General features: G+C 63.5%; 95 protein-coding genes, 2 tRNA genes, 2 rRNA genes, 1 other RNA gene and 1 riboswitch. Of the genes, 59 read left to right on the top strand and 41 right to left on the bottom strand.

What is annotated here, in order from left to right; translation table 11 throughout:
• The 3 genes from dnaX to ubiD form a co-directional block, all read right to left on the bottom strand.
• Window positions 1-1315 (bottom strand): DNA polymerase III subunit gamma/tau (dnaX, locus tag JAB6_RS00490; RefSeq protein ID WP_070300919.1); only part of this gene is annotated, 1315 nt, incomplete at its 3' end.
• A gap of 239 nt (window positions 1316-1554) precedes the next feature.
• Window positions 1555-1653, bottom strand: an RNA gene (gene ffs / locus JAB6_RS00485) — signal recognition particle sRNA small type.
• A gap of 200 nt (window positions 1654-1853) precedes the next feature.
• Window positions 1854-3338 (bottom strand): 4-hydroxy-3-polyprenylbenzoate decarboxylase, encoded by a 1485-nt coding sequence (ubiD, locus tag JAB6_RS00480; RefSeq protein ID WP_083292446.1) that lies wholly within the window; start codon window positions 3336-3338, stop codon window positions 1854-1856.
• A gap of 478 nt (window positions 3339-3816) precedes the next feature.
• On the opposite strand from ubiD, the gene JAB6_RS00475 reads away from it, so the two are divergent.
• Window positions 3817-4740, top strand: coding sequence for a lytic transglycosylase domain-containing protein (locus JAB6_RS00475; RefSeq protein WP_070300916.1), 924 nt, complete (start codon window positions 3817-3819; stop codon window positions 4738-4740).
• A 120-nt stretch (window positions 4741-4860) separates the two neighbouring features.
• Here JAB6_RS00475 and nusB read toward each other — a convergent pair whose 3' ends face one another.
• The 3 genes from nusB to ribBA form a co-directional block, all read right to left on the bottom strand.
• The gene (gene nusB / locus JAB6_RS00470; protein ID WP_034759129.1) at window positions 4861-5331 is read right to left on the bottom strand and encodes a transcription antitermination factor NusB; all 471 of its coding nucleotides are present in this window, start codon (window positions 5329-5331) and stop codon (window positions 4861-4863) included.
• Window positions 5332-5422: 91 nt separating this feature from the next.
• Window positions 5423-5905, bottom strand: a complete 483-nt coding sequence (ribH, locus tag JAB6_RS00465) for a 6,7-dimethyl-8-ribityllumazine synthase (RefSeq protein ID WP_034759563.1) — start codon at window positions 5903-5905, stop codon at window positions 5423-5425.
• A 173-nt stretch (window positions 5906-6078) separates the two neighbouring features.
• Entirely contained in the window at window positions 6079-7200 is a 1122-nt protein-coding gene (gene ribBA, locus JAB6_RS00460) for a bifunctional 3,4-dihydroxy-2-butanone-4-phosphate synthase/GTP cyclohydrolase II (RefSeq protein ID WP_034759133.1), read from the bottom strand.
• Window positions 7201-7644: 444 nt separating this feature from the next.
• On the opposite strand from ribBA, the gene JAB6_RS00455 reads away from it, so the two are divergent.
• A complete protein-coding gene (locus tag JAB6_RS00455) occupies window positions 7645-8070 on the top strand; it encodes an OsmC family protein (RefSeq protein WP_034759136.1) in 426 nt (141 codons plus the stop codon).
• Here JAB6_RS00455 and JAB6_RS00450 read toward each other — a convergent pair.
• From JAB6_RS00450 to glyA, 11 genes are all read right to left on the bottom strand, one after another.
• Window positions 8067-9470, bottom strand: coding sequence for a hypothetical protein (locus JAB6_RS00450; protein WP_070300914.1), 1404 nt, complete (start codon window positions 9468-9470; stop codon window positions 8067-8069). The genes JAB6_RS00455 and JAB6_RS00450 overlap by 4 nt on opposite strands.
• Before the next feature lie 99 nt (window positions 9471-9569).
• Window positions 9570-10205: a riboflavin synthase gene (locus tag JAB6_RS00445; protein ID WP_034759141.1), complete on the bottom strand. Its 636-nt coding sequence runs from the start codon at window positions 10203-10205 to the stop codon at window positions 9570-9572.
• 27 nt (window positions 10206-10232) lie between these two features.
• Complete coding sequence (ribD, locus tag JAB6_RS00440; RefSeq protein ID WP_070300912.1) at window positions 10233-11333, bottom strand: bifunctional diaminohydroxyphosphoribosylaminopyrimidine deaminase/5-amino-6-(5-phosphoribosylamino)uracil reductase RibD; 1101 nt, start codon at window positions 11331-11333, stop codon at window positions 10233-10235.
• A 39-nt stretch (window positions 11334-11372) separates the two neighbouring features.
• The gene (locus JAB6_RS00435) at window positions 11373-11903 is read right to left on the bottom strand and encodes a GspH/FimT family protein (protein WP_070300910.1); all 531 of its coding nucleotides are present in this window, start codon (window positions 11901-11903) and stop codon (window positions 11373-11375) included.
• 54 nt (window positions 11904-11957) lie between these two features.
• Window positions 11958-12458, bottom strand: a complete 501-nt coding sequence (locus JAB6_RS00430) for a type IV pilin protein (protein ID WP_070300937.1) — start codon at window positions 12456-12458, stop codon at window positions 11958-11960.
• A gap of 59 nt (window positions 12459-12517) precedes the next feature.
• Entirely contained in the window at window positions 12518-16375 is a 3858-nt protein-coding gene (locus JAB6_RS00425; protein ID WP_083292444.1) for a pilus assembly protein, read from the bottom strand.
• Window positions 16372-16956: a PilX N-terminal domain-containing pilus assembly protein gene (locus JAB6_RS00420; RefSeq protein WP_070300906.1), complete on the bottom strand. Its 585-nt coding sequence runs from the start codon at window positions 16954-16956 to the stop codon at window positions 16372-16374. Before JAB6_RS00420 ends, JAB6_RS00425 begins: the two co-directional genes overlap by 4 nt.
• An 84-nt stretch (window positions 16957-17040) precedes the next feature.
• Window positions 17041-18009, bottom strand: coding sequence for a PilW family protein (locus JAB6_RS00415; RefSeq protein WP_070300904.1), 969 nt, complete (start codon window positions 18007-18009; stop codon window positions 17041-17043).
• Window positions 18006-18596 (bottom strand): type IV pilus modification protein PilV, encoded by a 591-nt coding sequence (gene pilV, locus JAB6_RS00410; RefSeq protein WP_070300901.1) that lies wholly within the window; start codon window positions 18594-18596, stop codon window positions 18006-18008. Before pilV ends, JAB6_RS00415 begins: the two co-directional genes overlap by 4 nt.
• Window positions 18597-18816: 220 nt before the next feature.
• Complete coding sequence (nrdR, locus tag JAB6_RS00405; protein ID WP_034759169.1) at window positions 18817-19278, bottom strand: transcriptional regulator NrdR; 462 nt, start codon at window positions 19276-19278, stop codon at window positions 18817-18819.
• A gap of 143 nt (window positions 19279-19421) precedes the next feature.
• Window positions 19422-20669, bottom strand: coding sequence for a serine hydroxymethyltransferase (glyA, locus tag JAB6_RS00400; protein WP_034759173.1), 1248 nt, complete (start codon window positions 20667-20669; stop codon window positions 19422-19424).
• Between the two features lie 111 nt (window positions 20670-20780).
• Window positions 20781-20905, bottom strand: a riboswitch (ZMP/ZTP riboswitch).
• 283 nt (window positions 20906-21188) lie between these two features.
• Between glyA and ybgC the strand changes: the two genes are divergently transcribed.
• The 9 genes from ybgC (at window position 21189) to JAB6_RS00355 (ending at window position 27073) form a co-directional block, all read left to right on the top strand.
• Window positions 21189-21590 (top strand): tol-pal system-associated acyl-CoA thioesterase, encoded by a 402-nt coding sequence (gene ybgC / locus JAB6_RS00395; RefSeq protein WP_070300900.1) that lies wholly within the window; start codon window positions 21189-21191, stop codon window positions 21588-21590.
• 47 nt (window positions 21591-21637) lie between these two features.
• Window positions 21638-22327 (top strand): protein TolQ, encoded by a 690-nt coding sequence (gene tolQ / locus JAB6_RS00390; RefSeq protein WP_034759183.1) that lies wholly within the window; start codon window positions 21638-21640, stop codon window positions 22325-22327.
• A gap of 15 nt (window positions 22328-22342) precedes the next feature.
• On the top strand, window positions 22343-22783 hold the full coding sequence (locus JAB6_RS00385) for an ExbD/TolR family protein (RefSeq protein ID WP_223278896.1): 441 nt from the start codon (window positions 22343-22345) through the stop codon (window positions 22781-22783).
• 48 nt (window positions 22784-22831) lie between these two features.
• Window positions 22832-23851: a cell envelope integrity protein TolA gene (tolA, locus tag JAB6_RS00380; protein ID WP_083292442.1), complete on the top strand. Its 1020-nt coding sequence runs from the start codon at window positions 22832-22834 to the stop codon at window positions 23849-23851.
• Complete coding sequence (gene tolB / locus JAB6_RS00375) at window positions 23848-25125, top strand: Tol-Pal system beta propeller repeat protein TolB (protein WP_083292441.1); 1278 nt, start codon at window positions 23848-23850, stop codon at window positions 25123-25125. Before tolA ends, tolB begins: the two co-directional genes overlap by 4 nt.
• A 43-nt stretch (window positions 25126-25168) precedes the next feature.
• Complete coding sequence (gene pal / locus JAB6_RS00370) at window positions 25169-25690, top strand: peptidoglycan-associated lipoprotein Pal (protein WP_034759187.1); 522 nt, start codon at window positions 25169-25171, stop codon at window positions 25688-25690.
• 134 nt (window positions 25691-25824) lie between these two features.
• The gene (ybgF, locus tag JAB6_RS00365) at window positions 25825-26583 is read left to right on the top strand and encodes a tol-pal system protein YbgF (protein WP_034759191.1); all 759 of its coding nucleotides are present in this window, start codon (window positions 25825-25827) and stop codon (window positions 26581-26583) included.
• A gap of 67 nt (window positions 26584-26650) precedes the next feature.
• Window positions 26651-26726: transfer RNA gene (locus JAB6_RS00360), tRNA-Lys, on the top strand.
• 143 nt (window positions 26727-26869) lie between these two features.
• The gene (locus JAB6_RS00355) at window positions 26870-27073 is read left to right on the top strand and encodes a hypothetical protein (protein ID WP_070300899.1); all 204 of its coding nucleotides are present in this window, start codon (window positions 26870-26872) and stop codon (window positions 27071-27073) included.
• A 25-nt stretch (window positions 27074-27098) separates the two neighbouring features.
• On the opposite strand, the gene JAB6_RS00350 is transcribed toward JAB6_RS00355, so the two are convergent.
• The 3 genes from JAB6_RS00350 to JAB6_RS00340 all read right to left on the bottom strand — a co-directional run bounded on the left by JAB6_RS00350 (window position 27099) and on the right by JAB6_RS00340 (window position 30136).
• On the bottom strand, window positions 27099-28226 hold the full coding sequence (locus JAB6_RS00350) for an acyltransferase (RefSeq protein ID WP_070300898.1): 1128 nt from the start codon (window positions 28224-28226) through the stop codon (window positions 27099-27101).
• Between the two features lie 129 nt (window positions 28227-28355).
• The gene (locus tag JAB6_RS00345; protein ID WP_139143229.1) at window positions 28356-29744 is read right to left on the bottom strand and encodes a hypothetical protein; all 1389 of its coding nucleotides are present in this window, start codon (window positions 29742-29744) and stop codon (window positions 28356-28358) included.
• A gap of 77 nt (window positions 29745-29821) precedes the next feature.
• Complete coding sequence (locus JAB6_RS00340; protein WP_034759577.1) at window positions 29822-30136, bottom strand: helix-turn-helix transcriptional regulator; 315 nt, start codon at window positions 30134-30136, stop codon at window positions 29822-29824.
• 106 nt (window positions 30137-30242) lie between these two features.
• On the opposite strand from JAB6_RS00340, the gene JAB6_RS00335 reads away from it, so the two are divergent.
• The gene (locus JAB6_RS00335; protein WP_070300894.1) at window positions 30243-31331 is read left to right on the top strand and encodes an NADH:flavin oxidoreductase/NADH oxidase; all 1089 of its coding nucleotides are present in this window, start codon (window positions 30243-30245) and stop codon (window positions 31329-31331) included.
• Here the strand turns inward: JAB6_RS00335 and JAB6_RS00330 are convergent.
• Both JAB6_RS00330 and JAB6_RS00325 read right to left on the bottom strand, forming a co-directional pair.
• Window positions 31325-32812: an MDR family MFS transporter gene (locus tag JAB6_RS00330; protein ID WP_070300892.1), complete on the bottom strand. Its 1488-nt coding sequence runs from the start codon at window positions 32810-32812 to the stop codon at window positions 31325-31327. The two genes, JAB6_RS00335 and JAB6_RS00330, sit on opposite strands and share 7 nt — an antisense overlap.
• Window positions 32809-33267 (bottom strand): MarR family winged helix-turn-helix transcriptional regulator, encoded by a 459-nt coding sequence (locus JAB6_RS00325; protein ID WP_070300890.1) that lies wholly within the window; start codon window positions 33265-33267, stop codon window positions 32809-32811. Before JAB6_RS00325 ends, JAB6_RS00330 begins: the two co-directional genes overlap by 4 nt.
• A gap of 120 nt (window positions 33268-33387) precedes the next feature.
• On the opposite strand from JAB6_RS00325, the gene JAB6_RS00320 reads away from it, so the two are divergent.
• From JAB6_RS00320 to JAB6_RS00310, 3 genes are all read left to right on the top strand, one after another.
• Window positions 33388-33463: transfer RNA gene (locus JAB6_RS00320), tRNA-Lys, on the top strand.
• Window positions 33464-33719: 256 nt separating this feature from the next.
• Complete coding sequence (locus JAB6_RS00315; RefSeq protein ID WP_070300888.1) at window positions 33720-34625, top strand: LysR family transcriptional regulator; 906 nt, start codon at window positions 33720-33722, stop codon at window positions 34623-34625.
• A gap of 148 nt (window positions 34626-34773) precedes the next feature.
• Window positions 34774-35547 carry an SDR family oxidoreductase gene (locus tag JAB6_RS00310; RefSeq protein WP_058050889.1) on the top strand — a complete coding sequence of 258 codons (774 nt, stop codon included), beginning with the start codon at window positions 34774-34776 and terminating at the stop codon, window positions 35545-35547.
• Here JAB6_RS00310 and JAB6_RS00305 read toward each other — a convergent pair.
• Window positions 35532-36326 carry a helix-turn-helix domain-containing protein gene (locus JAB6_RS00305; protein WP_083292447.1) on the bottom strand — a complete coding sequence of 265 codons (795 nt, stop codon included), beginning with the start codon at window positions 36324-36326 and terminating at the stop codon, window positions 35532-35534. The two genes, JAB6_RS00310 and JAB6_RS00305, sit on opposite strands and share 16 nt — an antisense overlap.
• A gap of 66 nt (window positions 36327-36392) precedes the next feature.
• On the opposite strand from JAB6_RS00305, the gene JAB6_RS00300 reads away from it, so the two are divergent.
• Both JAB6_RS00300 and JAB6_RS00295 read left to right on the top strand, forming a co-directional pair.
• The gene (locus JAB6_RS00300) at window positions 36393-36653 is read left to right on the top strand and encodes a hypothetical protein (RefSeq protein ID WP_070300886.1); all 261 of its coding nucleotides are present in this window, start codon (window positions 36393-36395) and stop codon (window positions 36651-36653) included.
• Between the two features lie 66 nt (window positions 36654-36719).
• Window positions 36720-37325, top strand: coding sequence for a YigZ family protein (locus JAB6_RS00295; protein ID WP_070300884.1), 606 nt, complete (start codon window positions 36720-36722; stop codon window positions 37323-37325).
• A gap of 3 nt (window positions 37326-37328) precedes the next feature.
• On the opposite strand, the gene JAB6_RS00290 is transcribed toward JAB6_RS00295, so the two are convergent.
• Together JAB6_RS00290 and JAB6_RS00285 are read right to left on the bottom strand one after the other, a co-directional pair.
• The gene (locus tag JAB6_RS00290; protein ID WP_070300882.1) at window positions 37329-37718 is read right to left on the bottom strand and encodes a hypothetical protein; all 390 of its coding nucleotides are present in this window, start codon (window positions 37716-37718) and stop codon (window positions 37329-37331) included.
• 9 nt (window positions 37719-37727) lie between these two features.
• On the bottom strand, window positions 37728-38105 hold the full coding sequence (locus JAB6_RS00285) for a nuclear transport factor 2 family protein (RefSeq protein WP_070300880.1): 378 nt from the start codon (window positions 38103-38105) through the stop codon (window positions 37728-37730).
• A 263-nt stretch (window positions 38106-38368) separates the two neighbouring features.
• Between JAB6_RS00285 and JAB6_RS00280 the strand changes: the two genes are divergently transcribed.
• From JAB6_RS00280 to JAB6_RS00260, 5 genes are all read left to right on the top strand, one after another.
• Window positions 38369-39769, top strand: a complete 1401-nt coding sequence (locus JAB6_RS00280; protein ID WP_070300878.1) for an L-cystine transporter — start codon at window positions 38369-38371, stop codon at window positions 39767-39769.
• 80 nt (window positions 39770-39849) lie between these two features.
• Entirely contained in the window at window positions 39850-40614 is a 765-nt protein-coding gene (locus tag JAB6_RS00275; protein ID WP_070300876.1) for a histidine phosphatase family protein, read from the top strand.
• A gap of 18 nt (window positions 40615-40632) precedes the next feature.
• Window positions 40633-41511, top strand: a complete 879-nt coding sequence (locus JAB6_RS00270) for an NAD(P)H-hydrate dehydratase (RefSeq protein ID WP_070300875.1) — start codon at window positions 40633-40635, stop codon at window positions 41509-41511.
• Between the two features lie 112 nt (window positions 41512-41623).
• On the top strand, window positions 41624-44137 hold the full coding sequence (locus tag JAB6_RS00265; protein WP_254671393.1) for a TonB-dependent siderophore receptor: 2514 nt from the start codon (window positions 41624-41626) through the stop codon (window positions 44135-44137).
• Between the two features lie 17 nt (window positions 44138-44154).
• Window positions 44155-45078, top strand: a complete 924-nt coding sequence (locus JAB6_RS00260) for an S-adenosyl-l-methionine hydroxide adenosyltransferase family protein (RefSeq protein ID WP_080698823.1) — start codon at window positions 44155-44157, stop codon at window positions 45076-45078.
• Between the two features lie 104 nt (window positions 45079-45182).
• Here the strand turns inward: JAB6_RS00260 and JAB6_RS29200 are convergent, their stop codons facing one another.
• Window positions 45183-45545 (bottom strand): hypothetical protein, encoded by a 363-nt coding sequence (locus JAB6_RS29200; protein WP_175444465.1) that lies wholly within the window; start codon window positions 45543-45545, stop codon window positions 45183-45185.
• Here JAB6_RS29200 and JAB6_RS29195 point away from each other — a divergent pair.
• Window positions 45544-45714 (top strand): hypothetical protein, encoded by a 171-nt coding sequence (locus JAB6_RS29195; protein ID WP_161781529.1) that lies wholly within the window; start codon window positions 45544-45546, stop codon window positions 45712-45714. The genes JAB6_RS29200 and JAB6_RS29195 overlap by 2 nt on opposite strands.
• 77 nt (window positions 45715-45791) lie before the next feature.
• Here the strand turns inward: JAB6_RS29195 and JAB6_RS00255 are convergent, their stop codons facing one another.
• From JAB6_RS00255 to JAB6_RS00245, 3 genes are all read right to left on the bottom strand, one after another.
• The gene (locus JAB6_RS00255) at window positions 45792-49013 is read right to left on the bottom strand and encodes an efflux RND transporter permease subunit (protein WP_070300873.1); all 3222 of its coding nucleotides are present in this window, start codon (window positions 49011-49013) and stop codon (window positions 45792-45794) included.
• A gap of 3 nt (window positions 49014-49016) precedes the next feature.
• Window positions 49017-50192 carry an efflux RND transporter periplasmic adaptor subunit gene (locus JAB6_RS00250; RefSeq protein ID WP_034759252.1) on the bottom strand — a complete coding sequence of 392 codons (1176 nt, stop codon included), beginning with the start codon at window positions 50190-50192 and terminating at the stop codon, window positions 49017-49019.
• Window positions 50193-50431: 239 nt separating this feature from the next.
• Window positions 50432-50857 (bottom strand): divergent PAP2 family protein, encoded by a 426-nt coding sequence (locus JAB6_RS00245; RefSeq protein ID WP_070300871.1) that lies wholly within the window; start codon window positions 50855-50857, stop codon window positions 50432-50434.
• A 247-nt stretch (window positions 50858-51104) separates the two neighbouring features.
• Between JAB6_RS00245 and JAB6_RS00240 the strand changes: the two genes are divergently transcribed.
• The 11 genes from JAB6_RS00240 (at window position 51105) to JAB6_RS00190 (ending at window position 61684) form a co-directional block, all read left to right on the top strand.
• Window positions 51105-52187 (top strand): DUF475 domain-containing protein, encoded by a 1083-nt coding sequence (locus JAB6_RS00240; RefSeq protein WP_070300869.1) that lies wholly within the window; start codon window positions 51105-51107, stop codon window positions 52185-52187.
• A gap of 101 nt (window positions 52188-52288) precedes the next feature.
• The gene (locus JAB6_RS00235; RefSeq protein ID WP_034759261.1) at window positions 52289-52864 is read left to right on the top strand and encodes a TerD family protein; all 576 of its coding nucleotides are present in this window, start codon (window positions 52289-52291) and stop codon (window positions 52862-52864) included.
• 187 nt (window positions 52865-53051) lie between these two features.
• Window positions 53052-53768, top strand: coding sequence for a TIGR00266 family protein (locus tag JAB6_RS00230; RefSeq protein ID WP_034759265.1), 717 nt, complete (start codon window positions 53052-53054; stop codon window positions 53766-53768).
• A gap of 94 nt (window positions 53769-53862) precedes the next feature.
• On the top strand, window positions 53863-54900 hold the full coding sequence (locus tag JAB6_RS00225) for an ATP-grasp domain-containing protein (RefSeq protein WP_070300867.1): 1038 nt from the start codon (window positions 53863-53865) through the stop codon (window positions 54898-54900).
• Window positions 54897-56054, top strand: a complete 1158-nt coding sequence (locus JAB6_RS00220; RefSeq protein ID WP_070300865.1) for a phosphoribosyltransferase domain-containing protein — start codon at window positions 54897-54899, stop codon at window positions 56052-56054. The genes JAB6_RS00225 and JAB6_RS00220 overlap by 4 nt, the downstream gene beginning before the upstream one ends.
• Window positions 56032-56784: an HAD family hydrolase gene (locus tag JAB6_RS00215; RefSeq protein WP_070300863.1), complete on the top strand. Its 753-nt coding sequence runs from the start codon at window positions 56032-56034 to the stop codon at window positions 56782-56784. The genes JAB6_RS00220 and JAB6_RS00215 overlap by 23 nt, the downstream gene beginning before the upstream one ends.
• Entirely contained in the window at window positions 56781-57887 is a 1107-nt protein-coding gene (locus JAB6_RS00210; protein WP_070300861.1) for a cysteine protease StiP family protein, read from the top strand. The genes JAB6_RS00215 and JAB6_RS00210 overlap by 4 nt, the downstream gene beginning before the upstream one ends.
• Complete coding sequence (locus tag JAB6_RS00205) at window positions 57880-58866, top strand: HpcH/HpaI aldolase/citrate lyase family protein (RefSeq protein WP_034759282.1); 987 nt, start codon at window positions 57880-57882, stop codon at window positions 58864-58866. Before JAB6_RS00210 ends, JAB6_RS00205 begins: the two co-directional genes overlap by 8 nt.
• Window positions 58863-60107 (top strand): TerD family protein, encoded by a 1245-nt coding sequence (locus JAB6_RS00200; protein ID WP_070300859.1) that lies wholly within the window; start codon window positions 58863-58865, stop codon window positions 60105-60107. The genes JAB6_RS00205 and JAB6_RS00200 overlap by 4 nt, the downstream gene beginning before the upstream one ends.
• Before the next feature lie 24 nt (window positions 60108-60131).
• Window positions 60132-60506 carry a hypothetical protein gene (locus JAB6_RS00195; RefSeq protein ID WP_034759290.1) on the top strand — a complete coding sequence of 125 codons (375 nt, stop codon included), beginning with the start codon at window positions 60132-60134 and terminating at the stop codon, window positions 60504-60506.
• 224 nt (window positions 60507-60730) lie between these two features.
• Window positions 60731-61684, top strand: a complete 954-nt coding sequence (locus JAB6_RS00190) for a hypothetical protein (RefSeq protein ID WP_070300857.1) — start codon at window positions 60731-60733, stop codon at window positions 61682-61684.
• A gap of 10 nt (window positions 61685-61694) precedes the next feature.
• On the opposite strand, the gene JAB6_RS00185 is transcribed toward JAB6_RS00190, so the two are convergent.
• A complete protein-coding gene (locus JAB6_RS00185; RefSeq protein ID WP_070300852.1) occupies window positions 61695-64130 on the bottom strand; it encodes a hypothetical protein in 2436 nt (811 codons plus the stop codon).
• Between the two features lie 125 nt (window positions 64131-64255).
• Entirely contained in the window at window positions 64256-65269 is a 1014-nt protein-coding gene (locus tag JAB6_RS00180; protein WP_139143227.1) for a serine/threonine protein kinase, read from the bottom strand.
• A 103-nt stretch (window positions 65270-65372) separates the two neighbouring features.
• Here JAB6_RS00180 and JAB6_RS00175 point away from each other — a divergent pair, with 103 nt between their 5' ends.
• The 6 genes from JAB6_RS00175 to JAB6_RS00150 all read left to right on the top strand — a co-directional run bounded on the left by JAB6_RS00175 (window position 65373) and on the right by JAB6_RS00150 (window position 71759).
• The gene (locus JAB6_RS00175) at window positions 65373-66071 is read left to right on the top strand and encodes a UPF0149 family protein (RefSeq protein WP_034759318.1); all 699 of its coding nucleotides are present in this window, start codon (window positions 65373-65375) and stop codon (window positions 66069-66071) included.
• A gap of 77 nt (window positions 66072-66148) precedes the next feature.
• Window positions 66149-67084, top strand: coding sequence for a LysR family transcriptional regulator (locus JAB6_RS00170; RefSeq protein ID WP_070300850.1), 936 nt, complete (start codon window positions 66149-66151; stop codon window positions 67082-67084).
• Window positions 67085-67269: 185 nt separating this feature from the next.
• Window positions 67270-68793: an MFS transporter gene (locus JAB6_RS00165; protein WP_070300847.1), complete on the top strand. Its 1524-nt coding sequence runs from the start codon at window positions 67270-67272 to the stop codon at window positions 68791-68793.
• A gap of 28 nt (window positions 68794-68821) precedes the next feature.
• Window positions 68822-69892 (top strand): HlyD family secretion protein, encoded by a 1071-nt coding sequence (locus tag JAB6_RS00160; RefSeq protein ID WP_070300846.1) that lies wholly within the window; start codon window positions 68822-68824, stop codon window positions 69890-69892.
• The gene (locus JAB6_RS00155; protein WP_070300844.1) at window positions 69889-71328 is read left to right on the top strand and encodes an efflux transporter outer membrane subunit; all 1440 of its coding nucleotides are present in this window, start codon (window positions 69889-69891) and stop codon (window positions 71326-71328) included. The genes JAB6_RS00160 and JAB6_RS00155 overlap by 4 nt, the downstream gene beginning before the upstream one ends.
• A complete protein-coding gene (locus tag JAB6_RS00150; protein WP_070300842.1) occupies window positions 71325-71759 on the top strand; it encodes a hypothetical protein in 435 nt (144 codons plus the stop codon). The genes JAB6_RS00155 and JAB6_RS00150 overlap by 4 nt, the downstream gene beginning before the upstream one ends.
• Before the next feature lie 9 nt (window positions 71760-71768).
• Here the strand turns inward: JAB6_RS00150 and JAB6_RS00145 are convergent, their stop codons facing one another.
• The 5 genes from JAB6_RS00145 to JAB6_RS00125 form a co-directional block, all read right to left on the bottom strand.
• Window positions 71769-72557 (bottom strand): ATP-binding cassette domain-containing protein, encoded by a 789-nt coding sequence (locus JAB6_RS00145; RefSeq protein WP_070300925.1) that lies wholly within the window; start codon window positions 72555-72557, stop codon window positions 71769-71771.
• A gap of 8 nt (window positions 72558-72565) precedes the next feature.
• Entirely contained in the window at window positions 72566-73618 is a 1053-nt protein-coding gene (locus JAB6_RS00140; RefSeq protein WP_070300838.1) for an iron ABC transporter permease, read from the bottom strand.
• A complete protein-coding gene (locus JAB6_RS00135; protein ID WP_083292438.1) occupies window positions 73615-74553 on the bottom strand; it encodes a hemin ABC transporter substrate-binding protein in 939 nt (312 codons plus the stop codon). The genes JAB6_RS00140 and JAB6_RS00135 overlap by 4 nt, the downstream gene beginning before the upstream one ends.
• Window positions 74541-75626 (bottom strand): hemin-degrading factor, encoded by a 1086-nt coding sequence (locus JAB6_RS00130; protein ID WP_070300836.1) that lies wholly within the window; start codon window positions 75624-75626, stop codon window positions 74541-74543. Before JAB6_RS00130 ends, JAB6_RS00135 begins: the two co-directional genes overlap by 13 nt.
• A 175-nt stretch (window positions 75627-75801) precedes the next feature.
• Complete coding sequence (locus JAB6_RS00125; protein WP_058051029.1) at window positions 75802-76701, bottom strand: DMT family transporter; 900 nt, start codon at window positions 76699-76701, stop codon at window positions 75802-75804.
• 237 nt (window positions 76702-76938) lie between these two features.
• Between JAB6_RS00125 and gcvA the strand changes: the two genes are divergently transcribed.
• Window positions 76939-77883 (top strand): transcriptional regulator GcvA, encoded by a 945-nt coding sequence (gcvA, locus tag JAB6_RS00120; protein ID WP_034759349.1) that lies wholly within the window; start codon window positions 76939-76941, stop codon window positions 77881-77883.
• On the top strand, window positions 77880-78245 hold the full coding sequence (locus JAB6_RS00115) for a hypothetical protein (RefSeq protein WP_070300835.1): 366 nt from the start codon (window positions 77880-77882) through the stop codon (window positions 78243-78245). The genes gcvA and JAB6_RS00115 overlap by 4 nt, the downstream gene beginning before the upstream one ends.
• A 132-nt stretch (window positions 78246-78377) precedes the next feature.
• Here the strand turns inward: JAB6_RS00115 and orn are convergent, their stop codons facing one another.
• The gene (orn, locus tag JAB6_RS00110) at window positions 78378-78986 is read right to left on the bottom strand and encodes an oligoribonuclease (protein WP_175444464.1); all 609 of its coding nucleotides are present in this window, start codon (window positions 78984-78986) and stop codon (window positions 78378-78380) included.
• Between the two features lie 56 nt (window positions 78987-79042).
• On the opposite strand from orn, the gene JAB6_RS00105 reads away from it, so the two are divergent.
• From JAB6_RS00105 to JAB6_RS00035, 15 genes are all read left to right on the top strand, one after another.
• Window positions 79043-80323: a M48 family metallopeptidase gene (locus tag JAB6_RS00105; RefSeq protein ID WP_070300833.1), complete on the top strand. Its 1281-nt coding sequence runs from the start codon at window positions 79043-79045 to the stop codon at window positions 80321-80323.
• Window positions 80320-80685 carry a 4a-hydroxytetrahydrobiopterin dehydratase gene (locus JAB6_RS00100; protein WP_070300831.1) on the top strand — a complete coding sequence of 122 codons (366 nt, stop codon included), beginning with the start codon at window positions 80320-80322 and terminating at the stop codon, window positions 80683-80685. The genes JAB6_RS00105 and JAB6_RS00100 overlap by 4 nt, the downstream gene beginning before the upstream one ends.
• The gene (gene rsgA / locus JAB6_RS00095; RefSeq protein ID WP_070300829.1) at window positions 80682-81587 is read left to right on the top strand and encodes a ribosome small subunit-dependent GTPase A; all 906 of its coding nucleotides are present in this window, start codon (window positions 80682-80684) and stop codon (window positions 81585-81587) included. The genes JAB6_RS00100 and rsgA overlap by 4 nt, the downstream gene beginning before the upstream one ends.
• Before the next feature lie 268 nt (window positions 81588-81855).
• A complete protein-coding gene (locus tag JAB6_RS00090) occupies window positions 81856-82308 on the top strand; it encodes a hypothetical protein (protein ID WP_070300827.1) in 453 nt (150 codons plus the stop codon).
• 174 nt (window positions 82309-82482) lie between these two features.
• Window positions 82483-85338 carry an ATP-binding protein gene (locus tag JAB6_RS00085; RefSeq protein WP_070300826.1) on the top strand — a complete coding sequence of 952 codons (2856 nt, stop codon included), beginning with the start codon at window positions 82483-82485 and terminating at the stop codon, window positions 85336-85338.
• A 284-nt stretch (window positions 85339-85622) separates the two neighbouring features.
• Window positions 85623-86543: an ornithine carbamoyltransferase gene (argF, locus tag JAB6_RS00080; RefSeq protein ID WP_034759379.1), complete on the top strand. Its 921-nt coding sequence runs from the start codon at window positions 85623-85625 to the stop codon at window positions 86541-86543.
• 69 nt (window positions 86544-86612) lie between these two features.
• Window positions 86613-87848: an argininosuccinate synthase gene (locus JAB6_RS00075; protein ID WP_035825961.1), complete on the top strand. Its 1236-nt coding sequence runs from the start codon at window positions 86613-86615 to the stop codon at window positions 87846-87848.
• A 186-nt stretch (window positions 87849-88034) separates the two neighbouring features.
• Entirely contained in the window at window positions 88035-89846 is a 1812-nt protein-coding gene (locus JAB6_RS00070; RefSeq protein WP_034759388.1) for a methyl-accepting chemotaxis protein, read from the top strand.
• A gap of 4 nt (window positions 89847-89850) precedes the next feature.
• The gene (locus JAB6_RS00065) at window positions 89851-90309 is read left to right on the top strand and encodes a chemotaxis protein CheW (RefSeq protein ID WP_070300825.1); all 459 of its coding nucleotides are present in this window, start codon (window positions 89851-89853) and stop codon (window positions 90307-90309) included.
• Window positions 90306-91547 carry a protein-glutamate O-methyltransferase CheR gene (locus JAB6_RS00060; protein WP_070300823.1) on the top strand — a complete coding sequence of 414 codons (1242 nt, stop codon included), beginning with the start codon at window positions 90306-90308 and terminating at the stop codon, window positions 91545-91547. The genes JAB6_RS00065 and JAB6_RS00060 overlap by 4 nt, the downstream gene beginning before the upstream one ends.
• Before the next feature lie 9 nt (window positions 91548-91556).
• On the top strand, window positions 91557-92243 hold the full coding sequence (locus JAB6_RS00055) for a chemotaxis protein CheW (RefSeq protein ID WP_070300821.1): 687 nt from the start codon (window positions 91557-91559) through the stop codon (window positions 92241-92243).
• Window positions 92240-94546, top strand: coding sequence for a hybrid sensor histidine kinase/response regulator (locus JAB6_RS00050; RefSeq protein WP_070300819.1), 2307 nt, complete (start codon window positions 92240-92242; stop codon window positions 94544-94546). The genes JAB6_RS00055 and JAB6_RS00050 overlap by 4 nt, the downstream gene beginning before the upstream one ends.
• Before the next feature lie 10 nt (window positions 94547-94556).
• Window positions 94557-95609, top strand: a complete 1053-nt coding sequence (gene cheB / locus JAB6_RS00045; protein ID WP_034759403.1) for a chemotaxis-specific protein-glutamate methyltransferase CheB — start codon at window positions 94557-94559, stop codon at window positions 95607-95609.
• 10 nt (window positions 95610-95619) lie between these two features.
• Window positions 95620-96645: a diguanylate cyclase gene (locus JAB6_RS00040; protein WP_070300817.1), complete on the top strand. Its 1026-nt coding sequence runs from the start codon at window positions 95620-95622 to the stop codon at window positions 96643-96645.
• 25 nt (window positions 96646-96670) lie between these two features.
• Complete coding sequence (locus tag JAB6_RS00035; RefSeq protein ID WP_070300815.1) at window positions 96671-96985, top strand: pyrimidine/purine nucleoside phosphorylase; 315 nt, start codon at window positions 96671-96673, stop codon at window positions 96983-96985.
• On the opposite strand, the gene murB is transcribed toward JAB6_RS00035, so the two are convergent.
• Window positions 96986-98014 (bottom strand): UDP-N-acetylmuramate dehydrogenase, encoded by a 1029-nt coding sequence (murB, locus tag JAB6_RS00030; RefSeq protein ID WP_034759411.1) that lies wholly within the window; start codon window positions 98012-98014, stop codon window positions 96986-96988.
• A 186-nt stretch (window positions 98015-98200) separates the two neighbouring features.
• On the opposite strand from murB, the gene JAB6_RS00025 reads away from it, so the two are divergent.
• Together JAB6_RS00025 and JAB6_RS00020 are read left to right on the top strand one after the other, a co-directional pair.
• Entirely contained in the window at window positions 98201-98686 is a 486-nt protein-coding gene (locus JAB6_RS00025; RefSeq protein WP_034759416.1) for a YajQ family cyclic di-GMP-binding protein, read from the top strand.
• A gap of 183 nt (window positions 98687-98869) precedes the next feature.
• Window positions 98870-100135: a nitronate monooxygenase gene (locus JAB6_RS00020; protein ID WP_034759421.1), complete on the top strand. Its 1266-nt coding sequence runs from the start codon at window positions 98870-98872 to the stop codon at window positions 100133-100135.
• 53 nt (window positions 100136-100188) lie between these two features.
• Here JAB6_RS00020 and JAB6_RS00015 read toward each other — a convergent pair whose 3' ends face one another.
• The 3 genes from JAB6_RS00015 to JAB6_RS00005 form a co-directional block, all read right to left on the bottom strand.
• Window positions 100189-101487: a leucine-rich repeat-containing protein kinase family protein gene (locus tag JAB6_RS00015; protein ID WP_083292437.1), complete on the bottom strand. Its 1299-nt coding sequence runs from the start codon at window positions 101485-101487 to the stop codon at window positions 100189-100191.
• Between the two features lie 259 nt (window positions 101488-101746).
• A 5S ribosomal RNA gene (rrf, locus tag JAB6_RS00010) occupies window positions 101747-101859 on the bottom strand.
• A gap of 138 nt (window positions 101860-101997) precedes the next feature.
• A 23S ribosomal RNA gene (locus JAB6_RS00005) occupies window positions 101998-102560 on the bottom strand; the annotation flags it as partial.

The following is a 102560-nucleotide window of genomic DNA, read 5'->3' as shown; positions in this document are numbered from 1 at the left end:
CTGGAGCCGCGCGCGCCGCGGCGGGCGCATCCGCACCGGCAGCGGCTGCCACCACGGCAGGTGGCGTCACGGCTGCATGGCTGGCGACGCTGTTCGTGGCGGCGCGGGCGGCCGGTGCGGATGCGCCAGCCGCGGCGCGCGCGGCGGCCACGGCAGCGGGACGGTTGCCCGATACAGAAGCTGGCGCGGCAGCAGGCACACCTTCGGCGCCGCCTATGCCGGGCCGAAAGGCCAGCATGCGCAGCAAGGTCATGGTAAAGCCCGCGTATTCGTCGGGCGCCAGGCCCAGTTCATTGCGGCCATGCACGGCAATCTGGTAAAACAGCTGGACTTCTTCCGCGTCAAACGCGGTAGCCAGACGGACGATGTCCGCGTACTCAGGCAGATCCTGCGGCAAGGCGGCAGGCACGGTTTGCGCCAGCGCAATGCGGTGCAGCAAGGTACCCAGGTCTTGCAAGGCGCCGTTGTACGACAGGCTGCGCGACGCCATCTCATCGGCCACGGCCAGTAGGTCGGCGCCATCCTGCTGCGCCAGCGCGTCGAGCAGGCGCACCAGGTACGATTGGTCGAGCGCACCCAGCATACCTTGCACGGCGTCCAGGGTCACTGCGCCGGCCGCATAGGCAATGGCCTGGTCCGTCAGGGACAGCGCATCGCGCATGGAACCGTGGGCGCCCTGGGCCAGCAGGCGCAAGGCCGGCTGTTCGAAGCTGATGCCCTCTTGCCCCAGGATATTGTCCAGGTGGCTGATGATGTGGCCGGGCGGCATCTGCTTGAGGTTGAACTGCAGGCAGCGCGACAGCACGGTCACTGGAATCTTTTGCGGGTCCGTCGTGGCCAGGATGAACTTGACATGCTCGGGCGGTTCTTCCAGGGTTTTGAGCATGGAGTTGAACGCGTGGTTCGTCAGCATGTGCACCTCATCGATCATATAGACCTTGAAGCGCGCATTGCTTGGCGCATACACGGCTTGCTCGAGCAGCTGCGCCATTTCATCGACGCCGCGGTTCGACGCCGCATCCATCTCTATATAGTCGACAAAGCGCCCCGCGTCGATCGCCGTGCACGCTTCGCACTGGCCGCAAGGCTGGGCCGTGATGCCGCCCGTGCCATCGGGGCCGATGCAATTGAGCGACTTGGCCAGGATGCGCGACAGGGTCGTCTTGCCGACGCCGCGCGTGCCCGTGAACAGATAGGCGTGATGCAATCGGCCGCTGTGCAAGGCATGCGTGAGCGCGCGCACGACGTGCTCCTGGCCGACGAGCGTCTCGAAATTCTTGGGGCGGTATTTACGGGCGAGGACTTGATAGGACATGCTGAGATTTTACCATGCGATTTTGCGGGTGATCCTGCGCGGCGGGCGCAAGCCTCATGGCCGGGCCAGGACAAATCTGGCAAACGCGGCAAAGCAGCAATTGTATAACATGGCCAGCTAGAAACAGTGAAAACACGGCAAGCCCGGCAATGCTGCGGATCGACAAGAAAACGGGGCCGTAAAAGCAAAAAAGCTGCCCATGGCAGCTTGATTGTTGATCCTGATAAAACATTCCCGAAGGAGGCGAGCCTGATCTGCGGCACTCATGGTTAATAGCCGTGGCTGCTTCGTTCCCGACCTGACCAGGTTAGCCATGCCACGATGCGCAGGGGCCCGCCAGGGACAATTATAACCGACCTGCGCAAGATTGGGAAATTGCCGTGTCAATGCTGCGTAGGTGGGCGTAGGTCGGCTTAGGCCGCAGGCCGTAAGCCGACACTGCCAAGTATGCAGGCCCTGGATATCCAAGCGCTGCCGAACATGCAAGCACCGCAACGTCGGCTTACGCGCTGCGCGCTAAGCCGACCTACGTCACTATCTATAAACCCAGCTCCTGCCAAATCCCATCCACCTTGGCCTTCACTTCCGGCGTCATGGCAATCGTCGTGCCCCACTCGCGCGTCGTTTCGCCCGGCCATTTATTGGTCGCATCGATACCCATCTTGCTGCCCAGACCGCTGACCGGCGAGGCGAAGTCCAGGTAGTCGATGGGCGTGTTGTCGACCAGGGTCGTGTCGCGGATCGGATCGACACGCGTGGTGATGGCCCAGATGACTTCTTTCCAGTCGCGGATATTCACGTCTTCGTCGACGACGACAATGAACTTGGTATACATGAACTGGCGCAAGAAGCTCCACACGCCGAACATCACGCGCTTGGCGTGGCCCGCGTACTGTTTCTTGATCTGCACCACGGCCATGCGGTAGCTGCAGCCTTCGGGCGGCAGATAGAAATCGGTGATTTCACTGAACTGCTTTTGCAGCAGCGGCACGAACACTTCATTCAGCGCCAGCCCCAGCACGGCCGGCTCGTCCGGCGGTTTGCCCGTGTACGTGGAGTGGTAGATCGGATCGCGGCGCATGGTGATGCGGTCGATGGTAAACACGGGGAAACTGTCCTGCTCATTATAGTAGCCCGTGTGGTCGCCATACGGCCCTTCCAGCGCATGCTCGTAGCCGCTCGGATGGTTTTCGTCCGGATAGATATGGCCTTCGAGCACGATTTCGGCCGATGCCGGCACGCGCAGCTCGCTGCCGATGGCTTTCACCAGCTCCGTGCGGCTGCCACGCAGCAAGCCGGCGAACTGGTATTCGGACAGGCTGTCCGGCACCGGCGTGACGGCCCCTAATATAGTAGCGGGATCGGCACCGAGCGCGACGGCGATCGGATACGGCTTGCCCTTGCTTTGAATCGCGTGCTCGCGGAAGTCCAGCGCCCCGCCCCGGTGCGCCAGCCAGCGCATGATGACCTTATTGCGTCCCAGCACTTGCTGGCGGTAGATGCCGAGGTTTTGCCGCTTCTTGTTCGGCCCTTTGGTGATCACCAGGCCCCAAGTGATCAGGGGGGCGACGTCGCCGGGCCAGCAATGCTGGATCGGCAGGCGCGCGAGGTCGACGTCGTTGCCTTCCCAAACGATTTCCTGGCACTTCGCGCCGCGCAACTCCTTCGGCGACATGTCCCACACGGATTTCACCAGCGAGCCCAGGCCCAGCAGATCCTTGAAATCCTTCGGCGGTTCCGGTTCCTTCAAGCGCGCCAGCACATGGCCGATCTTGCGCAACTCGCTGACGTCTTCCGCGCCCATGCCCAAGGCCACGCGGCGCGTGGTGCCGAACAGGTTGCCCAGCACCGGCATGGTGTGTCCCGTCGGATTATTGAACAGCAAGGCCGGTCCGCCCGCGCGCAAGGTGCGGTCGCACACTTCCGTCATCTCCAAAATCGGTGAAATGGGGGTCGAAATGGGCTTAAGTTCACCCATTTGTTGCAGTTGAGAAATAAAATCTCGTAAATCTGAATATTTCATGTGTTTTTAATTTTTTTTGACGTCGGACGCCGTTGCTGAAGGATCTATGCCAAGTAATTGATTTTATTGGCTTTTGGCACAATGCAAGTCAAAAAGTAAGACATAAAAGTAATAAAGAAACGATTCGTTAGTATTGACTTGATATAAAACGGCTTCTACAATTCGCCCAACTTGAAAGAGCACGCCGGCCCAGAGCTTGATTTTAGCGTTTCTCTTTCATTCACGGAGTCGGGGCTCCACATGACATTTTAAGGAGTGTTTTCAAAAGGCGTCTGCCTTACCCCCGGTAAAAGTTGTATTGCGACTGATCCAATACCAGCATGGGACCGATCAGCTCAAGCAAGCAATGACGGCGTTTCTCGCACGCATCCATACGCGGCGGAAACGATGATATTTCTGATGCACGGCATTGGCAGTACCCACAACACCGCGACACCGCGGAGGGACTGCCTGTTGACGCGACATTTCGGGGAACTCTATGACTCATCGTAGCACTGAAGCAGCATTACCTGCTTCAACCGTGGCTGGCCAGCCAGCGTTGGCGCGTTTGCGCGCCCGCGCACAAGCCATTTCGGCCCGTGGCGTTTTAACCACTGCGCAACACACACTGACAGTCTTCGGCATTTCCGCCCTGGCACTGATCGCCCTGCTGATGTTCCGCCCTGACCTGGGCAAGCAACTGACGCACAGCCTGTTCCCGCTGCCGATGGCAGAAGCGCAAGCCGTTGAAGCGCCGGCCCTGTCGGCACTGATGGAAGCGCCCGCTTCCGTGCAAACGGCCGCCTCCAGCGACGCGCCGCTGAGCAAGGAAGAAAAAGCCTTGCTGGGCACGCAAAAGCAGCAGCAATGGGTTACCAACTGGCTCTCCAAGCGCTACCGCGTGGCCAACGACGCGACCAATATGCTCGTCTCGACGGCGTACCTGACGGCCCGTGAAATCAAGCTGGACCCGCTGCTGATCCTGGCCGTGATGGCCATCGAATCGGGCTTGAACCCGTTCGCGGAAAGCCCCGTCGGCGCACAAGGCTTGATGCAAGTCATGTCGAAAGTGCACCATGAGCGCTTCCAGGAAATGGGCGGCGTGCAAGCAGCCCTGAACCCCGTCGCCAACATCCGCGTCGGCTCCCTGATCCTGAAAGACTACGTCACGCGTGGCGGTTCCGTCGAAGCGGGCTTGAAAACCTACGTGGGCGCCGCCAACTTCGCCACCGACTCGGGCTACGGCTCGCGCGTGCTGGCCGAATACCGCCGCCTGAAACAAGTGTCCGCCGGCCAGCGCGTGCCGACCACGACACCGGTGATGGCATCGAACACGCCAGCGCCAGCCAAGGCACCGGCAGCGGTAGCGGAAAGCGGCATCACCATCAAAGTATTACCCCACAACGAGATCGCCGGCCTGTGACCCTTTAAAAGCCCTCACAGGGGCATCCAAAAAGCAGCACCCAGTAAAAAAGCCACCGCACGCAAGTGCCGGTGGCTTTTTTACTGCCTGCGGCCGTGGCCGCAGGAACTACTCTGTATATTACTTGCGCTTGTTGGCGTTGACTTCTTCCTCGCGGAATTTCACTGCCAGCTTGTCGAGCACGCCGTTCACATACTTGTGTCCGTCGATACCGCCAAACGACTTGGCCAGCTCGACCGCTTCGTTGATGACGACGCGGTACGGGATTTCCATGTTGTTCTTCAGCTCGAAAGCGCCGATCAGCAGGATGCCGTGTTCGATCGGCGACAGTTCCGCGATATTGCGGTCGATCAATGGTGCCATGCTTTCGCGCAGCGCCAGCGAATCCTTGATGGCGCCGTACAGCAGCACCGTGAAATGATCGCCATCGGCCTTGTCGAAACCGTGGGCCGCGCGAATATTGTTCACGACGGTGGTCGCGTCTTCATTGTTCAGCAGCCACTGGTACAAGCCCTGCAGCGCAAACTCGCGCGCGCGATGACGCGGCGTGCGGTTTTTGCTGGGATTGGCGAGCAAATTTTTCTCAGTCATGATTGTTACCTGTTCTTAAATACGTATGTACTGCAGATAGTGACGAATACCGCGGTGCGCTGCCAGGCAGCACACTGCGGCGCAAGCACGATTAATCCTCGTCTGTGTCTTGCAACTCTTCCAGCGCTTGCGCCAGATTGGCCATTTCCACTGCCACGCGTGCCGCTTCGGCTCCCTTGACCAGCATGCGCACTTCCGCCTGCTCGTCGTTTTCGGTCGTCAACACTGCGTTGGCGATCGGGATGCCGTAATCGAGACCGACGCGCGTGATGCCCGCGCCCGATTCGTTCGATACCAGCTCGAAGTGGTAGGTTTCACCGCGAATCACGGCGCCCAGTGCGATCAGGGCGTCGAATTGCTCGGTTTCCGCCATTTTTTGCAGAATCAGTGGGATTTCCAGGGCGCCCGGCACGGTCACGTGCAGGATATCTTCATCGGCCACGCCCAGCTTGCTCAACTCTTCCAGGCATGCCGACAGCAAGCCACCGCCGACGATTTCATTGAATCGTGCCTGGACGATACCGACGCGCAAACCTTCGCCGGCAAAATTGGTTTCATATGCTCCTACTGTCATCATAAGCCTCTTTAATCTGGTGGTTCAGGGCGACACACACATGCCGCCATCGTTTACTCTCACATTGACGCCTGACAAAATCGTAGCGAGCGGCAGCGAGTTGTGGTCGAGAAGCGCAACTGTACGAAGGTACAGTGAGCATCGCAGGCCGCAAATCGCGACGCGCAGTAGATTTAGTTAGGCGTCTGGCCAGGATGGCACTGAAAACCGGTCACTTCCAGGTCGAAACCGACCATCGACGGCATCTTGCGGGGGCTGGCCAGCAATTGCATCTTGCTCACGCCCAGGTCGCGCAGGATTTGCGCGCCGATGCCATAGCTGCGCAAGTCCATGCTGGCCGCGCGGCCTTTCGGCTTGGCTTGCGGCGTATCCAGGGCGGCGAACTGGGCAAACAGCTCGCTCGACGTCTCGCCGCAGTTCAGCAAGACCATCACGCCACGCTCGGCCTGCTTGATGGCGGCCATCGAGGCGGCCACCGTCCACGAGTGGGTGGTCGCTTCGCTTTCCAGCACGTCCAGCAGGGAAACGGGCTGGTGCACGCGCACCAGCGCTTCCAGGCCGGGGGCCAGGTCGCCATGCACGAGGGCCAGATGGGCCGACGCGCTGGGCTTGTCGCGGAAGGCGATCAAACGGAATTCGCCGTGCGCCGTATGCAGGGTGCGCTCGGCAACGCGTTCGACCAGGGACTCGGTCTGGCTGCGGTAATGGATCAGGTCGGCAATCGTGCCGATTTTCAGGCCATGTTGCTCGGCAAACACCAGCAAGTCCGGCAGGCGCGCCATGGTGCCGTCGTCCTTCATGATTTCGCAAATCACGGACGCAGGCGTCAAGCCGGCCATGGCTGTCAGGTCGCAACCGGCTTCCGTATGGCCTGCGCGCATCAGCACGCCGCCCTTTTGCGCTTTCAGCGGGAAGATATGGCCGGGCTGGACGATATCGCTGGGCTGCGTGCCCTTGGCCACGGCCACCTGGATGGTCTTGGCGCGGTCGGCGGCGGAAATGCCCGTCGTCACGCCTTCCGCCGCTTCGATGGAAACAGTAAAGTTGGTACCGTAGGCGGTGCCGTTGCGCGACGTCATCATCGACAGGTTCAGCTCGTCGCAACGCTCTTCCGTCAGGGTCAGGCAGACCAGGCCACGCGCATGCGTGATCATGAAATTGATGGCTTCAGGCGTCACGAAATCGGCGGCAAGCACCAGATCGCCTTCATTTTCCCGGTCTTCTTCATCGACCAGTATCACCATGCGGCCGGCGCGCAATTCAGCGACGATCTCTTCGGTGCTGGATATAGACATTGTTCATCCTCTTATGACGCCTGCCAAAACCTGCTGCGCGTCGGTATAGGCGGCCTGCGATGCTCACCGTACCTTCGTACGGTTGCGCTTCTCGGCCACCTCTCCCTTCCGCTCGCGACGGTTTTGCCAGGCGTTGTTAATGTAACTAAAAACTGAACCTAAACCTGAAACATCAAGCGAGAATATTCCGCGAATTTCCGGGAATTTTCTTATAACCTGCTATTTTAAAGGATTTAGCGCTTGCAGACCTGAAATAAGACAGTCCAGCAACACCAATAGGCAGGCCGCCTCCCTGCCTGCCCCACAAAGCGCCGCTTTCCCGATCCAGCGCACACGGCGGCGGCAAAGCGCGCGCCGCCGGCCTTGCAAAGAGCATAAGATCAGCCTGTCACCGCCACGGCGCTGATACCCCTCGCAGCGATACCCCCACACAGGAGCGGCAATATGAAAACCAACGGATCGGCCATCTGGTCAGGCGGCATCAAGGATGGCAAGGGCGCCATCAGCACGCGCAGCGGCGCCTTGCAGGAATATCCTTACGGCTTTGCCAGCCGCTTCGAAGGCAAGCCGGGCACAAATCCCGAGGAATTGATCGGCGCCGCCCACGCGGGCTGCTTCACCATGGCCCTGTCGCTGATCCTCGGCGAAGCGGGCCTGACGGCGGAAAAGATGGAGACGACGGCCGAAGTGACCCTCGACAAGGTCGACGACGGCTTCGCCATCACGGCCGTCCACCTGATCCTCAAAGCGAAGATACCGGGCGCCGACCAGGCCAAATTCGAGGAATTGACGGGCAAGGCTAAGGCCGGCTGCCCCGTATCGAAGCTGCTGAAAGCCAACATCACCCTAGACGCGACCCTGCTGCCCTAGATTTTAGGCACGGGCTTGACAGGTTCCACGGCAGCGACGGGCGCCACCAGCGGCAGGCGCGAGTCGCTGGCCGGCAATGGCCGATTCATCAAGCCGGGATTCAGGGCTGCATTGTTCAGGTTATAGGCGGCAATGGCCGCCGCCACGGATGGGTCTTGCGATGAGGGCAAGGGCACGGCCTGGCCCGCTGCTTGCGTGGCTTGCTGCTGCGCCTGGGCATTTTGCTGGGCCAGCTGGGCCTGGGCCGTCGCCTGCAGTCCTGCTTGCGCCTGTAACTGGGTATCGCGCGCCTGGGTCTGCGCGCGCGCGGCCTCTGCCTGCGCACGCAGCTGGGCATCGCTGTCGGCCAGCTGTGCCGAGGTCAGCCGTGCGCGCTCCGTCGCATCGGCTGCCGCCTGCGCCTGCTCTTCGCGCTGCGTCTGTTGCAATTGATCCTGGCGCAATGCGTCCAGGCGCGCGTCTTCCTGCCGCAGGGCCTGGCGTTCGGCGTCCAGGCGCTGCGTGTCGATATCTTTGGCATCAAAACGCCGCTGGCCAGCCCTCTGCGCCTGCTGCAAGTCCTGCCCGGTTGTCGCCGGTGGCGGCCGCAACTCCTGCAAGTCCAGATTCAGCTCTTCCGCTTCCAGTTGCTGCTGCAGTTCCAGCTGCCGCTTTGCGATGGCAGCCGTTTGCGGCGGCGCCACGTCGACGGCCTGCGGCTGCGTGGCTTGCGACGCCTGCGTGGCGCTGGATGACGATGTTTCGCCCGTCAGATCCGCTTCGACATTGGTCGCCAGCGGCGCACCCTGCTGCCGGGCCAGCACGGCGCCCACCTGCGCCAGCACGTCCGTTCCCTGTTGCAAGGCGTCCAGGGTGGCATTGCTGTCGGCCACATAAGCGGCTTGCAACGTTAGCGCATCGACATCTTCATTGCGCAAGTCGATGCCGATGCGGGCCAGCTGCGCTTGCGTGAGCAAGCTGCCGTCCTGCGCCAGCGCGGCGGACGCATCCGTCGTGCCGTCGCCCGACAGCAAATCGTAGCGCTGCGCCAGGCTGCCCGGCGTGTCGCCGGCCGTCGCCAGCTGGCTGGCGTCGATGCCGCTCGTTTGCAGCTGGGCGAACGATTCCGTCAACTGCCGCGCCAAGGCCAGCAAGTCGTCATTGACATTCACGGGGGTATTTGCCGCCCTGGCCTCTTCCGTGGCGCCCTGCAAGGCCAGCAGTTGCCGGCGCGACAAGGCCACGCCGGACAGGAACTGGCCCAGCGGGGAGATGTCGACCTGGGTCGAGGACTGGATGGCAAGGGCCGCCGCCGCGCTGGACGGCGGCACGGGCAGCGCAGGCGCCAGCGGCGCAGTCTCGCCCACGCGGGGCGTGGCCGGGATGGTGTTGGGCACGGTTGCGCGCGAAATCGGGTCCATGGCTAGCCTCCACTGCGGAAAGCTTCATAGTATGCGCGTCTGAAAGAAAAGCAACACACGCTTGGCAAGGCCGCTGGTGTGCTGCTTCAAGCTGTGGTGTTAAGCGGCAGCCTTGTCCAAGGACAACATGCGCTCGACATAGCGGGCGATCAGGTCGATTTCCAGGTTGACCTTGCCATCGACCATCAAGTGTTTCAGGGTCGTCATGGCAATCGTGTGCGGGATCAGGTTGATCGAGAAACGGCAGCCGTTGACGGCGCCCGCACCCAGGTCTTCCACCCGGTTGACGGTCAGGGACACGCCATTGACGACGACGGAACCCTTGAAGGCCAGGTATTTCGCCAGCTCATGGGGCGCTTCGATCACCAGTTCCCACGATTCGCCCACGGCTTCGAACTTGCGCACGATGCCCAGGCCGTCAACGTGGCCGGAGACCAGGTGCCCCCCCAGGCGCTCGGCCAGGGTCAGGGCTTTTTCCAGGTTCACTTCCGTGGTGGTATCGAGGCCCACGGTGCAATTGAGGCTTTCACGCGAGACATCGACGGCGAAACCCGTGTCCGATTTTTCCACCACCGTCATGCAGGCGCCATTGATGGCGATCGAATCGCCCAGGGCCACATCGGCCAGCGGCAAGCCGCCCGCGTGGATGTTCAGGCGCACGCCTGCATCAAGGCCGCCGTCGAGTGGCTGCACGGTTTCAATCTTGCCGATGGCGGCAACAATTCCTGTAAACATGAACTAACCCTATAAAGTATAAAAGTATTAATTGCGCTGGGCGAACCTTGCAAGGATACGCACATCTTCGCCCACTTGCTGAACCTGGTGAAATTGCAAAGTGCGCTGCTGCTTGATATCTGTCAATGCGGGCAAGTCAAACATGCCTTGCGCATCGCCCAGCAAGGTGGGCGCCAGGTAGACCAGCAACTCGTCGACGCAGCCTTCGCGTATCAGCGAACCATTCAGCTTGGCGCCGGCCTCGACGTGGACTTCATTGATTTGCCGGCGCCCCAGTTCCAGCATCAGCGCGGGCAGGTCGACCTTGCCGTCCCCGTTCGGCAACAGGATGACTTCCGCGCCCAGGGCGCGCAGCTGCGCCTCCTTTTCCGGATTGGCGACGGCCGCCACGATCCACGTGCCGCCACCTTGCAAGATGCGCGCGTCGAGGCTGATGTCGAGCCGGCTGTCGACGACGATGCGGCGCGGCTGGCGCGGCGTCTCCACGGCGCGCACGTTCAGTTGCGGGTCGTCCGCCTTGACCGTGCCGATGCCCGTCAGGATGGCGCAGGCGCGCGCGCGCCACGCGTGGCCGTCGGCGCGCGCCAGCGGCCCCGTGATCCACTGGCTTTGCCCATTGTGCAAGGCCGTCATGCCGTCCAGGCTGGCCGCCGTTTTCATGCGCACCCACGGCTTGCCACGCTGCATGCGCGAAAAGAAGCCGATATTCATTTCATAGGCTTCGTCGGCCAGCACATCCGTGGTGACGGCGATGCCGGCCGCTTGCAGCTTGGCCAGCCCCTGCCCCGCCACCAGCGGGTTCGGATCCGTCATGGCGGCCACGACGCGGCCCAGCCCCGCGCGCACAAGCGCATCGGAGCATGGCGGCGTGCGGCCATGGTGGTTGCACGGTTCCAGGGTGACATAGGCGGTGGCGCCGCGCACGTCATTGCCGCGCGCCGCCGCATTGGCCAGCGCTTGCACCTCGGCATGATCCTGGCCGGCCGCCTGCGTCACGCCAACGCCGATCACCTGACCATCCCTGACGATCACGCAGCCGATGCGGGGATTGGGCGAGGTCGTGTACAGACCGCGCGCCGCCCATTCCAGCGCCAGGCGCATGCCATCGATATCGTTGAGTATTTCCACGGGCTACTTTGCTTGAAGGTGAGTAATTGGTCAGTCTTGCTACGAACTGTCGGCCACGCCGCTGCAATTGACCGTCTGCTGCTGCGGGTCGCACACGCGCACCCTGCCCAGCATATTGATTTTAATATGGCGCACCTGCTTTCCCAAAGCCAGGGACAAGGTACCCCAGCGCGCCGCCAGGCTATTGGTCGCGCTGCAACTGCGTCCTGCGCCATTGTAGGCGATATAAAACGGCGCCGTGGCCGACGAGAACACGAACTGGGCCGTGATGCCCTCCGGCAGCGGTCCCTGGCGGAACAGCAATTCGTCATCGCCATCGAACGCCAGGCTGGCATTGCGGTCGATGAAGATCAGCCAGCCCGTGCGCCAATCCGTGCCACTGGGCCCGGCCGGCATCAGCAGCACGCGCTGCCCGCGCGCCATCGCCTGTGCCCGCGTCAATTCGATGGCCGAGAACAGGTCCGTGGCCGCCGCGCGCACTTGCTGGCGCGCCAGCACCTGCTGCAAACTGGGCAAGGCAGCGGCCGCCAGCAGCGCGGCAATCGCCAGCACAGCCAGCAATTCGAGCATGGTGTGCCCTAGGGTACGTACAGGCCACAGGGGCCGCTTGCGCGTGGCCATGGCTTAGGGCCAGCAATGGCTGGCCGGGCCGCTGCTGCCGCGCTGGCCCGTGCTGCTCAAGGACAGGACACCGCAATCGGCATCCTGGAACTGCGCATCAACCTTGGACGTGCCCGGCATGGCACGCAGCAGCACGCATTGCCCGATCGCTAGGCCGGGACAGGCCAGCGCTTCGATTTCATATGCGCTGCCGGCGGCACCTTCTTCGCCCGACCACCACGGGAATTGCTGCGCCTGCGAAGCCGGCGACGCCGAGGAAAATGCCAGATAGTGATTGTTCTGCGAGTAATAGCGCTCCTGCTGTTGCATCAGCCGCAGCAGGGCCGCCTGCCCCTGCACCCGCTTGGCACGCACGACGTGACCGTGATAAGCGGGCACGGCCAGCGCCAGCAGCAGGCTCATGATCGCCAGCGCGGACAGCAGTTCGATCAGGCTGAAGCCCAAGGCGGCAGACGGGGCGCCACCGTTTGCTGCGGCCCGGTTCCGGCTTGCCAGCGCTCCCATGCGACCTCCCTTCTTCCCAAAAAAGCGCCAGCCGATACGCAGCACCCGCCTTGCCGAGCCTATTTTTTCTTGGCCGCCTCGTGCAATTCGCGCCAGTTCGCCACTTCGCGCCAACTGAGGCGCCGGGCCGGCAGCGGCGCGCTGACAACCTTGAGCACCGCCCCGCTGGCAGCGCCGGGCAAGCCCGGTTGCAGCACGGCCAGTTCCTTGCGCCCCTCGGCCCGCCCTGCCGCCGTCGCGGCACCCACCGTGCTGTTCAGTTCCAGCGCCAGCGGCGGCGCACGCGCCAGGCCATCGTACAAGCGTCCCATCTGCGCGCCCGCCTGCACGACCCCGGCGCCATCGGCGGCAAAACCGCTCAGCACGTCGAGCACGTACAGGCGGGTGACTGGCGTGGCGCAAGGATCGCGCCCGGGGAGGACGGTATTGAACAGCACCTTGCCAGCGGTCAGCACGGCACTGTTGATGCTGCGTTCGCCCGTTTGCGCGGTATCGAGAAAATCGAGGTACCAGCCGCGCATGGCATCGCTGCCTGTGTAGCGCAGTTCGGCGCCGTCCACGCGCACGCCGCCCGCCGTCTCGCCCAGGCTGCGCTGTTCCAGGTCGGACCGGCTGCGCGTTGGGGACGACTCGCGCACATCATCGTGCACGGCGTAAAACGACTGCGACAGAAAGGCGGCGGGCCAGGTATCGGCCGCCTCGACCAGCTTGCCCGTGCCGAACAGCAGCAGATAGCCGCCACCGGGCGCGTAGGCCACGTTCAGCTGCTGCGTCACGGGCTGGCGCCGGCCCAGCGCATCGCGCGCGACAAAGACGAGCTTGCGCCCCTGCCCATCCTTCCACGGCGGCCCGCCAGTCAAGTCGAAACGCCAGATATTGCCCTGCAAATCGCCCGCATACAGGAAAGCCAGCGCGCCGTCGCCACCCGGCACCACGGCGGGCGGGCCCAGCGCGTGGGGGGCGGCATTGGCGCCCGTATCCGCCTCGCTGTCATGGCCACCATCACCGCCACCGCTGGCCACAGGCACCTTGAGCCGGAAGTAATTACTTCCCAACGTCCATGGCGTGCCGGGCGCCTTGTCCAGCGCCAGCAGGAAGATGGCGGCGGCCGACGCGGGCGCCGTCGTGTCCTTGCCGTCATTGACATGGTTGTTATAGCCGCTGGCGACGACAGCAAAGTCGCGGTAGGTCGGCGCACCGTCCTTGCCGCCCATGTTGATGCGGGCGAAAGCGGGCGGCGCACGCACGTTGCCCATCAGCCTGTCGTCGCGGTCCGTAAACTCCCACAGCGCCCCGTCTTGCGCGAAGCGGGCCGGGTCGGTAATGTCGAGTGCAAACACGCCTTGCGCCCCGCCGCCCATACCCGACACCAGCACCGTCTTCCAATGTCCGAGCGCCATTACTTCCGCCGTGGCCGCCGCACCGTCGAGCAGCGGGCCAGGGCTGTAGTGAGTGCTCGCAACGGCTGACGCAGCGCGCAGCAGCGCTTGTGGCAGATAGGCAAACACTTCGCTGCCCGTACGCGCATCGAACGCATGCAGCAAGCCATCGTTGGCGCCCAGGTACAGCATTTTGCGCCGCTGCAGCAGCGCCTTGCGGTGCACGCCATAGCTGGCGCCCGGCATGCCCAACCCGGGCGCGCCCACGTACAGCAGATTGCCATGCGGCGCGGCACCCAGGCTGCCTGAGCGGCGCCGCAGGAAGCCACCCGGCTGGCCCACCTCGTGCGTGCGCTGTCCCAGCAGATACGCCAGGCGCGCTTCCCCCCGTCCATCGCCGCCGTCGAATGCGCTGCGCTGTTCCTTATCGAGCCCCTTCCAGGACAACGGCATCAAGGTGCTCTTGGCGTCGAGCGTGTAGACGGGACGCAAGGCCGGCGGCGGTCCATCCGGCACGGGCTTATCCAATCCGCCGGCGCGCCACACTGATTTACCGGGGAGCAGTGCGCCATCGCTGCCCACGGCAAACGCAGAGCGTGAAACAGTCATGCCGCCATCGGCCAGGCGCAGCTGCGTCTGGAACCAGTATGCCTCTTCCGTACCGCTGGCCAGCGCCATCAGGGACGGCCCCGCGAGCGTCGCCGGCAAGGTAGCCTTGTCGGCGGCCGCAAAGGCTGCGCGCAGTCCCGCGATCAGGGCGGCCGGATCGCTGCCGGACAAATAATGGGCGGGCCAGCGGCCGTCCAGGCTCCACTCGTCCAGCGCGTTGCCCGTCGCGCTCTTGAACGGGTTGGCGTCGCCGTTCGCATCGAGAAAGCCGCCATATTTGGCTGCCAACAGCAAGGGCGTAGAAAGGGGCATGGCGGTCGGGTCGCCCTGGCGCAAGTCGCCCGCGTAGTGCTCGATCTTGGCAACGCCGTCGTTCTTGCCACCGGGACGCAAAGCCTGCACATGCGACCAGTAAGCCAAGCCAGCCGAATGGTAGCTGGCGCCGCCCGCCCCGTCGTCCAGCAATTCCAGTGCCGCCAGGTCGGGCCGCGGCGCGGGATTGCCCTGCGCGCCGCCGCTTTCCAAGCTGCCCACCGCATGCGTCCAGGCCATCGCATCGAACGGCGGCGGCGCAAAGCCATCGGCAGCGCGTGCGCGGTCGCCATTCGATGCGGGAGCCACAGGGACATTGCCGGGCACGTAACGGTCACCGGCCATGCCAGCATCGCCGAGACTGACGACGATGTGGCGCTGGCAACTGGCCGTTTGCGGGTCGCTCCAGGGCGTCACGACCGGCAAGCCATCGTCGATGGCAGGCGGGGCCGTGGCTGGCGGCACGACAGGGCTTGCCTGCCGTCCCTGCAGGTAGCGCAGCGATTCGTACAGCAATTCGGCCAGCGGCGCCGCCTTCGCGTACGCGCCGGGATGCCCGGCATTGCCGCGGCCCAGGCCATTGATGTAAGCGGTCACCCCGCCGCCAGGGCCCGCAGCTTGAGACGTAGATTGAGTCGCATACACGCCGTTGGCGGGATTCCACTCGGCGTCGGCATTGTCTTGCGGCATAAAATCGGGCGCCGCCCAGCGCTGCCTGCCCACGTGGGCCAGTGGCGCGCGCAGCACGCCGCCATACACGGGGCCGGCGCTGGCGGGCTGGCCGTTCAAGTGGCCGAACACGCCTACGCGCACCCTGCCGCCATGGCGCTGCACGGCGCCCACCGGCTTGTAGTTCTTGCCATACGCAAGGCACAAGTCGTCGCGCAGCGGCCCTTCATCGGTATCGCAAACGCGCACGCGCGCGAGGAACACACCGTGCGTGGCCGCAGCGCCGGGCGCGTCGCAACTGCCGCCCGAGGGCAAGCTGGCGTCGCCGAACAGCAGGCGGTTGCGGCAGGAAACGATGGCCAGTTGCGCCAGCACAAACGGTGTCGCGGCCGCCACGCCGGTCTGCAGGACCTTGCGCGGGAAAAAGACGGGGTGGGCAAAGAAGTCGATGGGACTGTCCGCGTCGGGCAGGTAGGCGCGCTGCAGCACCGTCTTGCGCACTTCGTCGATGACGCGGTCGCCGCCCGTCAGCGCATAGCGGACGATGTCGAGCATGCTGGTGCCGGCCCAGTTGAGAAAATTGCCGCTGAAACTGTCACCGCCGCAGCCGTGCAAGGCATCGGCCGGTTTCAGCACGGAGAAGTAAGCGGTCGCTACGCGCAAGTCCGGCAGTATGACGCCATCCTTGCTGCGGTACGGATAGCTGTAGCACATGCGCGTATGGAAGTAGCCTGCATACTCGCGCTGCGGCGCATAGTCGCCGCCATGCGCGGCAGCGGCGGCAGCGTGCGTGAGGGACAGGTTGAGCAGGAGATTCGGCGGCACCCTGGCGCCGTACAAACCCGTGTCGGCCCGCGCCAGCACCACGGGAGGAGCGCCCGCGACGGCGGCGCCGCAAGCCAGGAAAATCCAGCCGAACAGCAGCCAGGCAAACATCAAAGCCCTCATGGCCCCGCTCCCGCCGCCTGTTTGCGGTAATAACTTTGCAGCACGACTTGCGTGCTTTCCTGCGCCCCAAAACCGATGGCCGTGATGCGGTACACATAGCTTTCCGTGGCCATACCGCCGGCCGCTGCCGTGGCCTGCGCGCCGGGCGGGTGAAACGGCAGCAATTCGATCAGGTAGCGGGGCCGGCGCGACGGCAGGAAACCCTGCCCCGTCTGCATGACGGCGCCCGTAAACTGGCCGTATGAAACCGCGCGGCTGCCAGCGTCGGCGCCATCGAGGTCCATGCTTAGCCAGAGCGCCGGCGCGTCCGGCGTTGCGGGCAGACACAGGCCCAGTGCGCCTGCCTCGCCGCAACCGTCCGCGAACCCGGCCGCACTGCCTGGCCCGAAGAGGCTGCTGCGTCCCGGCGCACCAGGTAAACCTTCGATATCGTTCTGCGCATCCACCAATGCCTCCTCCGCCGCCTGAAACGCGATCTGCCGGTCGCGCTCGCCGCGTGCCGCCTTTTCGCCCTGCAAGGCCATCTGCGCTGCCGATATGCCCAGCAACAAGATGATCACCAGCAGGCACAGCACATACACGAGGGTCGCGCCACCGTGGCGTACGCAAGATGGACACCAAGGTTCGCACCGGCGGACGCCCCTGCCTGCCATCGCGCCGCCCGCCTAGGCCGGCCCGTTGCGCAGCATGATGCTCGTCTGCACCAGCTGCCGCAGCCGCGAGCGCGTCGCGGCGGGCAAGGATGTGCGCGCAATGCGCACGCCCGTGTCGCCGGCCGCGTGCGCCTCGGCATACACCTTGCCGAACAGGTCGAACTGCGCCGGCCCCAGTTCCGCCATCTTGTCCGCCTGGCCCGCCTCGCCATGCAGCAGCAGCGCCACACGCACGCTGGCCACGCGCTTCCAGTGCGTGCGGCGGTGCAGATCGCGCTGGCGCGCGGCCGCATCCGCGCCCTCCAGTACCAATGCCGCATCGTAGGCCTCGAGCGCGCTGGCGTTGACATAGCGGTTCGCCACGCCGTCGGGCGGCGTATCCGTGTCGAGGCCATACAGCACCTGGAAACCGTCGACGCCACGGATGATGGCGTCCGCGCCCCAGCCGTTCGCGCCACGGTATTTGCAGCGCAGCTCGCCCTCGCCATCGGCGCCTTGCGCCACATAGAAAATGCTCCAGCCCCGCTGCGTTTCCGTTTGCGCGGCGCCCACGCCGAAGCCCGCGCAATTGAGCACGGAACCGTCGCCGCCTTCTTCCTTGCCGGCGCCGTAATAGCGCAAGGCCAGCACGTCGCTGCCATGCAGGGCGCCGGGCAGCGCGCCGCTGATGCCCTCGCTGTTCTTGCCCAGGCTGCGCGCGTCGAGCCCGGCCACATTGGCGCTGTCGTCATCGGCATGGGCGACGGGCGCGGCGCTGCTGTCCCAGTTCACGTACGCCGTCTGGCGCACGGCGCGGGCGATGGTGTCGAGCGCATAGCGGCCGTTATCGTCCAAGCGCGCGCTGGCGGACTGGTCGCCATAGCTGCCGCTGGCGGCCAGCAGCACGCTACTGGCCGCCAGCATCAGCAGCGCGCCCAGCGACAGGGCCACCAGCAATTCGACGAGGCTCATGCCGCGATGCCGATACAGGACCTCGTTCATGCGCCGCCTCCGCCCAGCTGGAATGCCAGCCTGGGCAACGATTCGCCTGCCGCATTCATGGCGGGCGAGCCATCGGGCAGGCGGCCGCGCCAGCCCAGCTTGATAACGATGGGCGCGCCCTTGCCGCCGCTGCACGCCCACTGCAAGCCTTGGGCGGCGGCATCCCACGCGGAAGTGTCGCGGCAAATATGCAGGCGCGCGCCGGGCAAGGCCGCATGCAGCCGCTGCTTCCATTCGGCGATATCGAATTGCGCCAGTTCGGCCGCGCTGCAGGCAGTGACGCCGAAGCAGTCGGGCGCACCGCCGCCAGCTTCAGCATCGTCCGCCGCCGCGTAGGCCACGTTCAGGTAGGGATTGCCCGCATCGGGGCCATTCATGAGCACGCTGTTCGCGCGCATGCGTTCGGCAATGCCGGCAGCCAGTTGCACGCCCGCCGACAACAGCGCCGACTCATGGCGCGCGCGCAGCGAGTTCAGTTGCAGGATGCTGGCGCCCAGCAGACCCAGCGCCAACAGCAGCAGCGACACCAGCACCTCGACGAGGCTGCTGCCACCCGCAGGAAACATAGTGCGACCGCTATTGCGCATGCGCTACTCCCTTCCGCAGCAAGAGTCGCAGGAACAGGCGGCCCAGCTACAAGATAGGCGCGCGCAAAAAGCCGGGTCTGCGCTGGCGCAAACAGCACGGCGATAAGTCGAGAAGAACAGCGTTGGGATTGATCAGACCGCTTGCCAGGCAACCCTTGGCGTGGTGAAAACGGGGCGCATAAGCAGCCCCGCCTTCACGAAGGTGAACAAGAAGGTGAGGTCAGGGCTTGCGCGCCTGCCCCACTTCGGCAATCGCATCCTGGAATTCGGCCAGGTCTTCGAAATTCTTGTAGACGGAGGCGAAGCGGATGTAGGCGATCTTGTCGAGGCGCTTGAGTTCCTGCATGACGAGTTCGCCGATATAGCCGGAATCGACTTCGCGCAGGCCGCTGGTCAGCAGTTTTTCCTGGATGGACGCGATGGCCGTATCCACGGAGGCGGCCGCAACGGGACGCTTGCGCAAGGCCAGCATCAAACTGCCGCGCAGCTTATCCGCAGCGAACTCCGTCCGGCTGCCATTCTTTTTGACGACGGCCGGCATGATAAGTTCAATGCGCTCGTACGTGGTAAAACGCTTGTCGCATTTGCCGCAGCGGCGGCGGCGCCGAATGGCATCCCCTTCCTCCGATACGCGCGTATCGAGAACCTGGGTGTCGCCGTGCTGGCAAAATGGACATTTCATGGGCTGGTTACAACTTTATAGTAATAATTACGGGAAATCGCCGTCCTTGTGCAAAGGGCGCCCGAATCACTCCGGGCGCCCTTGGGCACGAAGGAATGTGTCATACAGAATCTTACTCCGTATGACACATTCTGGACAAATTATTATGCGGCGTACACAGGGTGCGCGTCGGCCAGGACTTTCACTGCCGCTTTCACGCGCTCGATGGTGGCGGCGTCATGCGGATTGTCCAGCACGTCGGCGATCAGGTTGCCCACTTCTTCCGCTTGCGCTTCCTTGAAACCGCGCGTCGTCATCGCCGGGCTGCCCAGGCGGATGCCCGAAGTGACGAATGGTTTTTGCGGGTCGTTCGGGATGCCGTTCTTGTTGCAGGTGATGTGCGCGGAACCGAGGATGGCTTCGGCTTCCTTGCCCGTCAGGTTCTTGGCGCGCAGGTCGACCAGCATGACGTGCGATTCGGTACCGCCGGAAACGATGCGCAGGCCGCGCTTGATCAGGGTTTTCGCCAGCACGTCGGCGTTCTTGATCACTTGTTTCTGGTACTCGACGAATTCAGGGCTCAGCGCTTCCTTGAAAGCGACGGCCTTGCCGGCGATCACGTGCATCAGCGGGCCGCCCTGGATACCAGGGAAGATGGCCGAGTTAATGGCTTTTTCGTGTTCGGCCTTCATCAGGATGATGCCGCCGCGCGGGCCGCGCAACGATTTGTGCGTGGTCGAGGTGACGAAGTCGGCGAACGGCACCGGGTTCGGGTACAGGCCGGCGGCGATCAGGCCCGCGTAGTGGGCCATGTCGACCATGAAGTAGGCGCCAACTTCCTTGGCGATCTTGCTGAAGCGTTCGAAGTCGATCTTTTTCGAGAACGCGGACGCGCCGGCGATGATCAATTTCGGCTTGCGTTCGCGGGCCAGGCGCTCCATTGCCTCGTAGTCGATGTCTTCTTCCGCCGTCAAACCGTAGGAGACGACGTCAAACCATTTGCCGGACATGTTCAGCGGCATGCCGTGGGTCAGGTGGCCGCCTTCGGCCAGCGACATACCCATGATCAGGTCGCCTGGTTTCAACATGGCAAAGAACACGCCCTGGTTCGCTTGCGAGCCGGAGTTCGGCTGCACGTTCGCGCATTCGGCGCCGAACAGCTGTTTCACACGGTCGATGGCCAGTTGCTCGGCCACGTCGACGTATTCGCAGCCGCCGTAGTAGCGCTTGCCTGGATAGCCTTCGGCGTACTTATTCGTCAGCTGCGAGCCTTGCGCTTCCATTACGGCTGGCGACGTGTAGTTCTCCGACGCGATCAGTTCGATATGATCGTGCTGGCGCGTGTTCTCTTTTTGAATGACGGCGAACAATTCAGGATCGACGTTGGCGAGGGTGTGATCTTTTGCAAACATGTAAAAACTCCAAGTATGAGGGTGCTTGTACTGGCAGATTGGATCGAATGAGGGGAGCCGGCGTTAAGTGAATAACAACATTGGACAGGCAGCCTCTTCGTGCTTTTCCATAGTGGCTACCCAGGCGAACGGCTGATGAAAAATCTCACGTTTCCCGGTGGGTGCCCACCTTTCGCCGGATTGCCGATCGCCACTCATGGAGATCGCCCGACTTTTCGCCAGTCACGTGAGACGTAATGGAATGCAAATTGTAAGTTAAGTGCCCAAATTGAGCAAGGAATGCAAGCGTGCGGCTATAATCGCCGCCCGGGCAGCGCCGGCCCATCGTCTTAAGCTGGATGTAAACTTTGCTCAGGCATGTAAGCGTATGTTACGGGGCTTGCCATTGCAGCCCTCCGTTTTACAATGCTGCGGTGCAACTTATATGCAGCTTTTGCATGGCTTTCCAGCAAGCGCCCACAGTCACAAGAAGAAAAATCGCGTAAAATGTTGCTCAATCTCACTACTGGCGCAATAAACATGCCTTCAGTCTTTACCTGGAACGTACGTGTCTACTATGAAGACACCGACGCCGGCGGCATCGTCTATTACGCTAACTACCTGAAATTCTTCGAGCGCGCGCGCACCGAATGGCTGCGCGCCATCGACGTGGGCCAGCAGGAATTGCTGGAACAACACGACGCAATGTTCGTTGTCAAAAGCGTCAACGCCGACTATCATGCGCCAGCCAGGCTCGATGACACGGTAAGATTAACCTTAAACATAGAAAAAATGGGGCGCGCCTCCATCGTTTTCCTGCAACAAGCCTGGTGCGGCGACCGCCTGCTCAACACGGCCCGCGTCAAGATCGGCTGCGTCGATTCGGCACTGCGTCCGCGCGCCGTGCCTGATGCAGTCGCGGCCCGCATGCGCGCCGCCTGAGCCCTACCCGCCACCCCCGGACAATTCACCCAACAGACTGCCAGCCAATGAACGTTACACAAGATCTTTCTTTCCTCGCGCTCATCTCCAATGCCCATTTGATCGTGCAACTGATCATGGCCCTGCTGCTGCTGATTTCCCTGACCAGCTGGACCTACATTTTCCGCAAGATGTTTGCCGTGCGCCAGGCGCGCAAGCAAACCATCGAATTCGAACGCAGCTTCTGGGCCGGCGGCAACCTGCATGCGCTGCACCAGAACGCCAGCGGCAACCGCGACCAGAGCGGCGCGCTGGCCCGCATCTTCGACGCAGGCATGGGCGAATTCATCAAGGGCAAGGCTTCCTACGGTTCGCGTGAAGCGCTGGACGTCGGCGCCGTGCTCGACGGCGCACGCCGCGCCATGCGCGCCGCCTTCCAGCGTGAAATGGACGTGCTCGAATCGCACCTGGCCTTCCTCGCTTCCGTCGGTTCCGTCTCGCCATACATCGGCCTGCTCGGTACCGTCTGGGGCATCATGAACGCCTTCCGCGGCCTGGCCAACGTGCAGCAAGCCACCCTGGCCGCCGTCGCGCCCGGCATTGCCGAAGCGCTGATCGCCACCGCCATCGGCCTGTTCGCCGCGATTCCCGCCGTCGTCGCCTACAACCGTTTTTCGCATGACATCGACCGCCTGGCGATCCGCTTCGAGAGCTTCGTCGAGGAATTCTCCAACATCTTGCAGCGCCAGTCGCGCTAAGAGGGGGCAGCGTCCATGGGTTCCTCATTCAATAGCGGCGGCATGCGCGGCGGCCGTGGCCGCAAGTTCAAGTCCGAAATCAACGTCGTGCCGTACATCGACGTGATGCTGGTGCTGCTGATCATCTTCATGGTGATGCCGTCGTCGAACAATCCCAGCGTGGTGAACTTGCCCAACGCGGAAAAGTCGGCCAAACCGCCCGATGACTATATTCAGATCGTGCTGAAACCGAATGGTTCACTGTCGATCGGCGTCATCGGCAAGGAACAGCTGTCGCCGGAAACGGAACCGAACCGCGACGCCCTGCTGCGCAAGCTGCGCGGTTTGCACGAGAGCAATCCCGACTATCCCGTGATGATCGCGGGCGACAAGGAAAGCAAGTACGACGATGTGATCCAGCTCATTTCGGAAGCGAAAAAGATGGGCATTACCCGCGTTGGCCTGGCCACCAAGTAAGCGCAGCATCCTGTTTCCAGACTTGACCGTTTTTAGATAGACTAGACTTTGCAGAACAAACAAATCGACCATGTACTCGGCAAGCCCTACAGCGTGCCGCGCGAACGCAGCCGCTGGCCCTCGCTGGGCCTGGCGCTGGCGATGCACCTTGGGCTGCTGTTTTTCCTGTGGGTGGGCGTACACTGGCAAAATACGGAACCTGTCGCCGTCGAAGCGGAAGTGTGGGACATGAAGGTGCAGACGGCCGCGCCGCCGCCCGAAGTGGCGGCGGAACCGGAGCCGACACCGGCCCCGCCGCCGGAACCGGAAGTGGAACAGCCGGCCCCGCCGCCACCGCCGCCGGTGGCCGCGCCCGAGCCAAAGGTCGACCTGCGCGAGGCGGAGATCGCCCTTGAGCGCAAGAAGGCCAAGCTGAAGGAAGAAAAAGAGAAAGCGGCAGCGGAAGAGCGCCGCAAGCAGGAACAGAAGGAACGCGAGGAAGAAAAGCGCGAACTGGAAAAACAGAAGCAGAAAGAAAAAGACAAGGCTGAAAAGCTGGAAAAAGAAAAGGCCGACAAGCTGGAGAAAGCCAAGCAGGTCAAAGAGAAAGAAAAAGCGGCGGAAGAAAAAGCCGAGAAGGAACTGTCCGATAAAAAAGCGGCGGCGGAAAAAGCTGCCAAGGCGAAAAAAGCGGCAGAAGAGAAAAAAGCCGCCGACAAGGCACGCGCTGCGGAAATGAGCCGCATCACGGGTGCCGCGGGCGCCGGCACGACGGGCACGGCCGAGAAATCGACCGCGCCACGCAAGGACAGCGGCTATGTCGCTGCCCTGACGAGCAAGATCAAGAGCAATATCGCGTACAGCGGTAGCACGGACGTGCCGGGCAACCCGCGCGCCGTGTTCAAGATCGAGCAACTGCCAACTGGGGAAATTATTTCGGTCCGAAAGATTAAAAGTAGCGGCCTGCCGGCGTATGACAGCTCGGTGGAAAACGCCATTAATAAATCGTCGCCACTGCCGAAGAAAAAAGACGGCACCGTGGAACGCGAGATTGAACTCATATTCGAGATGAAGGATTTGCCTAAATGATGACCATGAAAAAAATGAGCTATGTCGTGCTCTGCGCCAGCCTGATGCTGGGAGCGTCCAGCGCCCAGGCGCAGCTGCGCGTGGAGATTACGGGGATCGGCAGCAACCAGATTCCGGTGGCTGTCGCCAGCTTCGTCAATGAATCGGCGGCGCCGCAATCGCTGTCGGGCATTATCAAGGCCGACCTGGCGCGCAGCGGCGTGTTCAAGCTGATCGATGCCGATGCGCCCGTATCGGAAACGGCGCCCGTCAGCTACGAACAGTGGAAGTCGCGCGGCGCCGATGCGCTGGCGGCCGGCACCGTGCAAAGCATGGCCGATGGCCGCCTGGACGTGCGCTACAAGCTGTTCGACACCATCAAGGGCGCACAGATTTCCAGCATGAACAATGCGGCCGCGCCGCAGTTCAACCGCTTGCTGGCGCACAAGATCGCCGACGACATCTATGAAAAGCTGACGGGCGTCAAGGGCGCGTTCGCCACGCGCATCGCCTACGTCACGCAATCGGGCCGCGAATACCGGCTGGAAGTGGCCGACGCCGATGGCGAAGGCATCCAGGTCGCGCTGCGCTCGAACGAGCCGATCATTTCGCCTGCCTGGTCGCCGGACGGCACCAAGGTCGCGTATGTGTCGTTTGAAAAGAAAAAGCCCATCGTCTACGTGCAAAACCTGGTGACGCGCCAGCGCACCATCGTGTCGAATGAAAAAGGCAGCAATTCCGCGCCGAGCTGGAGCCCGGACGGCTCGCGCCTGGCCGTGGCCCTGTCGCGCGACGGCCATACCCAGATCTACACCGTCAATGCCGACGGCAGCGGCTTGCGCCGCACCAGCACCAGCAGCGGCATCGATACGGAACCTCAATTCTCGGCCGATGGCCAAAGCATTTACTTCACCAGCGATCGCAGCGGCGGACCACAAATCTACCGTATGTCGGCCAGCGGTGGCGAAGCCAAGCGCGTGACGTTTGGCGGCTCCTACAACATCAGCCCGCGGATCTCGTCCGACGGGAAGACACTTGCTTATATTTCCCGTCGCGACGGCAATTTCCAGCTCTACGCGCTCGACCTGGCTAGTGGCCAGGAACTGCGCCTGTCGGACACCGCCAACGACGAATCACCGAGCTTTTCGCCCAACGGGAAATATATCATGTACGCGACCGAATCCGGACGACGCAAGTCGCTGGCAGTGGTATCGGTGGATGGCCGCGTCAAACAGCGTTTGACTACGCAAGCTGGCAATATCAAGGAGCCCACCTGGGGTCCTTTTATGAAGTAAATGCTGTACAGTTTCACCTTTAACCATGACCCGGAGAATAAAAATGAGTAACTTTAAAAGTTTGGCTTTCATCGCCGCTACCGCAGCTCTGCTGTCCGCCTGCAGCACCCCAGTCAAAGTAGCCGAAACCCCAGTGGTTGAGCGCGCTCCTGAAAAAGTCGCAGCTCCAGTTGACACCCGTCAAGTTCAGCCAGTGACGACCGCATCGGTCGATCCACTGGACGATCCAAAAGGCGTGCTGGCTAACCGCAGCATCTACTTCGACTTCGACAAATACGTCGTGCGCGAAGCGGACACCCCAGTCGTGCAAAACCACGCTGCTTACCTGGTGAAAACGCCTAGCCGCAAGATCCTGATCCAAGGTAACACCGATGAACGCGGTGGCGCTGAGTACAATCTGGCCCTGGGCCAGAAACGTGCTGAAGCCGTGCGCAAGTCGATGGCAGCCCTGGGCGTGCCAGAAGGCCAAATGGAAGCCGTGTCGCTGGGCAAAGAAAAGCCTAAAGCACAAGGCAGCAACGAAGCAGCATGGGCAGAAAACCGCCGCGCTGACATCGTTTATTGATGTTGACAGGTGAGCGCGGCAGCATTGGCGCTTACCTAACTGGCCAGTCATAGGCATAATAATGGGGCGCAGCGCGGTGATTCACCGCCCGGCGCCCCGTTTGCATGTTTGCGTAACCTTAGAAAGCCCGACCCATGATGACATTCTCGAAAGCCGGCGTCGCCGCCGCCTTGATGGCCGCGTTTGCCTACCTGCCCCTGCACGCCAACGCCGCCCTGTTCGATGACGACGAAGCGCGCAAGGCCATCCTCGAGCTGCGCGCCAAGGTCGACGCCATGGCGCGCGACCTGAACAGCCGCGTCGACACCAAGGCGGACAAGACCAGCACCCTGAGCCTGATCAACCAGCACGACCAGACCATGCAAGAGATCGCCCGCCTGCGCGGCCAGATCGAAGTGCTGGGCAACGACCTGGCGAATGTGCAAAAGCGCCAGAAGGATTTCTACACCGACATCGACGCGCGCCTGCGCAAGCTTGAGCCGCGCCAGGTCACCATCGACGGCCAGGAAGCGGCCGTGGGCGTATCCGAGCAAAGCGCGTACGAATCCGCGTTCGGCCTGTTCAAGTCGGGCGACTACAAGGGCGCCGTCACGGCCCTGGACGGCTTCGTGAAACGCTATCCCGAATCGGCCTACGCGGCCAACGCGCAATACTGGCTGGGCAACGCCTATTACGCCCAGCGCGACTGCAAGAGCGCCATCACGGCCCAGCAGGCAGTGCTGAAGAACTACCCGGACAGCCCGAAGGCGCCCGACGCCATGCTCAACATCGCCAGCTGCTACACGGAGCTGAAAGACAAGGCCAACGCGACCAAGACCCTGAACGCCCTGATCTCGCGCTACCCGGACTCCAGCGCGGCCCAGGCTGCCAAGGAACGGGGCGGCAAAAAGTAAAAGCGGGGAAAAAGTTGCCCATTAGGTTTGACAGAATCCCGGGCACCCCCTATAATCTTTCTTCTTCGGGTCGTTAGCTCAGCTGGTAGAGCAGCGGACTTTTAATCCGTTGGTCGCAGGTTCGAATCCCGCACGGCCTACCAAATACTTCAGAGAAGCCAACCGTTCGCGGTTGGCTTTTTTGTTTTCAGCAGCATCACTTGCACGCGATGCCATCGCTGACACAAATCAAACGCCTTGCCACCTGCGATACAGCTTTATCGGACTGTCGTATAATCAGACAATCATGAACGCCACACCATCCTCGACCATGTCTGAATTTGCTACAACGGAAGCAGCCGAAACCTATGAACAATGGTTTCGCGCAAAGGTGCTGGCGTCGCTCAATGATGACCGCGCTACCGCCTCGCACGAGACAGTCATGGCGCAACTGAGGAAAATCGTCACGCCACAGACTGACGGCCATGCTGCCGATTCAATGGAAGGTTGAAGCTCAAGAAGGCCGCCCCGAGTTTCTAACGCGACACCAGCGCCTGCCTCCCGGCCAGATGCGCCACCACGCTCCCCATCACCCGCCCCAGCGGCACCTCCACCCAGCGATAAAACGCCGCACCGGCCGCCAGGCTGGCGCCCCACGCCGTCAGCATGCCCAGCGCCTGCCACTCCGGCTCGAGTGGCACGTAGGCGATAAACAAGGCATTCACCAGCAGACTGACGGGAAAGTGCACGAGGAAGACAGCATACGAGATGCGGCCCAGCGCGTTGATGATGTTCCAGGCGCCGCCCTGTGCAGGCGTGCGGGCGCGGCCGAACAGGAACAGGGCGCAGGCGACGATCAGGGCCAAGGCGATGCGGCTGCGGTAGTCGACGGCCAGGGCCAGCAGGACGGGCACGGCGGCCATGGCCATGAGCGCGGTCATGGCGCCGGGTTTACGGGCCGGATCGCTGGCCCACCAGGCCAGCATGCCGAGACCATAGCTGCCGAAGAAATACGGCGCCCAGTTATCCCAGTCCGCGTCGAGATTGAAATACAGCAGGGAAAAGGTGATACCGACGGTGACGGCCAGCGGCATCAGCCAGTGCCGGCGCCGCTGTCCCGCCACGCGGCCGCTCAGCCACAACAGCGATACGGTCAGCAGGTACAGCTGAAAATCGATGGCCACGTACCAAGCGCCGGCCGACAGCGACTCATAGCCCAGCACGCCGTGCAGCAACAAGGCATGGGCACTCAGCTGGCCCAGGGTGACGGCGGCCGACATGGAGTCGTGCCGCATCCAGATGCCGGCCACAGGCGTGATGATGGCCGCGAGCAAGGTGGCAGCCAGGAAAGGCGGCGCCAGCTTGGCATAGCGGCGCCAGACCGCTTGTAAAGGGCTAGCAATGCCGGGGCGGCCTGCGGGCGAGAGCGATTTGGCGACGAGAAAGCCGCCGATGACGAGGAACACTTGCACGGCGATGCGCGCGCTGCCACCGAGCCAGTCCAGCAGCTCGGGCCACAGCGGCTGCACGTAATCGGACATGGGCCCGTAAAACGCCAGATGGTGCAACACGATCAACTGCGCCGCGCCTGCCTTCAAACCATTGATCCAGCCAAACTGCGGACGATGTGCCAGGTCCGCCTGTGATACCACTGCTGCTGTCATTCCCTATCCTTGCCGTGCCAGGTAGTCTCGCCAGCCATGCGCGCAACGGGCGCGCGGCCGAGGATTTACCGAAAGGCCGACATCATAGCCGAGCCTGGCATTTCGGTGACGCGCGGCAGACGACCGATATCAATCCTTGCGCGAAAAATCGGCACGCAACAGGGTCTGGATCACGCTGCCGCCCTGCTCGTTCGCGCGCACGGCGACCGCCATGGACGGCATGACGAACAGCACGCCATCGTGCTCTTCCCAGGCATCAACCAGTTGCTCCAGTTCGCGTCCCAGCGACTCCACCCGCCCGATCTGCCGGGCCAGCTGCGCCTCGCACTTGCCGTCATAGCCGACACGGCGGGGGCACTCATCGATGCGCACGAACGGCGTCTTGCTGTCGCGCAAGCGCGCGGACAATTGCGCGGCCACCGCCGCCGGCGCACCATCGAGATACAAATGGTAAGACGGCACACGGCAGCATCTCCCGGACAACAACAGCAAGCCGACCCTGGCGCCAAAAGCGGCCGTGGTGGCTACCGGCACATAGGCAAACGGCGGCGTGTTGCCGTCCCATACAAAAGTCTTGCGCTGCTCGGCGGCGTTCGCCCCGCGCCAGCCGGACAGGCAGGCGGCATTGTCGGCGGCAAAACAGGTTCGGTAGCCCGTCTGATCGCTGATAAACAATTGCTCGACCGCATTACGCGCGCCGGCAGCCTCGGGCGCGGTGCCGTCCGGCCGCACTTCCCAGCTGCCCGCGCCGTTCTTGTGCCATGCCAGCGCCGTGCGCGACCAGGCCCATAGCCGCTCGTATGGCTGGAATTGGTAGGTAGGCGTATCGGCCAGGTAAATTCTCGGCAGCGGGATCGGGTCTCGCCGCTTGCCGTCCGCATCGACGACCAGCACCACGGACGGCGCATATTCGCTATCGACATATGCAAACGACCTTCCATCGGGCGAGATGGCCGCCAAGACTTGGGCGTGCAAGTCGCCATCGTTTTCTGGCGGACTGGGCAGTACAGTGGTTTTCAGGGGCAAGCCACGTAACAGAAAACCGGGGCGCTGGTCGCCGGGAAAATAGCGCACGCCGGGAGAGAGGGGAAAGCCATGCGTGTACGTCTCGGTGCCACGGTAGCCGTCTTTCGACGCCGCGATCTTCTCGACCACGGCCTTGCCCGCATGCTCGTGGACCAGCGCCAGCACGCTGTCATCGTCAGGCAATCTGACGAAATAGACGGGCTGGGCGAAGTCGGTCCAGCGTTCGATGCCATCAGTGGTCTTGACGACAACTTTATCGCTATGGATCAGCCGCATGGAATTGTTGTGCGTGGACATCAGGGAACCGCCACCCTGGCGGTACTCGACCGACAAGGCGGCAAACCGCCCGTACGTGTCGGCCTTGGTCACCTTTTCGCCACGGCGCAGCACAGCAGCATATTCGCCCGTGGCCGGCTCCGTGTAAGGCCAGCAGCCAGTGAGCAGTACGAAAGCGGTGGCGCAGCACCAGCGATACCGTGCAGGAATTCTCATGCGTGATCAACCTTTCAGCTTGAGACTGCACTCCAGTGCTGCAAATTCGGCAATCTTGCAGGCATTCTACGACAGATTCAGGGCTGATTCGCTTGCGGCTGCGCCAGGATGGCGTCGAGCAAGCCGGGAAAACGGCTCTCGATATCGGCGCGGCGCAGGGTGTTCATGTGCGTCGTGCCCGCGTTTTCCGTGTAGACGAGGCCCGCTTCGCGCAAGACCTTGAAATGGTGGGAGACGGTCGATTTCGGCCGCCCGCCGTCCAGATCGCCGCAAGCGGCCGCGTCGACTCTGGCCAGGTGGCGCACGATGTCGAGGCGAATGGAATCGCTCAAGGCGTACAGCACTCTTTCGAGGACGAATTCGCTGGCGGGAGGATGTTTGTGTGGACGCATGTGCAGAATCATACAGCATGCGCTATACTAATTCCATTCTTCGAATATTTACGAACTACCGAATCAGCATTCACCCACATTTCCACCAACAAACACAAAGGCCACCATGTCCGCCCTCTTCCAGCCCTACACCCTCAAAGACATCACCCTGCGCAACCGCATCGCCGTGCCGCCGATGTGCCAGTACATGGCCGTCGATGGCCAGGCCAACGACTGGCATCTGTCGCACTACGCGGGCATGGCCCGTGGCGGCGCCGGCCTGGTGATCGTCGAAGCGACGGCCGTGGCTCCGGAAGGCCGCATCACGCCCGGCTGCACCGGCATCTGGAACGATGACCTGGCGCAAGCCTTCGTGCCTGTCGTGAAAGCCATCAAGGCGGCCGGCTCCGTGCCCGGCATCCAGATCGCCCACGCGGGCCGCAAGGCCAGCGCCAACCGTCCATGGGAAGGTGACGACCATATTCCTGAAGGCGACGCGCGCGGCTGGCAAACCATCGCCCCGTCCGCCATCGCCTTTGGCGGCGGCCTGCCGAAAGTGCCGCGCGCCATGGACCTCGACGATATCGCCCGCGTGAAACAGAACTTCGTCGACGCGGCCGTACGCGCCCGCGAAGTCGGTTTCGAATGGCTGGAGCTGCACTTCGCCCACGGCTACCTGGCGCAAAGCTTCTTTTCCGCCCACTCGAACCAGCGCGACGATATCTATGGCGGCAGCCTGGAAAACCGCAGCCGCTTCTTGCTGGAAACATTGAAAGCCGTGCGCGAAGTGTGGCCCGAGCACCTGCCGCTGACGATCCGCTTTGGCGTGCTGGAATTCGATGGCCGCGACGAGCAAACCCTGCTCGAATCGATCGGCCTCGTGCGCCAGTTCAAGGATGCCGGCATGGACATGATCAGCGTCAGCATGGGCTTCACGATTCCCGACGTGTCGATTCCATGGGGCCCGGCCTTCATGGGCCCGATTGCCGAGCGCGTGCGCCGCGAAGCGGGCGTTCCCGTCTCGTCCGCCTGGGGCTTCGGCACGCCAGCGATTGCCGAGCGCGTCGTCAAGGACGAACAGCTCGACGTGGTGATGGTCGGCAAGGCGCACCTGGCCAATCCGCACTGGGCATACTTTGCCGCCAAGGAACTCGGCGTGGAACGCGCCTCGTGGACCCTGCCGGCGCCATACGCGCACTGGCTCGAGCGCTATTGATCGGCCTTGACCGTCGCCGGATGCCCCTCCAGGGGCAGTTCCGGCAGGAACAACAGGAAGACCAGTCCCAATAGCAGCAGCACGGCGCCGGCGCCAAACACGCTGGCGATCGCATGGCGGTACACGTCCACCGTCTGCGCCGCTGCCTGCGCACCCAGCGCCGACACGGCTTCCACGCCGTGCTTGTGCAGCTGATGTGCGAGAATGGCGCCGGACGCCGTCACGCCCAGCAAGCCGCCCAGCGAGCGGAAAAACGCCAGCATGGCCGTGCCCACGCCGCGGCGCGCCAGGGGCAAGGCATTTTGCACGGCGATCGTCATGTTCGGCATCACCAGTCCCAGCCCCGTGCCGAGGAAAAAGATGGCCGGTTCGATGATCCAGTAGCCGCGCGACGTTTCCATGCCCCAGGCCAGCACGGCAAACGCCAGCAGCGCCACGGCCAATCCCGCCACCTGCACCATCTTGTACTTGCCCGAGCGCGACAGCCCCCGGCCGTTGAAGATCGACGACGCCACCAGCCCCACCATCATCGGCACCGTCATCACGCCGGACTCCGCCGGACTCGTGCCCATCACCAGCTGGAAGAACAGGGGAAAAAAGACACTGGCGCCCATCAGGCCCATGAAGGTCACGGCCATGACCAGGCTGGCGATATTGAAAGTGCGGTTCTCGAACAGGTCGGGCGGCAGCACGGGCTCATCCACCCTGCCCACGTGCACCGCCAGCCAGATACCCAGCAGCACGGCAATGCCGCCGCACACCTTGATGGCCAGCCCATCCCACGGCCACTCGGTGCCGCCCAGCGCCAGCACCAGCAGCGCCGCCGTGATGGCGCCCGTCAGCAAGGCCGAGCCCAGATAATCGATCTTGTGCGCATGCGTGCGCGCCGGTTTGCGCATGGCGCGCGCGATGATGACAAAGGCGGCGACGCCGATGGGCAGGTTGACATAGAAAATCCAGTGCCATGACAAGGCATCCGTGATCACGCCGCCCAGCACGGGACCGAGCACGCTGGTGACGGCATACACGATGGGCACCATGCCTTGCCGCTTGCCCCGCTCGGCCGGCGGCACGATGTCGCCGATGATGATTTGCGCCAGCGGCATGAAGCCGCCCGCCCCGAGGCCCTGAATGGCACGGAAGATAATAAGTTCCGTCATGTTCTGCGCCAGCCCGCACAGCACGGATCCGAGCAAGAAGGTCAGCAGGGCCGTAATGATCATGGGGCGGCGGCCGTACTGGTCGGCCAGCTTGCCGTACAGGGGCATGGTGGCCGTCGAGGCCAGCACGTAGGCCGTGACCACCCACGATAGATGGGCCATGCCGCCCAGGTCGTCGACAATGCGCGGCAAGGCCGTGGCAACGATGCTCTGGTCCAGCGCACCGAGTCCCAGCACGGCCATCAGGCCCAGGTAAATGGCGCGCACTTCGCGTTCGGTGACGGGTTTTACACCAGTGTTGGCTTGATCGTGGTGGCTCATGCTTGACCGATCTCAAGCAGCGGCTGCATGGCCGCTTCCAGTGCATCGATCTGCTGCGGCGTCAGACGGGCAATGCGCTGCGCCAGCACATCGCGGCGGCGCGCACGCAGGGTTTCGAGGATGGCCAGGCCTTGCGAGGACACCTGCAGCCCAGAGCGGCGCCGGTCTTGCGGATCGGGCGCGCCGCGCTCGACCAGTCCCGCCTCTTCGAGCGACTTGACCTGCGCGCTGACGGTCGGCCCGCGCACATTCTGCAGGCGCGCCAGCGCGGCCACGCCGATGCCGGGCTGCTCGTGGATCAGGGCCAGCAGCATGTATTGCATCATCGACACGCTGCCCTCCAGCTCGCCCCCTTCGCGCTGCATGGAGCGCAGCAAACGCTTGAACGCCGTGCGCAATTCATCGGACAGCGCCAGCGCGCGTTCGGGGATGGGAAGGTCTTCGGTAGTGGGCATGGAAATATATGAGTAGGTAGGCTATCTACCTATATTATGCCGTACCCGGGCGCCATGCAAGGCTTTTTTCCATCCGCGCCCTTCCCAAAACCGCCGTTGGCCGTCATAATAGCCGCCCTTGGGTCGTTAGCTCAGCTGGTAGAGCAGCGGACTTTTAATCCGTTGGTCGCAGGTTCGAATCCCGCACGGCCTACCAAATACTTCAGAGAAGCCAACCGTTCGCGGTTGGCTTTTTTGTTTTCTGGTCCATTCCTGGCCCACTGAGCATCCCCATACAGCAAGACTGATTTTTGCTGTTTGATCAGAAAATCCCAAGCTGGACATGGGCACAAACGGCCGCCTTTTCGTCCGTTTTGACCTGCTCGACCGTCCGCACGGCACGGCTGCCGATCGCGTATGCTGCGCCATAGATTGATTTTTTGATTACGGTCAAGGCGATACAAAAAACACTCATGGACAAATTCAATCAGTACCGTGTTTTCACACAAGTAGCTGAAATGGGAAGTTTCATCAAAGCTGCCAATGCGCTGGGCATACCGAGGGCCTCCATCTCCGCCGCCATACAGCAGCTTGAATTGGGGATTGGCACGCGCCTATTGCATCGCACCACGAGACAAGTACAACTGACCGCGGATGGCATGCTCCTGCTCGAGCGCGTTCGTTCGCTTCTCGCGGATGCGGAAGATATCGATCAACTTTTTCATGTGCGGCACAGCAAGATTTCAGGGCGGCTCTGCGTGGATGCCCCCAGCCGAATCGGGCGCAGGCTGATCGCTCCGGCACTGCCCGGCTTTTTGCGCGCCTATCCCCGGCTGGAATTGATATTGAGTTCCTCTGACCGTGCGATCGACATGGTGCAGGAAGGCGTGGACTGTGCCGTGCGCGTGGGGACGTTGCAGGACAGCAGTATCGTCGCGCGTCCTCTGGGGCATATCGCACTGATCAACTGTGCCAGTCCAGGCTATGTACGCGAGCACGGTGTGCCGACAACGCCAGATGATTTGAGCAAAGGGCACTGGACGGTTGGATATGCCTCCGGCACTGCCGCGAAAGAGTCTCCCTGGGAGTATCTGGATGCGGGGCGCAAACGATCACTGTCAATTCCCAGCCGGGTGATCGTTAACAACGCCGAAAATTATATTGCCTGCTGTGTGGCGGGAGTGGGATTGATCCAGATTCCTCGTTTCGACGTGCAACACCTGCTCGACAGCGGCGAACTCATTGAAGTCATGCCGGAGTTCCGCGCGGCGTCCATGCCGGTGTCGCTCGTTTTCTCGCACCGCAAGCAACTGTCGCGCAGGCTGAATGTATTTTTCGACTGGTTCGAAGCGCTAATGCGGCCACATCTCGAACCATAAAAGGCAGCGACGCGGGCGTGGTTAACTGTGGCCTGGCCGGTCACGATTGGGCTGTTTTTCTGGACAATCCATCCAGCCCGGCGTAGCTGATCTTCCATTGGATGCTGCTTATACTCGAGCCTTCAAATACGTATCCAAGGAGATCGACATGACTGACCATTGCATCAAAGGCAAGACCGTCCTCATCGCCGGAGGAGGCAAGAACCTCGGGGGACTGATCGCCCGCGACCTGGCGCAGCAAGGCGCCAAGGCTGTGGCCGTCCACTACAACAGCGCAGCCAGCAAGGCCGATGCCGAGGCAACCGTGGCCGCAGTCCAGGCCGCAGGCGCACAAGCCGTCGCAATCCAGGCCAACCTGACGACGGCCGGAGCCGTCGAGAAGCTGTTCGCCGACGCCATTGCAGCGGTCGGCAATCTGGACATCGCGATTAACACCGTTGGAAAGGTGCTGAAGAAGCCGATCACGGAGATCAGCGAAGCCGAATACGACGAAATGACAGCGGTCAACTCCAAGACCGCTTTCTTCTTTCTCAAGGAGGCTGGCAAGAACCTCAACGACAATGGCAAGATTTGCACCGTGGTCACCTCGCTGCTGGGCGCATTCACGCCCTTCTACGCCGCGTACGCCGGCACCAAGGCGCCAGTGGAACACTACACCCGTGCAGCGTCCAAGGAGTTCGGTGCGCGCGGGATCTCGGTGACGGCGGTCGGACCAGGTCCGATGGACACGCCGTTTTTCTATCCCGCCGAAGGCGATGACGCGGTGGCGTACCACAAGACGGCCGCGGCACTCTCCGGGTTCAGCAAGACCGGCCTCACCGATATCCATGACGTGGTCCCGTTCATCCGTCACCTGGTCAGCGATGGTTGGTGGATCACCGGTCAGACCATCCTGATCAATGGCGGCTACACCACAAAATAAGCTTCTGGCGCGGATCCTTCCCCATACCTCCCCGGCGTCACGCCCATCACCCGCTTGAACATGGCGATGAAGGCGCTGACGTTGTCGTAGCCCAGGTCCAGCGCAATCGTCGTGACGGGCTGGCCGGCGGCCAATAACTCCAGGGCGCGCAGGATGCGGGCGCACTGGCGCCAGGCGGATGGCGTAAAGCCGGTCTCGATCGTGAAACGGCGGGCCAGGGTGCGCGGCGATACGCCGGCCCAGGCGGCCAGCGCTTCCACGCCCCGCTCGTCGGCCAGGTCATCGAGGATGGCGCGCGCCACGCGCAGCAGGCGCGGGTCCGTGGGCAGAGGCAAGCCGAAGGGCTCACGCGGCGCGGCGGCGATTTCGTCGAGGATCACGGCCGCCACCCGGGCTTGCCGCGCGTCGAGCGGACCGTCGTCCCAGGCGCTGGCGCGGCCCACCGCTTCGCGCAGCAGGCCCGAGACGCGCATCACGCACGGCGCGGCGGGCAAGCTGGCACAACTGGCCTCGTCCACATACACGCTCCAGCCCGCAAACGGGCCATGCGAACGCAGCGCATGGACGTGATGGGGCGGCATCCACACGCAGTGGCTGGCCGGCACTACCCACTGCCCGCTGTCGGCGGCAACGGAAAGCAAGCCACGCATGGCGCCGAACAGCTGGCCGCTGGCGTGGTGGTGCGCCGCCGTCACCCTCTCCCGCGGCTGGGTAATGCGCATGGCGCGCAGCGGCAGCGATGGCAACAAGATTGGCGGATTTGACGTATTGAATGACATAAACAACGCAGGCAAGACAATCCGGCCATCATACAGTGAAGTCTTTCCAACATTCAGGAGTGCAGCATGCGCGCAGAAGACGTATTGCCGGATCAACAAAACCAGGGCCAGTTCAATGGCGTCACCGTACGCAAGGGCACGGTGGGCGCCTTCCTGGCCAATGCCCGGCTATGGCTGGGCGAGTCCAGCAGCATCGCCGAACGGACCATCGCCGAGCGCGACATTGTCGACGCCCTGCCCGCCCTGCACGCGCTGGGACTGTTCGATATCCTGCAAGTGCGCGATGCCGCGCTGCGCGAACTGGTAGCCGCCTCCGCAGCGGCGTGAGCGGGCTGACTCGTCCGCGGCGCGCATTTCCTCTATCATGCTGCTTTGCCCGCCTTCGCACCCGCCATGCCGTTTACCATTGCCGCCCCAGTCCACAGCGAACTGATCATCAAGAAAAGCCGTTTCATCGGTTGCGTGCAGCCGATGACGGACCGCGCCAGCGCGCAGCAGGTGGTCAATGACTTGAAGGCGCAGCATCCTGGCGCCTGCCATGTGTGCTGGGCGCTGCTGGCGGGCGGGCAGTCGGCGGCCGTTGATGATGGCGAACCGAGCGGCACGGCCGGGCGACCCATGCTCGACGTGCTGCGCCACCAGGACTTGGAAGGCGTGCTGGCGACGGTCGTGCGCTACTTTGGCGGGATCAAGCTCGGTGCGGGCGGCCTCGTGCGCGCCTACACGGATAGCGTGGCGCAAGCGTTGTTGCAAGCGGAAAAGACGGCCATCGTGCGCCAGCGAACCCTGCGCTGCACGGTGCCGTATGCGATGGAAGGCATGCTGCGCCGCGAACTCGATGGCGCCGGCGCTACCTTGCTGAACGTGGAACACGGCGAGCACGTGCTGTTCGACTTCAGCCTGCCTGAAACGGCGGCCACCGCCCTGCTGGCCCATCTGCATGAGGCGGGCAATGGGCGGATAGCCTGGCTGAAAGTGGAAGCCGAAGAGGAAGACTAAAACTTACAAGTTGGGCGGGCGCTTGATCTGCAGCAAGATGAAATGCGTCCACGCCAGCGCTGGCAGCACCATCAACAGTAGCATCAGTCCGGCCGGCATGTCCGGCACGAAACGCACGAAACAACCAAGAAAGCCGGCGATGGCCAGCCAGAAACGCCAGTTGAATGCGTATGCCTTGCGCGCCACGGTCGCCAGCGCGATGCGCCAGAATTCCAGCAAGGCCCACACCCCGCCCGTCAGCAGCAGCGCGGCCAGCGCATTGGTGCCGGGGGCGTCGGCCCAGGTGCGCACCAGGTTGTACAACAGCACGGGATAGCCGGCCGTGATGGCCAGGGTGGCAGGTCCGGCGGCGATGACAGCTTCAAACAGCTGCCCTTTGGAACGATGATCCACTGATACTCCTCAAGCCACGACGCCGGAATGGGCGGCGATCACTTGCAGCGCGCCGGCCGCGTCCTGCGCCCAGACGCGCGTAAAACGGAAGTCGCCATGCGTTTCCACGTCGTGATAGGTGCCCGTCAGCTGCATGCGCACGGAGACCACGGCCACGCTGCCGTTGATGCGCACATGACGCTCGGACGCGCGCAAGTCGGTGATGGCCAGCAAGCGCTGCTCGTGCGCGGCCAGGTCCGCATGCTTGCTCAGCAAGTGGCCCAGGTGATTGGTAAACAGCAAGTCGTCGGCCAGCAAGGCGTTCAGCGCGGCCACGTCGGAGGCCATCATGGCCAGGCGCAAGCGCTCTTCCGCATCGAGCACTTGTACTTCAGTTAATGCATTCATCTTCTTCCTATCAAATAGTCTGGCGCATCTTAGCAAACGGGAAAAGCATGCTTGCACGAAATAGCTAAATTCACAATCAGCCACAAGGCTTATACCTGTGAAGTATATTTATATAGCGTAATATTCGCAGCGGTATTGCGCAAAACGCCACCATAGTACTGTACAGTGCTTGCCCTTCCGCCCCGGGCTGGGGCAGCTGTCAGTTGTAGTACTGTTTTATGTGCTCCGTGCAGTCTCGAATAAAACCAAGATAAGGCCCCTTCATGGCAATTAACATCATCCTGAATCTGCTCGTTGCGTTGCTCGTCTTCGCTTTCATGTTCCACCAGCAACGCAAACACGCGACGTTTACCGTGCGCGTCTTCACGGGCCTGGGCCTGGGCGTGCTGCTCGGCGCGGCCGTGCAGTGGCTGTACGGCGCCGGCTCGCCCATCATCGCCGGCACCAATGAATACATGGACATCGTCGGCAGCGGCTACGTCAAATTGCTGCAGATGATCATCATGCCGCTGATCATGGTGTCCATCATCTCCGCCATCCTGAAACTCAAGGATGCGAGCTCGCTGGGCAAGATCAGCGCGCTGACCATCGGCACCCTGCTCATCACCACGACCGTTGCCGCCGCGCTGGGCATTTTGATGGCCAAGCTGTTCGGCCTGACGGCTGTCGGCCTGACGTCGAGCGCCGCCGAAGTGGCGCGGGGCGTGCAGCTGCAAGGCTCGCTGGAAACGGCGAAAGCCCTGTCCCTGCCGAAACTGCTGGTCAGCTTCGTGCCGACCAACCCCTTCCTCGACATGACGGGCGCGCGCAAGACGTCGACCATCGCCGTGGTCGTGTTCTCGATCTTCATCGGCATTTCGGCCACGGGCATCGCGGCGAAAAAGCCGGAGATTTTCGCCTCGTTCGAGAACTTCATGAAAGTGGCGCACGCCATCGTCATGCGCATGGTCACGCTGGTGCTGCGCCTGACCCCGTACGGCGTGTTCGCGCTGATGTTTGAAGTGGTCGCGTCGTCGAGCTACACGGACATCTTGAAACTGATCAACTTCGTCGTCGCCTCGTACAGCGCGCTGATATTGATGTTCCTCGTGCACCTGGCCATCATCGCCGGCGTGGGCCTGAACCCGCTGCGCTTCGTGAAAAAAGTCTTCCCCGTGCTGGCATTCGCGTTCACGTCACGCACCAGCGCCGGTTCCATCCCGATGAGCGTGCAGACGCAAACCCAGCGCCTGGGCACGCCGGAAGGCATCGCCAACTTCGCCGCCTCGTTCGGCTCGACCATCGGCCAGAACGGCTGCGCCGGCATCTATCCCGCCATGCTGGCTGTGATGATCGCCCCGACCGTCGGCGTCGATCCCTTCACGGTCAGTTTCCTGCTGCCCTTGCTGGCCATCATCACCATCGGTTCCGTCGGCGTGGCCGGCGTGGGCGGCGGCGCCACGTTTGCCGCGCTGATCGTGCTGTCGGCGATGGACTTGCCCGTCGCGCTGGCCGGCTTGCTGATCTCGGTCGAACCGCTGATCGACATGGGCCGCACGGCTCTGAACGTGAGCGGCTCGATCACGGCCGGCACCGTCACCAGCCGGGTCATGGGACAGACCGACCTGGCCGTCTACAACAGCGACGATGCGCCGGACTTGGACGAAGCGGAACACGCCGCCTAAGCAGCTCTCCAGCGGCGCGCCGCGCCTTGCCGCTTTCCTCTATATTTATCAACAATAAATACGGAGGAAGGCGCAAGGCGATGGAACAGAAATGGCCGCAGCAAATCTGGATCGTGCGTCACGGCCAAAGTGCCGGCAACGTGGCGCGCGATGCCGCCGAAGCGGAAAAACAGTTGTTGATCGCCATCGCCGAGCGCGATGTCGACGTCCCCCTCTCCGAGCTTGGCACGCGCCAGGCGCAAGCCCTGGGCGACTGGTTCGCCACCCTTCCCCCTGAACAACAACCGACCGTCGTGCTGTATTCGCCGTACGTGCGGGCGCAGCAGACGGCGCAAGCCGTGCTGGCGCGCATCGATGCGGACAGCTTGAACTCCGTGGTGGCCGACGAGCGCCTGCGCGAAAAGGAATTCGGCATCCTCGACCGCCTGACCGTGCACGGCATCGCCAGCAAGTATCCGGAACTGCACGAGCAGCGCCAGCACGTGGGCAAGTTTTACTTCCGTCCGCCGGGCGGCGAAAGCTGGTGCGACGTCATTCTGCGCCTGCGCAGCGTGCTCGACACCATCACCCGCGAATACAGGGGAGAACGGGTGCTGATCGTCGGCCATCAGGTCATCGTCAATTGCTTCCGCTACCTGCTCGAGCGCTGCGACGAGCAAGCCATCCTGGCCATCGACAAGGCGGCCGACGTGCCCAACTGCGGCGTCACTTCCTATGCTTTCAACCCGGCTTTGGGCAAGCACGGCAAGCTGCAGCTGGACCTGTGCAACTTCGTCGCGCCACTGGAAGAATCGGGTACACCCGTCACGGCCCAGCCCGACATGCCGGCCGCGCCCAAATCCTAGTTTTTTCGGAGGCCATGCATGGACACCACCGACATCACGCCTACCCTGCTGCGCTCCTGGCCCCTGCCCATGCCGCAGCCCGACGGCGACAAGGAAGTGCGCGGCCATCTGCTGATCGTCGCCGGCTCGGCCGAGATGCCGGGCGCCATCGTGCTGGCCGCTACGGCAGCGCTGCGCGCGGGTGCAGGCAAGCTGACCCTGGCGACGGGTGCATCGGTGGCGGCGCAGGTAGCCATCGCCATGCCTGAGGCGCGGGTCATCGGCCTGGACGAAACGGCGCAAGGCGGCTTCCGGCATGAGGCGCAACACCAGCTGGCGCCGCTGGCCGGCAAGGTCGATGCCGTGCTCGTCGGGCCAGGCATGTGCGACACGGCTGCAAGCTGCGAGCTGATGCGACATTTGCTGCCCCTGTTTGCGAATAGCCGTCTGATCCTTGACGCCTGCGCCATGCAGGTCGTGCGCAAGCCCGCGCACTTCCGCTTCGACCAGCCCGTCCTGCTGACGCCGCACGCGGGCGAGCTGGCCCAGCTGATGGGCCTGTCAAAGGACGCCGTGCTGGCCGACCCGCATGCCTGCGCCACGGACGCGGCGCGGCGCTGGAACGCCATCGTCGCCCTGAAAGGCGCGCTGACCGTCATCGCCATGCCCGATGGTACGACCTGGACGCATGCAGGCGGCAATATCGGCCTGGCCATTTCCGGTTCCGGCGACACCCTGGCCGGCATCATCACGGGCCTGGCGGCGCGCGGCGCACCGTTGGAGCAGGCGTGCGCCTGGGGCATCGCCCTGCATGCGCTGGCGGGCGAACAGCTGGCATTGCGCTTCGGCATCCTCGGCTACCTGGCGCGCGAAATCCCGGCCGAGATTCCAGCGCTGCTGCGCAATCTGGCGGCATAAAAACAACAGCATAAGCATATCCAGAAAGAATCGTTAGCGCCGGCGGGCGCCTCCCTTAAGCTCATTGCAACTGTTTCCATACGAACACTAATCGAGCCCAAAGGACACCGCCTTGTATCCGCGCCATTCAACCGCCTCCCCATCCCTTCCCGCCACGCCGCTGCGCGCCATCGTGCTGGCCTGCGCCATGCTGGGCACCGCGCCCGCCTGGGCACAGGACGCGCAAACCAGCACCAGCACAGGCAACGCCGCTGAAACGGCCAGCGCCAGCATCGACCAGGTCACCGTCGTCGGTTCGCGCGCGCGCAACCGCACCGTGTTCGACAGCAGCGTGCCCATCGACCGATTCGGCGCGCGCGAAGTGAGCAATGCGCTGTCGACGGGCGACGTGGGCGCGGCCCTGCAAAACCTGTCGCCGTCGATCAACTTCCCCCGCATCGAGTCAAGCGGCGCGTCGGACTCCGTGCGCGGCATCCAGTTGCGGGGACTGGCGCCCGACCAGGTGCTGGTGCTGATCAACGGCAAGCGCCGCCACACGAGCGCCGTGCTCGACACGGAAAGCAGCTTTGCCGGCACCGTGCCGGTGGACATCAATGCGATTCCGCCCAACGCCATCGACCATATCGAAATCCTGCGCGACGGCGCCGGCGCCCAGTACGGCAGCGACGCCGTGGCGGGCGTGATCAACATCGTGCTGAAAAAGGCGCGCACGGGCGGCTCCGCTTCCGTCAGCTACGGCGCCAACCACACGCATTTCGAGCCGACCGACCAAACCCTGATGGATGGCCAGACCGTCATCGTCAACGCCGACTATGGCGTGCCGCTGGGCGAGGCGGGATTCTTCCGCTTCGGCGCGGAAACGCGGCGCCGCTCGCCCACGGAACGGGCCGGCCCCAGCGACGCGGGCTGGACGTCCTACAACTTTACGCCGGCCGACCAGGCGCTCGACGGCAAGGTCGTGTTCAAGTCCGGCGACTCGCGCCAGCGCAACAACTATTTGTTCTACAACACCCAGCTCACCCTGGCCAACGGCCTGGACCTGTACTCGTTTGCCACCCTCAACGAGCGCAAGTCCGACGGCAGCGCCTACTTCCGCTATCCGGGCGACCCGTCGAACGTATTGGCCCTGTATCCGAACGGCTACCGCCCCGTCACCAACGGCGACAAGCGCGACCTCAGCATCGTGGCCGGCGTACGCGGCAGCGCGGGCGAATGGAACTGGGACGCCAGCGCGCGCCACGGCAGCGACCGCTTTGACTACGGCGTGAGCCACTCCGTCAACGCCTCGCTGGGCGCGGCCAGCCCCACGCGCTTCAGCCTGGCCGGCTTCGATTTCCGCCAGAATGCCTTGAACGTCGATGCCACGCGGACCATCGACATCGGCTTGCCCGCCCCCTTGAGCGTGGCCGTGGGCGCGGAATGGATGCGCGAGACCTACACCAGCTCGCCCGGCGACCCTGCCTCGTATGCGGCCGGCAGCTTCACGGACGCGCCGCCGGGCGCGCAAGCGGGACCGGGCTTGCGCCCATCGGACGCCTACGATGGCAGCCGCCAGATCCGCTCCGTGTATGCGGACGTGGAAAACGATCTTACGCCGCGCCTGCTGGTGGGCGCCGCCGCCCGCTACTCGCACTACAGCGACTTCGGCAGCGCCAGCACGGGCAAGCTGTCCACGCGCTACAAAGTGACGGACAATTTCCTCGTGCGCGGCTCGCTGTCGAACAGCTTCCGCGCGCCAGCCCTCGTACAGACGGGCTTCCGCTTTGCCACGCTGAACTTCAACGCCGATGGCACGGCCCTGCAAACGGCGGCCCTGCTGCCGGCCAGCGACCCGCTGGCGCGCAGCTTCGGCGCGCAACAGCTGAAACCTGAAAAATCGACCAACGTCTCGCTGGGCCTGGCGTGGAAACCGGCCGCCGCCACCAGCGTGACGGTGGATGCCTACGTGATCCGCATCCGCGACCGCATCACACGCTCGAGCGACTTGCAAAGCGACGCCGTCACGGCCTACCTGGGCGCGAATGGCCGCAGCGACATCCAGTCCGTGGCCTACCTGGCCAATCTGCTCGACACCGCTACCCGCGGCCTGGACGTGGTGCTGAACCACGACCTGGTGTTCACGTCAGGCAAACTGAATCTGAACGCGGCACTGAACCTGAACAAGACCAGCCTCGACAAGGTGCGCCAGAGTTCCGCTGCGCTGGCCAATATCGATCCGAGTCTGACCCTGCTGACGGAGACGAGTTTGTTCCGTATCAAACATGCGTCCCCCAACAGCAAATTGATACTGGGCGCCGACTGGCAGGCAGCCGGCTGGGGCGTGCAGGCGCGCGCCACGCGCTTTGGCGAGCTGAAAGATTTTTCGTACGACAGCGATGCGCCCCTGATCGACGGCATCCCCGCACAGCGCTTCGGCGCCGTCTGGTCGCTGGACCTGGAAGGCCAGCTGAAACTGAGCAAACAGCTGACCTTGAGCGTGGGCGGCAACAACATCCTCGACCGCTATCCGCAGCGCGTGCGGGAAACGAATAACGCCACGTATGGCGGCGCCCTGCCCTACAATTTCATCAATCCCATCGGCGTCAATGGCGCGTACTTTTACGCCAAGCTGAACTACACCTTCTAACGCCACGGAAAGAACCCATGATCATCAAGAAAATATCCCACCTCGTCGCTGGCGCCTGCCTGAGCGCTCTCATGCTGTCCGCCGCCCAGGCCGCCGCACCGCTGGTGCTGATGACGGACTTCGGCACGGCCGATGGCGCCGTGTCCGCCATGCATGGCGTGGCCTATGGCGTCGATCCCCAGCTGACCATTTCGGACCTGACGCACCAGATTCCTGACTACGATATCTGGCTGGGCGCCTACCGTTTGTACCAGACGGCCAATTACTGGCCGCAAGGCACGGTGTTCGTGTCCGTCATCGACCCGGGCGTGGGTACGGCGCGCAAGTCGGTGGTGCTGAAAACCAAGGGTGGGCGCTACTTCGTGGGGCCGGACAATGGCCTGTTCACCCTGATCGCCGAGCGCGACGGCGTGGCGGAACTGCGCGAAATCGATGAAAAGGTCAATCGCCTGGCCGGCTCCGCCGAGTCCTACACCTTCCATGGCCGCGACGTGTACGCTTATGTCGGTGCGCGCCTGGCCTCGGGTGCCATCCGCTATGAACAGGTGGGCCCGCAATTGCCGAGCGAATCCGTGGTCAAGATCGCGTATCAAAAACCGGTACGCGACGGCAATACCATCCGCGGCATCGTGCCCGTGCTCGACGTCAAGTATGGCAACGTGTGGACGAATATCCCGAAATCGCTGCTCGACGAATTGCAGGTGAAACTGCACGATCCGCTGCAAGTGCGCATCCTGCACAAGGGCAAGCAAGTGGCCAAGGTGACGGCACCGTTCGAGCACACGTTTGGCGGCGTGGCCAAGGGCAAGCCCCTCGTCTACCTGAACAGCCTGCTCGACGTGGCCGTGGCCATCAGCCAGGGTGACTTTGCCGCAAAACACCACGTCGAGTCGGGCGTGGATTGGGAAGTGGAAGTGAGCAAGATTTCTCCGTCGAAATAAGCATGGTCCACGGCCAGGACACACAGTCCTGGCCGTTTCAAATTTTGCTACTGCAGGTTTGCGCTACGTCAAACCAAACGCTCTCCGCGCACCCACAACGCCGCTCATTTGTAATTGTGGTGAACCTGCGCCCACCTGCCTACTCTAAATTTTGCAAACGATGCCAGCCTTGTTCCAGATGCGCCATCTGGCAAGGCATGCTTTTCCACGACAGCATTCCACTGAAAAGGAACAATCATGACGGCTCCACTCCTGACCACCAGCAAGCTCGTTCTCGGTAGCGCCATCGTCTGTGCGCTGCTGGGCGGATGCAACAAACGTAACGACACCGACACTGGCACCGGTGCCACCACATCGCCGAACACGACGAACCCGGCAACCGCACCCGGCACCAGCGGAACAAGCGGAACAAGCGGGACCAGCGGCACATCGGGCACCACCACGCCGGATACCACGACACCCGGCATGACGCCGGGGACGACACCAGGCACGACCAACCCCGATGGCACGACCACGCCGCCAACCACGCAACCCAACGGCACCACGCCGGGCACGGGAACCGGCACCGGAGGTACGGGCACAGGCACTGGTACGGGCACTGGTACGGGTACCACCACGCCGCCGCGCAGCAGTTAAGCGAGGCAAAAAAAGAGCCTTCCGCAGAAGGCTCTTGCAATACCACGGCGCAGCGAAAGCTGCGCCTTGGCCCGGTATTACTTTTGCAGGCTGACCGGCGCCGCTTTCGGTGTGCGGCGTCCCATCAGGAACAGCACGGTCTTCTTCAGCATGCGGTAGACGAAGCGCACCATCAGCAGGGTCAGCACGCACTCGAGCAAGGTCAGGATCATGGCCACGGCCACAGGCATGCGCGCGGCGCGGCGGTGGAACTTGGCCACGGCGCCATCGCGGGCGATCTCGATGCTGTCATAGAAGGTCGGCACGACCAGCAGGGTCAGAATCGTCGAGGTGATGGTGCCGCCGATGATGGCGATCGCCAATGGACGGTAGAACTCGCCGCCCTCGCCCAGGCCCAGCGCCACGGGGAACATGCCGGCGATCAGCGCAAACGTCGTCATCAGGATCGGGCGCAGACGCATGCGGCCCGCATACATCAGCGCGTCTTCGCGGCCATGGCCCTCTTCCTCGCGCTTGCGCGCCGCATCGAGCAACAGGATGGCGTTCTTGGCGACCAGGCCCATCAGCATGATGATGCCGATAAAGCTCATCAGGTTGAGGGTGTTGTTGGTGATCACCAGCGCCACCACCACGCCGATCAAACTGAGCGGCAAGGACATCATCACGGCCACCGGCGCCGTGAAAGAACCAAACTGCATCACCAGGATCAAATACATCAGGCCGATACCCATCACCAGCGCGATCAGCATTTCTGTGAACAGCTCTTGCTGGTCCTGGCCCGCGCCACCGAGCGCCAGGCCGTAGCCGGGCGGGAAGTCGATGGAGTTGGCCAGCTTCATGGCGTCGCTCGTCACTTCGCCATTCGAGCGGCCTTGCGCATTGGCCGACACGGTGATCGTGCGCTTGCCATTCTTGTGCTCGATGCCGGACGGACCCTTGCCCATGGTAATGGTGGCGATCTGGTCGAGCGGCACCATTTGCGACGTGCCCGTCACGCTGATCGGCAGGCGCTCGATGTTTTCCGATGCCACGCGGTCGTCGGGATGCAGGCGCACGGCCACGTCGCGCGTCTCGCCCGTCGGATCGACCCAGTCGCCCACTTCCACGCCGGCAAACGCCACGCGCAACGATTGTGCCGCGTCATTGACGGAAATGCCCATCGAGTTGGCCAAACCACGGTTGAGCTCGATCTGCAGCTCGTTCTTCGGATCCTGCTCGGACAAGCCCACGTCGACGGCACCAGGAATGGCGCGCAGCTTGTCCATGTAGGCATTCGTGATTTCCATCAGTTTACGCGAATCCGGGCCCGTGAATTCCACCTGAATCGGCTTTTGCGAACCGTTGCTCAAGTCATCCTGCACCACGTATTCGGCACCCACCAGGCGCGACATCTTCTCGCGCAGTTCGACCGCGATTTCCTTGGCCGAACGCTTGCGGGTGTTGCGCTTGCCGATGTCGACATACACTCGTCCGCCGCCTGCGGTGATGGAGCTGTTGGTATCCTTGGTTTCAGGCAAGGTACGCGCCAGCACGGCCGCCGCTTCCAGTTTCAGACGCGAATATTCGATGCTGCTCGACGATGGCGTGCGCACATTGATCATCAGGTTCCCCGAATCGGATGCCGGCAGGAAACTCGTGCCGCCATGCGTTGCATGCAGAACGATGGCGCCCACCAGGCTGCCGAAGGCGATCACGGCCATCCAGCGGCGGTGATGCAGGGCCCAGGCGATCACGCGGCCATAGCGGTCGGCCTGATGATCGAACCAGTGGTTGAATTTATCGAGCACGCGGCCGATGCCTTTTTTCGGTGCCGAGTGTTCCTCGACCGGGTCGCCCCAGTAGGCCGACAGCATCGGGTCGAGCGTAAACGAGATGCCCAGGCTGACGAGCACCGAGCACGTCACCGTCAAGGCGAACGGACGGAACCATTCGCCGGAGATCCCGGGCATGAAGGCCACGGGGATGAAGACGGCGATGATGGAGAAGGTCGTGGCGGCCACGGCCATGCCGATCTCGGCCGTGCCTTCCAGCGCGGCCGTGCGGCGGTCCTTGCCCATCTGCATGTGGCGCACGATGTTTTCGCGCACGACGATGGCGTCATCGATCAGCACGCCAATGGCCAGCGACAGGCCCAGCAGGGTCATGAAGTTCAGGGTAAAGCCGCACAGCCACACGGCAATGAAGGCGGCAATCACGGACGTGGGCAGGCTCAGCGCCGTGATCAGGGTCGAGCGCCACGAGTTCAGGAAAGCGTAGACAACGAAAATCGTCAGCACGGCACCCAGCACCAGCGATTCGATCACGTTGTTCAAGCTGTGCTGGGCGTTTTCGCCACCGTCGCGCGTCACTTGCAACAAAGTGCCCTTCGGCAAGGTCTTGTTGATTTCCGCCACCATGTCGCGGATCTTGTTGGCCACGCTGACGGTGGACGCGTCGCGCACGCGGGTGATGGAAATGCCCACGTTGGGCTTGCCGCTGCGCATGCTCAGGCTGTTGACTTCGGCAAAGCCATCCTCGATGGTGGCCACTTGCGCCAGACGCACGATTTCCTCGCCGCGGCGCTTGATCACCACTTGTTCGAAATCGGACGGCGACTCGATGCGGCCCACGAGGCGGATGCTTTTCTCGTCCAGGATGCCGCGCACCTTGCCCACGGGGGCGTTCGTATTCTGGTTGCGCAAGGCGGTCACGACGTCGCTGACGGACACATTGTATTCACGCAATTTTTCCGCCCGCAGCAGCACGGACAGTTCGCGCTTGAGCGAACCGCCCACGTTGACCAGCGCCACGCCATCGACGGTGCGGAAACGGTCCGACAGCACGTCTTCGGCCAGGCGCGAGATTTCCGCATGGCTTTGCGAATTCGACGACAGCGCCAGTTGCATGATCGGCTCGGCAGCCGGGTCGATGCGCTGCAAGATAGGCTCGCGCATTTCCGTCGGCAACTTGTAGCGCACGGCGGCAATCGCATTGCGGATATTGTCGGACGCTTCGATCAAATTGGTATTGAAGGAAAACTTCAGGAAGATGCTGGCCGAACCTTCATTCGAATCGCTGTTGACTTCGGTTACGCCGGAAATGCTTTGCAGCGATTTTTCCAGGCGGTTCACCACTTCGCGCTCGACCGTGTCGGGCGAGGCGCCAGGGTAAGGAATGCTGACGACGATGAAGGGCACTTCGACGTCCGGGTTCTGGTTGACGCGCAGTTTCTTGAGCGCCAGCAAGCCGACGCACATCATCGCCAGGATCAGGACGATGGTGGCGGTGGGCCGCTTGATACTGAAATCGGAAAGGAACATGGCTTAGTTTCCTTTACCGGCAACGGCGGCGCTGCTGCTAGCCACGGCGGCGGCGGGCACGGCCTTGGCTGCCGTCAATTCCACTTTCTGCCCATCCTTGAAGGTCGAGCCCGGCGTGCGCAGCACGGTGTCGCCGCTGGCCAGGCCGCTTTGCACTTCCCACTGGCCCGTGCGTACGTCGCGCGCGCCGATGCGCAAATTGACTTTATGCAAGGCCTTGTCCTTGACTTTCCACGTGTAGGTGATGTCGCCCGCCTTCACCAGGGCCGAGTCGGGGATCATCAGCGCGCTGACGGTTTCCGTCTCGATGCGCCCTTCCGCATACAGGCCGGCCACGCGCGGCTGTTCCTTGTCGTTGAAATCGACCAGCACGGCCACCTGGCGCGTGACGGCGTTGGCGGCAGGATCGACTCGGCGCACCTTGCCCGCGAAATCCTGGCCCGGATAACCATTGATGCGGAACAGCACGGGCTGGCCCACCTTGACGACACCGATCTTGTCGGCCGACACCAGGCCTTCGAGGCGCATGCTGGTCGGATCGATGACCCTGATCAATTCCTTGCCGATTTGCGCCGTATCGCCATTCGATACCTTGCGCTCGCTCACGATGCCGTCGAACGGCGCACGCACGAGGGTGCGCTGCAGCTGCTGGCGGGCCTGGGCGGCGCGGCTCTTCGCGGCGGACAGATCGCTCTGTGCATTGTTGCGGCGAATTTCCGCATCTTCCAGCGCCTGCGTCGACGTCATGCCCGAGGCGCGCAGGGTTTTCATGCGCTGGAACATGCGTTCGGACTGTTCCAGCACCTGGCTCGAGGCGCGGCTCGCTTCTTCGGCCGAATTGAGGCTGTCGCGGATAGCCGTTTCGTCCAGGCGCACGAGCACGTCGCCCCGTTTCACGGCTTCGCCGTTTTCCTTCAGGACCTGGATCACCACGGCCGACACTTCGGCGCGCAAGTCCGCGTTGCGCTCGGGCTGCACGGAGCCGGTGATGACAGGGCCCGACGCCAGCGCATTGCTCTGGATGGTCAGCAAGTCTTCCGGCGACACGAGCAGATTGACGCTAGCGCCCGCCTGTTCCTTGCCATCCTTGCCAGCGCCTTTGCCAGGATCTTTGGACTCTTTGCCACAAGCGGCCAAGGCAGAAGCGATTGCCAGAACAAACAGGGTTTTGCGCAACATGGGTAATTCTCCGGATAGATAGCGCCACGACCGTCCCGGCGGCCCGGATAGGGCTGCAGGCGATGGCAGGCATTTATTTTTATTAAAACCACAAGCGCCAAAGTATCCATGAGCGCATCCGGGCATGTCAATCGGCCGTTTCCTGTAATGCTTTATTCAATGGATGAAACGTAGTTTTTACGCCCTGAAACGCAAAACCCCGCCTTGAAGCGGGGTTTTGCGTTTCAGGAAAAGCGAACTTAGCGGGCAAAGACGTAATTGATCAGGAAACCGATCGCCACGCCCGTGCACAGGCCGCCGGCGATTTCCACCAGGGTATGGCCCATGCGCTCGCGCAAGGTCTTGTGCGCGGCGCTGCCCGCTTCCTTGGCCAGGCGGTTGATGGCGGCCGCCTGCTTGCCCACGTGCTGGCGCAGGCTGTTGGCGTCGATGATGACGATGAAGGCCAACGTCACGGCCACGCCGAAGGCGGGATGACCGATGCCTTCGCGCAAGGCGATCAGCGTGGCCATGCTGGACACGACGGCGCTATGGTTGCTGGGAAAGCCGCCATTGCCGACCAGGCCGAACGCCCATTGCCGCGTGCGGGCACTGTTGATCAGAAATTTGATCGGTCCGACCAGGATCCAGGCGATCAGGGGCGTGACGAGGTAAGCGATATCCACGGGGTATTCCTTCTTATATATATGTAGAGAGTGTGTCTGGGGCTGCGGCAGCCAGACAGGCGCGCCGCAATTATCGCAGATCAACCGCGTTAGCAGAACCGTCCTTCGCCATGCCATAAAAACGCCGCCAGCGACGGCGATCATATAAAATCATGGCATATACAACAATTGACGTATATCAACACTGAGTGCGGCGCGCACAGCGGCGCGGATAATCAAACGTCTTCATACTTGCAACGGGGTCCTCATGCGGCATTTCAGAATTTCCTTTTTAGTCACTTTTATCCTGATGGCGGTGTCGGGCTGGTGGGGTTACAGCCATGGCGGCATGGCCGGCATGATCCAGGCACTGTGGATCACGGGCGTGCTGGGCATCATGGAAGTGTCGCTGTCGTTCGACAATGCCGTCGTCAACGCCTCGGTCTTGCGCCACTGGAATGAGTTCTGGCAAAAACTGTTCTTGACGGTCGGTATCCTCGTGGCCGTCTTCGGCATGCGGCTGCTGTTCCCGCTCGTCATCGTATCGGTGGCTACGGGCTTAGGCCTGGTCGACGTGTGGACCATGGCCACCACGACGCCGGACGTGTATGCCAAGCACCTGACGGACAACCATGCGCAAGTGGCGGCCTTCGGCGGCGCTTTCCTGCTGCTGGTCTTCCTGAACTTCCTGTTTGACGACGAGAAAGAATTGCACTGGCTGGGCTGGGCCGAGGAAAAAGTCAACGCGCTGGGCACCGAAAGCCTGGCCGTGCTGATCACCATGGGCGCCGTGGCTGCCTGCGTGGCGATGGGCCCCGTGGACGAAAAATACAGCGTGCTCGCTTCGGGCATCGTCGGCATCGCCGTCTACATCGGCGTGAACTGGATCAGCGGCTTGCTGGAAGAAGGCGAACCGGACTTGCAGGATGAGGCGGAAGAAGGCGCCGCGCCAGCCAGAAACGGCAATGGCGACCTGGTAAAAACGGTGGCGCGCGGCAGTATCGGCGGCTTCCTGTACCTGGAAGTGCTGGACGCCTCGTTCAGCTTTGACGGCGTGATCGGCGCCTTTGCCATCACCAACGACGTCGTCATCATCATGCTGGGCCTGGCCATCGGCGCCATGTTCGTGCGCTCGATGACGGTCTTCCTCGTACACAAGGGTACCCTGGACGAATTCGTCTACCTCGAGCACGGCGCCCATTATGCGATCGGCATCCTCGCCTTGATCATGCTGGCATCCGTCAAGTACCATATTCCGGAATGGTTCACGGGCCTGTCCGGCGTGGCCTTCATCCTCGTCTCGCTGTGGTCATCGCTGCGTTATCGCAAACGGCACGCGGTAGAAGCTTGAAATCGGGGGTTGCGCCCCCAGTTGAAAGAGTAATGGCACGAGCGCCCTGGCGCTCATCCCATGCAGGTCTGTTTGAGTTATTTATTAAAAAGGAGCACCACATGGCAATCAGTTTGCAAAAAGGCGGCAACGTCAACCTGAGCAAGGAAGCACCGAACCTGAAGAAGATCATCGTCGGCCTCGGCTGGGATCCTCGTTCGACGGACGGCGCCACCTTCGACCTTGACGGTAGTGCTTTCCTCCTGAAAAGCGACGGCAAAGTCCGTGGCGACTCTGACTTCATCTTCTACAACAACCTGAAGTCGACCGACGGTTCCGTCGTCCACACGGGCGACAACACCACGGGCGAAGGCGAAGGCGACGATGAGCGCATCGAAATCGACCTGTCGCGCGTGCCGGCCGACATCGACCGCATCAGCGTCACCGTCACCATTCACGACGCCGACGCGCGCCGCCAGAACTTCGGCATGGTCTCGAAAGCCTTCATCCGCTGCCTGAACGCGGAAGGCGAAAAAGAAATCGCCCGCTACGACCTGTCCGAAGACAGCTCGACGGAAACGGCGATGATCTTTGGCGAAATCTACCGCTACAACGGCGAATGGAAGTTCAAGGCGATCGGCCAGGGCTTCAACGGCGGCCTGGGCCCACTCGCCCGTTCGTTCGGCGTCAACGCCTAATTCACGCTCGTTAAACCTACTGCGCCGCTCACTTTCGGGCCTGCGTTGCTCGCTGTACCTCCGTACAGCTGCGCGACTTAACCCGAAATCGAGCTTGCTCGCTACGGTTTTCCGAGGTGAATTATCTTAATGTCATATCATTGCTGCCGCCTGCACAGTTCAGGCGGCTTTTTTTTGGAGATTTATCATGCCAGTATTTAGTGTCACCGGCGACGTCGATCCATTCCTGCACGTCAGCATGAAGCAGGGCGAAACCATCTATTGCGAATCCGATGCGATGGTGATGATGGAGACGGCGCTGGACTTGAAAGGCAAGATGACGGGCGGCTTGGGCAGCGCCATCATGCGCCGCTTCGCGAATGGCGAATCGTTCTTCCAGCAGCACATCGAAGCGGTGCGCGGCAGCGGCGACTGCCTGCTCTCGCCCACCCTGCCGGGCGCCATCGAAGTGGTCGACGTGGGCGCGCGCCAGTACCTGCTCAACGACGGCGCCTTTGTCGCCGCCACTTCGGGCACGGAAATGAAGGTGCGCACGCAAAGCATCGGCAACGCCTTGTTCGCCCAGTCGGGCGGCTTCTTCGTCATGGAGACGGCCGGCACGGGACAAGTGGTGGTGTCGGGCTTCGGCTCCATGTTCCAGCTCGACGTCGAGCCGGGCAAGGATGTCGTGATCGACAATTCCCACGTCGTCTGCTGGGACAGCAGCCTGAAATACGAGATTTCCGTGACCACGGGCGGCGGCGCGAGCGGCGGCGGCATCGGCGGCTTCCTCGGCAATATCGTCAACAGCGTGACCAGCGGCGAAGGCATCGTGCTGCGCTTTTCCGGCTCGGGCAAGGTCTTCATCTGCTCGCGCAACCGCGACGCGTTCCTGAAGTGGACAGCGTCTGGCAAAGCCGGCTGATTTCCTCCTTCTAAGGCCAGGTTAAGTCTGGTCGTTTAGAATCCCCGCGCGCGCACCTGCGCGCGGCTTCCCTATTTCCACCCGGTCCCCGTACATGCAAAGAGTCTGGTTCAACAAAACATTTTCCTCGGTCGGCACGGCCATGCGTCTGATCCGCGAGGCCGACATGGCCGCGACAAACGGCGCCCCCCGCTATCACATCGTGTGCAGCAATACGAACGCGCACGCGGCCGCCTTCCTGTCGGCCCACGAATACGCGGTCGAACCGTCGGGCCTCACGGGTCTCAATTATGTCGAGTGGTGCCTGGAATTTTGCCGCGAGCGGGGCATCACGATTTTCTGGCCCGGCAAGGAAGCGGGCCTGATCGGCAGCGCCAGCGCGCGCTTCGCCGCCATCGGCACGCGCGTGCTCAGCGTGGCAAGCGAAGACACCCTGACCCTGATGCACGACAAGGCGCGCTTCTGCGACGGTCTCGACCTGCCGATGGCGCGCCCGGCCGACTACCGCGCCGTGACCACCATCGCCGAATACGACGCCGCCTACGCCGAACTGCGCCCGCTGCATCGCAAGCTGTGCATCAAGCCGTCCGAATCCGTGTATGCCCTGGGCTTTGCCATTCTCGATGAGGAGCGCACCAGCGCCCAGCTGCTGCTGGCCGGCGCCGCCTACCAGATCAATGCGCAGGAGCTGCGCGCGGGCCTGGCGCAGATGGCATCGTTCAAGACACTGCTGCTGATGGAATACCTCGACGGCCACGAATACAGCGCCGACTGCGTGGCAGACCAGGGCAAGCTCGTTTGCGCCGTACCGCGCAAGAAGCTGCATGGCGGCGGCAGCGGCCAGCTGATCGAACTGCGCGACGACCTGCTGGCGGCTTGCGAGAAACTGGCGCACGACTACCGCCTGAATGGCGTCTTCAACATCCAGTTCCGCGAAGGCGCGAATGGCCTGGCGCTGCTGGAGATCAACCCACGCATGTCGGGCGGCATCGGCATGGCTTGCGCGGCCGGCCCCAACCTGCCCTACCTCGCGCTGGCCGGTTTCGACCAGGGCTTTGACAAGCTCACCGTGCCCGCCGTCCAGGAAGGCATGCGCGTGGGCGAAGCCGCCTACGCCGTGGAGCTGCCATGAACATCGTCAAGCAGCAGATGCCCACGGGCGAGCTGACCTTGACAGTGGACGAGGCGCGCTTTCCGCTGGACTGGCTGATCGGCTTTGCCGCGCGCGCCAACGCCAAGCGGGGCTTCCTGTTCCTGTCCAAAGTGCTGGGCAAGCACTGGCCCGTCACGCCGCGCGCCATGCAAACCATCCACGACGACCTGGCCGCGCAGATTCCTCCCAGCCTGCCCGGTCCCGTCGTCTTCATCGCCATGGCGGAAACGGCCGTCGGCCTGGGCCAGGGCGTGTTCGAGGCATGGCTGCGCGCCAATCCGAATGGCAAGGCCCTGTTCTTGCACAGCTCGCGCTACCGCGTGGGCACGGTGCCCTTCTTCGAATTCGAGGAATCGCACAGCCACGCGCCGCGCCAGTTCCTGCATTTATCGGACGCGGCCAGCGCCCTGTTTTCCACGGCGCGCAGCCTGGTACTGATCGACGATGAAGCGTCGACCGGCAACACCTTCGCCAACCTGGTGCAAGTGTGCCGCGCGCGTTACCCGCAGCTGGAAAAACTGCACCTGGGCGTCATTACCAATTTCATGGGCCAGGCCGCCAACACGGGCTTGAGCGAGCGTTTCGGCCTGCCCACCAGCATCGGCGCGGCGCTCTCCGGCCAGTATGCATTCCAGGCCGGCGATGCGCCGGCGCCGGTGGCGGCCAGCGCGCAGCGCTTCGAGGCGAATGCGGAACGGGGCGCCAGCCCCGCGTTCGGCCGCATCGGCGTGGGCCGCGCCCTGGCGCCGCCGCAAGGCCTGGCCGTGCAGCTGGCGCAGGAAATCGGCGCCGGCGACTCCGTGCTCGTGCTGGGCACGGGCGAATTCATGCACCCGTCGTTTTTGCTGGCGCGCGAACTCGAAGCGCTGGGCAAGAACGTCGTGGTGCAGTCGACCACGCGCTCGCCGATCCTGTCGTGGGGTTCCGTCGGCCACATCGTCAACTGCGACGACAATTACGGCGAAGGCATCGCCAACTACCTGTACAACGTGGCGCCTGGCCAGTACCAGCACGTTTTCATCTGCCATGAAACCCCGGCCAGCCCGGCCCTCATGCAACTCGCCGGCCAGTTGAACGGCCGCCTGTTCCACTTTCAGTCAGAGACCAAAATTGAAGAAATTCCTGTTTGTTGATCTGGACGACACACTGTTCCAGACCCCGAAAAAATGCCCGGGCGAGACCGACCTGCAAGCGGCCGCCTATTTGAAAAATGGCGACGCCTGTTCATTTACGACGGCGCGCCAGCGCGCCTTCTTTGAATTCGCGCAAAGCGGCATGACCCTGATTCCCGCCACGGCCAGGAATGGCGACGCCTTCCGCCGCGTCGACCTGCCGTTTACCAGCTACAGCGTGCTCGATTACGGCGGCATCGTGCTGCAGCCGGGCGGCGCGCTCGATGCGGGCTGGCTGGCCCTGATGCAGGACGACATGCAGACGGCCCTGCCCGGCCTGCGGGACGCCATGCGCATCATCGACGATTTCCAGGCCAAGGCGGGCATGCCTTCGCGCGCGCGCCTGATCGAAGACTACAACACGCCGTTCTACATCGTCGTCAAGGACCATGAAGCGCGCGGCGAACGCCTGGCCGACATCGAAGAGCAGGTGCTGCAGCAGTGGATCGCGAGCGAAGGTTCCGATTACTTCATCCACCGAAACGGCAACAACCTGGCCGTGTTGCCGAAGACCTTGAACAAGGCGCGCGCCGTCGCCTACCTGCGCGCGGAACTGGAAGCCGAACACGGCCCCATCGTCAGCTTCGGCATGGGCGACAGCCGTTCGGACGCGCGCTTCATGGCCGCCTGCGACTACGCCATCATCCCCAACGGCACCCAGCTGGCGGCACTCACGGTGGCGGCGCTATGACCGAAGGCACGCAGCATTTCAGCGGCAGCTACCGCCAGGAAGACGTGGAATTTCTGCTCACGCCGATGGCGCTCGAACCGATACGCGACCTGGCCGAAAAAGAGCGCTTGATCCAGTCGGGCCAGCGCCACTACAGCGAAATGCTGTCGCCCGAGTCCCTGCCTTCGCCCGCCTACCTGGCCCTGTTCCAGAGCGCGTTTGCGGCCAACCGCCTGCAGATGGCGCGCGACTGCCTGCGCCTGGCCGCGCTGATCGCGGCGCGCCGCACGGGTTCCATCACCCTGGTGTCGCTGGCGCGCGCCGGCACGCCCGTGGGCGTCATCCTGGGTCACTTGCTGCGCCAGGTATTCCAGCGCGAATGCCAGCATTATTCCGTCTCCATCATCCGCGACCGCGGCATCGATGCGAACGCCCTGCAGCACATCCTGGCGCAGGGCCATGCGGCCGACTCCCTCGTCTTCGTTGACGGCTGGACGGGCAAGGGCGTGATTTCGCGCGAACTGCGCCAGACGGTCAATGACTTCAATGCGGCGCATGGAACGGCGATCGACGGCGGCCTGTTCGTGCTGTCCGACCTGGCAGGCACGGCCGCCTGCGCCGCCTCGGCCAGCGACTACCTGATCCCGTCGAGCATTCTGAATGCCACCGTCTCGGGGCTCGTGAGCCGCTCCGTGCTCAACGAAGCCATAGCCCCCGGCGACTTCCACGGCTGCGTGTACTACGCGCAGTTCGAGCAGCACGACCAGTCGCGCGCTTTCGCCGACGGCCTGGTGGCCGACGCCGTGGCCATTGCCGCCAGCAGCGGCGTGCCGCTGGCCGAAGCGAGCGATGCACCAGCCATGGCGGCCCGCTCGCAAGCCTACATGGCTGCTACGCAGCAGGCATACGGCATCAGCGACATCAATCTGATCAAGCCCGGCATCGGCGAAGCGACGCGCGTGCTGCTGCGCCGCGTGCCCGAGCGCCTGATCGTGCGCGACACGAATGCGCCGGACGTGGCACATTTGCTGCTTCTGGCGCAGGAAAAAACCATACCCGTCACAGTAGAACCGGCGCTGCCTTACCAGGCGGTCGCCCTTATCAGGAGCGCAGTCGATGGATAACAACTCCCTACACCCACAAAGCGAGCATAAAGCGGCGCTCGGCGCCTCGATGTATGTGCCGACCACGCACAAGGACTTGCTGGCGATCGCCAATGGCGACAAATTCAGCCATTTGCGCTCGGTGATCCTTTGCACCGAAGACGCCATCGCGGAACGCGACCTCAGTTACGCGCTGTTCAATCTGTCGCTGGCGCTGCAAAACATGTGCGACGAATCGGATACCTTGCGCTTCGTGCGCGTGCGTAATCTCGACGTGCTGGCGCGCGTGCTGGCCATGCCGGGCGCCGACAAATTGAGCGGCTTCGTGCTGCCGAAATCCACGCGCAGCAATTTCAACGCGTATTTCGAGCTGGTGCGCCACACGCACCATCTGCTGATGCCGACCCTGGAAACGGCAGAAGTATTCGACGACGAGGAAATGAAGCAGTTCCGCATCATCCTGTCCGCGCCGGAAGTGCGGCGCCGCATCCTGGCGCTGCGCATCGGCGGCAATGATCTGCTGGCCCTGCTGGGATTGCGCCGCCCCACCAGCGGCACCATCTACCAGACGCCGCTGGGCCAGGTCATCGGCCGCCTGGTCACCATCTTCAAGCCGCACGGCTTCCAGCTGACGGCACCCGTCTTCGAGCACCTGTCGCAGGGCAGCTGGCTGGACGCCGAAGTGGCGCAGGACATGGCGCACGGCATGATCGCCAAGACGGCCATCCATCCGGACCAGGTGCCGCAGATCGAACGCCACTACCAGGTGGCGCAGTCGGACATCGAACTGGCGCTGCGCATCATCGACCCGGACAGCCCGGCCGTGTTCCGCATGCAGGAATCGATGTGCGAAGTGGCGACGCATTCCAGCTGGGCGCTGCGCATCATCGAGCAGGCGCGCCTGTTCGGCATCCGCCATGCGGCCGATGGCGCCGCCGCGCACCATCCGACTACCTCATTGACTCAACTCTCAAGCGACGAAGGGATTGCACGACCATGACCAATTTCACACGCGGACAAAAAGGCAAACTGGCGGACCTGGGCTTGAACGGCCCGTTTTCCGTCACGCTCGATATCGTTTCGGGTTCGATGGAAGTGGACGTCAGCTGCTTCGGCGTCGATGCGGCCGGCAAGCTGTCGGACGACCGCTACATGGTGTTCTACAACCAGAAAAGCGCGCCGGACAACGCCGTCACGGTGGAGCTGAACGGTCCCCGCTCCACCTTCCAGGTCGACCTTGCCCGCCTGCCCGCCTCGATCGACAAGCTGGTATTCACGGCGGCGACGGAACAGGGCAGCATGCGCGCGCTGGGCAACTCCAGCATGGCGCTGGGCCAGGCGGCCACGTTTGCCTTCACGGGCAATGACTTCCAAGACGAGAAAGCCGTCATCATCGGCGAACTGTATCGCCGCGACGGCAGCTGGCGCTTCGGCGCCGTGGGCCAGGGTTTCGCGGGCGGCCTGGCGGCGCTGCTGAAGCACTTCGGCGGCAGCGAAGCGGCTTCGTCGTCCCCGGCGCCAGCACCGGCTTCCGTGCCCGCGCCAGCGGCTCCGCCTGCGGCGAATAAAATCTCGCTGTCGAAAATCCGCCTGGAAAAACGCGGCGACAAGATCTCGCTCGACAAGCGCGACAGCGGCGGCTATGGCCGCATCCGGGTCAACCTGAACTGGAACCAGAACGCGTCGCAAGGCCAGGCGCCCGCGTCAAAACTGGACACGGGCTTCCTGGGCAAGCTGTTCAACAAGCCGGCCGGCCGTTCGGGCGGCATCGACCTCGATATCGGCTGCCTGTTCGAAATGAGCAATGGCAGCAAAAGCGCCGTGCAGGCACTGGGCAACAGCTGGGGCGCCTACGACCGTCCGCCGTACATCCACTTGGAAGGCGACGACCGCACGGGCAGCATCAGCAGCGGCGAAAACATCTTCATCAACGGCACCCATTTCGACCAGATCAAGCGCGTGCTCGTCTACGCCTTCATCTACGAAGGCGTGCCGAACTGGGCCGCCACCGATGGCGTCGTGACGATCGAGATTCCCGGCCAGCCCACGGTGGAAGTGCGCCTCGACAGCGACAGCCAGCACGCCATGTGCGCCATCGCCATGCTGGAAAACCACGACGGCAACCTGCAGGTGACAAAATTGGTGGAATACTTCGGCGGCCAAGGTAAAATCACGGCGCACCAGGCCATGGACGAACGCTACAATTTCGGCCTGAACTGGAAAGCCGGCCGCAAGGACTGATCCTTTTACCTAGACAACCCAACCATGACCCCTACGACCAAAAAAGTCACCTTCGCCTTTGCCATCTTCCTCGTGGCCGGCTTCCTGCTGCTGGCAGCCTACACGTGGATGGCCCTCAGCTTCTCGTACTCGGAAGGCGAACGGGCGGGCTACCTGCAAAAGTTCTCCAAGCGGGGCTGGATCTGCAAGACATGGGAGGGGGAATTGCTGCTGACGGCGTTGCCGGGCACCATCCCGGAAAAATTCCAGTTCAGCGTGCGCGATGAAGACGTGGCGAAGCAATTGACGGCCGCCGCCGGCAAGCGCATCCTCGTCACCTACAGCCAGCACAAGGGCGTGCCCACGCAATGCTTCGGCGAGACGGAATATTTTGCCGATAAAGTCGTATTGAGCCAGTAACACCGTAATTTCGCAGCATCGCGCCGGCCGGCCCTTCCGGGCCGGCGCCTCCCTCCCGCCTCATCGCTGGCGCGCCTCACACGTTCTCACTTTCTTATACACTTGTGATGAGTTCTGGCCGGTACAGTCCATAAATGTAGCCAATGTGCAAGATACTTGCGCAATCGCATGATGCTCCGCCAGACGACCGTTAGCGTGTATTCACCTCTGTCACTGGAAACGTCATGCGCCTGCCATACACCGTCCTGGCCCTGCTGGCCGCCGCCCTCCCCCTGTCTGCCCGGGCACAGGATATCTCCGGCATGGCCGGCGCCCTGAAAGTGCACTCGACCAATGAACGCACCTTTGTCGGCGCCATCAGCTACACGCAGCCGGTGGGCAATTACAATGCGGTGAGCCTGTCGTATATCAACGAGGGGCATCCGGAAGACCATCACCGCGACGGCATGGCGGGCCAGGTGTGGCTGCGCACGAAAAACGTGGACCAGGGACTGATGCTGGGTGCCGGCATCGGCCGCTATTTTTTCTTCGACACGGCCAAGACGGACGAAGCGCCGCACAATTTCGACAATGACCACGGCTGGGGTTCCATCGCCAGCCTGCAGGCGCGCTGGCAGTTCGACAACCGCTGGTATGCCTTGGCCCAGGTCAACCGCATCCGCCCCAGCGGCAAGGACACCACCACGCACCTGCTGATCGGCGCCGGCTACCGCTATGACGGCGTGCCGGGCGCCAAGCTGCACCTGCATAACTGGGCGTATGACGACACCTTGACCCTATCGACAGGCCACACCATCGTCAACAGCTTCCGCTCCGAATCCTCGCGCCCGTTCACCCTGGAATACCGGCGCGCGGCGGGAAAATACGTGGACTGGAGCGCCACCGTCATCGACGAAGGCAGCACGGCGCTGGCGCACCGGCGCGGCGCGGCAGCCCAGCTGTGGCTGATCCGCTCGCTCAATGAAAAGGTGGAATTCGGCATGGGTGCCGGGCCGTACGTGGCCTGGGACGGCCGCGACACCCAGGGCCACGACGCGCGCCTGACTGGCTTGCTGTCAGCCGTGGCCCGCTACCACGTCAACCGCCACTGGCTGGCGCAAGTGGCGTGGAACCGGGTGGTAACGGATTACCACCGCGATGCGGATGTGCTGCTGGTGGGCGTGGGCAGGAAGTTTTAAACGTTACAGCCTAGCGCGAACGCCAGACGGCACCAGCGTCGTTAGGCTGGGTCAAGCGCTCGATCACTTCCCGCGTCAGACTGGCCGAACTCACCTGTTCGGCTTTCGCGCGGGCGGCGGTCAGGGAGCTGGAAAACGCGCTTTGCGGCTGCTCCAGGCTGGCGCGCAGGGCGGCCAGTTCGCGCTCCTGCTGCTGCGCGCGCTCCAGCTCCCGTTCCAGCAATTGCTGCTTGGCGGCGACCATCGCACGCGTCGTCTCGGCCGCCTTGCGCTGCAGGGCCGCATGGGCCTGGGCGCTGGCCAGCAAAGCTTGCTGCGCGTCGAGTTTCTCGCTGGCCGCTTGTTGCGCGGCCAGTTCCAGCTGCTCGCGCTGGCGCATGGCGTCGAGCGCCTGCTGTTCCATGGCGGCGCGCGTTTCGGCGGCTGCCGTGGCCTGCTTTTCCGCTTCCAGACGGCCAGCGATGGCTTGCGAGGCGCGCTCTTCGGCGCTGCTGGTCTGGCGCTGCTGCACCAGTTTTTGCGCGATCAGGGCCAGCGACTCGCGTTCGGCCGCGACGAAATCGCGCTCGGACGCCAGCAGCGCATCGGCCGCTTGCGCCTTGTCTTCTTCCACGCGGGCGCGCTCGCTATGTACCTGTCCCAGTTCCACGGCCAGGCGCGCCTGCGCCTGCACGGCTAGCGCTGCGGCGGCCTTTTTTTCGCCTTCAACCAGGGCCTGGTCCATCAGGATGCGGATGGCGTCGGCCTCCTTTTGCGCCGCCTCCCGCAAAGCCTGTTCGGCCGCGTGCTGGCCGCGCAGCAGTTCCGCTTGCGCGCCTTCGGCGGCGATGCGTTCCTGCGCCGCGTTGAATGCCAGCGCTTCGGCTTCCAGTTTTTCTTTCAAGGCGGCGATGGCGGCTTGTTCCGTGGCCAGGCGCTCCTGCTCCGCCTGCAGCAGCTGCTCTGCCTGACGGGCTTTTTCCTGCGCCAGCTGCGACGCTTGCGCCTGCGCGGCCAATGTCGCCTTGCCGGCATCGACTTCGGCCTGCTCGGCTTCGTTCTGGCTGGCGGCCAGTTCCGATGCCTGGCGCGCCAGTTCGGCCCGTTCCTGCGCCAGGCTGGCGGCGCGCTGCTGCTCTTCCAGTTCGCGGGCGGCGGCCACGGCGGCTGCCTGCTCGGCCGCTTCGCGTGCCTTGGTTTCTTCGAGGGCCGCCGTTTCCGCTTCCAGCTTGGCGTGGCCGGCGATTTCCGCATCCTGTTCGGCGGCCACGCGGGCCAGCGCCACGGCGCGCAGCTGGCGGTCCACCTCGATGCGTGCCTCGGTGGCGGCAAGGATGCGCACGTCGGCATCGCGGCGCGCCTGCGCGCTGGCCACGGCAACCATTTCCAGGCGCTCGCGGTGGATGGCCGCGTCGCGCAATTCCTTTTCCGTCTGCAGGCGCAAACGCAGCGATTGCGCCGCATGGCGTTCCGATTCCGCCTGCGCCAAGGCGATGGCTTCGCGTTCCTGTTCCAGGTGCGCCAGCGCGCGCGCTTCTTCCAGGGCGCGCACTTCGGCGGCGGCGCGATTGAAGGCCGATTCCAGCGCGATCTGGTCGGCGCGCTCGCGCTGCACCGTCAAGTCCAGCGCTTCGCTTTCCGCTTCGGCCAGCATCTGCGCCGTCTGGCGCGCACCGTGCGCATGGCGCTCGCGTTCGCGCGCCAGCACGGCCACTCGTGCATCGGCCGAGGCGATGCCCACCATTTCTTCCTTGGCCGCCTGCACGGCGGCGACGCGCTCGACGGCCTGCAGGCGCGCCTGCTCCGTCTGCACTTGCAATTCTTCGGCGGCGCGGGCGGCCTGCTCGGCCAGTTCCGACTGCACGGCCACCTGTTCGCTGGCGCGCAAGCGGCTTTCCTGCTCGGCGCGCGAACGCTGTTCGGCCGCCAGGCGGATTTCGTTATCGGACTCCACGCGGGCGCGCAGTTCGGCCGTCTCCTGCTTGACGGCTTCCAGACGGGCCACGCTCGCTTGCGCGGCGGCGCGCATGGTATCGAGACGTTCGCGGTTGGCGGCAATCGCTTCTTCGGCGGCCTGCGCATTTTGCTGGGCGGCGGCGGCGGCGGCCGCGTCGATGGCGGCGCGATCCTCGGCCAGCGAGCGCACGCGCGCCTCGGCCAGGGCCCGGCTTTCGGCGGCGCAGGTAGCTTTCGCTTCCGCTTCCACGCGGGCAATCGCCTCGTGGATGGCTTTCAATTCCATTTTCTGGCGTTCGACGGCGGGCGCCTTGCTGTCGGCTTCAGCTGCCGGCTCGGCCTGCGGTTCGGCTTGCAGCTCGGACGCGATGGCAGCAGCAGGCGCTTCCGCCTTGCTTTCCAGGTCCTTGAAATCATGCAGCGAGACGATGCTGTCCTGGTCGAACTCGTCGTCGGCGGAATACGCGACGGTGAGGGAGGCGGCCTGGCGCTGATTTTGCTGTGCTTGCATGATTTCTCGCTTGTTCGGGTGAATTCCATTGCTTCTAGGAATTTATTAGCACCATTATCGAACAGGCATGCACAAATCAGCGCGGCAAGAAGAGGGGCGTTTACCGCCCTTTTCGGGCGTTTAGGTCAAACAGGCCACAATGGCGCTTCGTCCATCAACGCCACCTGCTCCCTGAGTTCCAATATCCGGTCCTGCCAGTAGCGCTGCGTGTTAAACCACGGGAAGGCGACGGGGAAGGCGGGGTCGTCCCAGCGGCGCGCCAGCCAGGCCGAATAATGGATCAGGCGCAGGGTGCGCAGCGCTTCGACCAGGTACAGCTGGCGCGGGTCGAAATCGCAAAAGTCTTCGTAACCGGCCAGGATGTCGCTCATCTGGCGCACCTGGTCGCTGCGCTCGCCCGACAGCATCATCCACAGGTCCTGGATGGCCGGCCCCATGCGGCTATCGTCGAAATCGACAAAATGGGGACCGGCGTCCGTCCACAGCACATTGCCGCCATGGCAGTCGCCGTGCGTGCGCAGCATGGCCACGTCGCCCGCGCGGTCATAGCAGCGCTTGACGCCATCGAGCGCCTGCTGCGCCACGCTGGAATAGGCGGCCAGCAGTTCGGGCGGCAAGAAATTGCCCCCCAGCAAAAACTCGCGCGGTTCGACGCCGAACGTCTGGTGGTCGAGCGCCGGCCGTTCCTTGTAGGTCGACAGCGCGCCGACGGCGTGGATGCGGCCGATGAAGCGCCCTATCCATTCCAGGGTGGCCGGGTCGTCCAGCTCGGGCGCGCGGCCGCCGTGGCGGGGGAAGACGGCAAAGCGGAAGCCCTGGTACTGGTGCAGGGTGCTGCCGTTGATTTCCAGCGCCGGTACCACCTGGATTTCGCGCTCGACCAGCTCGGACACGAACCCGTGTTCTTCCAGGATGGCCGTATCGCTCCAGCGCGCGGGACGGTAAAACTTGGCCACCAGCGGCGCGCTGTCTTCGATGCCCACCTGGTAGACGCGGTTTTCATAGCTGTTCAAGGCCAGCAGGCGGCCATCGCCGCGCAGTCCCACGCTGTCGAGGGCGTCGAGCACGCAATCGGGGCTCAGGGCGGAAAAGGGATGGACGGGCCGGTCGTCCTCGTGCGGCTGGTTTTCATTGTGCATAAGCGACATTGTAAGGCGCGCGCGGGCCGCCGGTGCAAACACTTGGGCGGCAAGCCGCAGCAAGGCGTATACTGGCGCCTTACATTCAATCAAAGAGCAAGCCATGCAACTCGAACAGCCATTATCAGAAAAAGAATTTGACGAATTAGACCAATTCCTGTTGTCGGACCGGTGCTCCGAAGACGCGATGACCATGGATATGCTGCACGGCTATCTGACGGCCGTGGCCATCGGTCCGGAACCGATCATGCCGGCCGAGTGGTTGCCGCGCGTGTGGGGCGAAGATGTCAACGACGCGCCGAAGTTCAAGAACAGCAAGGAAGAAGAGCGCATCGTCAACCTGATCATGCGCTTCATGAACGAAGTGCTGGTGACGTTCGAAGTGGCGCCGAAGGAGTTCGAAGCCCTGTTCGTCGAACACGACTACGAAGGCCAGACCCTGATCGACGCCGAAGCCTGGTGCTGGGGCTTCTGGGACGGCATGGAACTGCGTCCGGGCTCGTGGAACGAGATCTGGGATTCCGAAGTGGCCGAACTGATGCAGCCAATCTACCTGCTGGGCGCCGACGAAATCAAGGAAGAAGAACTGAAACTGGTGGAAGACCCGGTCAAGGCGCACAAGCTGGCGCAGGAACTGGAAGCGAACCTGCCGGCCATCCACCGTTTCTGGGTCCCGCGCCGCAAGGCACCGGTGCAAACCATGAAGCGCGAAGAGCCGAAAGTGGGCCGCAACGACGACTGCCCTTGCGGCAGCGGCAAGAAGTTCAAGAAATGCTGCGGCGCCGAGCCGGCAGCCGAGTAATCGCGCAGTAGCATCCCTGTTGCGCCGGCGTCCTGCCGGCGCAGCGCCGGCGCTGGCCCCCGGGCTATAATCGGCGCATGAAACTCCCCGACCTGAACCTGCTCGTCGCCCTCGACATCCTGCTCGAGGAAGGCAGCGCCGTGGCCGCCGCGCGGCGCATGAACCTGAGCGCGCCGGCCATGAGCCGCACCCTGGCGCGCATCCGCGACGCCATCGGCGACCCCGTCTTCGTGCGCTCCGGGCGCGGCCTGGCGCCCACCCCGCGCGCGCTGGAATTGCGCGAGCAGGTGCGCGGCGTGGTGGAGCAGGCGCACGCCATCTTCACGTCCGGCCGCGAAGTCGACTTGCGCACCCTGGAACGCACCTTCAGCCTGTGCGCCAATGACGTGTTTGTCGGCGCCTACGGCGGCAAGCTGCGCGACCTGCTGGCCGTGCACGCGCCGCACACCGTGCTGCGCTTCGTGCCCGAAGGCGACGGCGCCACGGAAAACGACGCCCTGCACGCGGGCCGCATTGACCTGTACATCAGCGCGCGGCGCGCCTTTGCGCCCGACATCAAACTGCAGCAGCTGTTTAGCAGCGGCTTTGTCGGCATCGCCCGCAGCGACCACCCGATCTTCGACGGCCCCATCAACCTCGACAGCTTTACCGAGTACGAACATATCAGCGTCTCGCGGCGCGGCCTGGCGCGCGGCCCCTTCGATACGGCCCTGGCGGAGCGGGGCTACACGCGCAGGGTTTCGCTGATCAGCCCCAACTTCCAGTCTGCCATCTTCGCCGTGGCCGATTCGCGCCTGCTGCTGCCCTTGATGCCCACACCGCTGCTGGCCATCGTCGAGCGCCTGGGCCTGAAGCTGCGCACGTTCGAACTGCCCATCCCCGTCGACAGCGTGGAAGTCTTCCAGGCCTGGCACCCGCGCCTCGACCACGACCATGCGCACCGCTGGCTGCGCCGCATGATCAAGGACCTGTGCACGGGACCAGACCCTTGCGGGTCTGACCCCAGCATTTGATTGGGGTTGATCTGAACTCACACGCCAGACGCCAAACCCAACGACAAAGACCGGGGTCAGCCCCACAGGGTCCGACCCCACCCATCATTGCGCCAGACGCAATTCACAGTTCATTAATTATCAATTTTCACAAGATTAACGGCTACCTATACTGCGTGGACTGATCCTCATCCACGGAGTTCCCTGTGTCCGCTGTACCGCTTCCCGGCGCCGCCCCCGCGGCCGCGCCTCCCGTCTCACCTGCTTTCGGCCTGCGCCTGGCCACGGGCCTGACCGGTGTGCTGCTGGCCGTGCTGGTGGCAGGCCTGAATGAAAACATCACCAAGGTCGCACTGGCCGACATCCGCGGCGCCATGGGCATCGCGCGCGACGACGCCAGCTGGCTCGTCGCCCTGTATGCGGCCGCCTCGGTGTCGGCCATGGCGTTCGCGCCGTGGTGTTCCGTCACCTTTTCGCTGCGCCGGCTGACGGCCGCCGCCATCATCGTCTGCATGGCGGCCGGCCTGCTATGCCCGTTTGCGCCGAACCTGTCAGTGCTAATGTTCCTGCGCGTGGTGCAGGGCGCGGCCGGCGGCGCCCTGCCGCCCATGCTGATGACGGTGGCGCTGCGCTTCCTGCCGCCGAACATCAAGCTGTATGGCCTGGGCGGCTATGCGCTGAGCGCCACTTTCGGTCCCAGCCTGGGCACGCCGCTGGCCGCCTTCTGGACCGAGTACCTGGGCTGGCAATGGGCGTTCTGGCAAGTCGTCCCGGGCAGCATCGTCGCCCTGCTGATGGTGTCCTGGGGCTTGCCGCAGGACCCGCTGCGCCTCGAACGCTTCCGCCAGTTCGACTGGCGCGGCCTGCTGCTTGGCCTGCCCGCCATCAGCATGCTGGTGATCGGCATGCTGCAGGGCGAGCGCCTGGCGTGGTTCGCCTCGCCGCTGATCTGCATGCTGCTGGGCGGCGGCGCCGTGCTGCTGGTACTGTTCTTCATCAATGAGTGGTCGCATCCGCTGCCGTTCTTCAAGCTGCAGCTGCTGTCGCGGCGCAATCTCAGCCATGCCTTGTTGACCCTGGGCGGCGTGCTGTTCGTGCTGCTGGCCGTGATCCTGATCCCCTCGTCCTACCTGGCGCAGGTGCACGCCTACCGCCCGCTGCAAACGGCGCCCGTGATGCTGATGGTGGCGCTGCCGCAGCTGATCGCCCTGCCGCTGGTGGCCGCCCTGTGCAATCTGCGCGCCGTCGACTGCCGCTGGGTGCTGGCCATCGGCCTGGGCATGCTGGCCCTGTCTTGCATGCTGGGTGCGCGCATGTCGCCCGACTGGATACGCACGCATTTCTACCTGCTGCAAGCGGTGCAGATCTTTGCGCAACCGATGGCCGTAATTCCCTTGCTGCTGCTGGCCACCACGGGCCTGGCGCCGCAGGATGGCCCATTCGCCTCGGCCTGGTTCAACACCATCAAGGGCATGTCGGCCGTCGTCGCCACCGGCGTGCTCGATGCGCTGATCACGCGCCGCAACCATTTTCATTCGACGGTGCTCAGCGACCGCCTGGGCAATCTGCCGGCCGGCGTGGACATGGCGGGAATGGCGCAGCGCATGCATGCGCAAGTCGTCACCCTGACCTCGTCCGACCTGTACCTCTGCGTGGCCGCCATCGCGCTGGCCATGATTGTGATCATTCCCATCCTGCCGACGCGCGTCTATCCGCCGCGCGCCGCTTGAATTTTCATTTTTACGAAAGAGCATCCCCATGCAAAAACCCATACTGCGCTCGCGCGCATTTCTTCTCGGCCTGGCCCTGCTGGCCTGCGCCCTCGCCTTTTGCGCCTGGCAACTGCTGTTTTCCCGCAGCGAAGAACAAGGCACCGACGACGCCTTCGTCAGCGCCGACTACACCGTGCTTTCTCCCAAGGTGGGCGGCATCGTGCGGGAAGTGCTGGTAGAAGACAACCAGGCTGTCAAGGCGGGTCAGCTGCTGGCGCGCATCGACGACCGTGATTACCAGGCCGCCGCCGCCTCGGCCCGCGCCGAAGTCGCGGGCGCCGAGGCGCAGCTGGACTATGCCCGCGCCACGGTGCAGCGCCAGCAATCGGTGATCGAGCAAGCCAGCACCCTGGTCGAGGCCAACCAGGCGGAAGACAAACTGGCGCAGCAGGAACTGGCCCGTTCAACGCACCTGGCCGGCCAGGGCGCGGGCAGCGTGCAAAACGCCCAGCAGGCGCAATCGCGCTACGACGTGAGCCGCGCGCGCCTGGCGCAAAACCGCGCCGCCCTCGTCGCCACCCGCAAGCAGACGGACATTTTGCAAGCGCAGCAAGGCGCGGCCGAAGCGGCCCTGCTGCGCGCCCGCGCCAGCCTGCAACGGGCCGAACTGGATCTGTCGCATACGCAGCTGCGCGCCCCCATCGACGGCATCGTGGGACGCCGCGCCATGCGCGTCGGCGCCCTGGTCGCTCCCGGCGCCAGCCTGATGGCCGTGGTGCCACTGAACCGCAGCTTCGTCGTCGCCAATCTGCAGGAAACCCAGCTCACGCACGTGCGCCAGGGCCAGCGCGCCAGCATCGCCATCGACGCCTATCCTGGCGTGCTCCTGCACGGCACCGTGCACAGCATCGCGCCGGCCACGGGCGTGACGTTTGCCGCCATCGCGCCGGAAAACGCCACCGGCAACTTCACCAAGGTGGTGCAGCGCATCCCCGTGCGGATCGCGCTCGCCCCGGAGCAGGATGGCGAACATCGCCTGCGCGTGGGCATGTCGGCCGAAGTGCGCATCGATACGGCCGCGCGCCGTCAACAGCTGCAACAGGTGAGCGCGCGATGAAAGCACTGATCTTGATCACGGCCCTGGGCCTGGCCGGCTGCGGCAGCGTCGGCACCGACTTCCAGCACCCGCGCCATGAGCTGGGACAGCAATGGCGCCAGGCGCAGGATACCCGCTTCGCCGCGCAGCAGGATGGCGCCATCGAACAGCGCTGGTGGGACGGCTTTGGCGACGCGACCTTGTCGTCCCTGCTGCGGCGCGCCGCTGGCGCCAACCTCGACGTGCTGGCGGGTGCCAGCCGGCTCGAGCAAAGCCGCGCCGCGCGTGGCGTCATCGGTGCCGCGCAAGGCCCGTCGCTGGGCGCGAATGGCAGCTATGGCCGCGCGCGCAACAGCGAACAAGGCTTGAGCGACCCGTCGCGCAACAACGGCCAATCCGCCTACAGCCTGTGGCAAGGCAACCTCGATGCAGCCTGGGAGCTGGACCTGTGGGGCCGCGTGCGGCGCGAAGTGGAAGCGGCCGACGCGCGGGTCGACGTGGCGATGGAGACGCAGCGCGGCGTGCTGCTGGCCGTGCTGGCCGAAACGGCGCGCGACTACATCGAGCTGCGCGGCGCGCAGCAAACCCTGGCCATCACGCAGCAGCTGCTCGACATCGCCCGCCATACGCTGGAGCTGACCCGCATCCGCCTGCGCGAAGGCGCGGCGACGCAGCTCGACGAGTCCGAGGCGGCGGCCCACGTGGCCACCATCGAAGCGCGTTTGCCGCCGCTGCAGCAGCGCGAAGCGCGCCTGGGCAATGCCCTCGCCCTCTTGCTGGCGCTGCCGCCGCAAGCCTTGCAGGCGGAACTGGGGGCCAGCAAGGATATCCCTATTGTGGCCATGCAGGTGCAGCTGGGCGTGCCCAGCAGCCTGGCCGAGCGGCGTCCCGACATCCGCCGCGCCGAAGCGCAGCTGCACGCGGCCACGGCCGCCATCGGCGTGGCGCAAGGTGATTTTTATCCGCGCATCACGCTCTCGGGCAGCATCGGCCTGCAAGCGATGCAGCTGTCCGATATCGGCTGGGACGCCAAGCGCTTTGCCTTCGGTCCCGGCTTCAGCGTGCCCCTGTTCGATGGCGGCCGCCTGCGCGGCAACCTGCAATTGCGCGAGGCGCAGCAGCAGGAAGCGGCCATCGCCTACCGGCAGACCGTGCTGGCCGCCTGGCACGAGGTGGAAGACGCCTTGTCCGGCTACCAGGCCAACGCCCGCCGCCAGGCCAGCCTCGATGAAGCCGTCAAACAGGGACGGCGCGCGCTGGGCAGCGCGGAACTGCAGTACCGCCAGGGCGGCACGGACCTGATCAACGTGCTGCACGTGCAAAACACCTTGTTGAACAACGAAGCGGCGCTGGTCGACAGCCGCGCCACCGCGTCGCTGTCGCTGGTCCAGGTCTACAAGGCGCTGGGCGGCGGCTGGCAAGCCTTTTCAAGCACCTCGCAAGAAAGTACCCAATGAAACCGAACCCCGCACATTTTTCCATCCACGACGTCAGCGACTTTCCCATCGTGCGCTTTCGCCCTGAAACGGCCGTCGCCGGCTATGCCCCGCTGTGGGAAAACGACATGGACGCCCTGTTGCGCCATGGCGAACCGTTCGTCATGCTGTTCGAAGAGGAGCGCAGCGATGAAGCGCACGTCGACCGCAAGCGGCGCGGCCTGTGGCTCAAGCATCACAAGGTGGCGCTGGCCGCCATTTGCCGGGGTCTGGTGTCCATCGAGGCGGACGCGGAACGGCGCGCGCGCCTGCAGGCGATGGCGGCCGGCGCCATGAAAGCCTTCGGCATCGTGCAGGAAGTGGCGGCCACACGCGAACAGGCCGACGCCCTGATGGTGTGGCTGCTGGGCAGCGGCCAGATGGCGCGGCCGCGCGCGGCGGACGTGTGGTGAGTGAGTCGGTCAGGCCGCCCTGCGCACGGCGCTCCTGGCAGGGATGACGCACACGTGGCCATCGCTGCTGGTGGCCGTCGTCAGGGCGATGCCGTACAGCGCGGCCAGGGCGGGCACGGCGCCGGCATCGCTGGCGATGTCGGCGACCAGCTGGCCCGAACGCACGAGCAGCAGCCGCTCGAAGCCCAGCAAGGCGTGATTGATGTCGTGCAGGATGGCGATGACGGCGTGGCCGCGCGCAGCGCAGAACTGCTGCAGGCTGTCGAGCAGATCGAACTGCAGGCCGGGATCGAGCGCCGCCAGCGGTTCATCGACCAGTATCAAGCCATCGCGTACGTCCCACATCTGCGCGAAGATGCGCGCCAACTGCACCCTGGCCTGTTCGCCGCCGGATAAAGTGTCCAGGCGGCGGCCCAGCAGATGCGCGGCATGCGCCAGGGCGGCAGCGTCCTGCACGATGCGCTCCAGTTGCGGGTCGACTAGGCGCGCCACCCGCCCGAGGCCGATCACCAGTTCGCACTGCAAGCCGAAGGCCACGTTCGAGCCTTGCGGCAGCACGGCGCGGCGCACGGCCAGTTCGGCCAGCGGCCACTGCGCCAGGGGACGGCCGGCAAGCACCACCTGGCCCGCCTGCGGCTGCAATTCGCACGCCATCAGTTTGAGCAGGGTCGACTTGCCCGCGCCGCTGGGACCGAGGATGGCGATGCGCTCGCCGGGCGCCACCCGCACAGTGAAGGGGCCGAAATACTGCTGGCCCAGTTGCGTGGTGGCGAAGGAGAGTTCCAGCAAGGGCGTCATGTTCACCTCTAGGCGGTGCCGTGGCGGAAGCGCCGCAACAGCATCAGGAAAAATGGCCCGCCCAGCAAGGCCGTGAAAATGCCGACGGGGACTTCCGCGGGAATGGCGACGGTGCGCGCCAGGGTGTCGGCCAATAGCAGCAGCAAGCCGCCGGCCAGCATGGACAGCGGTAGCACGCGGCGCTGGTCGGCGCCCAGCCAGGTGCGTACCAGGTGCGGCGCGATCAGGCCGATAAAACCGATGCCGCCGCACCAGGCGACGGCAAACCCCGTCAGCACGGCCACCAGCACGATCACCTGCGTGCGCAGCCGGCCCACGTCGACGCCCACGTGCAGCGCCTGCGCCTCGCCCAGCGCCAGCGCGTTCAATGAGCGCATCAGGAAGCGCGTGGCCCACAGCGCGCCGGCCAGCACCAGCAGCAAAGCCGCCACCTGGCGCCAGCTGCCGGCCGACAGCGAACCGAGGGTCCAGAAAGTCAGGGTGCGCAACTGGTCGTCGCTGGCCAGGTAGATGCACAGGCCCATGACGGCCACCGTGATGGCGTTCAGCGCTACGCCCGTCAGCAGCAGGCCGACGATGGAGCCGGGTGTGGCCCAGCGGGCAACGCGGTCGAGCAGGACGCAGATCAGCATGGCGCCCGCAAACGCGGCCCCCGGCAGCAGCCACACACGCAGCTCGGGCGCCACGTGCAGGCTGGCGGCAAAGACGATGGTGGCCGCGCCCGCGCAGGCGGCGCCGCTGCTCACGCCCAGCAGCCCCGGGTCGGCCAGCGGATTGCGGAACAGCCCTTGCGTCAGGCCGCCGGCCAGCGCCAGCGCGGCACCGATCAGGGCGGCGAACAGGGCGCGCGGCAAACGGATATGCCACAGCACATAGGCGCCGCCGGACAGCGCCTCGCCGCCCGCTTGAAATGGCGCCAGCCAGTCGGCCAGCGTCACGGGCACGGCGCCCGCCTGCACGGCGATGAGCAGACCACCAGCCAGTGCGGCCGCCAGCAGCCCGCCTGCGCCCCAGCGTGGCCAGCGCCATGGAGCGGCGGACACCACGGAGGCCACGTTCATGCAGCCATGGCTTTCGCAAAGGCGGCGTCGAGTTCCATGAGCGCCTGCGGCATGCGCGGGCCAAAGCCCAGCAGCAGCATGGCTTCCAGCGACACGATGCGGTGCTTGCGCCCGGCCGGCGTCTGCGCCAGGCCTGGCAGTTTCAAGATGCCGTCCACGCCGCCCGAGGCCTTCAAGCCCTGGTCCGTGACGAGCACGATGTCGGGCCGCGCGGCGATCACGGCTTCCGGCGTCAGCGGTTTGTAGCTGGCGAATCCACCCTGCCCGCCCATCACATTGACGGCGCCCGCATACGCGAGCATGGCGTCGGCGCCCGTCTCGCGCCCGCCCACCATCACCTGGTTCGGCGCATGCGCGAGGATGAACAGCACGCGCACGGCTGATTGTACCGGCGAGTGGCCGCGCTGGCGCACCTTGGCCAGCGCGCCGTCCCACTGCTGCTGCAAGGCTTGCGCCAGGCGCGCGGCGGGGTCGGCACGGTCCGTGATCTGCCCCACTTGTTTCACCCGTTCGAGCAAGCCTTCGAATTTGTTATTCGCGTTCAGCACCGCCACCGGCACGCCCGCGTCGCGCACCTGACGCAGCACCGCTTGCGGCCCCGCTTCCTCGGTGGCGATCAGCTGCGTGGGCGCCAGCGACAGCACGCCTTCGGCCGACAAGGTGCGCGCGTAGCCCACCTGCGGCAGCTGTTGCGCCACGGCCGGATACAGCGAGGTCGTATCGACGCCCACCAGTTCGCCCTGCGCTCCGAGCGCATAGACGATTTCCGTCAGGGCGCCGCCCACGCTGACGATGCGCCGCGCTTTCGCCACAGGTTTACCCGCGTCGCTGACGGCGGCCAGCACCTGCATCGGCGCGGCCAAGGCCAGCGCGCCCGCCCCCATCTTTTTCAGCGCGATGCGGCGCGCCACGCTGGCGGCGATCATGCGGCGCATAGTTCGCCCTCCTGCGCCACCCGGTCGACGATATGGCGCCATTCGCACAGCTCGTGCACGCCCGGCTTGCGTTCGCCGAAGAACATGGCGATGGTGTCGCCCTTGGCGTCAAACAGTTCCACGGACGTCACCAGGCCATCGACCGTGGGCTTTTTCACCACCCAGGCGCTGGCGATATGGTCTTCGCGCAAATGCAGGTTGAAGCGCGCATCGAGGATATTGATCCACGGTCCCATCACGGCGATCTTGTGCACGGGGCCCGAATGGATCTGGATCATGCCGGCATTGCCGACGAAAGCCATGATCGATACTTTTTCAAGCGCGGCGTCCTTGAGCAGGTCGAGCACGCAGGATTTGTCGAGCTGCTGCACGAAGCGCGGCTCGGCCAGGCGCAAGCCCTGCAGGCGCGAGACCGAGTATTTTTTCAGCATGGTGAAAAATTCATGCGTGTCGCGCAAGTCGGCCCAGGCGGCGCGAAAGCCGGCCACGTCGATCTGCGCGTCGGGCAGCTCGGCCGGCGGCGGCGCCGGCGCCTTCACGGCAATGCCGGCCTCCTGGTGCGCGTCGGCAAAATGCGCGACCAGCGCGTCATAGGCGCCAATATCGCTTTGCGGCTTGAGGAAAATCTTGTGCACGGCCTGGCCGGCCGCATCGAAAAACTGCAGGCTGCGCTGCACTTCCTTTTCTCCCATCTCGCGTACGGCAAAGCCATGCGCCCACTGGCGGTAGAACACGCGCAGGTCGATGTCGCCACCGAGCACCAGGCCCACGTGATTGTTGTGGCTGGCTTGTCGATAGACGCCCGTCTTTTCATGCACGCACGAAGCGTTGCGCGTCAGTGCCATGACTTCGCCCAGCGGTTCCAGCGCGGCGATGATGGCGGGCCAGTCGGCCCGCAGGCGCTCGGCGTCCAGCAAGGCGCCATTGGCCAGCGACAGGCCCGCATGTGCGGCGATCAGCTCGCCTTCGGAAATGCCCAGGTCTTCGGCGATGTCGCGGTGGCGGGCTTTTTTCTCGCGGCGCAGGCGGGTAAATTCGCTGGTGACCAGCTCGGTATTGCAAATAGGGGGCATGCTCGACACGGTGTCTCCTTTCAAGGCGAACACTGGCTGGCATGGGCTGGCTGGTGGTGGGGGAATCTTGAAGTCAATTATAAATGAGAATCATTCGCAATCAAGTGTTATTTATGTGAAGAAAAACCGCGCAAAGGAGACCGATCGATACAACCGATCAGTTCGGGAAAAAAAGTCAGGCGCTCGCTTGCACGGCCGGCATGGAGACCGGCTTGGCAGTGGGCCGCTGCGCCAGCAAGACGACGGCGGCCAGCACCATGGCGCCGCCCAGCAATTGCGTGCCGCTGACGGATTCCTTCAGCAAGGTCACGCCGAACGCCATCGTGATCACGGGCTCGAACGTGGAAATGATGGACGCCTTGGCCGCGCCGATCTGCGCCACGCCGGCAAAGAAGGCGGCAATGGCGATGGCCGTCGAGAACAGGGCGATGGCGCTAACGGCAAGCCAGCCGGTCGCCGTGCCTGGCAAGGACACGCCCTGCCACAAGGCGATCGCGCTGTTCGACAGGCCTGCCGTACCCAAAATCACGACGCAGGCGGCCAATGGGTGAATATTCTCGCGGCTTTTCGACAGGCTGTTGCCAAACAGGATGTACACGGCGTACACGCCGGCCGCCATCAATGCCAGGGCGATGCCGATGGGCTGACCCTGCAGCTTGCCGCCCAAGGTGATGGCCATGCCGGCAATGGCCAGCGCCATCAGCACCAGCATGCGGCGGTCCAGCTTTTCCCAGCCCAGGGCCAGCGCGAGGATGGTCACCAGCACGGGATACACGTACAGCAGCATGCCGCACAGGCCGCTGCTGGCATACATGAGGGCATTGAAATAGCCTTGCGACTGGGCCGTGTACATCAGGCCCATCAGCATGTAGCCGGCCAGCAGGCGGCCGCGCGGCAAGCGCCAGCCACCGAGCCACACGAGCGGCAGCAACAGCATGGCGGCGATGACGAAACGCAAGGCCAGCATGGTCGACGGGTTGACCCCGGACGCATATGCCGCCTTGGCAAACACTGCGGAACTGCCGAAACCGGCGGCCGACAGCAACACCAGCGCAACAGCGCGGCGATCAGACATGACTAACCTCTTTGAGTACACCTGGGCAAACCTGCTGCGTATCGCGACGGTTTTCCAGGCGTTGTAACGTTGTAAATATAAATGCCCAGCAAGGCCGGGAGATGATGCATGCGTAAATCCTATTGCGGGTCGCTTCACGCAGTGACGGCATCATATTCGCTTGCGCAAAATGAAACAAACCAATATTCTTCACGGATAGGCCAAATATTACTGAGGCTCAATTCTCTTGAGAGTGCCATGTCACGTCCCCTGCCCCCACTCGCCGCCCTGCACGCCTTCGAGGCGGCCGCCCGCCATGAAGGCTTCCAGCGCGCGGGCGAAGAATTGCATGTGTCGGCCGGCGCCATCGGCCACCACGTGAAACAGCTGGAAGCGTGGCTGGGCATCGTGCTGTTCCAGCGCCTGCCGCGTGGCGTGGTGCTCACCAGCGCGGGCCAGCGCTACGCGGCCTCGCTGGGGCCGATCCTGAACCAACTGGCCGACGTGTCCGAACAGGCGCGGCGCCAGGGCGACGACAAGGTGGTGACGGTGACGGCGACCAGCTCGCTCGTCTCGCGCTGGCTGATGCCGCGCCTGGGCCGGCTGCGCGACCGCTATCCGCAGATCGAGCTGCGCGTGCTGGCGTCGATGCACCCGGTCGACCTGGCGCGCGACGGCGTGGATGTGGCCATCCGCCTGGGACCTGGCCGCTATCCGGGCCTGAAAGTCGATTTATTGATGGAAGAATGGTTTTCCGCCGTCTGCAGCCCCGATTTTCGCGCCAACGCGGCCAGCCTGCGCCAGCCGGCCGACCTGCTGCGCTACCCGCTGCTGCACGACGAGCCGGAGGTGCACTTGCCCGGCGAAATCGACTGGACGCGCTGGCTGCACAGCTGCGGTGTGCATTACAGCGGCAATAGCGGCAACAGCGGCGCGCGCTTTTCGCACACGTATCTGTGCCTGGACGCGGCCGCCAGCGGCCAGGGCGTGGCCATTGCCGCCAGTCCCCTGATCGGCGACGATTTGCGCTCGGGCCGCCTCGTGCGCGTATTCGAACACGCCGTGCGCGGCCCCCACTGCTATTATCTGCTGCGCTCGCCCCAGGCGGAAACGCGGCCCCTCGTGCATGCATTCTGCGAATGGCTGATCGCCGAGGCGCGCGCCGACCAGGAAACCGTCTGGCCAACAGTGGAGACAGCATGACGAGCAGGGAACTGGCGCGCAGCGCCGCATATAGTGTCCAGCATGAATATGAGCACGCCACGGTGATCGCTGCCGATGGCCGGCAAGCCAGCGTGGGCGAGTTCTATGGCGACCCGGCCGCAGCCTTGATCGATGTCGATGAGCAATGGTGCGCCGTCGCGGGCGAGGGATTGGTGCTGTGCCGGCTGGGCCAGCCGTTCGGCCAGTGCGCGGCCTATTTCCGCCAGCCTGGCGCGGTGCGCTGGATTACGGCTTTACGGCAAACGGGACCGTTTGCGCTGGAATGGCAGGGTGAGGATGGCGTCTGGCACAGCCTTGTCTTTGAGCCGGCGGATGTGTCGGCTTACGCGCCAGGGCGCTAAGCCGACCTACGCCCGCGGCGGTGGATGGCCCGTAGGTCGGGTTAGCGCGCAGCGCGTAACCCGACAACACCACCAAAACAGATCAGAGCACGTAGGTCGGCTTAGCGCGCAGCGCGTAAGCCGACAACATCATTACAATTTGATGAAATGCTCGCGGTAGTATTTGAGCTCTTCGATCGATTCCAGGATATCGGCCAGCGCCGTATGCTTCTGGTGTTTCTTGAAACCGGTGGCGATTTCCGGCTTCCAGCGCTTGCACAGCTCTTTCAGTGTCGACACGTCAACATTGCGATAGTGGAAGAACGCTTCCAGCTTTGGCATGCCACGCACCATGAAGCGGCGGTCCTGGCCGATGGTGTTGCCGCACATGGGCGACTTGCCTGCCGGTACGTATTTCTTCAGGAACGCGATCAGTTCCGCTTCCGCCTGCGCTTCCGTCACGGTCGACGCTTTCACCTTATCGATCAGGCCCGAGCGGCCGTGCGTGCCCTTGTTCCAGGCATCCATCTTGTTCAGGGTTTCATCGGACTGATGAATCACGAACACGGGGCCTTCGGCCAGCAGGTTCAAGTGCATGTCCGTGACCACCACCGCCACTTCGATGATGCGGTCGGTATCGGGCTCCAGGCCCGTCATTTCCATGTCGACCCAGACCAGGTTCATCTCGTTTGGACGTGCCGGCACGGTGGGTGCGGGGGCGGATGCAGAGGTGGCTGCAGTTAAGTCGGTCGCTTGTGACATAATTCTCTCTTGGCCTAATCAAACTAAATAATCAGCCATTTTCTCACAGGCACAGAATGTATTCACTCGCGTTTTCGATTTTGTTTGTATCCGTCCTCGTTTTGACCCTGGCCGTGCGCTTCTGGCTCGCTTCGCGGCAGATTCGCCACGTGCTGGCCCACCGCGCCGCAGTGCCGCCCGAATTCGCGGAAAAAATCCCGCTGGCCGCGCACCAGAAGGCCGCCGACTACACGGTGGCGAAGACCAAGTTCGGCTTGCTGACCTTGCTGGTCAACTACGCCGTGCTGATCGGTTTTACCTTGCTGGGCGGCCTGCAATGGCTGGCGCTGCACCTGAATGAATGGATGGGGCCGGGCTCGCCCATGCTGTACCAGATCGGCCTGATCGCCGCCTTTGCCGCCATTTCCGGCCTGATCGACCTGCCCTTCGATTACTACCGCCAGTTCGTGCTGGAGCAGCGCTTCGGCTTCAACACCATGGCGCGCAAGCTGTTCTTCACGGACATGCTCAAGGGCGTGGGCCTGGGCGCGGCCATCGGCCTGCCGCTGATCTGGGTCGTGCTGACCCTGATGGCCAAGTCGGGCGACCTGTGGTGGCTGTACGCGTGGTTCGTCTGGAGCGGCTTCCAGCTGCTGATGATGGTGCTGTTCCCGACCGTCATCGCCCCGCTGTTCAACAAATTCACGCCGCTGGCCGACGAAGCGCTGAAAAGCCGCATCGAAGGCTTGATGCAGCGCGTCGGTTTCGCTTCGAAAGGCCTGTTCGTCATGGATGGCTCGAAGCGCAGCGCCCACGGCAATGCGTATTTCTCGGGCTTTGGCGCCAACAAGCGCATCGTCTTCTTCGACACCTTGCTGTCGCGCCTGGCGCCGCAGGAAATCGAAGCCGTGCTGGCGCATGAACTGGGCCACTTCAAGCTCAAGCACATCGTCAAGCGCATCGCCATGATGTTCGTCATCTCGCTGGGTTTCCTCGCGCTGCTGGGCTTCCTGAAGACGCAGCCATGGTTTTACGCGGGCCTCGGTGTCGACCCTGTCGCCCTGGCGCTGACGGGCCAGCCGACCGATGCGCTGGCCCTGCTGCTGTTCATGCTGGCCTTGCCCGTCTTCACTTTCCTGCTGGGACCGTTGACGTCGCTCAGCTCGCGCAAGCACGAATTCGAAGCGGACGCCTTTGCCGCCACGCACACGCAGGCGGACGACCTGGTCTCGGCCCTCGTCAAAATGTATGAAGACAATGCGTCGACCTTGACGCCCGACCCGCTGCACTCGGCCTTCTACGACTCGCACCCGCCGGCCAGCGTGCGCATCCGCCACCTGAAAGGGGCTGCCACATGAATACGCCATCGACCTCGCAAGACCTGACCCAACTGTCCTGCGCGCCGCGCCAGCAGGCGCTGGGCGACACGGACATCGCCACCCTGCACGCCCTGCTGCCCCAGTGGACGGTGCAAAATGGCAAGCTGTGCCGCGACTTCGGCTTCAAGAATTACTACCAGACCCTGGCGTTCGTGAACGCCCTGGCCTATATGACCCATACGCAAGACCACCATCCGGAGCTCATCATTACTTACAAAACCTGCGCCGTGCGCTACGACACGCACTCGGTCAACCAGGGCGCCGGCGGCCTGTCCGAAAACGACTTCATCTGCGCCGCCAAGGCAGACCTCATCTACCAGAGCAGTCAGGTGACCGCATGAGCGAAGGCAAGTTGACGGGCGTCATCATCGCCGCCCACGGCCGCCACTATCTGGCCGACGTGGACGGTGCCAAGCTGCAATGCGTGACGCGCGGCAAGAAAACCAATGTGGCCGTGGGCGACATCGTGCACCTGACGCGCACCTCGAACGACCAGGCCGTCATCGACCGCATCGAGGAACGCAAGACCCTGCTGTACCGCTCGGACCAGTACAAATCGAAGCTGCTGGCCGCCAATTTGACGCAGCTGTTCATCGTCGTGGCGACGGAACCGGGCTTTGCCGACGACCTGATATCGCGCTCGCTGGTGGCGGCCGACGCGGCCGGCATCGAAGCGCGCATCATCCTCAACAAAACGGACGTGACCGCTTCACTGGAGCGCGCCCGCGAACGCCTGCTGCCGTATTCCTCGATGGGTTACCCCGTCGATGAAGTGTCGGCCCGTGCCGAACCCGAGCACGCTGTGGCCACGCTGGCGCCCCTGCTGGCGGGCCAGTCGTCGATCCTGATCGGCCAGTCGGGCATGGGCAAATCGTCGCTGATCAACCTGCTGGTGCCGGACGCCGACATCGCCGTGCGCGAAATCTCGGCCGCGCTCGACACGGGCAAGCACACGACGACCTTTACGCGCTTGTACAAGCTCGACGAACTGGGCGCGAACAGTTCCATCATCGATTCGCCCGGCTTCCAGGAATTCGGCCTGTACCATCTGTCCGAAGGCATGCTGGAGCGGGCCTTCCGCGAATTCCAGCCGTATCTTGGCGGCTGCAAGTTCTATAACTGCCGCCACCTGATCGAGCCGCAATGCGCCATCCTGCAAGCCTTATCGGAAGGCAAGATTCCCAAGATGCGCCATACCCTGTATGGCCAGCTGCTGCACGAATCGGCGCAGACCCTGTATTAAGAAATATTTCCCCATTCAAATATAGCGCCGCAAAACACCCGGCAGGCGAAATTTAATTTCGCCGCCGAGCACGCCTTCCGACTTTAATCCCAAAACCGTTCATCTGCCGTTTTATGCACTTCATCGCGTAAAACCTGCCTTCCATCGCCTGCCGCTGGCGATGGCAAAGGCCGTTTGCTACCTTGTCACCAGTCCCTGCCGGAAACCTGCCAGCGACCACACGATCTAACTCCCATCCATCCAGCCATCCTGATCGAAGGTGAATGTCATGCATACCAAACGTTTCCTCCCCCTTGCCGCCGCCCTGTTCGCGCTTGTCGCCGGCACCGCCCACGCGCAAACCGTTGCGACTCCACAAACCACTGGCAGTGTCAGAGTCAGCAGCAACGCGTACTACCATGTGACGGCGCAGGAAGCGTCCGAGATCGAACGGCAATACCGCCTGTCGAACGGGCAACGGCTGGAAGTGCGCCAGCAAGACAGTCACTTCTATGGCCGCCTGATCGACGACCGCGAAATGCAACCAAAACCCAGTGTGAGAATTCTTCCCATCGGGGCTGGCAAGTTTGCCACCCAGAAAGGTGCAACATTCGCCTTCAGCAATGCGGGCGAACAGGTGACCATCGACAACGCCCAACTGCTGTCGGGCTTGCGCCTGCCTGACGACACGCGCAGCATCAGCGGCGTCAGCGTCAACAGCGTTCGTCTGGTTTCACGCTAGGCGCACGGCAGAACGCATGCGGCATGGGGCAAAGCGCCCCGCCTGCGGCGTCATGCCGGCCACATAATTCTGACAGGCGTACTGAACAATTCCCCTGAATGCAGCTTACAATGCCATGACACATGGCCTGTGCGGACGCAGGCTGGCGCCACTGTTTGCGGGGAGAATGCTTGAATGGAAATGTTCGCGCTCGAACATGACGTAGCGCAGTGGGAAAGCGCATTGCTGCCGTTGCGCGGCGCCGGGCGCGTACCGCTGCTGCTGTTGCTGTCCTGGCATTTGCGCCAGCGTGACTGCAACAGAGCAATTGCGCTGAGCGAGGAAGCGCATCTGCTGCTGCCGCTGGCCGACTTCGATGCGGCCGCATTGGAACAGGCGCGCGCGCGCCTGCAACTGGTGCAGGCGGAAGTGGCCTGGCTGCAAGGCGCGCTCGACTCCGCGGAAAGCCTGGCCATGGCCGCGTGCGCCACCTGCGGCGCACACGGCGACGGCGCCGGCTGCGCCGACGCCCACTGGCTGCTGTCCTCGATCGCCGTCGACCGCGGTGACCATGCCCGCTGCGATGCCGAACTGCTGGCCGCGGCGCAGCAAGCGCGTGGCGCCGGCGATGCGATGCGCGCCAGCCTGGCCGACGCGGCCACGGCGCGCTGGGCCGTCTTGCGCGACGCGCCGGCCGCCCAGGCCCGCTGGGGCGGCCACTTCCAGGCCGACGGCGCCAGCGGCAAGCTGCCCGCGCCGCTGGCCGCCTGGGTGCACGATTTCCGCGGCTTGTTGGCGCACACGTCGCGCGACCTGGGCGCGGCCGCCGGCCACTACATGCAAAGCTACGAAGCGGCCCTGGAAAGCGGCCAGCTGCGCGGCGCCATCACGGCCGCCATCAATATCGGCGACTGTTTCTCCAGCCTCAACGACAACGAATCGGCGCTCGAATGGATGCAGTGCGCGCTGGACCTGGCGCGCCCCACGGGCTGGCCGCGCAGCATCGGCGCCTGCCAGACGCATACGGCCGAAACCATGCGCAAGCTGGGACGCCTGGGCGCGGCGGAAGACTTGCTGCGCGAAGCGCTGCACATCCTGACTCCCATGGCGGGCGCGCGCACCTATGCCAACGCCCTGTTCCACTTGGGCGAACTGAGCCTGGACAAGGGCGACTACGACACGGCGCTCGACGCCTTCAGCCGTCTGGCGCAGCGCGCCGAAGCGCTGGGCCAGGCCGATTTCCGCAGCATGGCGCAACGCGGCAGCGCCCACGCGCTGTCTTACCTGGACCGCCCGGACGAAGCGCTGCAGGCAGCCGAGCGGGCTTGCCAGCTGGCCACCGCGCAGGGCGACGCCATGCATCAGGTGGCGGCGCTGCGCGTGCTGTCCATGCTGCATGCGCGCCACGACCTGCCGCCGCCCGCAGGCATGCAGGAACGCAATCCCGCCCTGCATTTCCTGCACCAGGCGCTGCAGGTGGCCGCCTCCATCGACGGCTATGTGCCGCCCGGCGAACTGCTCGATGCGCTGGCGCGCGAGTACGCGCATGCGGGCGACTATGCGCGCGCCTACGATATCGCCCTCGCGGCGGGCGTGGCGCGCGAAAAAAGCCACACCCAGCAGGCAAGCAACCGCGCCACCGCCATGCAGGTCTACCACCAGACGGAACATGCGCGCTCGGAAGGCTATCACCACCGCGAACTGGCCGCCTCGGAAGCACGGCGCGCCGAAGTGCTGCAGCAAACCAGCGACACCCTGGAACGGCTGTCGGCCATCGGCCAGGAAATCACCACCCACCTCGACGCCAGCGCCGTGTTCCAGGTGCTGGACCGCCACGTGCATGCCTTGCTGCCAGTCAACACCTTCGCCGTCTACATGCTCGATGCGGCGGGCACGGCGCTGCGCCGCGCGCACGGCATGGAAGCGGGCCGCCCCTTGTCCGACAACGCCATTCCACTGAGCAACCCACGCGCCTACTCCGTGCGCTGCCTGCTGAGCCGGCGCGAAGTGTATATCGACCAGGTACCGCCGAAGCGCCACGCCTACACCGTGCCCGGCACCCTGCATAATCAGAGCGTGCTGTACGTGCCCTTGACGGTGGGCGAACGCGTGCTGGGCGTGATGACGGTGCAGGCCTGCCATGCCCATGCCTACGGCGAACGCGAACGCCTGATCTTCCGCACCCTGTGCGCGTATGGAGCCATCGCGCTCGACAATGCCAGCGCCTACCGGCAACTGCAGGATGCCCAGGCGCAACTGGCGTCGCAGGAAAAGCTGGCCGCCCTCGGCTCGCTGATGGCCGGCGTGGCGCATGAACTCAATACCCCGATCGGCAACAGTTTATTAATCGCCAGCACCATGCTGCAAAAGACGGAAGACGTGGAGCGCCTGATGAACGGCCCCGGCCTGCGCCGCTCGGACCTGGCCGCCTACATCGACGATGCAAGCAAGGCGTCGGCGCTGGTGATGCGCGGGCTGCACAGCGCGGCCGACCTCGTCAACAGCTTCAAACAGGTAGCCGTCGACCGCACCACCGAACAGCGGCGCCAGTTCGACCTGCAACAGGTAAGCAATGAAATCATCGCCACCGTCATGAACCGCATCCGCAGTTCGGGCCACCGCATCGAGACGGACATTGCATTCGGCATCGCCATGGACAGCTATCCGGGCCCGTTCGGCCAGGTGATCACCAATCTGATCAACAATGCCCTGCTGCACGCCTTCGCACCCGCACCCAACGACGGTGCCGCCGGCACCGGTTGCATGCGCCTGTCCGCCACGCTCGACGGCGCGCGCGTGAAGGTCGTCTTCGCCGACAATGGCGGCGGCATCGCCGAACAGCATTTGTCGCGCATCTTCGACCCTTTCTTTACCACCAAGCTTGGCCAGGGCGGCAGCGGCCTCGGTTTGTCGATCAGCTACAACATCGTCACGGCGCTGCTGGGCGGCACCATCCAAGTGGCCAGCAGCCCCGCCGGCACGCGTTTCACGCTGGATTTACCGCTGGTGGCGCCCCAGCTGGACGGGGCCGCGCCCGCCAGCATCTATTAATCCGCCGCCCTTTGCCCGGGTGCAGGCTTGCCTATACAAGTACGCGCCCGGACGGTCTTTCCAATCTAAAAGCAAAACCCTTATAATTGAACGGCTGAAGTACTTGCCATTGCATTATTTTCAACATGGCAAACCGCATCGACCCGCGCGACAAGCGTCGCGCTGGCACCGATCAACACAGCAGCGCGCCGGGCGAGGCAGTCATCAGACGAGATGTTGTACGCTGATGCAACCCGGCGGGAAAGGCACGCCGCCGGCGGCCTGCGCATCTTCAAGTGGTCATTATGTCGACAAAAAAACCGATCAAGCACTACCTCCAGTTCTCCGATTTCACGTTGGAAGAGTATGAATATGTGATCGAACGCGCCCATCTGATCAAGCGCAAGTTCAAGAACTATGAAATCTACCATCCACTGATCGACCGCACCCTGGTGATGGTCTTTGAAAAGAACTCCACCCGCACGCGATTGTCGTTCGAAGCCGGCATGCACCAGCTGGGCGGCGCCGCCATCTACCTGAACACGCGCGATTCCCAATTGGGCCGCGGCGAGCCGGTGGAAGACGCGGGCCAGGTCATGTCGCGCATGTGCGACATCATTATGGTGCGTACCTTCGGCCAGGAGATCATCGAGCGTTTCGCCGCCAATTCGCGCGTGCCGGTAATCAATGGCCTGACCAATGAACACCACCCGTGCCAGGTCTTTGCCGACATCTTCACCTACATCGAACACCGCGGCTCGATCGCCGGCAAGGTCGTCGCCTGGATCGGCGACGCCAACAACATGCTGTACTCGTGGCTGCAGGCGGCCGAAGTGTTCGGCTTCCACGTCAACGTCTCGACGCCGAAGGGCTACGACATCGACCTGTCGCAAGTCAAGACGCAGCGCTATACCTTCTTCGCCAACCCGTCGGACGCCTGCGAGGGCGCGCACCTGGTCAACACGGACGTGTGGACCAGCATGGGCTACGAAGCGGAAAACGCGGCCCGTATCGCCGCCTTCGACGGCTGGATCGTCGATGGCGCGAAGATGTCCCGCGCCGCACCCGACGCGCTGTTCATGCACTGCCTGCCCGCCCACCGCGGCGAGGAAGTGGCGGCAGAAGTGATCGACGGCCCGCAATCGGTCGTGTGGGACGAGGCGGAAAACCGCTTGCACGTGCAAAAAGCGCTGATTGAATACCTGTTACTCGGTAAAATCCAATAATTCGCCCGGCACTGCATAAAACCTGGCAGCATCGCAATACATACATCGACAACGACAACTGGAAGCAATATGAGCGACATTAAAAAAGTAGTCCTGGCCTATTCCGGCGGACTCGACACCTCCGTCATCCTGAAATGGCTGCAAGATAACTACCAGTGCGAAATCGTCACCTTCACGGCCGACCTGGGCCAGGGCGAAGAACTGGAACCGGCGCGCGCCAAGGCGATCAAGTTCGGCATCAAGCCGGAAAACATCCATATCGAAGACGTGCGCGAAGAATTCGTGCGCGATTTCGTCTTCCCGATGTTCCGCGCCAACACCGTGTATGAAGGCGAATACCTGCTGGGCACCTCGATCGCCCGTCCGCTGATCGCCAAACGCCTGATCGAAATCGCCAACGCCACGGGCGCCGACGCCATCTCGCACGGCGCGACCGGCAAGGGCAACGACCAGGTGCGTTTCGAACTGGGCGCCTACGCGCTCAAACCTGGCGTAAAAATCATCGCTCCGTGGCGCGAATGGGATCTGCTGTCGCGTGAAAAACTGCTGAAGTACGCGGAAGACGCCGGCATCGAAATCGACATGAAGCACAAGAACGGCGGCGCGCCGTACTCGATGGATGCCAACTTGCTGCACATCAGCTTTGAAGGCCGCCACCTGGAAAACCCGAGCGCCGAAGCGGAAGAAACCATGTGGCGCTGGACCGTCAGCCCGGAAAACGCCCCGGACGAAGCGGAATACCTGGACATCGAATACGAAAAAGGCGATATCGTCGCCATCAACGGCGTGCGCATGTCGCCTGCCACCGTGCTGGCCGAACTGAACAAGGTTGGCGGCAAGCATGGCGTGGGACGCCTGGACCTGGTGGAAAACCGCTACGTCGGCATGAAATCGCGCGGCTGCTATGAAACCCCGGGCGGCACCATCATGCTGAAAGCCCACCGCGCCATCGAATCGATCACCCTGGACCGCGAAGTGGCCCACCTGAAAGATGACCTGATGCCGCGCTACGCGTCGATGATCTACAACGGCTACTGGTGGGCGCCCGAGCGCGTCGCCCTGCAAACCCTGATCGACCACACGCAGGAAACCGTGAACGGCTGGGTACGCATCAAGCTGTACAAGGGCAATGTCATCGTCGTCTCGCGCGATTCGAAAACGGATTCGCTGTTCGACATGAACATCGCCACCTTCGACGAAGACGGCGGCGCCTACAACCAGGCCGACGCCGGCGGCTTCATCAAGCTGAACGCCTTGCGCATGCGCATCGCCGCCATCGCCCGCGAAAAACGCGGCCAGAAGTAACTAGTTGCCGGGAGGCACTGTCTCCCGCGCCAAGCAAAGCCGCCCACGGGCGGCTTTTTTACGTTTGAAACGCACTCGTCCGCGATTTACGTCACTGCGCGCGCCCGGATCGCCCCCATTTTGCTGTCCCCGTGGCAAAATGCTACAGTGCAATTGTGCTGACCTTCCCGCTTCCGGAGCCCTCCCATGTTCAAAGACCTGAGTATCAAGAATAAACTGTACCTGGGCTTCGGCTCCATCGTGGCCATCATCCTGATACTGCTCGGTGTGGCCTACAACAGCTTTTCGCGCCTGTCGGAAGCCAATGCATGGGACCGCCACACGATGGAAGTGCTGGGCGAGATCGACAGGATCCACAATTCCATCCTGCAAATCCAGGTGGAAGCACGCGGTTTCATCCTGACCGGCAGTGAAACGTCGCTGTCGCCGGAATCGAATGAAATGGACGTGCTGAGCCAGCACACGCAAAAAGCCATCGCCATGACGGCCGACAACAAGGTGCAGTCGGAACGCTTCCGCAAGATCGACGCGCTGACCACCACCTGGGTCAAGGAGTGGATCACCCCGCTGATCGAAAAACGCCGCGCGCTGGGCAATGCGCCCGGTGCCACGGAAACGGTGGCGCGCACCATGCCGGCCGGCGGCTACCCTGCCGTCAGACAGGCGAACAAGCTGCTCGACGAAGTCGCGGCCGAAGAATCGCGCTTGCTGGCCGAACGCACGGCCACCACGACAAAATTGCAGGAAACCATGATGCTGACCCTGGCGCTGGGCGGCTTGCTATGCGTGGCGCTGGCGCTGGGCATTTCCTACCTGCTGGGCCGCGCCATCCTCGGCCCGCTGAACAGCCTGACGGACGCCGTCGGGCGCATCGCCAGCGGCGACCAGCGCGCGCGCGCCACCATCCTTTCGCGCGACGAACTGGGCAAGGTGTCGGAAGAATTCAACCGCATGGCGCAAACCATCCAGGACAACCAGGCCAATGAGCTGGCCGCGACGAATAGCTTGCGGGCCAAGGTCGATTCGCTGCTGGAAGTGGTCTCGAAAGCCGCCTCGGGCGACCTGACGGGCAAGGTCGGCATCACGGGCAGCGACGCCATCGGCCAGCTGGGCAATGGCCTGGCGAAGATGTTTGAAAACCTGCGCAGCCTGCTCAACAATGTGCAAAAGGCCGGCATCCAGGTGACGACCTCCGCCACGGAAATCGCCGCCTCGGCGCGCCAGCAGGAAGCCACGGGCATCGAGCAGGCGCAAACGAGCGTGGAAATCCTCAGCACCACCAAGGAAATCTCGGCCAACACGAGCCAGTTGCTCAAAACCATGGAAGACGCCACCGCGGTGGCCGACTACACAACGAACGCGACGGCCGAAGCGCAGAACAACCTCAAGCGCATGGATTCGACCATGCAGCACATGGTCTCGGCCACCGATTCCATCAATGCCAAGCTGGCGGCCCTGTCGGAAAAAGCCAGCAATATCAATAGCGTGCTGATCACCATCACCAAGGTGGCCGACCAGACCAACATCCTGTCGCTGAACGCCGCCATCGAGGCGGAAAAAGCGGGCGAGGCGGGCCGCGGCTTTTCCGTGGTGGCCACGGAAATCCGCCGCCTGGCCGACCAGACGTCCGTCTCCACGTGGGATATCGAGCAAATGCTCAAGGAAATGCAGTCGGCCGTGTCCGCCAGCGTGATGGGCATGGATAAATTCTCGGAAGAGATTCGCCGCAGCGTGGGCGAAGTGCGGCAAGTAGCCGAGCAGCTGTCGTCCGTGATGGACCAGGTGCAAAAACTCACGCCGCAATTCGACGCCGTGCTGCAAGGCATGCAGTCGCAGGCGATCGGCGCTTCGCAGATTTCCGACACCATGATGCAGCTCAACGACGCCACGCAGCAGACGGTGGAGTCCTTGAAGGCCACCAGCGAAGCCGTGCACCAGCTGCAATATGCGGCGGGCGACCTGCAGTCGAGCGTGTCGACTTTCGCCGTGACCATCTGATCCCATGAAAGTGCTGCTCTTTCACATCGGACGCGACCGCTACGGCCTGCCCTTGGCCCGCATCGTGCGCGTCCTGCCGCTGCTGGAGCTGAAACAGTTGCCGCTCACGCCAGACTACGTGGCCGGCCTGATGGACTTGCATGGCACGCCCGTGCCCGTGATCGACCTGTCGCGCCTGGCCGGACTGCCGGCCGCCGCCGCGCAGTTCGACACGCGCATCGTCATCGTCGACTACCGCGCGCCTGGCAGCGAGACCACGCACGCGCTGGGCTTGCTGGCCTCGCAAGTGCGCGGCATCGCCGACATCGATCCGCTCCAGCTTGAAGACAGCGGCGTGGCGACAGTGCCCTTCCTGGGCCAGGTGGCCAGCGATGCCGACGGCATCGTGCAGCTGGTGGAACTGGAACACCTGCTGCCGCCGGACGTGCGCGCGCTGCTGTTTCAAGACGCGGGCGCGGCATGACGGCGCAAACCCTGCTGCGCCGCGCGACCGGCCTGTCCGTCTCCAAATCCGTGGCCGAACGGGCCGTCGGCCAGCGCATGGAGCAAACGGGCTTTGCCGATAGCGAAGCCTACCTGCAGGCGCTCACGCCGGCCGAAATGACGCAATTGATCGAACTGGTGGTGGTGCCCGAATCGTGGCTGTTCCGCGATCCGCAGGCGTTCTACGCCACCGTCGAACTGGTGCAGGAACGCTGGGCGCGGGGGCGCGCCACGCGCATCCTGTCGATCCCGTGCGCGGGGGGCGAGGAGCCGTATTCGATGGCCATGGCGCTGCGCGACGGCGGCGTGCCGAAACAGGCGTTCAGCATCGACGCCTATGACCTGAGCCCCGGCTGCATCGAGCGGGCGCAGGCGGGAATCTACGGCCGCAACGCCTTCCGCGCGCAGGACGTGGCCTTCCGCGAGCGCTATTTCACGCACGTGGCCGACGACTCCTACCGCATCATCGACTCCTTGCGCGAACAGGTGACCTTCAGGCAGGGCAACCTGCTGCAGTTCGATACGGCCACCTACAGCCGCCATTACGACGTCATCTTTTGCCGCAACCTGCTGATCTACTTTGACAAGCCGACCACGCGCGCGGCCATCCAGAATCTGTCGGCCCTGCTGGCCGACGACGGCATGCTGCTGGCCGGCTATGCGGAAGTGCCGTCGTTCTGCCAGAACGGCTTTACGACGCTGCAGTTCCGCCAGGCGTTCGCCCTGAAGAAGGAAACGGCGGCGCCGGCCAGTCCCGTGCAAGTGGCGCCACTGCCGGCCTTGCGCAGCGTGCCGCCCGCGCCAAGGCGCGCTGCCGTGGCAGCCAAGCCCATCGCACCGGCGGCGCCGCGCACGCGCCCCGTATCCGTGCCGGCGCCCACCCCAGCGCCAGCCGCGCAGGCCGATTTGCTGGCCGAAGCGCGCCTGCTGGCCGACCGTGGCCAGTTGCGTGAGGCCGGCGAAAAATGCCACGCCCACCTGGCGAAAGTGCCCGAGGCGGCGGAAGCGTATTTCATGCTGGGCATCATCAATGAACTGGCCGGCAAGATGGACCTGGCCGACGACTACTGGCGCCGCTGCATCTACCTGCAGCCCGACCATTACGAGGCGCTGTGCCACCTGTCCCTGCTGGCCGAACGCAATGGCAACCACACGGCCGCCGCCACCCTGAAGGCACGCGCGGCACGCATCTACGAGCGCCGCCAGGCGTCCAACTAAGGGGCAAGCATGACAAATCTCATCGCCACCGAGTCCCCCGCCACCATCGACGACTGCTGGAACCATATCGGCGTGGTCGGCGACCAGAGCTGCCCCAAGCTGCCGGCCAACGTGCATTGCCGCAACTGCGACGTGTATGCGGGCGCCGCCCAACGCAACCTGCAGCGGCCCTTGGACGAACACTACCGGCGCGACTGGGCCAGCCACTTCCGCCAGATCGATGCGGGCGGCGAAGTGCGCGACAGTTCGGCGCTGGTGTTTCGCATCGGCCGCGAATGGCTGGCGCTGCCCACGCGCGTGTTCGACTCCGTGGCGCCGCAGGCCAAGCCGCACGCGCTGCCGCACCGCGGCGGGGGCGGCCTGGCGGGCATCGTCAATATCGGCGGCAAGCTGTATCCGTGCATGTCGCTGGCCAGTTTGCTGGGCATCGATGAACAGGGCGCGCCGCCAGCCAAGGGCCGCCACACGTTTGCGCGCCTGCTGCTGATGCGCTGGGAAGAGCAGGCCTACGCGCTGCCCGTGGCCGACCTGCACGGCATCGTGCGCTACGCATCGGGCGCCGTGCAGGCGCCGGCGGCCACTATCAACAAGGGGCTGTCGCGCTTCCTGTCGGGCGTGATCACCGAGGGCGACATGCGCATCGGCTGCCTCGATACGGCGCTGATCGGCTTTCAACTTGCGAGACTATTACGATGAGCCAGGACCAGCACGGCGACCTCAGTGCCTTTTCCATGCTGGACCTGTTCCGCATGGAAGCGGACAGCCAGACCCAGATCCTTACAGACGGCTTGCTGGCCATGGAGCGCCATGCGGGCGACGCGGCCGCCGTCGAAGCGATGATGCGCGCGGCCCACTCGATCAAGGGCGCGGCCGCCATCGTCGGCCTGCAAGTGGTGGTGCAGCTGGCGCACGGCATGGAAGACAGCTTTGTCGCCGCCCAGCATGGGCGCTTGAAGCTCACGCCGGAGCGGGTCGACGTGCTGTTGTCGGGCGTCGACCTGATCGTGCAGCTGTCGCGCCTGGACGACGCGGGCGCCGAAGCCTGGCTGGCCGCGAATGCGGCGCAGATCGACCAGACCCTGAACGCCATCGCCCGTATCGCCGACCTGCCCGAATTGCCGGCCCTGCCCCCGGCGCCTGCGCCCATGTCTGCACCCTTGCCGCCGGAAGCGGCAGAACCGCAAGTGCCCGTGGCCAGCGGCCTGGCGGGAGAGGAAGCGGAAGCGGCCGCGCCTGCGCCGCGTACAGCGACCAGTACAGGTGCGCCGGCCAAGGCCCAGGCGCAAAACTTCGACAAACTGCTGTCGCTGGCCAGCGAATCGCGCATCAATGCGCACCAGATGCACCCGTTCGTCGGCGCCCTGCAGCGCTTCAAGCGCAACCAGAGCAGCCTGTTTTCCGCCATCGAGCACCTGCACGAAGCCATTGCCCGTTCGGCCGACCCGGGCCTGATGGAAAAGTCCCTGCTGGCGCTGCAAAAGACGCAGCCCCTGAAGCAATTCATGCTCGAGCACATCGCCGACATCGAAACCTATGAACGGCGCCTGCTGGCCGTCTCGCAAGGCATGGTCGACGAAGTGCTGGCCCTGCGCATGCGCCCTTTCCGCGACGGCATCCACGCGTTCCCGCGCATGGTGCGCGACCTGGCGCGCAGCCTGGGCAAGGAAGTTCAGCTCGAGATCGAAGGCGAAGACACCCTGGTCGACCGCGACATCCTGGCGAAGATCGAAAGCCCGCTGAACCACATGCTGCGCAATGCCATCGACCATGGAATGGAAGGCCCGTACGAGCGCATCGACGCGGGCAAGGAAGCGCTGGGCACGATACGCATGGAAGCGCGCCACCGCGCCGGCATGCTGAGCATCGAGATCAGCGACGACGGGCGCGGCGTCGACCTGGAAAAAATTCGCCAGTCCGTCATCGAGCGCAAGATGGCCAGCCCCGCCATGGCCGCCGCGCTGTCGCCGGGCGAACTGCTGGAATTTTTGTTCCTGCCCGCCTTCAGCCTGAAGGAAAAGGCGAATCAATTGTCCGGACGCGGCGTGGGCCTCGACATCGTGCACGAGACGATACGCCAGCAAAACGGCACGGTGCGCCTGGAGTCGGAACCGGGCCGCGGTTTCCGCGCCCTGATCACATTGCCGCTGACGCAGTCGATCGTGCGCGCACTGGTGGTCGACGTGCATGGCGAAGCCTACGCCATCCCCATCGTCAAGGTGGAAAGCGTGGTGCGCGTGCCGCAAGCGGCCATCCATACGCTGGAAAACAAGCAGTTCTTTGAACTCAAGGGCGAGCATCTGGGCCTGGTGTCGGCGGCGCAGGTGCTCGAGCTGGGCGAAGCGGCCAACCAGGCCGAGGATTTGCCCGTGGTGGTGATCGGCCGGGGCAAGCAAAGCTATGCGCTGGTGGTCGACGCCATCCGCGGCGAGCAAAGTTTGGCCGTGCAAGCCATCGATCCGATCTTCGGCAAGATGCGCGACATTTCCGCCGCCGCCCTGCTCGACGACGGCGAGCCGGTGCTGATCCTCGACGTGCCCGACTTGCTGCTGTCGATCGACAAGCTGCTGCACGAGGGCGGCCTGCACCAGCTGGCGCAGGCGGGCCACGCCGAACGCCGCAAGGCCAAGCGCATTCTCGTCGTCGACGATTCGCTGACGGTGCGCGAGATGGAGCGCAAGCTGCTGCTGGCGCGCGGCTTCGACGTCGACGTGGCCATCGACGGCATCGACGGCTGGAACGTGGTGCGCAGCGGAGAATATGACCTGGTGATCACCGACGTGGACATGCCGCGCATGGATGGCATCGAACTCGTTTCGCTGATCAAGAAGGACCTGCACCTGCACAAGCTGCCGGTGATGATCGTGTCGTACAAGGACCGTCCGGAAGACCGCGCGCGCGGCCTGTCCGCCGGCGCCGACTATTATTTGACCAAAGGCAGCTTCCACGACGAGACCTTGCTCGACGCGGTGGCCGACCTGATAGGAGATGCCCGCTTATGAGCTGTCATTCATGAAAATTGCCATTGCCAACGATGTCGCCATGGCCGCCGAGGCCCTGCGCCGGGTGGTCGCCAGTACGCAGGAACACCAGGTGCTGTGGATCGCCCGCACGGGGCTCGAAGCCGTGCGCATGTGCGAGGGCAACCGTCCCGACCTGATCCTGATGGATCTGAACATGCCGGAGATGGATGGCGTGGAAGCGACGCGCCTGATCATGGAGCAAAGCCCGTGCGCCATCCTCGTCGTCACGGGCCGCCCGCAAGACAATGTCAACCAGGTCTTCCGCGCGCTGGGCGCGGGCGCGCTCGACGTCACGGCCACGCCCGTGCTGCAGGGGGAAGTAGGCGGCGACAGCGAGCTGCTGGCCAAGATCAAGACCATCGGCAAGCTGATACGCCACAGCGCCGAAGCGCCGCCGCCGCGCCAGGCACCGGCCAATGGCGGCGACCGGGGCGACGGCCAGGTCAGCACCCTGGTGGCCATCGGGGCCTCGACGGGCGGGCCGTCGGCCGTGGCCAAGGTGCTGTCCGGCTGGACGGCGCCGCCCGGCTGCGCCATCGTCGTGGTCCAGCATATCGATGAAACCTTCGCTTCGCACTTCGCCAAGTGGCTCGATGACCAGCTCAGCATGCCCGTGCGCGTGATCGCCGAGGGCGACGAACTGGTGGCAGGCAGCGTACTGATCGCCAAGACCAATGATCACCTGCTGCTAGATCAAAATTATCGTTTGGGTTACGATGCAGCACCACGCGACTATGTTTACCGCCCGTCCGTCGATGTCTTCTTCAACTGTGTGGCGCAGCACTGGCGCGGCGATGCCATCGGTGTATTGCTCACAGGCATGGGGCGCGACGGCGGCGATGGCTTGCTGGCCATGCGCCGCGCCGGCAAGACGACGATTGCGCAAGACCAGGCCAGCAGCGCCGTGTATGGCATGCCGCGCGCGGCTGCGGAACTCGATGCGGCGCAGCAAATCCTGCCATTGGATAGAATAGGCGCCAGCCTGCGCAGCCGCCTGGGCGCCAAGCTCAACAATGGGTGGGAGCCCTCCCCTAACATCTGAAAAGAATGCAATGCCAGAATTCTCCTCCAGCTTCACCCAGCATGAGCCCGCATTGACCGAATTCAAGGTCAGCGTGCTGCTGGTGGACGACCAGTTGATCATTGCCGAAGCAGTCCGGCGCATGCTCAGCGACCAGCAGGATGTCGAATTTCATTACGTGACCGATGCCACGCAGGCGCTGGACACGGCACTGCGTTTGCAACCGACCGTCATCCTGCAAGACCTCGTGATGCCTGGCATCGACGGCTTCGCCCTGATCCAGCTGTACCGCGAAAACGAGGCGCTCGCGCATGTGCCCGTCATCGTGATGTCGGCCAAGGATGACCCGAAACTGAAGGCCCACAGCTTTGCCGTCGGCGCCAACGATTATGTGGTGAAACTGCCGGACCGGCTGGAACTGCTGGCGCGCATACGCTACCATTCCAACGCGCACATCAGCCGCTTGCAGCGCGACCAGGCTTTTCGTTTCCTACGCGAAAGCCAAAAGAACCTGGCCGATGCGAATATTGAACTACAGAAACTAGCAGCCCTCGATGGCTTGACGGGCATCGCCAACCGGCGCCGCTTCGATGAAACCCTGCAATTCGAGTGGCAGCGGGGCCAGCGCGACAAGACGCCGCTGAGCCTGCTGTTCTGCGACATCGACCATTTCAAAAGCTATAACGACCACTTCGGCCACCTGGCGGGCGACCTGGGCCTGAAAAAGGTCGCCGCCGTGCTGACGGAACATTTGAAACGCCCGGCCGACCTGGCCGCCCGCTATGGCGGCGAAGAATTCGCCCTGATCCTGCCGGAAACGGAAGCGGCCGGTGCGCTGCAGATCGCCGAAGCATGCCGGCGTCATCTGGAAGGCTTGCAGATCGAAAACCCGGCGGCAAGCAAGGGCATTGTCACCATCTCGATCGGCGTGGCCACCGTCGTGCCGTCGCCGGACTCGACGATCGAGCAACTGATCAACCGCGCCGACCAGGCCCTTTACGCGGCCAAGCGCGGCGGACGCAACAGCGTGCTGAGCGCCAATGACGTTCGCGACTGATTTTTAACAGCAAGGAAAGTGAAGCATGAGCACACAACTGGACAATGTCAGCGTCGTCAAGAAGTCGAATATCTACTTTGACGGCAAATGCATCTCGCACAACGTCATCCTGGCCGATGGCACGAAGAAAAGCGTGGGTGTGATTTTCCCGTCATCGTTGCGCTTCAACACGGGCGCGCCGGAAATCATGGAAATCGTCGGCGGCTTGTGCAAGGTGCGCCTGGCTGACGCGACAGAATGGAACAGCTATGGCGCGGGCACGCAATTCAGTATCCCGGGCAATAGCTATTTTGATATTGAAACGGTCGAGACCGTGGATTACGTCTGCCACTTCGGTTAATCAGACGAAAACAGGCTCGGGCGACAGGCGCACGCCATATTTCGCCTCTACATCATCCTGTATCGCTTCCGCCAGCCGGGTAATGTCCGCGCCACGAGCGCCGCCATTATTCACCAGAACCAGCGCCTGCTTGGGATACACTCCCGCGGGCCCCAGGTTTTTTCCCTTCCAGCCGCATTGATCGATCAGCCAGCCGGCCGCCAGCTTTTCCGTGCCATCGGGCTGCGCATGGTGCACCAAGGCAGGGAAACGTTCCAGCAAGGCCGCACACTGTTCGCGCGATACCACGGGATTCTTGAAGAAACTGCCCGCATTGCCGATCACGGCCGGGTCCGGCAATTTTCTCCGGCGGATCGCCATCACCGTGTCGGCCACCTGTTGCGGCGTCGGCTCGGCAAGATTGCGCTCAGCCACGGCCTGCGCCAGTTCCGCATAGCGCAAGTTCGGCTGCCATTCGGCCGGCAAGGCAAACGTCACTTCCAGCACGATCAGTTCGCGCCCGTCCGCCTGCTTGAAGATGCTGTCGCGGTAGGCGAAGCGGCAAGCATCGCGGTCCATGTCGAAAACGATGCCGCTGGCGCTGTGCATGACGCTCACGCTATGCAGATAATCCTTGATTTCCACGCCATACGCGCCGATATTCTGGATAGGCGCCGCGCCCACCGTGCCCGGGATCAGTGACAGGTTTTCCAGCCCGCCCACGCCTTGCGCCAAGGTCCACTGCACGAAATCGTGCCAGTTTTCGCCGGCCGCGGCCGTGACGAGTATCGTCTCGAAGTCCGCCTGCGCCAGGCGCATGCCGCGCGTGGCCATGTGCAGCACGGCGCCGGGAAAGTCGCCGGTCAGGACGATGTTGCTGCCGCCGCCCAGTATCAGGCGCGGCATGGCGGACAAGGCGGGATCTTGCAGCGCGGCCTGCAATTGGGCCTGCGAAGTGATGCGTACGTAGGCGGCCGCATTGGCCGTGATGCCGAAGGTATTCAGGCGCTGGAGGTTGTAATTGTGTTCGATGGTGAGCTCTGCAGACATGGGATAGCGATTATTTTGCTCGATTATAGAGTGAAACCGACAAAAAACCAGCGCAAGACAAGGGCGACTTGCCCGTTGTCCGTTAAAATGTCGCATCTTTAACAGGGCCGTCCCATGGCGCAGAATCAGCCGCCAAGGCCCAGCGCACCGAGCGTGCGCTCGCTTTAACAAGAAAAGGAACAGACCATGCCGTCATTTGATGTAGTCTCCGAAGCCGATATGATCGAAGTCAAGAATGCAGTCGAGCAATCGAACAAGGAAATCACGACCCGCTTCGACTTCAAGGGCAGCGACGCCCGCGTCGAACACAAGGAAAACGAATTGACCGCGTTTGCGGACTCGGAATTCCAGCTCAGCCAGGTGCGCGACGTGCTGACCAACAAATTGACCAAACGCAAGGTCGATGTGCGCTTCCTCGACGAAGGCGATATCAAGAAGATCGGCGGCGACAAGGTCAAGCAGATCATCAAGATCAAGAATGGCATCGAATCGGATGATGCCAAGAAAATCGTGCGCGTCATCAAGGACAGCAAGATGAAAGTGCAAGCGAGCATCCAGGGTGAAGCCGTGCGTGTCACGGGCGCCAAGCGCGACGACCTGCAAGCGGCCATGGCCATGCTGCGCAAGGACGTGCCCGACATGCCGCTGGAATTTAACAATTTCCGCGATTAATTTCGATGATGCGCACGCTGCGGCCTGCGCTTGCACCGGCGTGGCGGCAAGCTGCCTCGGAGCGCCTGCCCGCTTGGGGTAGAATTGAAGCTGCGCACAGCTACATGCGCCCGCGCGCCTGACCGGCGGCGGGCTTGACCGTACATCTGGCTCAGTGATAACCACGGTAGTCTAAGGATAGCAATGAAACGTGTTGATGATTTCCGCCTGCGATTTGGCAAAAAAGAATATGTGCCCATCATGATAGGCGGAATGGGTGTGGATATTTCCACGTCGGAGCTGGCGCTGGAAGCGGCCCGGCTGAACGGTATCGGGCATATCTCCGATGCCATGGTGGAAGACGTGTCGGATCGCCGTTTCGACACCACCTTCGTCAAAGACAAGACGAAACTGTACAAGTTCAACATCAATAACAGCGACAAGGCCGTGGTGCAGTTCGACCTGGGCCGTTTGGCGGAAGCGCAGCGCCTGCATATCGGCCGCACCATGGAAGCGAAAAAAGGCGATGGCCTGATTTTCGTCAATTGCATGGAAAAGCTGACCATGAACGGCCCGCGCGAAACCTTGCGCGTGCGCCTGAACGCGGCGCTGGACGCCGGCATCGACGGCATCACCCTGTCCGCCGGCTTGCACTTCGGCTCGTTCGCCCTGATGGCCGACCATCCGCGTTTCCGCGATGCCAAGCTGGGTATCATCGTCTCGTCCGTACGCGCCTTGCAGATTTTCCTGCGCAAGAACGCCAAGCTGGACCGTTTGCCTGACTTTATCATCGTCGAAGGACCATTGGCCGGCGGCCACCTGGGTTTCGGCATGGACTGGGCCAATTACGACCTGCACACGATCACGGCGGAACTGCTGGCCTATCTGAAGGCCGAACAGCTGGATATCCCGCTGATCGCTGCTGGCGGCATTTTCACGGGCAGCGATGCCGTCTCCTTCCTGGAAGCGGGCGCGGCCGGTGTGCAAGTGGCGACGCGCTTTACCGTCACGAATGAATGCGGCTTGCCAAACAAGGTCAAGCAGGAATACTACAAGGCCTCGGAAGAAGACATCATCGTCAATGGCGTCTCGCCGACCGGCTACCCGATGCGCATGCTGAAGAACACGCCCGCCATCGGCGCCGGCATCCGTCCAGGCTGTGAATCGTATGGCTATCTGCTCGACGCGACCGGCAACTGCGCGTACATCAACTCGTACAACCGCGAAGTGGCGGCTCATCCCGAGCAAAAAACCGTCGTCGTGATGGACAAGACTTGCCTGTGCACACACATGCGCAACTTCAATTGCTGGACCTGCGGCCACTACACGTATCGCCTGAAGGACACCACGCACAAGCTCGACAACGGCGAATACCAGATCCTGACGGCCGAACACGTCTTCAAGGATTACCAGTTCAGTGTCGACAACCAGATCGCCCTGCCGGAAAAAGAAATCCTGGTAGCAAGCTGAATCTTGTCAGCCTGATATAAAAATGGCGCAGCCTGCGAAGGCTGCGCCATTTTTTATACGGGTAGCATGTGCCGCACTGCCCGAGCGATCGCGTCGAACTTGGGCCGCCGCAATACCTCGTCCTGCAGGCAAGCATCCAGCATGGCCTGCAGGCCGGGCAAGGGCGTCGCACAGTGCGCGATCAACTCGCCCAGCAGCACGCCAAAGGCGCGCGCCTCTATGCCTTGCAGCACCTCCCCTTGCGGCGAGCCGGGCGCAAACATGGACGCCGCACCAAAGTCGCCCAGCAAGCAGGCGCCAGCGTCCGCATGCAGGATATTGTGCGCATACAGGTCGCCATGCACGATGCCGTGCGCATGCAGCTGGCACACGGCCGAGGCGATGCCGTGGGCAATGGCCAGCGCTTGCGGTGCCTCAAAGCATTCGCCATCGGCATACACGTCGCGCGTACACGATTCCAGGCTCGGCGGACCGGCCAGGTTGCGGTAGGCTACATCGATGAGCGGCATGACAAGCCCCAGCGCGCCATGCGGATGCGCATCGAGCGTCCCGAGGATGGGAATCAGGCCCGGATGCGCACCGGCGCCGACGCAGGCGGCCATCTCGCTGCGCGGCAAGCCGTCGCTGGTCATCGCTCCCTTGAATACTTTGACGGCCACGTCATTGACGCCATCGAGACGGGCACGGTAAATCACGCCCGATGCGCCCTCGCCCAGCTGCTGCGCCAGTTCCAGGCGCTGCCATGCCACGCCAGCCGCTCCCGTACCGGCCAGGGCCGCCAGCTCACGCGCTTCCGTAAAGGGATTGCCCGCATACGCGAGCCAGCTCAGGCGTGGCAAGGATAGCAGGCACTCGGGCAGCGCCGGGAAACGGTTGGCGGCAATGCGTACCAACTCCAGTCGGTGGCAAGCCGCCAGGGTAGCTGGCAAGTGGCTCAGGCAGTTCCCCGCCAGCATAAGTTTCTGCAATTGACTGCACTTGCCCAGCTCATCCGGCATGGATTCGATGGCATTGTCGGTCAGGGTCAGCCAGCGCAGCCTCGGCGGCAAGGCTGCGGCCGGTACGTGGCGTATCCGGTTCGCCTTGAAACCGATCATTTCCAGGGCTAGACATGAACCAAGCACGGCCGGCAAGGTGGTGAACAGGTTATCCGAGCAAAAAATGATGCGCAGCTTGTGCAGGCGCGGCAAATCGTCGGGCAATGTGGACAGCGCGTTGCCGGACAGGTCGAGGATTTCCAGGCTGTCGGACAAGTCGAAGATTTCGCGGGGAAATGTCGTCAAGCCGCAGGACAGTTTCAGGCGGCGCAAGCCGGCCAGTTGGCCAGCACGTAATTGTTCCAGTGTATGCACAGCAGACAAGATATCCCTTTCAAGGTAGCACGCGATCGATGCCATGCAGAAAACCATTGGACGTAAATAACAACAACCGGGGTCGGACCCTCCATGCCGCTCACGCAAGCGTCAGCGCCAACGCGCAAGGGGATCTGACCGTAGGTCGGCTTAGCGCGCAGCGCGTAAGCCGACACCACCCGCGGCGCCCCACAAAACCCCCAGACGAAAAAAAACCCGCCAATTGCTTGACGGGTTTTTCTCTTACTGCGAATAACAAGCCTGACGATAACCTACTTTCACACTGGTTGCAGCACTATCATCGGCGCAAAGTTGTTTCACGGTCCTGTTCGGGATGGGAAGGGGTGGGACCAACTTGCTATGGTCATCAGGCATAACTTGTACTGGCATTTGTCCTCGGTGGAGCGACAAAGCCTGAATCTGGAAGAAGCAAAGATTGGGGTAATGACTGGTAGTATCAACACACACGCAACGTTGTACCGTCTTATCCTCTGTACCTGCTAAGGTTATAGGGACAAGCCGTACGGGCAATTAGTACTGGTTAGCTTAATGCATTACTGCACTTCCACACCCAGCCTATCAACGTCCTGGTCTCGAACGACCCTTCAAAGAGCTCAAGGCTCTGGGAAATCTCATCTCAAGGCAAGTTTCCCGCTTAGATGCTTTCAGCGGTTATCTCTTCCGAACTTAGCTACCCGGCAATGCCACTGGCGTGACAACCGGTACACCAGAGGTTCGTCCACTCCGGTCCTCTCGTACTAGGAGCAGCCCCCTTCAAATTTCCAACGCCCACGGCAGATAGGGACCAAACTGTCTCACGACGTTTTAAACCCAGCTCACGTACCACTTTAAATGGCGAACAGCCATACCCTTGGGACCGGCTACAGCCCCAGGATGTGATGAGCCGACATCGAGGTGCCAAACTCCCCCGTCGATATGAACTCTTGGGAGGAATCAGCCTGTTATCCCCAGAGTACCTTTTATCCGTTGAGCGATGGCCCTTCCATACAGAACCACCGGATCACTATGTCCTACTTTCGTACCTGCTCGACTTGTCAGTCTCGCAGTTAAGC

This window comes from Janthinobacterium sp. HH104 (assembly GCF_001758715.1).
Taxonomy (GTDB): domain Bacteria; phylum Pseudomonadota; class Gammaproteobacteria; order Burkholderiales; family Burkholderiaceae_D; genus Janthinobacterium; species Janthinobacterium aestuarii.
Note: the sequence above shows the minus strand (reverse complement) of the source record. Positions and strands in the feature narration are given on the sequence as shown.

Coding starts and splice junctions, on each gene's coding strand:
- argF (WP_034759379.1), top strand. CDS start 85,623: ATGTCGACAAAAAAACCGATCAAGCACTACCTCCAGTTCTCCGATTTC.
- JAB6_RS00235 (WP_034759261.1), top strand. CDS start 52,289: ATGGCAATCAGTTTGCAAAAAGGCGGCAACGTCAACCTGAGCAAGGAA.
- JAB6_RS00175 (WP_034759318.1), top strand. CDS start 65,373: ATGCAACTCGAACAGCCATTATCAGAAAAAGAATTTGACGAATTAGAC.
- JAB6_RS00425 (WP_083292444.1), bottom strand. CDS start 16,375: ATGAGGGCTTTGATGTTTGCCTGGCTGCTGTTCGGCTGGATTTTCCTG.
- JAB6_RS00475 (WP_070300916.1), top strand. CDS start 3,817: ATGACTCATCGTAGCACTGAAGCAGCATTACCTGCTTCAACCGTGGCT.
- JAB6_RS00195 (WP_034759290.1), top strand. CDS start 60,132: ATGACCCCTACGACCAAAAAAGTCACCTTCGCCTTTGCCATCTTCCTC.
- JAB6_RS00305 (WP_083292447.1), bottom strand. CDS start 36,326: ATGTCATTCAATACGTCAAATCCGCCAATCTTGTTGCCATCGCTGCCG.
- JAB6_RS00325 (WP_070300890.1), bottom strand. CDS start 33,267: ATGCCCACTACCGAAGACCTTCCCATCCCCGAACGCGCGCTGGCGCTG.
- JAB6_RS00210 (WP_070300861.1), top strand. CDS start 56,781: ATGACCGAAGGCACGCAGCATTTCAGCGGCAGCTACCGCCAGGAAGAC.
- JAB6_RS00220 (WP_070300865.1), top strand. CDS start 54,897: ATGAACATCGTCAAGCAGCAGATGCCCACGGGCGAGCTGACCTTGACA.
- rsgA (WP_070300829.1), top strand. CDS start 80,682: ATGAGCGAAGGCAAGTTGACGGGCGTCATCATCGCCGCCCACGGCCGC.
- ybgF (WP_034759191.1), top strand. CDS start 25,825: ATGATGACATTCTCGAAAGCCGGCGTCGCCGCCGCCTTGATGGCCGCG.
- JAB6_RS00055 (WP_070300821.1), top strand. CDS start 91,557: ATGACAAATCTCATCGCCACCGAGTCCCCCGCCACCATCGACGACTGC.
- JAB6_RS00090 (WP_070300827.1), top strand. CDS start 81,856: ATGCATACCAAACGTTTCCTCCCCCTTGCCGCCGCCCTGTTCGCGCTT.
- JAB6_RS00450 (WP_070300914.1), bottom strand. CDS start 9,470: ATGGACCCGATTTCGCGCGCAACCGTGCCCAACACCATCCCGGCCACG.
- JAB6_RS00230 (WP_034759265.1), top strand. CDS start 53,052: ATGCCAGTATTTAGTGTCACCGGCGACGTCGATCCATTCCTGCACGTC.
- JAB6_RS00150 (WP_070300842.1), top strand. CDS start 71,325: ATGAAACCGAACCCCGCACATTTTTCCATCCACGACGTCAGCGACTTT.
- JAB6_RS00130 (WP_070300836.1), bottom strand. CDS start 75,626: ATGCCCCCTATTTGCAATACCGAGCTGGTCACCAGCGAATTTACCCGC.
- JAB6_RS00240 (WP_070300869.1), top strand. CDS start 51,105: ATGCGGCATTTCAGAATTTCCTTTTTAGTCACTTTTATCCTGATGGCG.
- JAB6_RS00170 (WP_070300850.1), top strand. CDS start 66,149: ATGAAACTCCCCGACCTGAACCTGCTCGTCGCCCTCGACATCCTGCTC.
- JAB6_RS00085 (WP_070300826.1), top strand. CDS start 82,483: ATGGAAATGTTCGCGCTCGAACATGACGTAGCGCAGTGGGAAAGCGCA.
- JAB6_RS00345 (WP_139143229.1), bottom strand. CDS start 29,744: ATGAGAATTCCTGCACGGTATCGCTGGTGCTGCGCCACCGCTTTCGTA.
- gcvA (WP_034759349.1), top strand. CDS start 76,939: ATGTCACGTCCCCTGCCCCCACTCGCCGCCCTGCACGCCTTCGAGGCG.
- JAB6_RS00205 (WP_034759282.1), top strand. CDS start 57,880: ATGGATAACAACTCCCTACACCCACAAAGCGAGCATAAAGCGGCGCTC.
- ribBA (WP_034759133.1), bottom strand. CDS start 7,200: ATGTCTATATCCAGCACCGAAGAGATCGTCGCTGAATTGCGCGCCGGC.
- JAB6_RS00145 (WP_070300925.1), bottom strand. CDS start 72,557: ATGACGCCCTTGCTGGAACTCTCCTTCGCCACCACGCAACTGGGCCAG.
- JAB6_RS29195 (WP_161781529.1), top strand. CDS start 45,544: ATGACGCCGGGGACGACACCAGGCACGACCAACCCCGATGGCACGACC.
- JAB6_RS00160 (WP_070300846.1), top strand. CDS start 68,822: ATGCAAAAACCCATACTGCGCTCGCGCGCATTTCTTCTCGGCCTGGCC.
- ubiD (WP_083292446.1), bottom strand. CDS start 3,338: ATGAAATATTCAGATTTACGAGATTTTATTTCTCAACTGCAACAAATG.
- JAB6_RS00295 (WP_070300884.1), top strand. CDS start 36,720: ATGCCGTTTACCATTGCCGCCCCAGTCCACAGCGAACTGATCATCAAG.
- JAB6_RS00075 (WP_035825961.1), top strand. CDS start 86,613: ATGAGCGACATTAAAAAAGTAGTCCTGGCCTATTCCGGCGGACTCGAC.
- cheB (WP_034759403.1), top strand. CDS start 94,557: ATGAAAATTGCCATTGCCAACGATGTCGCCATGGCCGCCGAGGCCCTG.
- tolB (WP_083292441.1), top strand. CDS start 23,848: ATGATGACCATGAAAAAAATGAGCTATGTCGTGCTCTGCGCCAGCCTG.
- JAB6_RS00105 (WP_070300833.1), top strand. CDS start 79,043: ATGTATTCACTCGCGTTTTCGATTTTGTTTGTATCCGTCCTCGTTTTG.
- pilV (WP_070300901.1), bottom strand. CDS start 18,596: ATGCGCAATAGCGGTCGCACTATGTTTCCTGCGGGTGGCAGCAGCCTC.
- JAB6_RS00435 (WP_070300910.1), bottom strand. CDS start 11,903: ATGCTCGAATTGCTGGCTGTGCTGGCGATTGCCGCGCTGCTGGCGGCC.
- JAB6_RS00280 (WP_070300878.1), top strand. CDS start 38,369: ATGGCAATTAACATCATCCTGAATCTGCTCGTTGCGTTGCTCGTCTTC.
- nusB (WP_034759129.1), bottom strand. CDS start 5,331: ATGACTGAGAAAAATTTGCTCGCCAATCCCAGCAAAAACCGCACGCCG.
- JAB6_RS00385 (WP_223278896.1), top strand. CDS start 22,343: ATGGGTTCCTCATTCAATAGCGGCGGCATGCGCGGCGGCCGTGGCCGC.
- JAB6_RS00260 (WP_080698823.1), top strand. CDS start 44,155: ATGATCATCAAGAAAATATCCCACCTCGTCGCTGGCGCCTGCCTGAGC.
- JAB6_RS00135 (WP_083292438.1), bottom strand. CDS start 74,553: ATGCGCCGCATGATCGCCGCCAGCGTGGCGCGCCGCATCGCGCTGAAA.
- JAB6_RS00025 (WP_034759416.1), top strand. CDS start 98,201: ATGCCGTCATTTGATGTAGTCTCCGAAGCCGATATGATCGAAGTCAAG.
- JAB6_RS00225 (WP_070300867.1), top strand. CDS start 53,863: ATGCAAAGAGTCTGGTTCAACAAAACATTTTCCTCGGTCGGCACGGCC.
- JAB6_RS00335 (WP_070300894.1), top strand. CDS start 30,243: ATGTCCGCCCTCTTCCAGCCCTACACCCTCAAAGACATCACCCTGCGC.
- JAB6_RS00155 (WP_070300844.1), top strand. CDS start 69,889: ATGAAAGCACTGATCTTGATCACGGCCCTGGGCCTGGCCGGCTGCGGC.
- orn (WP_175444464.1), bottom strand. CDS start 78,986: ATGTCACAAGCGACCGACTTAACTGCAGCCACCTCTGCATCCGCCCCC.
- JAB6_RS00185 (WP_070300852.1), bottom strand. CDS start 64,130: ATGCAAGCACAGCAAAATCAGCGCCAGGCCGCCTCCCTCACCGTCGCG.
- ribH (WP_034759563.1), bottom strand. CDS start 5,905: ATGACAGTAGGAGCATATGAAACCAATTTTGCCGGCGAAGGTTTGCGC.
- JAB6_RS00250 (WP_034759252.1), bottom strand. CDS start 50,192: ATGTTGCGCAAAACCCTGTTTGTTCTGGCAATCGCTTCTGCCTTGGCC.
- JAB6_RS00430 (WP_070300937.1), bottom strand. CDS start 12,458: ATGGGAGCGCTGGCAAGCCGGAACCGGGCCGCAGCAAACGGTGGCGCC.
- JAB6_RS00455 (WP_034759136.1), top strand. CDS start 7,645: ATGAAAACCAACGGATCGGCCATCTGGTCAGGCGGCATCAAGGATGGC.
- murB (WP_034759411.1), bottom strand. CDS start 98,014: ATGTCTGCAGAGCTCACCATCGAACACAATTACAACCTCCAGCGCCTG.
- JAB6_RS00050 (WP_070300819.1), top strand. CDS start 92,240: ATGAGCCAGGACCAGCACGGCGACCTCAGTGCCTTTTCCATGCTGGAC.
- JAB6_RS00190 (WP_070300857.1), top strand. CDS start 60,731: ATGCGCCTGCCATACACCGTCCTGGCCCTGCTGGCCGCCGCCCTCCCC.
- JAB6_RS00340 (WP_034759577.1), bottom strand. CDS start 30,136: ATGCGTCCACACAAACATCCTCCCGCCAGCGAATTCGTCCTCGAAAGA.
- JAB6_RS00100 (WP_070300831.1), top strand. CDS start 80,320: ATGAATACGCCATCGACCTCGCAAGACCTGACCCAACTGTCCTGCGCG.
- JAB6_RS00350 (WP_070300898.1), bottom strand. CDS start 28,226: ATGACAGCAGCAGTGGTATCACAGGCGGACCTGGCACATCGTCCGCAG.
- JAB6_RS00275 (WP_070300876.1), top strand. CDS start 39,850: ATGGAACAGAAATGGCCGCAGCAAATCTGGATCGTGCGTCACGGCCAA.
- nrdR (WP_034759169.1), bottom strand. CDS start 19,278: ATGAAATGTCCATTTTGCCAGCACGGCGACACCCAGGTTCTCGATACG.
- JAB6_RS00040 (WP_070300817.1), top strand. CDS start 95,620: ATGCCAGAATTCTCCTCCAGCTTCACCCAGCATGAGCCCGCATTGACC.
- JAB6_RS29200 (WP_175444465.1), bottom strand. CDS start 45,545: ATGCCGGGTGTCGTGGTATCCGGCGTGGTGGTGCCCGATGTGCCGCTG.
- tolQ (WP_034759183.1), top strand. CDS start 21,638: ATGAACGTTACACAAGATCTTTCTTTCCTCGCGCTCATCTCCAATGCC.
- JAB6_RS00125 (WP_058051029.1), bottom strand. CDS start 76,701: ATGTCTGATCGCCGCGCTGTTGCGCTGGTGTTGCTGTCGGCCGCCGGT.
- JAB6_RS00255 (WP_070300873.1), bottom strand. CDS start 49,013: ATGTTCCTTTCCGATTTCAGTATCAAGCGGCCCACCGCCACCATCGTC.
- JAB6_RS00445 (WP_034759141.1), bottom strand. CDS start 10,205: ATGTTTACAGGAATTGTTGCCGCCATCGGCAAGATTGAAACCGTGCAG.
- JAB6_RS00070 (WP_034759388.1), top strand. CDS start 88,035: ATGTTCAAAGACCTGAGTATCAAGAATAAACTGTACCTGGGCTTCGGC.
- ybgC (WP_070300900.1), top strand. CDS start 21,189: ATGCCTTCAGTCTTTACCTGGAACGTACGTGTCTACTATGAAGACACC.
- JAB6_RS00310 (WP_058050889.1), top strand. CDS start 34,774: ATGACTGACCATTGCATCAAAGGCAAGACCGTCCTCATCGCCGGAGGA.
- JAB6_RS00180 (WP_139143227.1), bottom strand. CDS start 65,269: ATGCACAATGAAAACCAGCCGCACGAGGACGACCGGCCCGTCCATCCC.
- JAB6_RS00270 (WP_070300875.1), top strand. CDS start 40,633: ATGGACACCACCGACATCACGCCTACCCTGCTGCGCTCCTGGCCCCTG.
- pal (WP_034759187.1), top strand. CDS start 25,169: ATGAGTAACTTTAAAAGTTTGGCTTTCATCGCCGCTACCGCAGCTCTG.
- JAB6_RS00285 (WP_070300880.1), bottom strand. CDS start 38,105: ATGAATGCATTAACTGAAGTACAAGTGCTCGATGCGGAAGAGCGCTTG.
- JAB6_RS00115 (WP_070300835.1), top strand. CDS start 77,880: ATGACGAGCAGGGAACTGGCGCGCAGCGCCGCATATAGTGTCCAGCAT.
- JAB6_RS00300 (WP_070300886.1), top strand. CDS start 36,393: ATGCGCGCAGAAGACGTATTGCCGGATCAACAAAACCAGGGCCAGTTC.
- glyA (WP_034759173.1), bottom strand. CDS start 20,669: ATGTTTGCAAAAGATCACACCCTCGCCAACGTCGATCCTGAATTGTTC.
- JAB6_RS00065 (WP_070300825.1), top strand. CDS start 89,851: ATGAAAGTGCTGCTCTTTCACATCGGACGCGACCGCTACGGCCTGCCC.
- JAB6_RS00035 (WP_070300815.1), top strand. CDS start 96,671: ATGAGCACACAACTGGACAATGTCAGCGTCGTCAAGAAGTCGAATATC.
- JAB6_RS00330 (WP_070300892.1), bottom strand. CDS start 32,812: ATGAGCCACCACGATCAAGCCAACACTGGTGTAAAACCCGTCACCGAA.
- JAB6_RS00415 (WP_070300904.1), bottom strand. CDS start 18,009: ATGAACGAGGTCCTGTATCGGCATCGCGGCATGAGCCTCGTCGAATTG.
- JAB6_RS00020 (WP_034759421.1), top strand. CDS start 98,870: ATGAAACGTGTTGATGATTTCCGCCTGCGATTTGGCAAAAAAGAATAT.
- JAB6_RS00200 (WP_070300859.1), top strand. CDS start 58,863: ATGACCAATTTCACACGCGGACAAAAAGGCAAACTGGCGGACCTGGGC.
- JAB6_RS00355 (WP_070300899.1), top strand. CDS start 26,870: ATGAACGCCACACCATCCTCGACCATGTCTGAATTTGCTACAACGGAA.
- JAB6_RS00140 (WP_070300838.1), bottom strand. CDS start 73,618: ATGAACGTGGCCTCCGTGGTGTCCGCCGCTCCATGGCGCTGGCCACGC.
- JAB6_RS00060 (WP_070300823.1), top strand. CDS start 90,306: ATGACGGCGCAAACCCTGCTGCGCCGCGCGACCGGCCTGTCCGTCTCC.
- JAB6_RS00315 (WP_070300888.1), top strand. CDS start 33,720: ATGGACAAATTCAATCAGTACCGTGTTTTCACACAAGTAGCTGAAATG.